The following is a 110,488-nucleotide window of genomic DNA, read 5'->3' as shown; positions in this document are numbered from 1 at the left end:
AGGACGGCGTCTCGGTCACCGAGGCCGACCTGCGCGCCGTCGCCGCATGGATCGAGAACAAGGGCTCGGTCGAGCACGAGATCGCCTTCCGCCCGGCCCGCGTGCTGATGCAGGACTTCACCGGCGTTCCGGCCGTCGTCGACCTGGCCGCCATGCGCGACGCCATGTCGGCCCTCGGCGCCGACGCGACCAAGATCAACCCGCTGAACCCCGTCGACCTGGTCATCGACCACTCGGTCATGGTCGACCACTTCGGCACCGCCGGCTCGTTCAACCAGAACGTCGAGCGCGAGTACGAGCGCAACATCGAGCGCTACAACTTCCTCCGCTGGGGTTCGTCGGCCTTCAACAATTTCCGCGTCGTGCCCCCGGGCACCGGCATCTGCCACCAGGTCAACCTGGAGAACCTGGCCCAGACCGTCTGGACGCTGGAAGAAGGCAAGAAGACCGTCGCCTATCCCGACACCGTCGTCGGCACCGACAGCCACACCACCATGATCAACGGCCTGGCCGTTCTGGGCTGGGGCGTGGGCGGCATCGAGGCTGAGGCCGCCATGCTGGGCCAGCCGATCCCGATGCTGATCCCGGAAGTCATCGGCTTCAAACTGACTGGCGCCCTGCCGGAAGGCGCGACCGCCACCGACCTGGTGCTGACCGTCACCCAGATGCTCCGCAAGAAGGGCGTGGTCGGCAAGTTCGTCGAGTTCTTCGGCGACGCCCTGACCGGCATGACCATCGAGGATCAGGCCACCATCGCCAACATGGCTCCGGAATACGGCGCCACCTGCGGCTTCTTCCCGGTGTCGCGCGCGACCATCGACTATCTGACCGCCACGGGCCGCGACAAGGCGCGCGTCGCCCTGGTCGAGGCCTATGCGAAGGCTCAAGGGCTCTGGATCGACGAGACCTCGGAAGACCCGGTCTTCACCGACGTTCTGGAACTCGACATCTCGACCGTCGTGCCGTCGCTGGCCGGTCCGAAGCGTCCGCAGGACCGCGTCGAACTGACCGTCGCCGCTCCGTCGTTCGAAACCGCGCTGGGCGAAGTCTTCAACCGTCCGACCGACGCCCCGCGCGCCGCCGTCGAGGGTGAGAAGTTCACGGTCGGCGACGGCGACGTCGTCATCGCCGCCATCACCAGCTGCACCAATACCTCCAACCCGTCGGTCCTGATCGCCGCCGGCCTGGTGGCCCGCAAGGCCAACGCCCTGGGCATGAAGGTCAAGCCGTGGGTCAAGACCTCGCTGGCTCCCGGTTCGCAGGTCGTCACCGACTACCTGACCGACGCCGGCCTGCAGAAGGACCTCGACGCGCTGGGCTTCAACCTGGTCGGCTACGGCTGCACCACCTGCATCGGCAACTCGGGCCCGCTGGATCCGGCGATCTCGAAGACGATCAACGACAACGCCCTGGTCGCCACCTCGGTGCTCTCGGGCAACCGCAATTTCGAAGGCCGCGTGAACCCGGACGTCCAGGCCAACTACCTGGCCTCGCCGCCGCTGGTCGTCGCCTATGCGCTCGCGGGCTCGATGCGCATCGACATCACCAAGGACCCGATCGGTCAGGACAAGAAGGGCAAGGACGTCTTCCTGAAGGACGTGTGGCCGACCTCCAAGGAGATCGCCGACATCCAGAAGAAGTCGGTCACCCCGGCCATGTTCGCCAAGCGCTACAAGGACGTCTTCAAGGGCGACAAGCACTGGCAGGCCATCAAGGTCGCCGGCGGCCAGACCTACAGCTGGGATGATAGTTCGACCTACGTCGCCAACCCGCCGTACTTCGAAGGCCTGTCGATGGAGCCGACCCCGGTCAGCGACATCGTCGAAGCCCGCGTGCTGGCGATCTTCGGCGACTCGATCACCACCGACCACATCAGCCCGGCCGGTTCGATCAAGAAGACCTCGCCCGCCGGCGTCTATCTGACCAACCGCGGCGTCGACGCCCTGGACTTCAACAGCTACGGCGCCCGCCGCGGCCACCACGAAGTCATGATGCGCGGCACCTTCGCCAACATCCGCATCCGCAACAAGATCACGCCCGACATCGAAGGCGGCGTGACCAAACACTTCCCGTCGAACGACACCATGTCGATCTACGACGCGGCCATGCGCTACCAGTCGGAAGGCCGACCGCTGGTCGTCTTCGCCGGCAAGGAATACGGCACCGGCTCGTCGCGTGACTGGGCCGCCAAGGGCACCCGCCTGCTGGGCGTCCGCGCCGTCATCGCCGAAAGCTACGAGCGCATCCACCGCTCGAACCTGGTCGGCATGGGCGTCGTGCCGCTGCAGTTCAAACAGGAAGGCTGGCAGAAGCTGAACCTGACGGGCGAGGAGATCGTCACCATCCGCGGCCTGTCGGACGTCAACATCGGCAAGCTGCGTCCGCGTCAGGACCTGTGGGTCGAGCTGTTCCGTCCGTCGGACGGCAAGATGGCCCGCTTCCCGGTCCGCTGCCGCATCGATAACCAGACCGAGCTGGACTACTTCAAGGCCGGCGGCGTCATGCCCTACGTCCTGCGCAACCTGGCCCGCGGCCCGGAAGCCGTCGCCGCCGAATAGGGTCGCGACAGCACGAATGAACGAGGGCCCGCGGAGCGATCCGCGGGCCCTTTTCATTGCCGCAAAGGCCGTGGAAGGTGGCGCCGGTTCGGGAGGAACGGGCGGTGGATGAATTTGCGCTTTCGCGGCGAGCCTTCGCCGCCCAGGCCGCGGCTCTCGGCGCCGCGCTGGCGTTCGGACCGGCCTCCGCCCATGCGATGACAGGCGCCCGCAGCGAACGCCGCGACCTCTTCCCGCAGGGCGTCGCCTCGGGCGATCCCCGTGCGGACAGCGTGATCCTGTGGACCCGGCGGGCGCCGGACGGCGATGCCGCCTCGCACCGGCTGACGGTCGAGGTTGCGAGCGATCCGGGGTTCCGGAACATCGACGCGCGCGGCGACGTCGCGATCACCGCCGCGACGGACTGGACCTGTCGCTTCCTGGCGGCCGGGCTGAAGCCGGCGCGGGAGTACTGGTACCGCTTCATCGACGAGGCGGGGAACACCAGCCGGGTCGGTCGCACCCTGACCGCGCCGGCCGACGACGACGATCGACCGGTGAAATTCGCCTTCGTCAGCTGTCAGGACGTCACCCAGGGCGCGCTCAACGCCTACCGGCGCATGCTCTTCGAGGACGCCCGCCGGTCGCGCGACGAACAGCTGGGCTTCGTCCTGCACCTCGGCGACTTCCTCTACGAACTGGTGTGGTACGCCGAAGAGCGGCCGGGCGGCATGGAGCGGGGCCGGCGTCTGCGCGACATCGTCCGCTATCCGACCGGCGAGAAGGTCAGCACCTTCCACATCCCGGCGGACCTGGACGACTATCGCACAGCCTATCGCGGCTACCTGCTCGATCCCGATCTGCAGGAGGCCCGCGCGCAGTGGCCATTCGTTCCCGTCTGGGACAATCACGAGTTCAACTGGCGCTCCTACCAGAGCCAGCAGATCATTAACGGCGAGATCCGCCCCGCCCAGACGCTCAAGGTCGCGGCCAGCCAGGCTTGGTACGAGTATCAGCCCGCGCGGGTCCGCAAGCCGGGAAGCGGAGACCCCTTCGAGGCGCCGGCCGTGGAGAACAGGCCTCTCGCCGAACTCGACGCGCGGGGCGTCGGCCTGGAGCCCAACAATCTGGCCGCCATCACCGCCCTCCAGATTCAGCGCGCGTTCCGGTACGGCAAGAACGTCGACATGATCCTGACCGACAACCGGTCCTTCGGATCACCGGGCGGCAACTACGAGGGTCTGCCGGAGATCAGGTTCGCGGCGATGCCCGAACAGATGCTCGAGATTCTGGATCAGGCCCGGGAATACGCGGGCGGCTCTCCGCCCGCCGTCATTCGCGTCGGCGACGATATCGAGTTTCCCAATCCGCACGTGGACGCGCCGCCCGAGGCGTATCTCGGCCTCGACCAGATGGCCTGGTTCAAGGACCGTCTGCGCGCCGCCCGGGCGCCGTGGAAGATCTGGGGCCATTCGTTCGGCACCCTCACCGGCCGCACCGATCCGCAGAACCTGCCCGCTGAGTTCGCGGACCAGTGGCCGGCGGGCGCGGGCTACGGCGTGACCACCGGCGCCTACGGCCTGGAGCACGGCGAAGTCTTCGACATGGTCCGCGACGAAGGCATCACCGGCTTCACCATCGTCGCCGGCGACCGGCACGCCTTCTGGGCCGGCTACCCCTCGAAAACCCTGCCGCCCCGCGCATTCGATCCGGTCGGCGTCGAGTTCGTCACCGGCTCCATCTCCGCCCAGACCCTGGGCGAGGTGCAGCAGCTGACCATGCCGAAGGACCGGCCCCTCCGGGCCCTCAACATTCACGACAAGCCCGACGGCTCGATGGCGTGCAGCTGGAACATGACCCTCATGCACGGGGTGCAGTCGTCGCTAGTCCTGAGGGAAACCGGAGATCCCGCCCAGGCCCGCGCGGCGCGGAACCCTGAGCTGGCGCCGCATCTGAAGTTCCTCGACTACGCTGGTCACGGCTACACGACGGTGCGGGCGAGCAAGGACGAGCTCGAGACCGAATTCGTCTGCATCCCCATTCCGCTGGAGCGCAGCGAAACCGACGACGGCGGACCGCTGGTCTATCGCGTGGCGCATCGCGTCTCGCTCTGGCGGCCGGGCGAGCGTCCCGTGCTCCGGCAGGAAATCCTCGAAGGCGACCCCGGCCTCGCGATCTGAAACCGGTCACCGGCCCCTGACGATTGACAGGACCGGTTATTACAACATATTGCGCAATATATTTCATATCTGGATCTGAAATGTTTGCTCGCCTGCTTGCTTCGCTGTTGGCCGTCGCCTTGCTGGCCCCGACGCCCGCCCTCGCCCAGACCCTGGATCGTGAGGCGCAGCGGCAGGTCGTGACCCACCTCGAAGCGGCGCTGCGGCAGACCTACGTCTTTCCTGACCGCATCCCGGCCATCTCCACCGAGCTGGACAGCCGGATCCAGGCCGCGCCGGTCGAAGCGGATCGGTTCGCCGAAAGTCTCGCCCAGGGGCTCGTCAAGGCGAGCGGCGATCTGCATTTCTCGGTGGCCTTCGATCCTGCCGCCGTCGTCGCGGCCAACCAAGCCAAGGCGGACGGCCAGACAACCACCCAGGCTCAACGCGACAGCGAGCGGGCGGCCAATTTCGGCTTCCGCGACGCCAGGCGGCTGGATGGAGGCCTGGCCTATGTCCGGTTCGATTTCTTCGCCGATCCGCAGGACGCCCAGGATACGGCGGCCGGGGCCATGCGCTTCGCCGAGGGCGCCGAGGGGCTGATCATCGACCTTCGCTACAACAACGGCGGCGTCCTCGAGATGGCGCAGTTCCTGATGAGCTACCTCTACCCCGCAGGTAAGGATCAGAAATTCTTCGACTATTATTACAGCGAGAACGGAGTCCGCGTGGAGCGCAGCCAGTGGAGCCTGCCGGCCGTTCCCGGCCAGCGGTCGCCGGACATGCCCGTCGTGGTGCTGACCGGATCGACGTCCTTCTCCGCCGCCGAATGGATGGCGTTCTCGCTGCAGCGTCTCGGCCGGGCGACCGTGATCGGCGAGCAGACGGCCGGCGGCGCGCATCCGGTCACCCAGGTTCCGATCGACGACCGGTTCATGCTGCAGGTGCCGTTCGGTCAGATCCGGGATCCCGTCGACGGCCAGGATTTCGAGGGCGTCGGCGTGACCCCCGACCTTGCCGTCCCGGCCTCGGACGCCCTGCTGACGGCGCAGAAATTCCTCCTGCAGCGCCGGGCGGACGCCGGCGACACCGATGCCGCATGGGCCCTGATCCCCGTCAAATTCACGCTGTCCGGCGAGACCGTGAGCGCCGCCGACATCGATGACGCGGTCGGCGCGTACGAAGGCCGAACCCTGGCTCGCACCCCGACCGGTCTCTCCTACCACTGGCGGGACCGCTTCGTTCTCGCGCTTGAGCCGATCGGGAAGGATCTGTTCGCGGTCCAGGGGACGGACGATTACCGGTTCCGTCTGGTGCGCGATAATGGTGTTGTCAGCGGCCTGGAGCGGGTGTGGAAGTCCGGCGAGACGGCTGCCTGGCGTCGCCTGGATTGAGGAGCCGTCAGGCGATGATCGAGTTGGACCGCACCTTCCTGGGTCGCCTCAGCGAGCAGCTGAGCGAGCTGATCGAGCAGCAATCGGCGGAGGTCTTCAAGCGCGCCGGCCTCGTTATTCCGGTCAAGTCCTCGTCCCTGCTGGGCGCCATCGCGACGCTCGGTCCGGTGTCCGTCGCCGAGCTCGTCCGCGCCCTGGACCGTTCACACCAGCTCATCCAACAAAAGGTGCCGAAACTGGTGACCCTGGGACTGGTCACCCGCCGCCCCGATCCGACCGACCAGCGCGCCATCCTGATCGAGCTCACGGACAAGGGCCGCGAACAGCTCGCCTTGCTCGAAAGCCTGAACGGGGAATTCGAGCGCGCCTACGCCGAAATGGAAGCGGACGCGGGTCCCGTATTCGACACCATAAATCGCGCGATCACCTCCCTCCGGTCCCGCCCGCTGATCGACCGCATGGTCGGCTGAAGGACGGCGGGCGATCCGCGCGGCAGCCCCATCCGCTCCCCAGGCCGCGGCCCATCAACCGCGGCCACGGTGGTCCAGTTCTTCCGCCAGGATCGGCACGCCCGCGGCGCAAGCCTCCAGGCCCATCGACACGCACAGGTGCAACACCGTCATGATCTCTTCCGGCGTGGCGCCGGCCCGCAGCGCGCCTCTGATGTGCCGCCGCGTGCCAGGCGCGTACATGTGAGTGATTGAGGCGTCCAGGGCGATGCTGAGCAGTTCGACGAAGCGGGGCGAGAAGACGCCGCTCTGGTAGACGGCCGCGCCGAGGGCAAAGAAGTCGTCCGTCCAGCTCGGCGACAGCTCGTAAAATGGGTCCCAGGCTGTGTTCCATTGGCCGATCTCACGCATCGCGTCGCATGCCGGGGTCGGTGGTGTCAGCACGTCGGCGGCCTTCACGCCCGCCGCCTCCATCTCCTCCAGCAGGATCGGCGCGCCGAGGCTGCACGAATGGATGGCGAGCGCCGCGCCCAACTTGAAGACCAGTAGCACCTCATCGCGCGTCGCGCCCGCGTCGAGCGCGCCCCGGACATGCCGACGAGTCCCCGCCTCGTTGAGGTTTGTACAGGCGCAGTAGATCGCCAGAGCGATCAGCTCGACCTCCTTGCGCGGAAGGACACCGCTGGTCCACGGGCTCGTGCCGACCTTCAGAAGCACCTTTGCGCCGTCGGGGTCCCACTCGGCCAGCTTGTCGAACGAAGGACCCCATGGATTGACCGCCGCGTCCCTGTTCATCGCTCCGTTCCTGCGGCCTGGCTCACACCGAGACCATTACGTCGTCGCCCTCGACCTTCACTTCGAAGACCTTGCAGGCAAGACCGCCACCCGGCGGCGCGCCCGGCGACGTGCCAGTAGTCACATCAAAGCGCATCCCGTGCTCGGGACATTTGACGACGCAGCCACTCAACCTTCCGAGGCCCAGCAAGCCGCCCTGATGCGGGCAGACGCCGTCGATGGCGTGGAAGACGCCGCCCACGTTGAAGACTGCGACGTCGGTCGCTCCAATGCGAACGCTCGCCCCCCGGCCGGGCGGCAGTTTGTCGACCGTGGTCACCTTGGTGAACTCGGCCATTCGGGTGGCCTAGTATTCGCCGGCGAGGGCGTGCCCGTCCGACCCGGCGCGATAGGCGGAGGCGACCTTCCCGGTCGTGTCGGGGTAGGTGATGAAACCCCGCTCGCCGGCGGGGCGATTGGGCGGCAGGCCTAGGGCGAGCAGCGTCTCTTCGGTCGAGTTGTAGGTGACGCCGAGCTTCATGATCTCGCGGGCTTCCTCGGCGGTGGCGACAGGGCGACCGAGTTCCTTGGCCATGCGAACATGCTTCTCGATCATCTGGACGGAGGTCAGCCGCTTGCCGGGCGTCGTGTCCCAGAGATTTTCCTCGATGCCGGCACGTGTGTGCTGACCGAGCGCGATCATCATCGCCGCGAGCGGATAGGAGTGGCGGAACATGGTCTGGTAGGTCCAGATCGAGCCCTGCGGCGTGCGGCGGACCAGCTCCATCCAGTCGAACGGATTGACCCCGCAAGTGCCGCCGCCGCCCATGCTGAAGAAGCCGTTCACGGGGCCCATGTATTGGCCGCGGCGGATCAACCGCTCGACGATCTCGAGACCGTGGATGTGGCCGAGCGCGAAATAGGGCTGGATGCCCGCCGTCTTCAGCCGCTTCAGGTGCTCGATGTAGAAGTCCGGCAGGGCGTCGACCGACATGTTGGCGAAGGCCCACATGGTCTGCTCATTGGCCATGCGATCGGGCCAGTCCTGCAAGCTGCTGATCGAGGTGATGTCCCACTGCGACGTGCCAACGGCGACGGTGATCTGGTCCGGCTTCGGGTTGATCTCGGTGAGCATGTGGCGGGTGTCGTAGCCCTGCCACTGCGCCATCTCGCCGTCTGCGGGCGGCGCGAAGGAGATAGAGCCGCCGACCTGCAGCACCATTTTCGGCACGGCGTTGCGCAGGCGTCCGATCTGGTCGTTGTACTCGTTGAAGTTCTTGGAAATCTTACCTGTCTGCGGGTCGCGGACATGGATGTGAAGGACGGTGGCCCCGGCGTTGTAGCAGTCGACCGCCTTCTGCACCTGGGCGTCCCAGCTCACGTCGATGTCGGTCGGATAGTCCTCGGGCAGCCACATCGGCCCATAAGGCGCGGCCGTGATGATCAGCGGGTCCTGATTTTCCGGCAGCAGAGAGTCATCGGTGAAGTACATGGCCAGTCTCCGTTGGACGTCCACGGCGACTGTGCTGCGATCAACCTCCAGACGATATGAGGTGAAACCCCCAGACCCCTGTGCGCCCGCCCTAGGGGAGCGCCGGGCCGTTTGACCCGATCCGCCCCTCCATCGTTGACCGAGCGCCGTTATGGCGACCGTCCCGGAAAAGCTCACCCCAGGGTCCCGCGCCGAGGGGCTCGGGGTTAAAGCCGATATCGGGAGCAGGGTCCCCGCCGTCCTATGGCGCGCAAGCGGATGGAGGGCGGTATGGAGGCAAGCGTCAAGGAGTTCGCGGAACTGGTCGCCCTGTTCTGCGTCACGATCTCGGTGTTTCTGCTGGCCGGCGGGGCCGTCTTCGCCTTTGGCCGGCTGGTCTGGAACTGGCGCAGTTTCGCCGACCTCGACGTCAGGCGACGCATATGGCTGCATTTCGCCGGCGTGATCGTCCTGGCGCTGGAGTTCGCCCTGGCCGCCGACATAGCCGAGACCGCAGTGGCCCCGACCTGGGACGATATCGGCCGCCTGGCCGCCATCGCAGGCATCCGCACCTTCCTCAACCTGTTCCTTGAACGCGATATGGAGGTCCTGGGCGAGGCTCACAGGGCGAGCCGAAAGAAGAAGGCCGTCGCTGCGCACTAGAGAGCTCGCCGTCACGCCCCACGTCCGATTCTGACGCAGGGCCGTGCCATCCTGCCGCCGTGGTCCCTCCGGGGCCATTGGCGGAGGTGTCGGATTGGACTCTTCAGACTCTTCAGACTGTTTTTTCGCCGTCCGGAGTCTGAAGTCCGGGTCTGAAGCCGACCTCGCCGCCCGACGCCAGGTGAGACTGTGAGACTCGTGAGACCGGTTTTTTCTTCCGCCGGAGTCTCACTCAGCGCCCGAACACCTCGACGCCGATCTCGCCGCCCATGGTCAGCCAGGCGCGCTTCATGCCCTGGCTGTTGAAGGGCTGGGCGATGTTGCCGGCGCGGTCGAGAGCGATCAGGCCGCCGTCGCCGCCCAGGCCGCCGATCTCGTCGATGACGCCCTGGGTCGCCTCGGCCAGCGACTGGCCGGCGGCGACGCGCCAGCTGACCTGGGCGGTGGCGGCCACGCGCATGAAATATTCGCCCTGGCCGGTGCCCGAGGCGGCGATGCGGTCGTCGGCCCAGGTGCCGGCGGCCAGGATCGGGGTGTCGCCCACCCGGCCCGGCATCTTGCCGAACACGCCGGCGGTCGAGGTCGCCGCCGCCAGCCGGCCGTTGGCGTCCAGCACGCAGCAGCCGACCGTGCCGTGGCTCAGCGTCCCCGGCGGATGATTGTCCTCGCCCTGGCCGGCGCGGGTGAACCAGGCCTCAGGGTCCTCGATCCGATCCAGCCCCTGGGCGGCGCAGAAACTCGCAGCCCCCTCGCCCACCAGCATCACGTGCGGCGTGTGGTCCAGCACCGCACGGGCGGCGCGGATCGGGTTGCGAAAGCCCTGCAGGGCCGCCACCGCGCCCGGACGGCGGCCGTCGCCGTCCATCAGGCTGGCGTCCAGCTCGTACTGTCCGGCCAGGTTGGGCGAGGCGCCGCGGCCGGCGACGTACAGGCCGGAGTCCTCAAGCATCACGATCGCCTCGACCGCCACGTCCAGCGCGGGGGCGCCGGCGTCCAGCCGGGCCTTCATCGCCTCCACCACTTCGCGCATGTGCACGACCTCGCGGTCGTAGTTGCGCTCGCGCCGGGCGCCGGCGCCGCCGTGGAGGATGAGAGCCGTCATGGGGGGTCGTCTCCTGATCGCCTCTTTTATTCGGGCGTGCCGCTGATTAGCGTCTGCCGACCGCGCGCGCCACATGGGCTGTGCGCACCCTCCCCGGGAAGGAACTCTATGCGCGCAGTGCTGTCCAAGGCCGTCGGCGGCCCGGAATCCCTCGTCGTCGAGGACATCATGGATCCCCGCCCGATGAAGGGCGAGGTCGTGATCGATGTGAGGGCCATCGGGGTCAACTTCCCCGACACCCTGATCATCGAGGACAAATACCAGTTCAAGCCGCAGCGCCCCTTCTCGCCCGGCGGCGAGGTGGCCGGCGTGGTCGAGGCGGTCGGTGAAGGCGTCACCGGCGTGCGCAAGGGCGACCGCGTCATCGCCGTGCCCGGCTGGGGCGGCATGGTCGAGCGCCTGGCCGTGCCCGCCGCCTCGGTGATGAAGATCCCCGACGCCATGGACTTCCAGACCGCCGCGGCCCTGACCATGACCTACGGCACCTCCTACTACGCCCTGAAGGACCGGGCGCAGCTGAAGGAGGGCGAGACCCTGCTGGTGCTGGGCGCCGCGGGCGGCGTCGGCGTCGCCGCGGTCGAACTGGGCAAGGCCATGGGCGCGCGCGTCATCGCCGCCGCCTCGACCAACGACAAGGTCCAGTTCGCGCTGGAGGCCGGGGCCGACAACGGCCTGATCTATCCGTCCGGCGGCATGGACAAGGCGGCCCAGAAGGAGCTGTCGGGCGAGCTGAAGCTGGCCTCGGGCCGCGACGGCCCGGACGTGGTCTATGACGCGGTCGGCGGCGACTATTGCGAGCCGGCCCTGCGCTCGATGGACTGGAACGGCCGCTATCTGGTGGTCGGCTTCCCGGCCGGCATCCCTTCCCTGCCGCTGAACCTGACCCTGCTGAAGTCGGTGTCGGTCATCGGCGTGTTCTGGGGCGCCGCCGTCATGCGCGACCCGGCCGCCCACGCCGCCAACATGGCCGACCTGTTCAAATTCTGGAGCGAGGGCAAGATCAAGCCGCGCGTCAGCCGCACCTTCCCGCTGGAACGCGCCCACGAGGCCATCAAGGCGCTGGGCGACCGGTCGGTGATGGGCAAGGTCGTGGTGACGGTGGACGCGTGACGCTGAGGCTCTCTTCCGCCCTCGACGTCGACGCCCTCGCCGCCGCCTTCGCCGCAAAACGCCGGCTGCGCATCCCCGGCCTGATGGACGACGACAGCGCCGAGGCCGTGGCCGTGGCCATGGAGGTCTTCGATAACTGGCGCATCAGCGTCGCGGCCAGCGGCGAGCTGTTCGAACTGCCCCTGCTCGGCCGCATCGCCGCCGAGCCGGACAAGCAGTCCTGGATCGACGGCGCCCGCATCGACGGCAACAGCCCCCGCATGCAGTACATCTTCGACACCCGCCGCCTGACGGTCGAGGGGTTCGAGGACACCACGCCGGACGCCGTCAGCGAGGTCCCGGCCTTCCTGAACAGCCCGGAGTTCATCGCCTTCGTCCGGGCGGTGACCGGCGACGACCGCATCGACTTCGCCGACGCCCAGGCCACCCGCTACCGGCCCGGCCATGCGCTGACGGCCCACACGGACGTCGCCCCGGGCAAGAACCGGCTCTACGCCTATGTCCTGAACATGACCCGCGAATGGTACGCCGACTGGGGCGGGGCGCTGATCTTCTTCGACGGCGACGGCCACATCGCCGACGGCTTCGTGCCCTCGTTCAACACCCTGAACATCTTCGCCGTGCCCAAGGCGCATGCGGTCGGTCAGGTGGCCAGTTTCGCGCCGAAGGACCGGCTGTCGATCACCGGCTGGCTGCGCTCGAACGAACCGATCGGGGATCAGCCCTGATCGGACTTGAGCTTTTCCAGCGCCGCGTCGGCCTGGTCCTTGTGGCGGCGCTTGATATTGGCCCCCAGGGTCGCCAGCAAGGCCGCGATCACCGCCGCGTCGTCGGTGAAGCCGATGCCGGCGAAGATGTCCGGAATGGCGTCCACGGGCAGGACGAAATAGGCCAGCGCCCCGACCATGATCCCCTTGGCCGCCGCCGGCGTTTCGGGGTCGCGGGCGGCGAACCAGACAGACAGAGCCTGGCCGGCGAACGGAATGCGCGCCGCCGTCCGGCGGATCTTGGGCCAGAAGCCCTTGCTGACCCGGACCTCGTTGACCCGCTGCACCGCGGGCACGAGGGCGCGCGACGGGTCTATGGCCTCGTCCGGGCTGATCGGTTTGGCATTGACGGTCATGGCGGCTAAACCCCCCGCGACATTCTCAGGTTCATACCAACATAGGGGCTTCGGCCATGAAACTCGACGGTTCGATCGCAGCGGTGGTGACGGGCGGGGCCTCGGGCCTGGGTGAAGGCACGGCGCGCGCCATCGCCGCCACGGGCGCGAAGGTCGCCCTGTTCGACCTGAACGAGGAACGGGGCGAGGCCATCGCGGCCGAAATCGGCGGCGTCTTCTGCAAGGTCGACGTCACGGACGACGCCTCGGTCGCCGCCGCCTTCGAAAAGGCCCGCGCCGCCCACGGCCAGGAGCGCCTGACGGTCAACTGCGCCGGCATCGCCACCGGCCAGAAGACGGTCAGCCGCAAGAAGGACACCGGCGAGATCCGCGCCCACGACATGGCCTCGTTCGAGCGCACCGTCCGCGTGAACCTGTTCGGCACCTACCGCGTCCTGTCGCAGTCGGCGCTCGGCATGGTGACGCTGGAGCCGATGGCCGACGGCGAGCGCGGCCTGATCGTCAACACCGCCTCGGTGGCGGCCCAGGACGGCCAGATCGGCCAGGCGGCCTATTCGGCGTCCAAGGGCGGCGTCTACGCCATGACCCTGCCGGTCGCCCGCGACCTGGCCCAGGAAGGCGTCCGCGTGAACACCATCCTGCCCGGCATCATGTGGACGCCGATGATGGCCGGAATGGATCAGAAGATCCAGGACGCCCTGGCCGCGGCCATCCCCTTCCCCAGCCGTCTCGGCACGCCCGCCGACTACGCCTCGCTGGTGCTGGAGCTGGCCCGCAACGTCTACATCAACGGCGAATGCATCCGCCTGGATGGGGCCATCCGACTGGCTCCGCGCTAAATTCTTGAGCAGGGGGCTTGCGAGGGTCAGCAACCCTCCGCTATACGCCCCCTCCTCGACACGGGACGGCCTCGCCGCCCCACGGAGTGCGGGCGTAGCTCAGGGGTAGAGCATCACCTTGCCAAGGTGAGGGTCGGGCGTTCGAATCGCCTCGCCCGCTCCAGTCGAAACAAAGGGCTCGGTCTTCGGACCGGGCCTTTTTGCTGTTTGGCGTTATGGGCCGGGCTAAACCCAGCGGGACGCCATCGAGCAGAACAGCACGACGCCGCCGAGCATCATGATCGTCGAGATGATCAGGGTGGGCCGGCCCAGCCGGAACTCCTCGGTGCGGCGCAGGTCCTTCAGCGTCAGCCAGTAGCTGAACACCCCCAGAACCATCGACAGCGTCCCCAGACCGACCAGGAACAACCCCACCCGCTGCGGGCTTTCGGGGTGCGCCAGTTCACTCTGCTGGGCCGCCGTCTCCAGAAATTTGTAGATGGTGAAGCCGAAGCTGTACATCGACAGCGAGGTCCGCACCCACGCCATCAGCGTCCGGTCCGCAGCCATGATGGTCCGTACGGTGCCGAGGTCCTGCGGCAGGACCGGAGGCAGCAGATGGGTCGGAGCGGCTTCGTTGGTCATCGGAGGGCATCCCTGGAGGATGCCTCACCGTCAGGGGTAGTCGGCGCGCGCGCCATCAGGGTTGTCCCTGACAGGGCGTCCCCATTGGCCGGGTATCAGATCCGCTTCAGCCGCCGCGCGTGACCGCCGACCATGTTCAGCGCCATGGCGTCCGGCAGGTGTTTGGCCAGTCCCGCCAGCACATTGTTCATGGCGCCCGGCGTGACCTTCGGCCGGTTGGTCTCGACCGCCCGGTAGCCCACGTCGGCCACGTGTTCGGCCGTCTGCCACATCCAGGCGGGATAGGCCGTCGAGACCTCGGCCCGCGTTCCGTTGACGTCGTGGAACTCGGTCAGGGTGTAGCCGGGGCACAGGGCGGTCACATGCACCCCCGTCCCGCGCAATTCCAGGTGCAGCCCCTGTGAGGCCTTGATCAGGAAGCTCTTGATCGGCCCGTACAGCGTGTCGCCGCCGGTCGCCGGCATCTGACCGGCCAGCGAGGCGACGTTCAGGATCCGCCCATGGCCACGCTCGACCATGCCGGGGGCGAACAGACGGGCCAGTTCGACCGGCGCCGTCAGCATCACCCGTATCATGGCCTCATGAGACGCGGGATCGGTCCGCAGGAAACCCGCCGTGCGGCTGAAGCCGGCGTTGTTGACCAGGCCGTCCACCTGCAGGTCGCAGTCGGCGATCGCGGCCAGCAGACGACGCGGGGCCTCAGGGTCGGCCAGGTCCTCAGGGATCACCGTTGCGTGGGCGCCCATGCCCGAGAGTTCCGCCGCCAGCGTGCGCAAGGGGTCCTCGCGGCGCGCGGTCAGGATCAGGTCCCAGCCATGGCCGGCGAACACCCGCGCCAGCGCCGCGCCGATGCCGGCGGACGCGCCTGTGATCAGGACGGTGCGACGATCGCCCCGACTCACGCTCAGGCGGCTACCGGGCAGGACGAATGGGGTGCGAAGGCCGCCAGCGACGGCGGGTTCTCTGCCAGCAGGTCGGCGATGGTGATCTTCGCCAGGGCCTCGCCCGCGGCCCGATCGGCGGCGGTCAGGGCCTTGGCGACCTGGCGGGGGATATGTTCGCTGACCGGACAGCCCTTGGCCCCGGCCGGCGGCGAACCGATGTGGGCGCAGCCGTTCACGGCCTTCAGCACCTCATCCAGGCTGATATCCTCGGGCCGACGCAGCAGCCAGGCCCCGCCGGAGGCGCCCGGACGGGTCGCGATCAGGCCCGCCTTGGCCAGCAGGGCGGTGACCCGCCGCACGACGACAGGGTTGGTCGGGACGGAGGCGGCCAGAACCGCGCTCGGCGCGGCGTCGGCCGGCGAGTAGGCGCCCTTGTGGGCCAGATAGGCCAGCGAATGGGCGGCGACGGGGAAGCGTTGGCTGTCGGACATGGGCGCTCGTTTCAGACCCAAGATAAGCGTGCATGCGTCCTTTCACAAACCGGCGCAACCTTCGCACGTGCAGCACGATTGAATCCGGTATTGAAAGGGCCTAAAGGCTCGCGGCTCTTTTGATGGGGCCGCATGCAGCGGAGCCCGGAGGAACTTCATGGTCGGGGCCTCTCCCCAAGGTGAAGCCGGCGACAACGCCGCCGCCTCCAGCACTCTATCTTCAGCCGATTCCTCCGCCCCGCCGCCGCATCCCGCGGCCGCGGACGAGCACGGTCACGCCCAATCGGGCAAGATGGCCCTTATCGTCGGCGCCATCGGCGTCGTCTTCGGCGACATCGGCACCAGCCCCCTCTATGCGATGCGCGAGGCGCTGCATCACTCGCGGGGCGGCGGCGCCGACGAACTGGCTATCCTCGGCGTGGTTTCGCTGGTGTTCTGGGCGCTCATCCTCGTGGTGACGCTGAAGTACGTCGTCTTCCTGATGCGGGCGGACAACAAAGGCGAAGGCGGCACCCTGGCGCTGATGGCGCTGGCGCAACACGCCGTCGGCCGGCGCTCCGGCCTGATCTTCATTCTGGGCGTCTGCGGCGCGGCGCTGTTCTACGGCGACGGCGTGATCACGCCCGCGGTGTCGGTTCTGTCGGCGGTCGAGGGTCTGCGGGACGCGCCTGGCCTGTCCGGACAACTCGACGCCTGGGTGCTGCCCATCGCGGCGGGCATCCTGATCGCCCTGTTCATGATCCAGTCGCACGGCACCGCCCGGGTGGCGCGCTTCTTCGGGCCGCTGATGGGGTTGTGGTTCCTCATCCTGGCGGGGCTGGGCGTCTATCATATCTTCGACGACCCCTCGATCTTCCGGGCGCTGTCGCCGCACTACGGCGTGGTCTTCCTGATCGACAACGGCTTCCTCGGCTTCGTCATCCTCGGCAGCGTCTTCCTGGCCGTCACCGGCGCCGAGGCGCTCTACGCCGACATGGGCCATTTCGGTAAGGCGCCGATCCGTCAGGGCTGGCTGTGGTTCGCCCTGCCCTGCCTGACGCTGTGCTACCTCGGTCAGGGGGCCAATGTGCTCGCCCACCGGGAAGCGGCCGCCAACCCCTTCTGGATGATGGTGCCGGACTTCGCCTACTGGCCGGTGCTGATCATGGCCACCATCGCCACGGTGATCGCCTCGCAGGCGGTCATCACGGGCGCCTTCTCGGTCACCCAGCAGGCGGTTCAGCTGGGCCTTCTGCCGCGCATCGACATCAAGAACACCTCTGAAAGCCAGGCCGGCCAGATCTTCGTGCCATCGGTCAACCTGCTGCTGATGGTGGGCGTGCTGGCCCTGCTGGTCACGTTCCAGACCTCGACCGCCCTCGCCGCCGCCTACGGCATCGCGGTGACCGGTTCGATGTTCGTCGACAGCCTGCTGGCCTGGTTCATCGTCCGCAAACTATGGAAGTGGAGCGTGCCGGTCTCGCTGGCCGTCATCAGCCCGCTGGTGGCGCTGGACCTGGTCTTCCTGACCTCGAACATGCTGAAGATCCCGCAGGGGGCCTGGTTCCCGCTGGTCATGGGCGGGCTGCTGATCCTGCTGATGTGGACCTGGGTGCGCGGCACGCAGATTCTCACCGCCAAGACGCGCAAGGACAGCCTGCCGCTGGCCGACCTGATCGAGATGCTGCGCGCCCGTCCGCCCCACCGGGCGCCCGGCACCGCCATCTTCCTGACCTCGGACCCGGACATCGCGCCGGTCGCCCTGATGCACAATCTCAAGCACAACAAGGTGTTGCACGAGAAGAACGTCATCCTGACCGTCCGCACCACCGACCGCCCCCGCGTGCCCGAAAAATATCGCGTGTCGATCGAGCCGATCTCGGACGACTTCAAGAAGCTGGTCATCTCCTACGGATTCATGGAACAGCCCAATGTGCCCAAGGCGCTGGGCGTGTGCCGCAAACAGGGGCTGAAGTTCGATATCATGTCGACCAGCTTCTTCCTCGGCCGACGCTCGGTCATCGCCTCGGCCACCGAGGGCATGCCGCTCTGGCAGGACAGGCTGTTCATCTTCCTCATGCGTAACGCCGCCAACCCCACCGACTTCTTCCACATCCCGCCCGGCCGCGTGGTCGAGCTCGGCACCCAGGTGTCGGTGTGAGCCGCCCGCCGGAGTCCGGCCGCAACTCGGCCGCCCGCGGTCGCCGCATGGCCGACAAAGCCAGGACCGGGGCGCGCGGCCCTCGCCCGCCCCGCGTCGAGGCCCCTCGCGACGAGGCCGCCGACATCGGCGTCGAGGCCCGTCTGGCCGCCGGCGTGCTGTTGAACGCCGCCCTGGAAGGCCGTGGCGGTCTCGACTCCGCCCTGTCGTTCCGTGAGGTCGCCGACCTGCCCGGTCCCGACCGCGCCTTCGCCCGCGCGGTCGCCATGGCCGCCCTGCGACGCCTTGGCGAGATCGACCAGATCCTCGACCGCCGCCTGCAGAAGGCGCCGCCCCTGGCCGTGCGCACCATCCTGCGCGTCGCCCTGGCCCAGACCCTGGTGCTCGACACCCCGGCCTTCGCCGCCGTCTCGACCGCGGTGAAACTGGCCGAGCGCGATCCCAAGACCCGGCCCTACAAGAACCTGGTCAACGCCGTGCTGCGCGGCGTCGACCGCGACGGTCCCGGCCTGACCACCGCCGAGTCCAACCTGCCCGAATGGCTCGCCGCCCGCTGGCGCGCGACCTATGGCGAGCCGGCGCTGGCCGCCCTGGCCCTCGCCGCCCGCGAGGAGCCTGACACCGATCTGAGCGTGAAGCCGGACGTCGATCCAGCCGCCGTCGCCGCCGATGTCGAGGGCGAAGCGCTCGAGGGCGGCACGGTCCGCACCGGCCGTCGCGGCGACGTCGCCTCCTGGCCCGGCTTCGAGGACGGCTCCTGGTGGGTGCAGGACGCCGCCGCCGCTGTTCCCGCCCGTCTGCTGGCCCCGAAGGCCGGAGAGGCCGTCATCGACCTGTGCGCGGCCCCGGGCGGCAAGACGCTGCAGCTGTGCGCCTCGGGCGCCTCCGTCGTCGCCCTGGATCGCTCGGATACGCGTCTTAAGCGCCTGCGCGCCAACCTGGAACGCACCGGCCTGACCGCCGAGGTCGTCGTCACCCCGGCCGAGGACTGGGAAGACGATCGCAGTTTCGACGCCGTCCTGCTGGACGCGCCGTGCACCGCCACCGGCACCTTCCGCCGCAATCCGGAAGTCCTGCGCGCCACCAAGCCCGCCGAGGTCGCCAAACTGGCCGACGTGCAGCACCGCCTGCTGGACGCCGCCGCCGAACGGGTGAAGCCCGGCGGTCGCCTCGTCTACTGCGTCTGCTCGATGGAGCGCGAAGAGGGCGAGACCCAGATCATCGCCTTCCTGCGCCGCAACCCGGCGTTCAAAACGGTCCCCGCCGATCCCGTCGCAGTCGGCTCGCCGGCCGAGGCGCTGACGCCCGAGGGCTGGCTGCGCATCCTGCCGTCGATGTGGGCGGAGAAGGGCGGCCTGGACGGCTTCTTCGTCGCCCGCCTGGAGCGCGTGGCGTAGGACGCCTGAAAAGGCTTCGAGTTCAATAGCCTGCTACCTCCACACCCGGATCGGGCGACGGGCGAGGTGAGACTCCGACGGCGAAAAAACCAGTCTCACGAGTCTCGAGTCTCACGGATCGCGCTCGCGCAACGCCGACTTCCGGCCGTTCGCAGGGCAGTCTAGCGCTCTGCTACGTCAGAATCGGACGTAAGCCGCGGAGGCCTACGCCAGCACCGTGTAGGTCATCCCGGTCCGGACGCTGAACCCGAGACTTTCGTAGAAGGCCACCGTCGCCGTGTGGGCGGCGTAGGCGTGCAGGAAGGCCTGCTCGCCGCGCGCCAGGATGCCCGCGACCACGGCGCGGCTCAGCACGCCGGCCAGGCCCTGGCCGCGGAAGTCGGGATGAGTGCAGACGCCGCTCAGCTCGGTGAAGCCGTCCACCTTCATCCGCTCGCCGGCCATGGCGATCAGCCGCCCCTCGCGCCGCACGCCGATGAAGCCGCCCAGCCGCAGCGTGCCGAGCCGGAACGGCCCCGGCTTCGTCAGGGTCGCCAAAGCCAACATCTCCTCCGCATCGGCCTCGCCGAGCGTCCGGATGTCCACGTCGTCATGGTGACCGGCGGTCAGGGCCCCGGCGATCATCTGAACGCAGGCCGCGCGTGAGACGACGGGCACGTCCGGCAGCACGGCCTCGATCGCCGTGCCTTCCGGCTCGACCAGACCGGCGCCCGGATACTCCCGGCACAGCGCATTCAGCAGCGCCCGGCTCTCCGGCGAGTCGTCGTCGGCCGCGGCGAACACCCCGACCTCCGGATCCAGCCGCACGGCCGCGCCCCCGTCCTGCTCCCGCCGGATCGTCAGCGGCGCCAGACGCGTGGTCATGGCGCTCCAGGCCGGACGGTCGAGGGGGTGGGCGGGGCTCATGGCTCTTAACTAGCGCAGGCGTGCGCCACCGCCAGTCTCGACCGTGACGCCGGGACCGAAAAGCGAGGTACCTATCCGGCTCCGACGTTCGCTGAAGGGACGGGCGGCGGATCCGGTTGCTCTACGATCAACCCCGCGAGGTAGGTGCGAACAGAAGCGTCGAGCTCTTCCCAGTCCTCCTGCGCCACGTAGTTTTTATTCCACCAGTAACGGATGTCGAATCGGTCCGTCATGAAGTCGTGCGAGCAGCCGTACAGGCCTGTTCCGGCTGGATCGCAGCGGATGTATTCGATGGAAGGCGATACCCGCCAATCGTGGTTTCGCTCTCCGGCCCTCGCCCAGCTCTCAGGGTGCAGGCCCCGAATGCTGATCATGTAGAACGCGGGGCCCTCCGCTGGCGTGGCTTCATTGCCGTACCTGAAGGAGAGCATGACGTGATCATCTGCGAAGATCGGCGTCGTGGGGTGTCGGGGATCCCGATACTCAACCTGTCCATGCTCGCCATCCAACGATACCTTCATCGGGACGGCGAGCAGTTCGCCGCCGATGCAGAAGAAGCGGCGATCCGCGTACGGGCGGATGTCGGCCGGCAGGCGGCAGGACTGGCCAGGAGCCTCCCCCCTGTCACTGCCCCCTTCCCGGCCGCCGCAGGCGCTCAGCGCGAGGGCCGTTGCGACGAACATCAGGCGAGGCCCGAGGCTCATCGCAGGCGCCTTCATCACGCCCGCCAGAAGCCGACGATCTTCTTGACCTCGTCGACCACCGGATCGGCGATCTCGGCGGCGCGCTCGGCGCCGTCCTTGAGGACGCGGTCGATTTCGGCGGCGTCGGCCATCAGGCGGCGCATCTCGGCAGTGACCGGGGCCATGGAGGCCACGGCCAGCTCGGCCAGCGCCGGCTTGAAGGCGCCGAAGCCCTGGCCGCCGTACTGGGCGAGCACCTGTTCGCGCGTCATGTCCGCCAGCGCTGCGTAGATGGTGACCAGGTTTTTGGCTTCCGGACGCGCGTCCAGACCTTCGATCGTTTCCGGCAGGGGCTCGGGGTCCGTCTTGGCCTTGCGCACCTTGGCGACGATGGAGTCGGCGTCGTCGGTCAGGTTGATGCGCGACTGGTCCGACGGGTCCGACTTGGACATCTTGGCCGCGCCGTCGCGCAAGCTCATGACGCGCGGCGCCGGGCCCTGGGTCAGCGGGTCGGGCAGCGGGAAGAAGCCCGGGACGCCGAAGTCGTTGTTGAATTTGGCGGCGATGTCGCGGGTCAGCTCGAGGTGCTGCTTCTGGTCTTCACCGGTCGGCACCTCGGTGGCCTTGTAGAGCAGGATGTCCGCCGCCTGCAGCACCGGATAGGTGTACAGCCCAACCGACGAGCGCTCCTTGTGCTTGCCCGACTTCTCCTTGAACTGGGTCATCCGGTCGAGCCAGCCGAGGCGGGCGACGCAGTTGAAGATCCAGGCCAGTTCAGAGTGCGCGCGCACGGCCGACTGCGGGAAGATCACCGACTTCGCAGGGTCAAGACCCGAGGCCAGGTAGGCGGCGGCGATCTCGCGCGTCTGGGCGGTCAGCAGGGCCGGGTCCTGCCACACGGTGATGGCGTGCAGGTCGGCCACGAACAGGAAGCAGGGCGCGCCCGAATCCTGCAGCTGGGTGAAGCGCTTCAGGGCGCCCAGATAGTTGCCCAGGTGCAGGGCGCCGGAGGCCTGGATCCCGGACAGGATGCGGCGCGGACCGGCATAGGCGGGGGCGGTGTCAGTCGGGGAGGCGTCAGTCATCAGTCCAGTCCGGTCGGCGCGGCGGCGCCGGGTTCACGCTTCAGCACGGCCTTGAGTTCGGCGACGCTGACCGCGCGGAAAAGCACGAGGCAGGCGCCATACACAAGGGCTCCCGCGCCGCAGACCACCAGCACGGCGATCTCCTTGAAGAAGAAGATTCGGCTCAACGTCTCGTAGCCGATGCCGGCGAACAGCAGCAGGACCGCCATCACGGCGCTGGCCAGCAGCACGCGCGAGAAGCGCGCGACGAAGGGGGTCGAGGCCCGCCAGGTGTGCTCGCGCATCAGGGTGCCGCCCAGCAGGGCGACATTGATCCAGGCCGACAGGCTGGTGGCGATGGCCAGGCCGAGCACGCCGTCGAAGCCCATGCGCGAGAACCAGAAGAACAGCGCCGTCCCCACGATCACGGTGAACACCACCGACGAGATGGCGAAGATCATCGGCCGCCGCGTGTCCTCGCGGGCGAAGAAGGGGGGCGTCAGCACCTTGGCCAGCACGAAGGCCGGCACGCCCCAGGCGAACTGGCGCAGCACGTCGGCGGTGCGCGCTGCGTCGGCCGAGGTGAAGGCCCCGCGCGTGACGGTGGCGTCGATGATGAAGAAGGGAATGACGAACAGGGCCACCGCCGCCGGCAGGGTCAGGGCCATGGCCAGGGTGATGCCGTCGTCCAGCGTCTTGTGTCCGCCCTCGTGGTCGCCCTGGACGAAGGCCTTCGTCAGGCGCGGCACCAGGGCCAGGCCGATGGCCACGCCGACGAGACCCAGCGGCAGCTGGTACAGGCGGTCGGCGTTGTACAGCACCGAACGGGCGCCCTCGTCCGAACCGGTCAGCACCTGGCTGACCACGGAATTGATCTGCATCGCCCCGCCGGCCATCGCGCCGGGCACAGCCAGGGCCAGGGCCCGCTTCACGTTCGGCGTCAGGCGCGGCACGCCCAGCTTCAGACGCACGCCCAGCCGGCGAACGCCCCACCACAGCAGACCGGCCTGGATCACGCCCGACACCGTCACCGCCGCCGAGGTCCACAGCAGGATCTCCGGCTGGCTCATCGGGAAGACGCTCGGCGCCAGCAGGGGAATGAGCGTGCAGATGTTGAGGAACACCGGCACGGCCGCGGTCAGGGCGAATTTGCCGCCCGTGTTCAGCACGCCCGACAGCAGCGAGGCGATGGTCATGCAGGCCAGGTAGGGCATGGCCAGCTGGGTCGCGACGACCGCCGCATGCATGACGCCGGCGTCCTCGCGCCAGGCCGACAGCAGCCACGGCATGATCCACGGCATCAGCACCTGCAGCAGGACGCAGAATGCTGCGACCACCGCGAACATGAAGCTCAGTGCCTCGGACGCGGTGACGGCGGCCGCCTCCTCGCCCTCGCGCGCCCGCACGCCGCCGTAGACCGGCACGAAGGCCTGGGCGAAGGCGCCCTCGGCGAACAGGCGGCGGAACAGGTTGGGCAGCATCAGCGCCGTGGCCCAGGCGTCCATCATCGGGCCCTGGCCGAAGCGGGCGGCCAGCGCCATGTCGCGGGCGAAGCCCAGCACACGGCTGCCCAGCGTCAGGGACGCTTGCACGAGGGTGTTTCGGGCGAGGCTCATTCGGATCTCGGGGGGCGCAGGAGAGCGAGGATTAGCGTGCTTCCTCGCCCGGCGATACGGGGCGGGAGCCCCTGCGACGACCGAACTCCGATACGTCCCGCACGCTGGCCCGGACCGGCGCCGACACGCTGGCCCCGCCGACGTCGCGACGGTCCAGAACGCGCTCAAGATCCGCCCGCAACCGGTCCAGCCTGGCCCCGGCCGACGGCTTCTTCCCCTTCGCATCGGTGACGTAGAAGCTGTCGACCGCGCGCTCGCCGAAGCCGGCGATATGGGCAGATCGGATCGACAGGCGGTGATCGGTCAGCACGCGCGCCAGATCGGCCAGCAGGCCGGGCCGGTCGGCGCCGGAGACCTCGATCACCGCCGCGTCCGGGCTTTCGTCCAGGTCGATCAGGGCCACCGGCCGCACGTCGAAGGCGGCGCGGCGGGGATTGGGTTGCGAGGTCGGCGGCGCGCCCACGCCGTCGCCGCGCGCCGCCCGCTCCAGCGCCTCGACCAGGCGCGTCAGCCGGCGCGGCTCGGCCTGGCCGTAGGGCGCGCCGGAGCCGTCCTGCAGTTCGAATACGTCCAGCGCCGTGCCGTCGTCCGCCGTGGCCACCCGCGCGCCGACGACGTCGGCCCCCGCCGAGGCCAGGGCGGCGGCGAGGTCGGCGAACAGACCCGGCCGGTCGCGCGTCGCCACGGCCACGCGCGCGGCGGCCAGCGGCTCGGCCCCTTCGTCTCCGGTTCGATCGGCCACCACGTCAGCGGCGGCGCCGGCGGCGCCCACCCGCGCCACCAGGTCGGGGAAGTCGGCCAGCGGATCGGCGCGGGTCACGTCCTCGCCCCGGAACACGGCCTCCGTCCGCTGGTACAGGTCGCGCATCAGCCGGCCCTTCCAGCCGTTCCAGACCCCCGGCCCGACCGCGCGGACATCGGCCACCGTCAGCACCAGCAGGGTGCGCAGCCGCTCCGGATCGCCGACCAGTTCCGCAAAGGCCCGCACCGTCGCCGGATCCGAGACGTCGCGCTTCTGGGCGTAGTCGCTCAGCGCCAGGTGATTGCGCACCAGCCAGACCACGAACTCCGTCCGCCGTGGATCCAGCCCCAGCCGGTCGCAGGCTCGCCGCGCGGCGATGGCCCCATCCTCCAGCTGCCCCCGGTCGCCGCCCTTGCCGACGTCGTGCAGCAGCATGGCCAGCATCAGGGCCTCGAAATCGTCGATGCGGTGGACGATCTCCGTCGCCGTCGGATGCTCGGCCTTCAGCTTGCCGCGCCAGATGTCGTTGATGATGCCGATGGCCTGCAGCGTGTGCTCGTCGACCGTATAGGCGTGGTACATGTTGAACTGGGTCTGGCCGACGATCCGCCCCCACTCGGGCAGGAACCGGCCCAGCAGCCCGGTTTCGTTCATCATCGTCAGCACGCGATACGGCCGCTGGCCCTGGGCGAGGATGTCCAGGAAGGCCCGCGTCGCCTCCGGATCGCGACGCAGCGACGGCGTCACCAGCGACAGCGACCGGCTGACCGCCGAGAAGGCGTCCGGATGCAGATCCAGATCGTGCTCGTCCGCCGTGCGGAACAGGATCAGCAGCTTCTCGGGCGCGGCGGCGAAGACCTCCGGCCCCGTCACCGACAGCCGCCCCGCGACCTCGACGAAGCCGTCCACGCCGAGGTTCTTCCTGCGGCCCGGGATCAGGCGCGACAGGCTCATGGTCGGTTTCTGACGCCCGGCCTCCAGCTTGGCCGACATGGCCCGGGTCAGACCGCCGACGTCGCGGGCGACGAGGAAATAGCGGCGCATGAAGCGCTCCACCGCCGGCTCGTCCCCGCGCCCGCGCCAGCCCATCCGGCGCGCCACCTCGGGCTGCAGATCGAAGGTCAGCTTCTCCTCGGCCCGTCCGGCGGTCAGATGCAGATGCGCCCGGGTGCGCCACAGGAAGTCGAAGGACTCCTCGAACGTGCGGCGCTCGCGCGGGGTCAGCAGACCGTCCATCACCCGCGCGCCCAGCGGGCTTTCCGGCGCCAGCGAGCGGGCGATCCAGAACAGGGTGTTGAGGTCGCGCAGCCCGCCCTTGCCGTCCTTCACGTTCGGCTCGACCCGGTAGCGCACCGCGCCGGTCTTCTGGTGGCGCACGTCCCGCTCGGCCAGCTTCGCCGCAATGAAGGGCCGCGCGTCCGCCTTGACCACGAAGGCGCGGAAACGGGCGATGAAATCCTCCGCCAGCTGCTCGTCGCCGGCCAGGGGCCGCGCCTCCAGCAGGGCCGTGCGCACGGTCATGTCGGTCTTCGCCAGCGCCAGACATTCGTCGACCGAACGGGCCGACTGGCCGACCTTCACGCCCAGGTCCCACAGAACGTAGAGCATGAACTCGATCACCTGCTCGGTGCGCGGGATCGACTTCCAGGGGCGCAGGAACAGCAGGTCCAGATCCGAGAACGGCGCCAGCACGCCCCGGCCATAGCCGCCGACCGCGATCAGGCTCAGCCGCTCGGCCTCGGTCGGATTGGGGGCCGGATAGAGGACCTCGGTGGTCAGCCGCCACAGGGCGACCAGCATGTCGTCGGCGGCGGCGGAATACAGGCGAGCGACCTCGACCCCGTTGGTCCCCGTCTCCAGCCGCCGGGCCACGCGACCCCGGGCGGCGTCCCAGCTCTCCCGAAGGACCGCGGCGACGGCTGTGCGCACATCGGACGCGGACGCCGCCTCGACCAGCCGGTCGTCTAGGGTCCGGGTCACCGGCCCGCGAGGCCCTTGAGACGATACAGCGCCTCCAGCGCCTCGCGCGGGGTCAGTTCGTCCGGATCGATGCCCTTCAGCGCGTCGTCGACCGCCGAGGACGGCGGCGGAGGCGGCGGCTCGGCCATCGCGAACAGCGGCAGGTCGTTCAGGCTGGTGTTCGAGGTCTTCTCGCCTTCCAGCCGGTCCAGCACCTCACGCGCCCGGCTGACGACGGCCGACGGCACGCCGGCCAGCTTCGCCACCTGCACCCCGTAGGACCGGTCGGCGGCGCCCGGCGCGGCCTCGTGCAGGAAGACCAGTTCGCCGTTCCACTCCTTGGCCCGCATGGACAGGTTGCAGACGTGCGCCAGCCGCGTCTCGAGGCCCGCCAGCTCATGGTAGTGGGTCGCGAACAGGGTGCGGGCCTGGTTGCGGTCGTGCAGCGCCTCGGCGGTGGCCCAGGCGATGGCCAGACCATCATAGGTCGCCGTGCCGCGGCCGATCTCGTCCAGCACCACGAAGCTGCGCCCCGTCGCCTGGGTCAGGATGGCGGCGGTCTCGACCATCTCCATCATGAAGGTCGAGCGCCCGCGCGCCAGGTCGTCGCCGGCCCCGACGCGGCTGAACAGCCGGTCGACCACGCCCAGCCGCATCGACCGCGCGGGCACGAAGGCCCCGGCCTGGGCCAGCACCACCAGCAGGGCGTTCTGGCGCAGGAAGGTCGACTTGCCGGCCATGTTCGGTCCGGTGACGATCGACAGGCGCGCGCAGCCCTGCCCCGCCCCGTCCAAACGGCAGTCGTTCGGCGTATAAGGATCGCCCGCCGCCTTCACCGCCGCCTCGACCACCGGGTGGCGTCCGGCGGAGACCTCGAAACAGAGCGAGTCGTCGACATGCGGCCGGACCGCCCCGACCTCCTCGGCCCATTCCGACAGGGCGGCGTGGGCGTCCAGTTCGGCCAGCGCCTCGGCCACCGCCTGCAGCGGCTGGGCCAGCGACTGCACCGTGCGCCGCCAGGTCTCGAAGGTCTCGCCCTCGATGGCCAGGGCGCGGTGCCCGGCCTGGCTGATCTTCGCGTCCAGCTCCGACAGTTCGACGGTGGTGAAGCGAACCTGGTTGGCCAGCGTCTGGCGGTGGATGAAGGGGCTTTCGCCGGTCGGCCGCATCAACGGCTCGGCGGCCTTGGCCGTCGTCTCGAGGAAATAGCCCAGCACCGCGTTGTGGCGGACCTTGAACGGCACGCCCGACTGCTGGACCGCCCGCGCCTCCAGGTCGGCCACCACCCGGCGGCTGTCGTCGCGCAGCTGGCGCGCCTCGTCCAGTTCGGGCCGGAAGCCGGCGTTGACGAAGCCGCCGTCGCGGGCGAGGTGCGGCGGCTCCTGCACAAGACCCTCGGCGAGGGCCGCCAGCAGGTGACCCAGCTCCGGCGTCAGCGCGAGTTTGTCGAGGCAGGCGGCGATGCGCAGCGGCGGCCCGGCCAGCGGCTCCATTGACGGATCGCGTACGGGCGGGAACAGGCCGGCGATGCCCTCGGCGATGGCCAGGCCGTTTCGGATGCCGGCCAGATCGCGCGGCCCGCCCCGGCCCAGCACCAGCCGGCCCACGGCGCGGGCGACGTCCGACGACGCCTTCAGCCCCTCGCGCAGGTCGCGGCGCAGATCGCGGCGCTCGAGCAGCCATTCGACCGCGTCGAGCCCGTCGTTGATGGCGGCGGGATCGCGCAGCGGGCGGGCGATCCGCTCGGCCAGGGCCCGCGCGCCGCCCGACGTCACCGTCCGGTCGATCGAGGCCAGCAGCGATCCCTCGCGCTCACCCCGCTGGGTGCGGTCGATCTCAAGGCTCAGCCGCGTCGCCGGATCGATGGCGAGGAAGCCGGTGTCGCCCGAGCGTCGCGGCGGGGCCAGGGCCGGAATCTTCCCGGCCTGGGTCGTTTCCAGATAGGCGGCGACCAGTCCCAGCGCCGAGACTTCCGCCTCCTCGAACGTTCCGAACCCGTCCAGGGACGACACGCCGTACAGGCGCTCGACCCGCGACCGGGCCCCGACAGGCTCGCCCAGCGCCTGCGGCAGGGCCTGCACCACGCCGCCCGAGCCGTTCAGCGCATCCTTCGTCGCCTCGTCAGAGAACAGACGGTCAGGGACCAGCACTTCCGACGGTCGGAACGAGGCCAGGGTCGCGCCCAGATCCTCCAGCGCGCAGGCCACCACGTCGACCACCCCGGCCGACAGTTCGACCACCGCCACAGCCGCCCGCCCCTTGCGGACCGCCACCGCCGCCAGCCGGTTCGCGCCGCGCGCATCCAGCAGACTGTCCTCGGTCAGGGTGCCCGGGGTCACCACCCGCACGATGTCGCGGCGGACCACCGCCTTGGAGCCGCGCTTCCGCGCCTCGGCCGGATCCTCCATCTGTTCGCAGATGGCGGCCTTGAAGCCCTGCCGGATCAGCCGCGCCAGATAGCCTTCCAGCGCATGCACCGGCACCCCGGCCATCGGGATGTCCTCGCCCTGGTGCTTGCCCCGCTTGGTCAGGGTGATGCCCAGGGCGGCGGCGGCGATCTCGGCGTCCCTGAAGAACAGCTCGTAGAAGTCGCCCATGCGGAAGAACAGGATCGCGTCCGGCGCATTGGCCTTGGCCGCCAGGAACTGCGCCATGACAGGCGTCACGCCCTCCGCGGAGGGAAGGGCGTCGGCTTTCGGCGGGTGTGCAAGGGGAGCGTTCATGCGAGCGGCGCAGGGTGAAGGAATGCGGGGACACGCTCAAGCGCCATGGCGCGGTCTTGCACAAGCGTCGCTGCACTGCGACAAGCCCGGCAGGCGGTTAAGGGAACACGGTGCGAAACCGTGGCTGTGCCCGCAACTGTAGGCGGCGAGGCCGTCGTTCGATCCGGAGAGCTATCTTCGGCGTCACTGGCCCATCCTTCGGGAGAAGCCGGGAAGGCGAGAGCGGCGGCTATTGACCCGCAAGCCAGGAGACCTGGCCGCCGACGTCGTCCGTCCGCTGTCCGGGACCAGACAGAGACGCGGTGATCCGTCGAGGCGACCCGACACTTGCGCCGTCCGTTCCGGGCGGGTCGGTCGCCATCCATACGTCGCCGCGACGCGCTCGCGCGGGGACGACGGAGCCCATCGCCCATGCGTTTCAACGACACGCGATCCCTTCTACTCGCCACGGCCGCGGCTGTATTCCTTCCATCCGCCGCCTTCGCCCAGGAGGCCGACGACACCCTGCCCGAGGTGGTGGTCACCGCCACCCGCATTCCGGCCATCGTCGCCGACACCCCCGGCGCGCGCGTCATCGACAGCGCGACCGTCGAACAGCGCGGCGCCGTCTTCGCCGCCGACATCCTGTCCGACGTGCCCGGCCTGTCCGTGACCCGGTCGGGCGCCTTTGGAGGCGTGGCCCAGGTTCGCATGCGCGGCGCGACGCCGGGCAAGACCCTGGTCCTCGTCGACGGCGCCGTGGTCAATGACGCGGCCGAACCCAACGGCGCCTATGATTTCTCGGGCTTCGACCTGGGCGACATCGAGCGCATCGAGGTGCTCTCTGGTCCGCAGTCGTCCCTGTGGGGCTCCGACGCCATCGGCGGGGTGATCGCCTTCACCACCAAGGAGATCGACGGCGTCCGCGCCGAGGCCGAGGCCGGCAGCTACGACACCCTTCGCGGCCGTCTGGCCGGCGGCGTCGCCAACGACGCCTGGGCGCTCGGCGGCTACGTCTCGCGCTTCGTCACGGACGGCATCTCCGTCGCCGACGAGGCGAACGGCAATCCCGAGGCCGACGGCTTCGAGAACACCACCGTCGGCGTTCGCGGCCGCTACGCCGTCTCGTCGACGGTCGAGCTGGACGGTTCAGCCCGCTGGTCGCAGAGCGAGGCCGATCTCGATAACGGCTTCCCGGTCGAGGACAACGACGACCGCTCCGAGTCCGAGCAATGGTCCGGCGTCATCCGCTCCAGCGTCGAGGCCCTGGGTCTCGACCACCAGTTCAGCGTCTCGGCCTCGGACATCGAACGTCAGACCTTCAGCGCCTTCGGCTCGGTCTTCGAGGCCGACCGCCAGTCATACCGCTGGCAGGCCAACGGCGAGACCGGCGCCGCCGTCTACGCCTTCGGCGCAGAGCGTGAGGAAAGCGCCGGCAGCATCTCCACCGGCGACAGCGTCAGCCTCGGGACGACCTCGGTCTTCGCCACGGGCCGCTATCAGGCGACCGACGCGCTGAGCGTCACCGGCGGCCTGCGTTTCGACGATACGGACGACTTCGGCTCCGAGACCACCGGCCGACTGTCCGCCGCCTGGGACGTCGGCGCCGGCTTCACCCTGTCGGGCGCCTGGGGCACGGGCTTCAAGGCCCCGACGGTCAGCCAGGCCGTGTGCGACTTCTGCTTCTCGTCCCAGCCCTTCCCGGCGCTGCGGCCGGAAACGGCGGACGGCTATGAGGCGGCGATCGGCTGGCGTTCGGCCGACGGCCGCATCGAGGGGCGGGCGACCGTCTATCGCCTGAACGTCGACGACCAGATCACCTACATCTTCGATCCGCTCACCTTCGACAGCTATTACGTCAACATCGCCGAAACGGCGACGGACGGCGTCGAGCTGGAGGGCCGGGCCGTGCTGGGCGGCGGCTTCGACCTGACCCTCGCGTACGCCTGGACCGACGCGCGGGACGAGAGCAACGGCCGCCGACTGGCCCGCATTCCGGAACACGCCGCATCCGGAACCCTGGGCTGGACGGGCGACCGCCTCTCGGCGGCCCTGACCGTCCGGGCGGAAGGCGAGCAGAACGACACCAACGCCGCGACCCCCGCCGTTCTCGACGGCTTCGTTACGGCGAACCTGAATGCCGCCTATGCGCTGACGGACAACGTCACCCTGACCGCGCGCGTCGATAACCTGGCGGACGAGCGCTACCAGCAGGTGCTCGGCTACGGGGAACCGGGCCGTTCGGCCTTCGTCGGGGTCAGGCTGCGCTACTGATCCGGCTGCGAGGCCCGGCCGAAATCTCGGCCGGGTGCTCCAGCTGAAGCGCTTCCCAGTCCAGCGCAGGCGCGTGGGCGTGGGCGGCGGCCAGCACGGCGCGCAGTTCGGCCGCCGAGGCGGCGCTGGCCACCACGGCCGAGGCCTGCGGGAGACCCAGGGTGTAGGCCAGCGTCGCCTGCATCGGGTCGACGCGGGCTTCAGCCAGCCGCCGGCGAATGCGCGACAGCTGCGGCGCATGGTGGGCCAGATGCGGCGGCAGGCTGTCGCCGCTCATGAACAGCAGGCCCTTGGCGAACACCGACGACAGATGGATCGCGGCGCCGCCCGAGGCGATCTCGTCGAGAATGCCCGAGCGATGCACCCGCTGGTCCAGCAGGTTGCAGGGCAGCTGGACAACGTCCGGCTGGAAGCGGCGCGCCAGCAACGCCGGACCGTCCTCGACCGTGGCGCAGAAGCCGATGCGACGGAACAGGCCGCGGTCCTTCAGCGCCTGCATCCGGTCCCACAGATGACGCCCCTCGGCCCCGACCAGGTCGGCGGCGCTGGAGGCCAGCAGCACGTCGCCTCGCGGCAGGCCCATCCGCTCCAGCGATCGCCGGGCGCGGGCTTCGACGCGATCGACGCCCTCGGCGATGGAGACCGTACGGACCGTGACCTGGAAGGGGGTCGGGAAAGGCCAGGCCTGACCCAGCCGCCGCTCGCCGTCGCCGTCCGGACGGGTGGCCACCAGCGAGACCCCGGCGTCGGCGGCGGTCTGCAGAAGGAAGCGAAGCGCGTCGTCCCGGGCGCCCACCGGCGCGGGCACGGCGCGCTCGGGCTCATGCACCACCGCAAGCGCGAGTTTGTCGGCCGGAGAGGGGGCGCGGTTCGGAATCACCGGCGGACTGTGACGATCAAAGTTTAAGGCGCCCCTTCCAAGACCTTGACCGAATATTACCGGCCGCCCGGTAGTACGACCGCTACATACAGCGTTTTCAACCACTTACCTTTCGGCGGTATGACTAACGCGGGGTGTAAGACAGGCCGGAAATTTATCGCCGGCGACGGTTGATTCGGTCCCCGGCCGCCTCGGCCCCATTCCCGCCCTTGCATCGCGGGGCGTCTGGTCCTTTAAGCGCGCGCATTGTGAACGCCCCTCCCCCGCGTTCGTCGAAGGATCCGCTCATGACGTCGTCCGCCGTCCCCGCCCCGAAAAAGGTCGTGCTCGCCTACTCCGGCGGCCTGGACACCTCGATCATCCTGAAGTGGCTGCAGACCGAATATAACGCCGAGGTCATCACCTTCACGGCCGACCTGGGTCAGGGCGAGGAGCTCGCCCCGGCGCGCGAGAAGGCCCTGAAGATGGGCATCAAGCCCGAGAACATCTTCATCGACGACCTGCGCGAGGAGTTCGTGCGCGACTTCGTCTTCCCGATGTTCCGCGCCAACACCGTCTATGAGGGCCAGTATCTGCTCGGCACCTCGATCGCCCGGCCGCTGATCGCCAAGCGCCAGATCGAGATCGCCCGCATGGTCGGCGCCGACGCGGTCTGTCACGGCGCCACCGGCAAGGGCAACGACCAGGTCCGCTTCGAGCTCGGCTACTACGCGCTGGAGCCCGACATCCACGTCATCGCCCCGTGGCGCGAGTGGGAGTTCAAGTCGCGCGAGGCCCTGCTGGACTTCGCCGAGAAGCACCAGATCCCGATCTCCAAGGACAAGCGCGGCGAGGCCCCGTTCTCGGTCGACGCCAACCTGCTGCACTCCTCGTCCGAGGGTAAGGTGCTGGAAGACCCGGCGGTCGAGGCCCCCGAGTTCGTGCACCAGCGCACCATCAGCCCCGAGGACGCGCCGGACACCCCGACCGTCTTCACCATGGGCTTCGAGAAGGGCGACGCGGTCTCCATCGACGGCGTGGCCCTGTCGCCGGCCGAACTGCTCACGAAGCTGAACCAGCTGGGCCACGACAACGGCGTCGGCCGCCTCGACCTGGTCGAGAACCGCTTCGTCGGCATGAAGTCGCGCGGCGTCTACGAGACACCGGGCGGCACCATCCTGCTGGCCGCCCACCGCGGCATCGAGTCCATCACCCTGGACCGCGGCGCCATGCATCTGAAGGACGAGCTGGCGGTCAAATACGCCCACCTGATCTACAACGGCTTCTGGTTCTCGCCCGAGCGCGAGATGCTGCAGGCCGCCATCGACCACTCCCAGGCCAAGGTCTCGGGCACGGTCCGGGTCAAGCTCTACAAGGGCAATGTCTCGATCATCGGCCGCGAAAGCCCGAACAGCCTGTACGACCAGGACCTCGTCACCTTCGAGGAAGGCGTCCAGGCCTACGACCACCGCGACGCCGCCGGCTTCATCAAGCTGAACGCCCTGCGCCTGCGCGTGCTGGGCAAGCGCGACGCCCGCGACAACGGCTGATCGACCTCAGGGCCGCGCGATCCTCAGGATCGCCGCGGCCCGATCGTCGGCGATCCAGATCGAGCCGTCCCGCGCCACCGCCAGACCGGCCGGCGACCCTTGCGGATGCCGCCCGGCCTGGGCGCTCCAGCCCGGCGTCAGTACCTTGCCCTGCGGCGCCGGCGCATCGGCCGGATAGGCCAGAGCTCCGCGCGGATAGATGGCGTACAGCGCCCGCGTGGCCGTCAGCGGCGCGCCCGACCAGTCCGTCTCCAGCGCCACGACCCTGCCCGCGGCCCGGCGATAGCCGTGCCAGCTCATCAGCAGCCGGCCGCGCAGCTCCGGGAACATCGCCCCGTCATAGTAGAGCATCGCCAGCGGCGCCGCGTGCGGCGGCAGCAGTGATACCGGCGCCGTCCGCTGGTCGCAGCGCGCCTCGGCGGCCGTCCAGCCGGGCATCGGCGTCCGCATGTCGGTGCAGTAGGGCCAGCCGTAGTGCCGGCCGGACTGCAGACGGTTGATCTCGTCGTACGGCCGGCCGGGCTCGTTCAGGTCCACCGAGTTCTCGGCCTGGAAGATCGCGCCCGCCGGGTGCCGGACCATGGCCACCGAGTTGCGCAGCCCCGTCGCATACGGCCTCCATTCGGCGCTCCAGCGGCCGTTCCCGGCCGGGGCGTAGCGCCGGACCATGCCCTGCTCCGCCTCCTCGACGCAGCGACCCCGGGCGTCCCGTCGCGGCGCCTCGCGCGCGTCCAGACAGCGGTCCGACGGGGCCCCGACATTGACCAGCAGGGCCCCGTCGCCGTCGAAGACGAAACTCGACAACGGATGGCGGTTCTCGTGCAGCCGGTTGTCCGGCAGCCCCTCGACCACGGCGACCGCCCGGTCAGGCCGCGCCGGATCGAAGGCGATGATGCGGCTCATCTCGGCCAGATAGACGCGGCCGTCCGGCCCCTTCGCGATCGTGTGCGGCATGGACAGGCGATCCATCAGCCGGGTCCAGCGCACCGCGCCGTCCGGCTGCAACGACAGACGCCACAGCGCGCCGCGCCCCGCCTCCCAGCCGCCCAGGTCGGTGACCAGCCAGTCGCCGTTCGTCAGCTCCAGCAGGCCGCGCGGCATCCGCGGGCCCTCGTCACCTGTCCGTTGCCAGACCCGGCCGAGGCAATACCCCTCGGCCATCCGCACCTGGGTCGCCGGCCGGCCGCCGCAGTCGCCCTCGACCGCATAGGCGCGCGACGCCTGCTGCCCGGCGGCCGGCGGGGCCAGTCCGAACAACGCCGCCGCCGCCAGGATCGCCCGCCAGCCGATCATGATGCCCGTCCCCGTGAAATCCCAGGGCGACGCTAGCGCGGGACGGGCTCCCTTGGAAACGGCCCGGGCGGCGGTACGACCCAGGGTCTTCACCTGAGTGAAGGCGTCCGACGGGCGGGGCACTATCCCGCCTTCCGTCGCCCCCCCAGGAGATCATGATGTCCGCTCGCCTGTTCCTCGCCGCCGCCCTCGTCGTCGGCTCTCTGGCAGGTCCCGCCCTCGCCCGGCAGCAGCCCGCCGCGCCGCCTGCGGCCCAGGCCCCGGCCGAACCGCGCAGCGACGCCGAAATGGCGATGAATGCGAGGGGCGAAGCCTTCTCGGGGCGCATGGACCAGATGAAGGCCGAACTGCAGGTCGCCATGGACGACCCGGCCACCGACGCGGCCGGCAAGACCGCCGCCACCGACGCCATCCTCAACCGCTACCAGCCCGAGATCGACGCCTTCGCCGGCGAGCTGGAGGCCTTCTTCCGCTCCGAGGCCGGCAAGCCCGAGAACGTCTCCCAACGCGACCAACTCCTCGCCGCGGCCGATGCGGCGCCGCCGGCCATCCGCGGCATTCCTCAGATCGTCCGCACCGCCGTCCAGCAGGCCCTGACCGCGCCGCCGGCCGCCGCCGCGCCGCAGTAGGCGGCTCCCTTACCGCGATTTCACTTGTGGTCGACCGGTGTTGGGCGGACCTTCCCCGGAGCCTTTCAGGAGCCCCCGATGTTCAAGGCCCTTTCCCTCGCCGCCGCCCTCGCCGTTCTGCCGATCTCGGCCTCCGCCGGCGACGTACGCGGCCCGTCCGAAGACGCCATCGAAGCCGCCGCCGCGCGGTTCGAGGCGCGCATGGAAGCCTTCAGCGACCGCGCCGAGAGCATTTCCGAGGACGAGACCCTGAGCGAAGCCCAGCGCGAGGTCCGCATCGCGGCGCTCTGGGCCGAGTATCAGCCTGACGTCGACGCCTTCACCGCCGTGGTCTCTGAACACGCCGGCAAGATCGCCGAGGAGGCGCTGGCCGACCTCGACATCGACGCCATGGTCACCGCCGCCCTCGATGAGGTCGAGGCTTCGGGCGCGCTCAACCTCGCCCAGGGCCTGGCCGTCAACGGCGCCTGGGCCTCGGACGATCCGGAGCACATGGAGACCATGGGGCTGGTGGCCGAATACGCCGTCGGCGAGGCGCTGGATGCTGTCGACGCCGCCACCGCGGACATCCCGGTCGTGGTGCAGGACATCACGAACGAGCCTGACCAGGTCGACGTCGAAGTCATCGAAGTCACACCCGGCCGGTGATCGCCGGGGGCGCAGCCCCGCCCGCTTGACCTCGCGGCTACGCTGCGGGACGGACGGCGCGTGAACCTCCCCGTCGATCCCCATCTGTACGCGACCTTTCTCGGGGTCATGGCCGTCATGGCCGTGACGCCCGGTCCGGCCAACGTCTTCTCCGTCGCCAACGGCGTGCAGCGCGGCAAGGCCGGCGCCATGGCGGGCGTGGTCGGCATGAACGCCGCCACCCTGGTCTGGTTCGGCGCGGCGGCGCTGGGCCTCGGCGCCCTGGTCGTCGCCTTCCCCCAGATCTTCCGCCTGATCTCGATCGGCGGGGCCCTCTATGTCGCCTGGCTCGGGATCAACGCCCTGCGCGGCGCCTTCCGCACCGCGGCCGATCCCGATCACCCCACGATCAAGATGGGCCGCAGCGCCCTGGTCGACGGCTTCATGGTCCAGATCGCCAATCCCAAGGCCATCCTGTTCTTCACCGCCGTGCTGCCGCCCTTCCTCGATGTGAACCGCCCGGCGGCCCCGCAGCTGGCCCTGTTCGCCGTCGCCACGATCGGCATGGACGTGCTCAGCATGTCGGCATACGGTCTGGGTGGGGCGGCGTTGGCCCGACGTATGTCGGAGCCGCGTTTCCGGCGAGGATTCGCTATCTTCACCGGGGTGCTCCTGCTTGCTGCCGCCGTTCTCATTCTCACGCGTTTATAAGGACTTGAATCCGGCGGAACCGCAGCCGTTCATGTCCCGTTCAGCCGTTATGGCGCGTTGGTTGCGCGTCAAGGAGCACTCACATGAGACATCGTTTCCCCAGGCTTGTTCTTCTGGCGGCGACGACCGCGCTCGCCCTGTCGGCCTGCGCTACCGCCACCCCCTATGGTCCGGCGGGTCCTGACAGCCGCTACGGCTATTCCGATACGCGGGTCGATTCCGACCGCTACCGGATCAATTTCGCCGGCAACTCGGTCACCTCGCGCGAACAGGTCGAAATGGCCCTGCTGCTGCGCGCGGCCGAGGTCACGGTCGAAAGCGGCAACGACTGGTTCTCGACCGTCAATCGCGTCACCGATCGCGACGTCCGCTACACCTCGACCATGGACCCCTGGTACGGATCCTACGGACCCTACTGGGGACCGTCCTGGCGCTACTATTCCCGCGGCTACTGGAGCCCGTGGGGCTGGGGCGGCCCGTGGGGTGGGCCCGGCTACGGCTTCGGCGGCGACGTCCGCGAGATCGATCGTTTCGAGGCCTCGGCCGAGATCGTCGTCCGCAGCGGACCCAAGCCCGCCGACGACCCGAACGCCTTCGACGCGCGCGAGGTGATCAACAACCTCGGCCCGCGCGTGCCGCGTCCGGCGCCGCCGACGGCCTAGGTCGCCGCACGGATCGGGAAAGTCCCGCGGATCAGCCGATCCGCGGGCTCTTCAGTCTGCGCTTGTTGGCGTGCGTCTCCGGCGCCGTGCCCAGATCCTCGGGGATTTCGCCCTTGAAGTAGAAGCGCTGCCACGCCTCCTTGGCGGCCTCGGGGTCGCCGGACGCCAGACGCTTGTTGAAGTCCGTCCGCGACCGGTTCCAGGCCTCGAACTGGCCCTGCATGTTCGGATTGGACTCCAGCGTCCGGATCACCGGCTCGAAGGCCTCGGCCTTGCGGTGCTCGATCGGCAGGATGAAGCAGAACGGCTCGCCCTTCTCGAACTTCACCCGGCCGGGCCGGGTGAAAATCCAGTTCATCGTGAAGGGGAAGGGCAGCCAGTCGGTCTCGATCAGGCCGACCAGCGGCTGGATGCCGTCCTTCACGTGATTGGGCGCGCCCGAACACTGCAGGCCCCAGCCCGGCGGCGTGCGGAACAGATACTGCGGATGGAAGGTCAGCACCCCGCGCGAGAAGTGCGAGCTGACGATATGCGCCAGGTCCGGCGCCGGCCGTTCGGGCGTGATGACGATGTCGGACTGGTTCGGCCCGCCGTTCCATTCGGCCACGAAGGTGATCGGGCACAGGATCTCCCAGCCCGTGGTGTTGGCCATGTTCAGCGGCAGGCAGCGGTAGGGGTGCCGGCTGGCGAAGGCGTCCATCCAGTTCCGCGACTGGCGGCCGGGCACCAGGTCCGGCGGCCGCTGGCTCATCGGATAGCATTCCAGTTCCACAGACGGTCTCCGGCGGGTAAGCGGGGATGTTCCCTCCTCCCTAGCTTCGCCCGATGACCGAAGACAAGCCGATGAACCCTCCCGCCTGGGATCGTGACCGCCTGCTGGCGTGGATGGCCGACAACGGCCTGACCCAGACGACGCACGACCACCCGGCCGTCTTCCGCGTCGAGGAGGGGCTGGAACTCAAGGCCGCCATGCCCGGCGCCCACACCAAGAACCTGTTCCTCAAGGACAAGAAGGGCCGCCTGTGGCTGATCTCGGCCCGCCAGGACACGGTCATCGACCTGAAGCGCGCGCCCAACACCATCGGCTCGGACAAACTGTCGTTTGGCAACGAGGGCCTGCTCTACGAAACCCTCGGCCTGACGCCGGGCTCGGTCACCGCCTTCGGCCTGATCAACGACGCCGACCGTCGCGTAACCTTCGTCCTCGACAAGGCCCTGTGGGACGCCGACCTGGTCAATTTCCACCCCCTGACCAACACGGCGACCACGGCGATAGGGCAGGACGACTTCAGGAGGTTTCTCTCGCTGCTGGGGCGGGAGCCGATCGTGGTCGATTTTTCGACACTGTCCTGAAGCCCCATACCGCCAAGCTTGGCGGAGGGGACGATGAAGCGTGGTGTCAGGTCAGCGTTGATTGCTGCAGGCGTACTGGGAGCGGCCCTCGTCCCGCTCTCCGGACTAGGACTGCTCTGGCTGCCGTTTCAGGTCGCGCACACGGCCATTCTGGAACGGCTGCCCACGCCGATCCTTGCGCGGGTCCTGATCGGGAAGGCCGGCGACACAATCGTTGCAGACAGCCGCGGCCGATGGCCAATCCGCAATGGGCTGGTGCTTTACGGACAGCCTGGCCTTACGGCTCCAGGGATATGCGCCCTCGAAATCTACAGCGTGGGCACCCAATATGTGACCCGGGCACGGGGGCGACCCGGTGACCGGCCTCTGACGGCGACGACTGTGTACGGCGCCCTCTCCGCGCCGGGGGAAGATTGCTCTTCGTATCGCGATTTCGAGCACTTGTTCGGCGCCGAGGATTACATCATCGAGGACGCCATCCAGGTCCTGAGCAACGCCCGAAAATCGGCTGGCGCTGGTCCGCTGACTTTCAGCGCGCGCTGTCTCTCCCGGCTGGAGTCGCAAGAGGGACGCCCCTGTGACGCCAGATCGTATTTGGCCTCGCTGGACTTCAAGAAGCTGAACCACATTCGGCTGCTCGGTGACGATGCCGATGAGACCCGCTCCCGCTACCGTGTGACCTTCATGGACGGAGACGTCCACGGGCACCCCTTGCTGACCACCCTCAAGATCGAGACCCGCCATCGCTCCCGGTATGGCCCGGAGATCGTCGCAGTCGACATAAAACGGGAAGCGCTCTGAGGCTGACTTTCACCGCGTCCCCTGCTAGAGCCCCGCGCGTCTCCCCGACCTCCAGCATCACGGACGCCGCCATGCCCGCCGCTCCCGACTTTCCCCCCGCGCCCGACCGCGTGGCGCCGAAGCGCGCCCTGATCTCGCTCAGCGACAAGACGGGGCTGGAGGATGCGGCCCGCGCCCTGCACGACCTCGGCGTCGAACTGGTCTCGACCGGCGGCACCCGCGCCGCCATCGCCGGCTTCGGCCTGCCGGTGAAGGACGTCGCCGACCTGACCGGCTTCCCCGAGATGATGGACGGCCGGGTCAAGACCCTGCACCCCGTCGTTCACGGCGGCCTGCTCGGCGTCCGCGACGAGCCCTCGCACGCCCAGGCCATGACCGAACACGGGATCGGCGGCATCGATATCGCCTGGATCGACCTCTATCCCTTCGAGGCCACGGTCGCCTCCGGCGGCGGCTTCGAGGCCGCGGTCGAGAACATCGACATCGGCGGCCCGGCCATGATCCGCTCGGCCTCCAAGAACCACGGCTACGTCGCCGTCTGCGTCGACAAGGTCGCGGTGGACGAGGTGCTGGCCGCGCTCAAGGCCGACGGCGCGACCTCGCTGGAGCTGCGCAAACGCCTCGCCGCCCGCGCCTTCGCCCGCACCGCCGCCTACGACGCCGCCGTCTCGGGATGGTTCGCCGGCCAGGTCGGCGACGAGGCCCCGGCCCGCAAATCGATCTCCGGCTCGTTGGCCCAGACCCTGCGCTACGGCGAAAACCCGCACCAGACCGGCGCCTTCTACCGCACGGGCGAGCGCCGTCCCGGCGTGGCCTGGGCCGAACAGATCCAGGGCAAGGAGCTGGGCTACAACAACATCGCCGACGCCGACGCCGCCTATGAGCTGGTGGCCGAGTTCGAGGCTCCGGCCGTGGTCATCGTCAAACACGCCAACCCGTGCGGCGTGGCCGTCGGCAAGGACCTGTCGGAAGCCTACGCCCGCGCACTGGAATGCGACGCCGTCTCGGCCTTCGGCGGGGTGATCGCGGTCAACCGTCCGCTGAACGGCGACGACGCCCGCGCCATCACCGGCATCTTCACCGAGGTGGTCATCGCCCCCGGCGCCGACGACGAGGCGAAGCAGGTCTTCGCCGGCAAGAAGAACCTGCGCCTGCTGATCACCGACGGCCTTCCCGACCCGCACGGCGCGGGCGAGGTGTTCCGCTCGGTGGCCGGCGGCTTCCTGGTCCAGTCGCGCGACCGCAGCCTGATCAAACCCTCGGACCTGAAGATCGTCACGCGCCGCCAGCCGACGCCGACAGAAATCCAGGACATGCTGTTCGCGTTCACCGTGGCCAAGCACGTCAAGTCCAACGCCATCGTCTATGCGAAGGACGGCCAGACCGCCGGCATCGGCGCCGGCCAGATGAACCGCCGCGACTCGGCCCGCATCGCCGCCATCCGCGCCCGCGAGGCCGGCGAGGCCAAGGGCCTGGCCCATTCCCTCGCCGAGGGTTCGGCCTGCGCCTCGGAAGCCTTCTTCCCGTTCGCCGACGGCCTGCTGGAAGCGATCGCCGCCGGCGCCACGGCGGTGATCCAGCCGGGCGGTTCGATCCGCGACGACGAGGTCATCGCCGCCGCCGACGAGAAGGGCATCGCCATGGCCTTCACCGGGGTCCGCGTCTTCCGGCACTAAGCCGCCAGCCACCTTCTCCCGCCCCCGGAAAACGCTAAGGTCGGCGCATGGACACGCTCGCCGACCGCTGGAAACTGCTTGAGGCCCGTACCACTGTGGTCGGCGCCGATGACGACCGGCCGCGCCCGGCCGTCATCCTGTTCCACGGTTGCGGCGGCCTGCGCGACCACCTGCCCCGCTACGCCGCGGCGGCGAAGGCGGCCGGATGGCGCGCCTTCATCGTCGATTCCTGGGGCGCGCGCGGCTGGAGCCGGGAACTGGCCCTGCTGACGGTCTGCACCGGCCTGATGCTGCGCGGCGACAAGCGCGCCGGCGACGTGCTGGCGGCCCTGGACGGCGTGTCCCGGCGGCGGGACGTGGACTCGATGAAGATCGCACTGGCGGGATGGAGCCACGGCGGCTGGGGCATCATGGAGGCCATGAGCGCCGACCGTCGCCCCCGCAGTCTCGGCCTCGCCGACCCCGGCGCCGTCGACCTCGGCGGCGTCCTGGCCGTCTATCTCGCCTATCCGTACATCGGGCCGGCGGCCCTGAACCGCATGCGGCCGTGGAAACACTGCCCGAAGACCCTGGCCGTCATCTCGCGCGCCGATCACCTGACCACGGTGCGCAACGCCGAGAACGTTCACGCCATGGTCCGCAACTGCGGCGCAGACGTCGAGACCTGGGTCGCCGAGGGCACCCACGCCTTCGACGAACCCGGCGCCTCGCCGCCCATGCGCTATCACCCGGAACTGGCCGACGAGGCCGAACGCCGCTTCGTCGCCCTGCTGGAGGACGTAGCCGTCGCTCCTCAGCCCTGACGATTCAGCCTTGGGGCTCGATCGTCACCGGCGCGCGGATCGAATTGGCGACGTAGCAATGCTCATGCGACCGGTGATGCAGGTCATCGATCGCCGCCGCGTCGGGCCGGTTGTCGCCTGAAAAGTCGATGGCGGGGCGCAACGTCACCGCCGTGATCGAGACCTTGCCCCGGTCGTCCCGGCTCATGATCCCGACCGCCTGGTCGCGATAACGGTCGACGACGAAGCCGGCCTTGGCCGCAAAGCCCAGGAAAAACAGCATGTGGCAGCTCGAGACGGCCGCCACCAGGGCCTCCTCGGGGTCCACCGCAGCGGGGTCCGACATCGGCACCGGCACGCTGCCGGGGGCCGACGATCCGCGCACCACCGCGCCCCCGTCGAAGCGCCAGTCGTGGGCGCGGGCGTATTTGTTGTCGAGGAAGGGCTGGTCGCCCCGACTCCATTCGACGGTGGCGACATACTCACTCATGACGACCCCTTGCGGCTGCGATGACCAAACCGTGTAGCCTGAGCCGGCGCCCAAACCCAGCCGTCGGCTTGCCCGCGCGGGCGAGCCGCCTTATCCGGAGGCATGGCTGCTCCCCTGATCTGTCCGTCCATCCTCGCCAGCGACTTCGCCCGCCTGGGTGAAGAGGTCCGCGCCCTTGAAACCGCCGGCGCCGACTGGATCCACGTCGACGTCATGGACGGCCATTTCGTGCCGAACCTGACCATGGGTCCGGACATCGTGAAAGCGATCCGTCCGCACACCAGCCTGCCGTTCGACGTGCACCTGATGGTCGCTCCGGTCGATCCGTGGCTGGAGGCCTATCGCGACGCCGGCGCGGACATCCTGACCGTCCACCCGGAAAGCGGCCCGCACCTGCACCGCACCCTCGGCCGCATCCGCCAGCTGGGCGCCAGGGCGGGCGTGGTGTTCAACCCCGGCACGCCGCTGAACATCCTCGAGGAGGTCGTCGATCTGGTCGACGTGGTCTTGCTGATGTCGGTCAATCCGGGCTTCGGCGGCCAGTCCTTCATCGAAAGCGCCCTGCGCAAGATCGAGCGCACCCGCGCCATCCTCGACGCCGCCGGTTCGAAGGCGCACCTCCAGGTCGACGGCGGCGTGACCTCCGCCAACGCCGGCGCCTGCGTCGCCGCCGGGGCCGACGCCCTCGTGGCCGGTTCCTTCGTCTTCAAGGGCGGTCCGTCCGCCTACGCCGCCAACATCCAGGCGCTGAAGTCCGCGTGAGCCCGTTCGGTCCCTTCGCCCGCCCGGAAGGCGGCGGGCCCGCGCCCGGCGAAATCCCCGGCCTGCGCGGCGCGCCCGTCCGCACCCCGGTTCGCGCCACCGGCGCCTCCACCGGCGCATCGCTGTGGCCGGCGCTCACCGGACGCATGCTCACCCGTCAACTGTGGATCGAGCTCTACGGCCTGCCCGGCTACGCCCTGACCCTGAAGGGCCGCGTCGCCCAGGCCTTCGCCTCGATGCCGCGGGACTTCCGGCCCGTCGATCCGACCATCGGCAAGGGCGCCCTCGCCGGCCGCTTCGTCCTTGCCGGCTCCAGCCTTGAGGCCCCCGCGCCCGAGGACCCGTTCAACCGCCCCAGCCCGACCCGCGCCTTCGCCGTCGACCTGCACGCCTTCGCCTGGCTGCCGTCGCTGATGGCCCAGGGCGAGCGCGGCGCCCGCGAGGCCCTGCGCCTGACCCTGACCTGGGCCGAGGTCTTCTCGCGCTGGTCGCCCTTCGCCTGGGATCCCGACATCCTCGCCCGGCGCGCCTACGTCCTCGCCTGCGCCGCCCGCCGCATGGGCCAGGTCGCCACCGAGGCCGAGCGCCTGCGTCTCGCCGACGTGCTGGGTCGCCAGGCCCGCCAGCTGCTGCGTCCGCCCGGCGGCGTCGCCACCCTGGCCGAGCGCCTGACCGCCGCCGCCCTCGTCGGCTGCGTCCTCGCCGGTCCGCCCGGCGCCGCCATCCGCCGGAAGGCCCTCGGCCGCCTGACCCGCGCCCTCGACCGCGCCGTGGGCCCCGACGGCGCCCACGCCAGTCGCAGTCCCGAGGCCGGGATGGAGCTGCTGCTCGACCTTCTGTCGCTCGAGGATGCGCTCGGCCAGCTGTCCGAGGCCGCGCCCGAGGGCGTCCGCGCCGCCATCCACCGCCTGACCGCCGCCCTGCGGCTGCATACCCTCCCCGACGGCCGCCTGATCTCCATGCAGGGCGGCGGTCCGTCGACCGCGGCCCGCGTCGCCGCCGCGCTGGGCGAGGACGCCGTTTCCGATCTTTCCGGCAGCGTCGGCGGCCTGACCCGCGTCCGCAGTCCGCTGCTGACCGTCGTCGCCGACGTCGCCCCGCCCGCCCGCGGCGGATGGGCCGTCGCCGCCTGCGCCCAGCCGCTGGCGCTGGAGATCGTCTGCGGCAAGGACCGGCTGATCACCGGCTGCGGCTGGACGCCCCGCGCCGCCGACCGCCAGGGCCTGCGCCTGACCCCCGGCCACTCGACCCTGACGCTCGGCGAGACCACCACCGGCGAACCGCTGGGCGGCTGGAAGGGCGACCTGCTCGGCGCTCGCCTGATCGGCCGGCCGCTGCACGTCACCGCCGACCAGCGCGACGGCGAAGGCGCCGTCTGGCTGGAGGTCGAGCACGACGGCTGGGTCCACGACTATGGCCTGCTGCACCAGCGCCGCCTCTACCTCGACCAGCGCCTCGACGAACTGCGCGCCGAGGAGCGACTGCACCCCGCGCCCGGCCAGAAAGACGTCGTCCGCGCCATCGCCGCCCCCTACGCCGTGCGCTTCCAGCTGGAGCCGGGCGTTCAGGCCTCGCTGGCCCGCGACCGCCGCTCCATCCTGCTGCGCGGGCACTCCGGCCGCGGCTGGTGGTTCCGGACCGATGGTCCGGACGTGGCCATCGAGCCCTCGGTCCATGTCGACGAGGGCCTCACCCGGCGCTCGCTGCAGATCGTCGTGCGCGGTTCGGCCCGGACGGATTCCGAGACGAAGATCCGCTGGAAACTGAGCCCGGCGGGCGCAGGCGGCGACCCAACCTGACCCCCGCGACCTCTTGAGCCGCGAATGGCTCGGGACCATCTCACGGCCTTCCGCGTTACGACTGATCCGATACAGGACTGACATGACCCTCGCCGATCCGACCTCGCCGCCTGAAGACCTGATCAAGGAAGGTTCCGACGCCGGCTTCATGAAGGACGTCATCGAGGCGTCGAAGACCCAGCCGGTGCTGGTCGACTTCTGGGCCACCTGGTGCGGCCCCTGCCGTCAGCTGACCCCCGCGCTGGAGAAGGCCGTCCGCGCCGCCGGCGGAGCGGTCAAACTGGTCAAGATCGACGTCGACAAGAACCCGGCCTACGCGGGCCAGCTGCGCGTACAGTCGATCCCCACCGTCTACGCCTTCGTCAACGGCCAGCCCGTCGACGGCTTCCAGGGCGCCGTGCCGGAAAGCCAGCTGAAGGCCTTCATCGACAAGCTGACCGGCGGCGAGAGCGCCAATTCCGACATCGAACAGCTACTCTCGCTGGGCGAGGAGTCCCTGTCCCTCAACGACCTCGGCGGCGCAGCCCAGGCCTTCGCCCAGGTGCTGACGCTGGAGCCGGGCCAGGAGAAGGCCATCGCCGGCATGGCCCGGGTCTATCTGGCCGACGGCGACGTCGACCAGGCCCGTCAGACCATCGCCATGGCCGCGCCCGACTCGAAGGACCCGACCGTTCAGTCTGTCCGCGCCCAGCTGTCGCTGGCCTCTGCGGCGCCCGCCGACGCCGGCGCCAGAGTCGAGCTTGAAGCGAAGCTGGCCGCCGATCCGAACGACCACCAGACCCGCTTCGATCTGGCCGGAACCCTCGCCTCCTCCGGCGACTTCAAGGGCGCCGTCGACCATCTGCTGAAGATCGTCGCCGCCGATCGCGAGTGGAACGACCAAGCCGCCCGCAAACAGCTGCTCACCGTCTTCGACGCGGCCGGAGCGGCCTCAGACGTGGCTCGAGACGGCCGCCGTCGCCTGTCTTCGCTGCTGTTCGCGTAAGGAGAGTCCGGTTGGCTCAGGGATACATCAGGGCCGCCGACCTGCCGCAGGTGATACCGGTCTTTCCCCTGTCCGGCGTCCTGTTGCTGCCGCGCGGCCAGCTGCCGCTCAACATCTTCGAGCCGCGCTATCTGAACATGGTCGACGACGCCATGGCCGGCGACCGCATCATCGGCATGATCCAGCCCTTCCCCGGCGGCAGCAGCCTCCCCGGGCTGTTGCCGGTCGGATGCGCGGGACGCATCACCAGCTTCAACGAGACCTCCGACGGCCGCTATCTGATCACCCTGACCGGCTGCGCCCGCTTCCGTCTGTCCACGGAACTGCTGGTCCAGACGCCCTACCGCCAGGTCCGCGCCGCCTTCGAGGATTTCGAGAGCGACCTCACCGCCCCCGCCGCCGGCGAAGGCGCGCTGGATCGTGAAGGCCTTCTGGAAGCGCTGAAGGCCTATCTCGAGACCCGCGGCCTCGACATCGACTGGGAGACCGCCGAGACCGCCCCACCCGAGGCCCTGGTCAACAGCCTGGCCATGGCTCTGCCCTTCGACCCGCCCGAGAAACAGGCCCTGCTGGAGGCCCCGCGTCTCGACGAACGGGCCGAGGTCCTCACCGCCCTGATGCGCATCGGCGCGGCCGACGGCGGCGAGGGCGAAGCCCAGTCCATGCAGTGAAGACAAGTGGCTAGTGATTGGTGCTCCCTGCTTCGCGTCTGCGACGCACAGGGCACTGGAGGTGGGGCCGGCCATCCACTAATCACTAGCCACTAGCCACTAGCCACTAGCCACTAGCCACTAGCCACTTCGCGGGTCCCGACGATGAGCGACACCTTCCAGACCCCCAACGCCGTCGATCCGCGCCTGCTCGAGGTGCTGGTGTGCCCGGTCACCCGCGGCCGCCTGACCTATGATCGCGACCGCCAGGAACTGGTCTCCGCCGGCGCCCAACTGGCGTTCCCGATCCGAGACGGCGTGCCGATCATGCTGCCGGAAGAAGCGCGCCAGCTCGACTAGGCGATCAGCCGTCGATCAGGATCCAGCGGGCCCCGTCGCGCGCGACGACCGCATCCTGCGTCTCCCAGGCGCCCCCGTCGGCCACTCGCTGGTAGCGGCAGGTCCATTCCTTCCTCGGCGATGAAGGCGCACTCGACCTGACGGACGACCCGGTCCGGGACCAGGGCCGAAAATTCCGTCGTGGTCGGTCCCGCGGGCGCGGAAGTCGCGCAGCCCGTCACAAGAACGGCCGCCATCCCGACAAGAGCCAAAGCGCGCATCAAACCGCTTCCCCTCTCAACAGCCGCGGCAGGTCGCCGGTCGCGCCGCCCGCCTCGTGCATGAAAGCCTTCCGCAGCGCGGGAATCCGGTTCACCGCGGCGATGCCGATATCCCGCGCAAGCCGCACCGGCGCGGCGTCGTTCGAGAACAGCCGCACGAAGCCGTCGAACCCTGCGGTCAGCACCGTGTTGTCGAACCGCCGCCAGCGGGCGTAGCGGTCCAGCACGATCTCCGAACCGATGTCCTCGCCCAGCCGCATGGCCTCGACCAGCACCTCGGCCAGGGCCGCGGCGTCCTTCAGACCCATGTTCAGCCCCTGTCCCGCCACCGGGTGCACGGCATGCGCCGCGTCGCCGATCAGGGCCGTGCGCGGGGCCGTCAGCTCCTCGGCCAGCTGCAGCGACAGCGGATAGACGAAGCGCGGTCCCACCACCGTGACGTCTTCCAGATAGTCCCCGAACCGCCGCATCAGATGGGCGTGGAAGGCCGCGTCGGACGCGCTCTTCAGCGCCTCGGCCCGGCGGCTGGTCTCGGTCCACACCAGGCTGGCGCGGCGTTCGGTCAGGGGCAGGATGGCGAACGGACCCGCCGGCAGGAAATACTCATGCGCCACATTGCCGTGGTCCCGGCCCATCGAAACCGTGGCGACGACGCCGCCCTGGTCGTAGCTCCAGCCGACGGTGTCGATCCCGGCCTGCTGCCGCACCCGCGAACCGCGCCCCTCGGCCCCGACCACCAGCGACGCCTCCAGAGCCGTCCCGTCGGCCAGGGTCACGGTCACGCCGCCTGGTCCCGGCGTCACCGTCGCCACCGCCGCAGGAGCCCGCACCTCGATCCCGGCCGCGGTCACCGCCTCGGCCAGGGCCGAACGGATGCGCCGGTTCTCGACCATATAGCCCAGCGGTTCGCCGCCGTTGCGGTCGCCGATCTCGTCGGCGTCGAACCGCAGGAAGGCCGACGAGGCCGCCTTCGTCGCCGCACCCGGACGGCGCCCGTCCGTCACCAGGATGCGGTCCATGCGGCAGGCGTGCGGCCGCAGGGCCTCGCCGACGCCCAGCGCGTCCAGCATGCGGAAGGTCGAATAGGCGATGGCCGTGGACCGGCCGTCGAAGGTCGGCGCCAGCTGGGCGCTGAACGGCTGCGGATCGACCAGCACCACCTTCAGCCCGCCCTGCGCGGCGGCGAGGGCGAAGGTCGCGCCCGCCATGCCGGCGCCGGCGATGATCACGTCAGGACGATCGGAGCGGGTCATGCGGACTTTCTAGGGCGCTATCGCGCTTCGCGCTACTTGAGCGCGCGGATCGCGTCGCTGCGTCACGCCCGTTCCAGGGTCCGGCAATGGCGACCGAACGCATCGGCCATCTCGCGTCCCGGTCCCTGCACCTCGATGCCCTGATCGCCGTATCGCAGCTTCAGCATCCGCGCGCCCGCGATCGCCCCGGCCCAATCCGCCGGCAGTTCGCCCTCGCCCTTCAGCCGCGTCTGGTCGCCGACCTGTCCGGGCTGGCCCGGAACCGTCAGCGTCGCCGCCCCGGCCGTCAGCTCCAGCGGCGTCAACGTCGGCTCGGCCCGGAACAGGCGCACGTCCAGCCCGCCGGTCTTCAGGCCGTCGCAGCTGATGATCAGCACCGGCCGCGCCGTCCCCGGCGTCGTTTCCCGGCTCAGCACCAGGGCCGCGGGCGCCCCGTCGGCGACGCTCCAGGCCAGGGCGCCGCTGTCGACGCGGAAAGACAGCCCCGGCCCTTCGGGTTCGCTCTCCGGCGAACAGGCGGCGAGGAACAGCAGGGCGGGCAGGATCAGACGGCGCATGCCCCTGTCTCGCGCGTCCGCCGCGCACCGTCCAGCCACGGCGCAGCTGGTAAATGCCCCCTTAACCACGCGCGCGCGATACTGGCCGCCGATATCGCCTTCCCGGAGTTCCGCCCGCATGTCCGCCGCCGCAGCCATCGGCCAGCGTGTCTGGATCAGCACCCGCATCCTGTGGGGCGCGCCCTTTGTGGTCCGCTTCCGCGGCGTGCTGCAGGCCCTGCTCGCCGCCCTGCTCGTGGTCGCCCTGGCGTCGTGGAATCCGGCCGATCCCAGCCTGAACGCCGCCTCCACCGCCGCGCCGTCCAACTGGCTCGGCGCCAACGGCGCCCTGTTCGCCGACCTGCTGATGCAGTCGCTGGGCCTCGCCGCCTGGCCGGCCTGCCTGCTGCTGATCGCCTTCGGCCTGGCCGGCGCCATCGGCGACGCCATCCAGCAGCGCCTCAAGCCCACGTCGGTGAAGGCCCTGTCGGCGACCGGCGGCGTGCTGGCCCTGTCCGCCGCGCTCTCGGCCCTCGCCCCGCCCGCCGCCTGGCCGCTGGCCGCCGGTCTGGGCGGTCTGTGGGGCGACGCCATCGTCGGCCTGATCCGTATGGCCTGCACGGCGATGCGCATCCCCGGCGCCGCGATCATCGCCGGCGTCATGTTCCTGCCGCTGGCCCTGTGGGGCATCGGCTACGCCATCGGGCTGCGCTTCTCCGACATCGGCGAGACCATGGCCTGGAGCCGCAACCGCCGCCGTCGCGCCGCCGCCCCGCCGACCCCGCCCGCCCGCGCCAAGGCTCCGCCGCGCGTCCGCCCGGCGCCCGAGCCCGAGCTCGAGGACTACGCCCCCATCGGCCTCGACGCCGCCGACGAGACCCCGCCGTGGGAGGAGCCCGTCGCCGCGCCCACGCCCGCCCGTTCCGCGCCCGAACCGAAAGTCGCCGCCACCAAGGCCCCCAAGGCCTCGAAGCGTGAGGTCGACGACGCCCAGGTCGCCTTCGACTTCGCCCGTCCGTCCACCGGCGGCTTCGACCTGCCGCCGCTCGGCATGCTGTCCAAGCCGGTCAAGCGCGTCGCCTCGGTCGACGAGGAAGCGCTGAAGCAGAACGCCAAGATGCTGGAAGGCGTGCTGCAGGAGTTCGGCGTCCGCGGCGTCATCGACCAGATCCGCCCCGGCCCGGTCGTCACCCTGTACGAACTGGTCCCGGCTCCCGGCGTGAAGCACGGCCGCGTCGTCGCCCTGTCGGACGACATCGCCCGCTCCATGTCCGCCCGCGCCTGCCGCATCTCCGTAGTCCAGGGCCGTAACGCCATCGGCATCGAACTGCCCAACGCCAAGCGCGAGACCGTCTATCTGCGCGACCTGCTGGCCTCGACCGAATACGACAAGCCCTCGCACCTGCTGCCGCTGGCGCTGGGCGAGACCATCGGCGGCGAGCCCTATGTCGCCGACCTGGCGCGCATGCCCCACCTGCTGATCGCCGGCACCACCGGCTCGGGCAAGTCGGTCGGGGTCAACGCCATGATCCTGTCGATCCTGTACAAGCTGACGCCCGAGCAGTGCCGCTTCATCATGATCGACCCGAAGATGCTGGAGCTCAGCGTCTACGACGGCATCCCGCACCTGCTGGCCCCGGTCGTCACCGATCCCAAGAAGGCCGTCGTCGCGCTGAAGTGGACCGTGCGCGAGATGGAGGACCGCTACCGCCGCATGTCCAAGCTCGGCGTGCGCAACATCGCCAGCTACAACGACCGCGCCCGCGCCGCGATCGAGAAGGGCGAGCATTTCGAACGCACCGTCCAGACCGGCTTCGACGAGCAGGGCCGCCCCGTCTACGAGTCCGAGAAGATCCGCCCCGAGCCCATGCCCTATCTGGTCGTGGTCATGGACGAGATGGCCGACCTGATGCTGGTCGCCGGCAAGGACGTCGAAGGCGCCGTGCAACGCCTGGCCCAGATGGCCCGCGCCGCCGGCATCCACCTGATCATGGCCACGCAGCGTCCGTCGGTGGACGTTATCACCGGCACCATCAAGGCGAACTTCCCGACCCGGATCTCCTTCCAGGTCACCTCCAAGATCGACAGCCGCACCATCCTCGGCGAGCAGGGCGGCGAGCAGCTGCTGGGCCAGGGCGACATGCTCTACATGGCCGGCGGCGGCCGCATCACCCGCCTGCACGGCCCGTTCGTGGACGACAAGGAAGTCGAGGCCGTCTGCAATCACCTGAAGTCCCAGGCCGAGCCCGACTACCTCGACCTGATCACCGACGATCCGGACGGCGACGGCGACAACGCCTTCGGCGACGACGGCGGGAACGGCGGCTCGGGCGACGACCTCTACGACCGCGCCGTCGCCGTGGTCACCCGCGACCGCAAGGCCTCGACCAGCTACGTCCAGCGCCGTCTGCAGATCGGCTACAACCGCGCCGCCTCCCTGATCGAGCGCATGGAGCAGGAGGGCGTCGTCAGCCCGGCCAACCACGCCGGCAAGCGCGACGTCCTCGCCGGTCCGCCCCCGATGGGTTGATCCGGGTCAGCCCGGAATGACCGCGGTGGTGTAGGGGGCGTGCAGCTCCCAACCGAGTCGCTCGTAGAGCGCCCGCCCGGCCTCGGTCGCCACCAGCACGCCATCGCGCCCGCCGCGCTCGCGCCCGACGGTCTCGAGGATGCGCATCAGCCGGCTGCCGAGACCACGACGGCCATGCTCCGGCGCTGTGAGAATGCGATCGAAAATGATGCGCTCCTCGACCACCGCCACCCGCCCGCAGGCCGCCTCTTCGCCATCGCCGGTCAGGAAGCGGGCGAAGGAGACAGGACCGGGCTCGAGTTCGAGCCTGTACCCCGCCGGCGCATCTTCGGGCGGCCCCATGGTTCCGGCTAGCGTCATCATGAAGCCCGGCGGCTGCACCGCCCATCGCTCGTCCAGAAATGGCCGAACCACGTCCGCGCCGGCGCAGACTTTCAGAAATACGTGGGGTACCCGGATCGCCGTAGCCCGGCTCCGCAAGGCCTCCCCCGGATCAGCATAAACATAGCGGGCGATCTGGTCCGGCTGGCCGACATCGACACGCCAGGCCCCGTCGTCCCGCACCGGAGCCTGTACGCCTCGGGTCACGGCCCAGCCGCGGATCCAGATGGCCAGAAGTTCGGGATCGACGCTCATCCCGACATCGTGCCGATCCGGCCGATTCCGGGCAACGCTCCACCATCGGAGGCGTTTCGCCTGGCGCCGTCGGCCCGATAAAGCTGAACAGGGCTTCATCGGAGCGCCGGAATATGGTCTGGCTCGCGTCACGCCCCTGACAGACCGCGCCGGCATGACGGCATGATCGACAACCATCCCGAACGGGAGAAGCCTGAATGACCGTCTCACGCCGCGCCTTTGCGCTCGGATCCGCCGCCGTCGCCGCGATCGCCGCCCTGCCGGCGCACGCCCAAGCGGCCCTGTCGGCCGAGGACCGCGCCACCCTGGCCCGCGCCCAGACCTATCTCCAGGGCCTGACCTCGGCCCAGGGCACGTTCACCGAAATCTCGGGCCAGCAGCGCCGCGAGGGCCGCTTCTATCTGCAGCGCCCGGGCAAGATGCGCTTCGAGTACACCACCCCGGCCGGCCTGATCGTCGTCTCGGACGGCAACAACGTGAAGCGCTACGACCCGCGCCTGAACGTCTTCCGCCAGGTGCCGCTCGGCGCCACGCCGCTGTCGACCTTCCTGGCCCGCAACGTCCGCTTCGACCAGGGCGTCCGCATCGACCGCGTCACCCGCATGCAGTCCGGCGCCTTCGCCATCACCGCCCGCGACGCCCGCCGTCCGAACGACGGCTCGGTCATCCTGTCCTTCGCCGGCGACCCGGTCCGGCTGCACGAATGGACCATCACCGACGCCCAGGGCGCGCGCACGACCACCCGCCTGACCACGCTCGAGCCCGCCTCGGGCCTCGCCGCCAGCCTGTTCCAGCTGCGCGATCCGACCGAGCGTCGCAGCGGCCGCAACGACTAGGTCGCCTCTCAGGGGAAGCGTTGCCGTATCGCCACGACCCGGCCTTGCCGAACCGCGGTTTGACATTTTTCAGATCGCGTGGCACTTTCGCCACAGATCGGCGGGAGCCGGTCTGACCCGCTACGGATTTCATCCCCTTCCCGGCGGCGAGAGAGACGAACCTTCCGGCGCCCGATCCCCCCGGATCGGGCGCTTTTTTGTTGGGCGGCGGGCCCGGGATGCTAGACCCCCTCCCCATGCGCATCACCACCTGGAACATCAACTCGGTCCGCCTGCGCGTGGACCAGGTCGCCCGCTTCGTCGCCGAGAGCGGGACCGACGTCCTGTGCCTGCAGGAGATCAAATGCCTGGAGGACCAGTTCCCCCGGGCCGCCTTCGAGGCGATGGGCCTGCCGCACCTGAAGATCGGCGGACAGAAGGGCTGGCACGGCGTCGCCATCGCCAGCCGCAAGCCGATCACCGAGGCCCCGGCGCTGGACGTCTGCCGCGAACGCCACGCCCGCTGCGTCGGCGTCATGGTCGACGGCGTCGAGATCCAGAATTTCTACATCCCCGCCGGCGGCGACGTCGCCGATCGCGCGGTGAACCCCAAGTTCGACCACAAGCTGGACTTCTACGAGCGCCTGACCGCCGAGATGTCGAACCGCGACAGGCAGCGCCCGCTCGTGCTGGCCGGCGACTTCAATATCGCGCCGGGCGAGAACGACGTCTGGAACCACCGCTACATGTCGAAGATCGTCAGCCACACGCCGCTGGAGGTCGAGACCCTGCGCCGTCTCCAGGCCGCCGGCGGCTTCTCCGACGTGCTGCGCGACCAGATCCCCGAACCGCAGAAGCTGGCGAGCTGGTGGAGCTACCGCGCCGCCGACTTCCGCAAGTCGAACCGCGGCCTGCGCCTCGACCACCTGTGGACCTCGCCCGGCCTGACCCCGGCGGTGAAGGCCGGCACGGCCCGCATCCACGACGACGTCCGCGCCTGGGAACAGCCCAGCGACCACGCCCCCGTCAGCATGGATCTGGACGTCTAGAACCGCACCTCTTCCGCCAGGAAGTCGAGGAACACCCGCACGCGCGACGGCAGCCGCCCGCCGTGGCCGACATAGACGGCGCGGGTCTCCTCGATGTCGCCCGGATTGAAGGCCTCCAGCACCTGAACCAGCCGTCCGGCCTCCAGGTCCGGCCCGATGTGGAACAGCGACAGCCGCGCCAGCCCCTGACCGGCCAGCGCCAGCCCGCGGGCGGTCTCGCCGTCCCCGGCCGTGGCCCGTCCCGTCACCGGCCGTGTGATCCGCTGCCCCTCCGCCGTCACGAACGGCCAGCCGTCCAGACTGCGGCTGAAGTTGAAGCCGATCAGGTCATGGGCGGCCAGGTCGTCCAGCGTCTCCGGCGTACCGCGCCGGGCCAGGTAGTCGGGACTGGCCACCACCGTCATCCGGGTCTCGACCAGTTTGCGGGCCATCAGTTGCGACGCCGGCATCGGACCGACCCGAATAGCCACGTCGGCGCGCTCGTCCATCAGGTTCACCACCTGGTCGGTCAGCACCAGGTCCAGCGCCACCTCGGGGTAGCGGGCGGTGAAGACCGGAACGAGCGGGATCAGTCGGTGCACGCCGAACGGCACGCTGGAATTGACCCGCACCCGCCCACGCGGCGTCGCCGTGGTCGCCACCGACCGCTCCGCCTCGTCGATATCGGCCAAGACCCGCACGGCCTTGTCATGGAAATCCTGCCCTTCGGGCGTCAGCGTCAGGCTGCGCGTCGACCGGTTGATCAGCCGCGCGCCCAGCCGCGCCTCCAGCCGCGACACCAGCTTGCTGACCGCCGACGGCGTCATCCGCAACGACCGCGCCGCCGCCGACAGCCCGCCCAGCGCCACCACGCGGACGAAAACCTCCATCTCGCCGGAGCGGTTCAGATCCAGTCGGGCCATCGTTGATTTGAACTCACAGATGCAGGTCGTCCGTGACATCTAGTGCGCGGACGTCCCGGCCGCCATCTCGGCCGCCATGACCCGCACCGCCTCCCGCACCCCGCTCGCCCTCTACGCCCTGACCGTCGGCGCCTTCGGCATCGGCGTCACCGAGTTCGTCATCATGGGCCTGCTGCTGCAGGTCTCGGGCGATCTAGGCGTCTCCGTGCCCGCCGCCGGCCTGCTGATGACCGGCTATGCGCTCGGCGTCTTCGTCGGCGCGCCGCTGCTGACCATCGCCACCCGCAGACTGCCGAAGAAGACGACCCTGCTGGTGCTCATGGGCATCTTCACCCTCGGCAATCTCGCCTGTGCGCTCGCGCCGACCTACGAGCTGCTGATGGCGGCGCGGATCCTCACCGCCCTGGCCCACGGCACCTTCTTCGGCGTCGGCGCGGTCGTCGCCACGACGCTGGTGGCGCCGGAGAAGAAGGCCTCGGCCATCGCCATCATGTTCACCGGCCTGACCCTGGCCACCCTGTTGGGCGTGCCCTTCGGCGCCTGGCTGGGCCTGCAGTTCGGCTGGCGCTCGACCTTCCTCGCCGTCACCGCCATCGGCGTGCTGGCCCTGGTCGTCCTCGCGGCGCTGGTTCCGGCGACTAAGACCGCCGAACCGCTCGGCCGCCTGCGCGACGAGTTCGCCGTATTGAAGCGCCCGCAGGTTCTGCTCGGCCTGGCCATGACCGTGCTCGGCTTCGGCGGCGTCTTCGCCATCTTCACCTACATCCAGCCGATCCTGACGGAGATCTCCGGCTGGTCGGAAGCCGCCGTCTCGCCGATCCTGCTGGTCTTCGGCGCGGGCCTGGTCGGCGGCAACCTGCTGGGCGGCAAGCTGGCCGACAAACGCCTCGCCCCGGCCCTGCTCGGCACCCTGGCGGCGCTGACCGTGGTCATGTTCGCCTCGGGCTTCGCCTTCCATGACCGCATCGGCGCGATCGTCGCCACCTTCCTGCTCGGCGCCGCCGCCTTCTCGACCGTCGCCCCGCTTCAACTGCGCGTGCTCCAGCAGGCCGGCGGCGCAGGTCAGGGCCTGGCCTCCAGCCTGAACATCGCCGCCTTCAACCTCGGCAACGCCTTCGGGGCCTGGCTGGGCGGCGCGGTGATCGCCAGCGCCGCCGGGATCGCCGCGGTGCCGATGATCTCGGCCGCCGTCCCCCTGGCCGCGCTGGGCCTGGCGGTTCTTAGTCTGTCGATGGAGCGGCGGGCCGCGAAGCCCGCCATCGCCGAGGCCTGAGCCCTACGGCTGCAGCCGGTAGCCGCCCGCGTCGGTCAGCAGCAGCCGCGCCTGACCGGGCTCGGGCTCGATCTTCTGGCGCAGGCGGTAGATGTGGGTTTCCAGCGTGTGGGTGGTGACGCCGGCGTTGTAGCCCCACACCTCGGTCAGCAGCTCCTCGCGCGACACGGCCTTGGCCCCGGCGCGATAGAGGTACTTCAGGATGTTGGTTTCCTTCTCCGTCAGCCGGACCTTCTTGCCCTTGTCGTCGACCAGCACCTTGGCCGCCGGACGGAACTCGTAGGGCCCGATGCGGAAGACGGCGTCCTCGGACTGCTCGTGGCTGCGCAGATGGGCCCGGATACGGGCCAGCAGCACAGCGAAGCGGAAGGGCTTGGTGACGTAGTCGTTGGCCCCCGACTCCAGCCCTAGCACGGTGTCGGAGTCCGACGTCTGGCCCGTCAGCATGATGATCGGGGTCGAGACCCCGTCCTTGCGCAGCAGCCGGCAGGCCTCGCGGCCGTCCATGTCGGGCAGGTCGACGTCCAGCAGGATCAGATCGGCCCGCACCTCGCGCCCCATCCGGACGCCTTCGGCGGCGGTCGAGGCCTGGACCGGCCGGAAGGCCTCGTGCAGCGCCAATTGCTCGGCCAACGCTTCGCGAAGGTCGTCGTCGTCGTCGATGATGAGGATCGTCTTGGGGGTGGGCATGTCTTCAAGAATGGCGAGGCTTGGCCCATCCGCCAAGGGCGGCGACCCTCAGCGAAGCGGTTTTCAGTCCATAGAGGGCGTTTCGGGTCAATTTCGTTCCCCGAACAGCGCCGATCCGATCCGCACATGGGTCGCGCCGAAACGGATCGCGGTCTCGTAGTCGCCGCTCATCCCCATCGACAGCACCGACAGGCCGTTCCGGCGGGCGATCTTCCGCAGCAGGGCGAAATGGGGCCCGGGGGCCTCCTCGACCGGCGGAATGCACATCAGCCCCTCGACGTTCAGGCCCAGCGAGCGGGCATGGGCGATCATATCGTCCGCCTCCTCCGGCAGCGTCCCGGCCTTCTGCGGCTCCGCTCCGGTATTGACCTGCACCAGCACCCGCGGCGCCCGCCCGGTCTTCGTCGACGCAGCCGCCAGCGCATCGGCCAGTTTCGGCCGGTCCAGCGTCTCGATGACATCGAACAGCGCCACCGCCTCGACCGCCTTGTTGGTCTGCAGCGGCCCAATCAGGCGCAACTCCAGCCCCGGCGTGTCGCGTCGGGTCGCCCAGTGCGCCTCGGCCTCCTGCACCCGGTTCTCGCCGAACACCCGCTGCCCCGCCGTCAGCGCCGCGGCGAGCGCTTCATCGGGCTGGGTCTTGGTCACCGCGGTCAGCACCACGCCGGACGCATCCCGCCCGGCGATCCGGCACGCCCGGGCGATCCGGCGGCGCACGGCCTCGAAGCTGGACGCGACGGCTGTATCGGGGGAAGAGGTCGTCATGATCAGCCCGGACGCCGGAATCCTGTGGGAGGTCGCCAGCGGTCTAGCCCGCGACGCCGCCAAAGTCAGCCGCATCGCCGGACGACCCGGCCCGGCCCTGCCGCCGCTGCTGTTCTTCACCGACCCCGAACGCACGTCCCGCCCGTGGGAGACGGCGGCGCGTCTGCCGGTAGGCTCCGGCGTCGTCTACCGCCATTTCGGAGCGGCTGACGCCCGCGACACGGCCCTGCGCCTGCGCGAGGCCACGACGGGCCGCGACGTCCTGCTGTTGATCGGCCTGGACGCCGAGATCGCCGAGGCGGTCGGCGCCGACGGCGTCCACCTGCCTGAGCGGGTCCTAGGTCAGGCCGCCTCGCTCGCAGCCGCCCGGCCGGACTGGCGCATCACCGGCGCCGTGCACACGGCGGAGGCGCTGGAACAGGCGGCCCACCTCGACGCAGCGGTGCTGTCCCCGGTCTTCCCCGCCGGCGGTGCTTCGGCGGCCAGGCCCGCCCTGGGGCTGCAGCGCTTCAGCCAACTGGTCGCCGCCGCCCCCTGCCCGGTCTATGCGCTGGGCGGGATCGATACGAAAAACGCGCGCGAGCTCATCGGCTCGGGCGCGTGCGGACTGGCGGGGGTTCAGGCGATCCGGGCGGCGTTCGGCCCGGACTGATCGATCAGAAGCGGAAGATCGATTCCAGACGGAAGCGCGGGGCGGCGCGCTGGTCGGTCTGCGGCGCGCGGGCCGGATCGCGCTCGGGCTCGGCGAGGCCGGCCGAGGCGCCGACGCGCAGGCGCGGGTTGACGCTGTAGTAGGCGCCCGCCTCGACGTCGCCGAGGTTGCTTTCGCGACCGACCGGCTGACTGAGGTTCAGGTCCAGGCCCCAACGGCCACGTTCGGTGAAGCGCAGACGGCTTTGACCGGTCTGGGCGCGGGCATTCTGGGCTTCGGTGAGTGAAACGGCGGGGGCGCGGCTGCGCGTGGACGCGGCTTGAGCCGCCGCTGCATCCGCAACGGCGAGCGTCATCAGGCCCGCAGCCAGTCCAGCGATGACAGCGCCCTTGCGCATATCCCACCCTTCACGCCGCGGCAGGCATCCCGCCACGGTCCTATCCAGCAAGTAGACACTGCTGGTTAGCCCGGTCAATGAAACGGCGCCGCTAGGCTTGGGTTCCATGCGAGTCAGAAGACTCCTGTGGCGCGAGCGTCACGGCCCGGATGGTCGCGCGCCACGTGTATGACGCACTGCGGACATGATTGCGGCCGCCGATCCGCGTCTTCGCCTTGTCATAGCCCCTTTTCGCCGTGTTATAGAGCGTCGCTTCGGCTTCCGACCCGCGTCGGGCGGGCCGGCGCGCGCGTCCGGGGCGTCCGGCGTGCGCCACGAAGAATGGAGAACTCTCGATGGTGCTGGTTCGCGGCGCTGCGGTCGCCCTGATCGCCTCGGGTCTGATGCTGGGCGCATGCAGCTCGATCCCCGGTATGGGCGGCGCGGAGAAGCCCGCAGCGGCCCAGGCGGGCATCGGCGTCAACGCCTATCTGTGGCGCGCCACGCTCGACACCCTGAGCTTCATGCCGCTGGCCAACGCCGATCCGTGGGGCGGCGTGATCAATTACGACTGGTACGTCGATCCGCGTACGCCGAACGAGCGCTTCAAGGCGACCGTCTTCATCCTCGACACGCGACTTCGCGCCGATGCGCTGAACGTCTCCGTGACCAAGGAAGTCCGTGACGCGACCGGCAACTGGGTCGGCGCTCCGGTGGCCGCCCAGACCGAAACCGACCTGGAGAACGCCATCCTTACGAAGGCGCGCCAGCTCAACCTTCAGAACGCCGGCTGATTCACTCCTCCCGACCATAGCCTCCTCAAGGCTCGCCCTTCAGGAGCGACGCCTTAAGGATTCCCGTGGCCCGCTACGAGCCCAAGACCGCCGAACCCCGCCAGCAGGCCCGCTGGGCGGCCGCTGACGCCTTCCGCACGCCGACCGAAGGCACGGGAAAGCCGAAATACTACGTCCTCGAGATGTTCCCCTACCCGTCGGGGAACATCCACATGGGCCACGCCCGCAACTACGTCATGGGCGACGTCGTGGCCCGCTCCCGCCGGGCGCAGGGCTTCGACGTCCTGCACCCGATGGGCTGGGACGCCTTCGGTCTGCCGGCCGAGAACGCAGCCATCGAGCGCGGCATCCATCCCGGCGACTGGACCTGGTCCAACATCGCCGCCATGCGCGACCAGCTGAAGCTGCTGGGCCTGTCGCTGGACTGGAGCCGCGAGTTCGCCACCTGCGACCCGGCCTACTACGGCAAGCAGCAGGCGTGGTTCCTCGAACTGTTCAAGCGCGGCCTGGTCTATCGCAAGGACTCGATCGTCAACTGGGATCCGGTCGACAACACCGTCCTGGCCAATGAGCAGGTCGTCGACGGCCGCGGCTGGCGTTCCGGCGCGATCGTCGAGAAGCGCAAGCTGAACCAGTGGTTCCTGCGCATCACCGACTACGCCGACGACCTGATCGACGGCCTGAAGGAACTGGAAGGCCGCTGGCCCGACAAGGTCCGCCTGATGCAGGAGAACTGGATCGGCCGCTCCAAGGGTCTGCAGATGACCTGGGCGTGGGCCGGTCAGGCCCCGGCCGCCGCGCCGGACGGTCTGGAGATCTACACCACCCGGCCCGACACCCTGTTCGGCGCCAGCTTCATGGGCATCGCCGCCGACCACCCGGTCGCGCGCGCCCTGGCCGAGACCAATCCCGACGCCGCCGCCTTCATCGCCGAATGCCGCAAGGGCGGATCGACCCAGGCCGAGATCGAACAGGCCGAAAAGATCGGTTTCGACACCGGTCTGAAGGTCCTGCATCCGTTCGACGGCCGCGAGGTCAGCGTCTGGATCGCCAACTTCATCCTGTCGGAATACGGCACCGGCGCCATCTTCGGCTGCCCGGCCCACGACCAGCGTGACCTCGACTTCGCCCGCAAATACGACCTGCCGGTGATCCCGGTCGTCCGTCCCGAGGGCGCCGGCGACGATTTCGCCGTGGCGAACGAGGCCTATACGGGCCCGGGCGCCCTGTTCCACTCCGACTTCATGGACGGCATGGAGATCGAGCCCGCCAAGGCCGCGGCCATCGCCCGCATCGAGGCCGCCGGCCAGGGCGAAGGCGCCACCATCTACCGCCTGCGCGACTGGGGCGTCAGCCGCCAGCGCTATTGGGGCTGCCCCATCCCGGTCATCCACTGCCCGTCCTGCGGCGCCGTGCCGGCCGACCAGCTGCCGGTGGAGCTGCCCAGAGACGTCACTTTCGACGTGCCCGGCAACCCGCTGGATCGCCACCCGACCTGGAAGCACGTCAAATGTCCGTCGTGTCACGGTGATGCGACACGTGAGACGGATACGCTCGACACCTTCGTCGACTCCAGCTGGTATTTCGCCCGCTTCACCGACCCGACGGCGGCCGATCCGATCGCGAAAGCGGCGGCCGACAAATGGCTGCCGGTCGACCAGTACATCGGCGGTGTCGAACACGCCGTGCTGCACCTCCTCTACGCCCGCTTCATCAGCCGGGCCCTGAGCGACGCGGGGCTGATGAGCGTCAAGGAGCCGTTCGCCGGCTTGTTCACCCAGGGCATGGTGGTCCACGAGACCTACCGTCGCGCCGACGGCGCCTGGGTCGAGCCCACCGACGTCGAGCTGTCCAATGACGGCGGCAGGCGCTCGGCCCGCCAGCTCTCCACTGGCGAGGCCCTGACCATCGGCGACATCGAGAAGATGTCCAAGTCGAAGAAGAACGTCGTCGCCCCGCAGGAGATCGTCGACACCTACGGCGTCGACGCCGGCCGCCTGTTCGTCCTCTCGGACAGCCCGCCCGAACGCGACGTCCAGTGGACCTCCGGCGGCGTCGAGGGCGCCAGCCGCTTCGTCCAGCGCGTCTGGGCCGAGGTCGACGGCTTCGATCCCGCGGCTGCCGGCGACGAGTCCGCCAACGCCTCCCTCGTTCGCGAGACGCACAAGGCCATCAAGGCGGTGTCGGAAGGCATCACCGGCTTCCGCTTCAACTCGGCCATCGCCAAGCTCTACGCCTTCGTCGCCACCGTGCGCGATCACGGCGCGGCCGGCGGCGACGCCCGTCGTCAGGCCCTGTCGGCCCTGGCGCGCCTCGTGGCCCCGTTCACTCCGCACCTGGCCGAGGAATGCTGGACGCGGCTGGGCGAAGAGGGAATGATCCTCGACGCGCCCTGGCCGGTTTACGATCCGGCTCTGGCGGCGGACGACGAGGTCACCCTGCCCATCCAGGTCAACGGCAAGCGTCGCGGCGAGATCCGCGTCGCCCGCGGCCTGGAGCCGGCGGCGGTCGAGGCCATCGTCCTCGCCGATCCGGAGGTTCAGGCGCGGCTGGAGGGTCTGACCGTGAAGAAGATCGTGGTGGTCAAGGATCGTATCGTGAACGTGGTGGTCGGCTGATGCGCGCGCTCAGCCTGGCCGGGACCTTCGCTATTGTCGCGTCCCTGGGACTGGCCGGCTGCGGTTTCACGCCGCTGTACGGCGACACGGGATCGGGATCGTCCCTGTCCCGCATCGCCGTGACCACCCAGGACGACCGTCTCGGCTATCGGGTGCGCGAGCAGCTCGAGGACGCCCTCGGCCGCGACGGCTCGCAGCCGCCGCTGTGGAAGCTCGAAACCACGCTTGAGCAGGGCCGCCGCCCGCTGGGCCGTCGCATCGACGACACCGCCGCCCGCTACGAGCTGACGGTGCGTGGCACCTGGACCCTGACGCCGATCACCGGCGGCGTTCCCGTCCGCGGCGTCGAGACCGTCACCACCACCTACGCCGCCGCCGACCAGCCCTACGCGGCCATCGCCGCCCAGCAGGACGGCGAGGAGCGTGCCGCGGCCGAACTGGCCCGCCTGATCCGTCTCGACCTGCTGCGGACCCTGTCGGACCAGTGATCCTCTCCAAACGGCCCGAGGTCGACCGCTTCCTTAAGTCTCCGGACAGGGGCGTCCGCGCCGCCGTCATCCACGGCAAGGACCGTTCGGGCGTCGCCGAACGCGCGGAGATTCTGTGCAAGGCCATCACGCCTGACCTGAACGACCCGTTCAACGTCACCCTGCTGACCGACTCCGACATCGACGGTGACGAGGCCCGTCTGGACGAGGCCCTGACCGCGCTGAGCATGATCGGCGGCCGCCGCCTCGTGCGCGTGCGCCTGTCGGCCGAGAAGGCCTCGATCGACAAGATGCTGGCCGCGGCGCTCAAGACCCACGCCGAGGGCGGCTTCAACCCCGACGCCATGCTGGTCATCGAGGCCGGCGCTCTGGGCCGTGACTCCGCCCTGCGCAAGGCCGCCGAGGCCGACAAGGCCGCCGTCGGGATCGCCTGCTACGAGGACGAGACGGGCGACGTCGCCCGCATGACCCGCGAGGCGCTGGCCGCCGACAAGGTCGGCCTGACCGGCGACGCGCTGGACCGCTTCGTCTCCCGCCTCCCCCGCGAGCGCGGCCTGATGCGTCAGGAGATCGAGCGTCTGGTGCTCTACATCGGCCCGGGCAGCGGCCGCACCATCGATACGCCCGAGCTGGAGCTGCATCTGGGCGTGGAGCCCGACGCCTCGCTGCAGGACGCCGCCCTGCAGGCCTTCGGCGGCCGTCCCGCGCCGTCCCAGGCCGGCCTGCGTCGCGCCCTGGCGGAAGGCGAAAGCCCCGTCATGGCGGTGCGCCAGGCGTCCATCCACCTGGGCAAGCTGCGCCGCATCAATGTGCTCATGGCCAACGGCGCGGGCGCCAAGGAGGCCGCCAAGGCCGCCGGCGTCTTCTGGAAGCAGGAAGCCGAAATGCTGCGCCAGGCGCGCAACTGGCGGATCGAGGATCTGGAAAAGGTGCTCGACAGCGTCAACGCCGCCGACATCGCCACCAAGACGACAGGCTCGCCCGACCAGCTGATCGCCGAACGCCTTCTGCTGGAAATCTCCGCCCGCGCCCGCCGGCTGGGTCTCTAGCCCCGCTTCGAGGCCCTGCGGAAGGCGGGCTTGTTGGCCGCCGCGCTCTGCTTGGCCATCGTCTTCTCGGCGTGCTGCGCCGGCTTGAAGCCGCCCGATGACGGGACGCCCGCAGCGCCCTTCTTGGCGGCCAGCGCCTTCTTCATCGCTTCGGCGGTCGGATTGGTCGGCTTGTCGGTCATGGCCTCAGTCTGCCACGCGTCGCCGCGCCAGCCAAACCGTGGCCCTGCCCTCAGCCGCGCATAAGCCGGCGGCACAGGTCGTCCAGCTGCTCCAGCGAGGCGTAGCGGATGCTCAGCTCGCCCCGGCCGCCCTTGTCGGCCAGCTGGACCTTCAGGCCCAGGGCGTCGGCCAGATCCTGCTCAAGCGCTGCGACGTCGGCCGAGCCTTCGCCGTTCACCGTCGCCGGGCGCGACCGACCAGGCCGGGGACCTTCGGCGGCGCGGCGCGCCAGCGCCTCGACCTGACGCACGTTCAGGCCCTCTCGATAGGCCTGATCGGCCAGCTCGACGGGGTTCGGCGCGGTGATCACCGCGCGGGCGTGACCGGCCGACAGCTTGCCCTCGCGGACGTACTGCAGCACCTCTTCCGGCAGCTGCAGCAGGCGCAGGGTGTTGGCCACATGGCTGCGGCTCTTGCCGACCACGCCGGCGACGGCGTCCTGGGTGCGGCCGAAACGCTCCATCAGCATGCGATAGGCGTCGGCCTCTTCCAGCGGGTTCAGGTCCGCGCGCTGGACGTTCTCGATGATCGCGACCTCGAACACCTCGACGTCGTCCATCTCGCGCACGACGATCGGCGCCTCGGTCAGGCGGGCCAGCTGGGCCGCGCGCCAGCGGCGTTCGCCGGCGATGATCTGCCAGACCCCGTCCTGCCCGGGCTGCGACCGGACCAGGATGGGCTGAAGCACGCCCTTGTCGCGGATCGAGGTGGCCAGTTCCTCCAGGTCCTCGCGATTGAAGATCTTCCGGGGCTGGTCGGGATTGGGCTTCAGGCTCTCGATCGGCGCCATACGCACGCCGGCGGGGGCGGGCGAGCCGTCCACCGGAACCGCGTCCGCAACCTGTTCCCCCAGAAGGGCCGACAATCCCCGGCCCAGACCGCGCTGACGTTCGCTCAAGATACTGATCCGTTCTTCTAAATCTGTACTACGCGGCCTGCAGGCGCCGCTTGCGCTCACGCGCCACCACCTCGCGCGCCAGCCGCAGATAGGCCTGGCTGCCGGCGCATTTCAGGTCGTAGATCAGCGCCGGCTTGCCGAAAGACGGCGCCTCGGCGACCCGCACGTTCCGCGGAATGACCGAGTCGTAGACCTTGTCGCCGAAGTGGGCGCGCACATCGTTGGCCACCTGCCCCGACAGGGCGCTGCGGCGATCGAACATGGTCAGGACCAGGCCCTGGATCTCCAGCGAGGTGTTCAGGCTCTGGCGCACCATGTCGATTGTCTTCATCAGCTGCGTCAGGCCCTCCAGCGCGAAAAACTCGCACTGCAGCGGCACCAGCACGGCGTCCGCCGCGGCCATGGCGTTCAGCGTCAGCAGATTGAGCGACGGCGGGCAGTCGATCAGCACATAGTCGTACCGGGTATGTCCGTCCCGGCCCTGGGACCCCAGCGCATCGCGCAGGCGGAACGAGCGGCGATCGGCCTGGCTCAGCTCGATCTCGACGCCCGACATGTCCGGATCGGCCGGCAGGATAAACAGCCCCGGCACGGAGGTCTGGACGGCGGAATCGTCGACGGCGCGGCCGTCCACGATCACGTCGTAGATCGTCACCCGGCGTGTTTCACGTGGAACGCCCAGACCCGTGGAGGCATTGCCCTGCGGGTCCATGTCGACGATCAGCACCTTCTCGCCGATGGCGGCCAGGGCGGTGCCGAGGTTGATGGCCGTGGTGGTCTTGCCCACCCCGCCCTTCTGGTTGGAGACGGCGAGGACGCGGGTCTTTCGGTCAGCGCGCACGGCGGAGGCTCCGGACGGATACGATACGGCCGCGCGGGTCACTGCGCGAGACGGACAGGTCGCTTTCGAAGCGCCAGACCTTGCGGGCTTCGATCAACTCAACCTCAGCCTTTTCGCCCTTCAGGAACAGCCCCTGCGCGCCTCTCTGCAGATAAGGCTGTGCATAGCCGAGCAGCTTTTCCATAGGCGCCACCGCGCGGGCGGTCACGACATCGACGGTGACCGCATTTTCCTCGGCCCGGCCGTTGATCACCGTGGCCCGCAGCGACAGCGCGTCGACCACCTCCTGCAGGAAGCGGCAGCGCTTGCCGAGACTGTCGATCAGCCACACGTGGGACTTGGCCGTCGACTTCAGCATGATGGCCAGCACCACGCCCGGGAAACCGGCCCCGGCGCCCAGATCGGCCCAGGTCATGGCGTCCGGCGCATAATCCAGCAGCTGGGCCGAGTCCCAGATGTGGCGGTTCCACACGTCGGGCAGGCTGTCCGGCCCGACGAGGTTCATCACGGCGTTGGCTTCCGTCAGTCGGTCGATGAAGGTCTGAAGGTCCGCCATCTGCGCCGGCGTGGCGTTGGTCCGGGCCTGAAAAGCGGCCGCGTCTGAAATGCTCACGCTGCGACCTTCGCCTTCTTCACGTGGGACAACAGCGCCGTCAGCGCCCCCGGGGTCATGCCCTCGATCCGGCCCGCCTGCCCCAGCGTCCGGGGCTGGACCATGATCAGCTTCTCGCGCACCTCGTTGGAGAGGCTGCCGATGGCGGCGTAGTCGAGATCGACCGGCAGGGCCAGGGCCTCTTCCCGTCGCAGCGCCTCGGCGTCGGCGGCCTGGCGGTCAAGATAGCCGGCGTAACCGGCGTCGATCTCCACCTGTTCCCGCACCTGTTTCGACCAGCCGGCGATCTGCGGGAAGGCGGCCTCGAAGGTGTTCAGCGTGACGCCCGGGAACGACAGCAGATCCCTGATCGTGCGGCGCTGGCCGTCGGCGTTGACCGGAATTCCCAGCGTCCCCGCCTCCTTCGGCGTGAATGCCGTGCCCCGCACCAGGGCCGAGGCGGCGGCCAGTTCGGCCGCCTTGATGGCGAAGGCCGCGCCCCGTTTCGTCCCGACCACGCCGGCTTCCAGACCCAGGGGAGTCAACCGTTGATCGGCGTTGTCTGCGCGGAGAGTCAATCTGTACTCGGCCCGGCTCGTGAACATCCGGTAGGGCTCGGTCACACCGCGCGTCACCAGATCGTCGATCATGACACCAATGTAGGCCTGGTCGCGGCCGAGGATCAGCGGATCGGAGCCGGCGGCGGCCCGCGCCGCGTTCAATCCGGCGATCAGCCCCTGGGCCCCCGCCTCCTCATAACCCGTGGTGCCGTTGATCTGGCCGGCCAGATAGAGACCCGGCCGCTTCTTCACTTCCAGCGCCGGGCTCAGCTCGCGTGGGTCGACGTAGTCATATTCGATGGCGTAGCCGAAGCGGAACACCTCGACCGTCTCCAGCCCCGGAATGGTCCGCAGGAAGGCCAGTTGGGTCGCGTCCGACACCGAAGTCGAAATCCCGTTCGGATAGACCGTCGGATCGTCCAGCCCCTCGGGCTCGAGGAAGATCTGGTGCGAGGTCTTGTCGGCGAAGCGCACGACCTTGTCCTCGATCGACGGGCAATAGCGCGGCCCCCGCCCCGACAGATGCCCGCCATAGACGGCGCTCTCGCCGAGGTTTTCGGCGATGATCCGGTGGGTCTCTTCGGTCGTGTGGGTCACGCCGCAGGCGATCTGCGGCACGTCGATGCGGTCGGTCAGGAAGCTGAACGGCACGGGCTCGTCATCGGCGGCCTGGCTGTCCAGCCGGTCCCAGCCGATGGTCCGGCCGTCCAGCCGCGCCGGCGTGCCCGTCTTCAACCGGCCCATCTGCAGACCGGCGCCATAGAGATCCGCGGCCAGTCCGGTCGACGGGGCCTCGCCGTGACGGCCGGCCGGAATGCGTTCGTCGCCCTTGTGGATCACGCCGTTCAGGAAGGTGCCGGTCGTCAGCACCACGGCCCCGGCGCGAACCTCGATGCCCTCGCCCGTGACGACGCCGACGACGCGCGCGCCATCCATGATCAGGCCCTCGGCCGTGCCCGCCATCAGGGTCAGGTTCGGGGTGTTGGCCAGCTCGGCCTGCATGGCCTCGCGGTACAGGCGCCGGTCGATCTGGCTGCGCGGGCCCTGCACCGCCGCCCCCTTGGAGCGGTTCAGCAGACGGAACTGGATACCCGACACATCGCCCAGGCGCCCCATGACGCCGTCCAGGGCGTCGATCTCGCGCACAAGGTGGCCCTTGCCCAGTCCCCCGATGGCGGGGTTGCAGGACATCTCGCCGATGGTCTCGAGCTTCTGGGTCAGCAGGACGGTGCGCGCACCCGTGCGCGCCGAGGCCGCGGCGGCCTCGCATCCGGCGTGGCCGCCGCCGATGACGATGACATCAAAGGAGTTCATAGCGGGGACATAGTCGAAAACCGGCCCATTCGCCACCGGCGCAGTGTCACTGTTTCACGTGAAACCTTGGCCATACCGAGGGTCACCGAACGCCCGTCCGCTTTCCTGTCTCCTCCCAATTTCATGGGGAGGTGGCGCGCCGCGCAGCGGCGTGACGGAGGGGGCGGCGCCGGCGGCCCAAAACAACCCCCTCGCGGTGACGACCCCCTACTTCCCGATGCAGAACGTCGAGAAGACCTCGCCGAGAATGTCCTCGACCCCGATCGCGCCCGTGACCCGGGCCAGGGCCTCCGCTGCCCGACGCAGATCGTCGCCCGCCATTTCGGGCGCGATATCCAGCGCCCGCCGTCCGGTCTCCACTGCGGCCAGCGCCTCTTCCAGTCTTCGCCGGTGCCGTTCCCGCGTCACCGCCGGGAAGTCCGCCCCGGACAGATCCCGCGCCAGCCGGGCGGCGATCCAGTCGTGCAACGCCGCCAGCCCCTCCCCCGTAGCAGTGCTGACGACGATGGACTCATGGTCCGCCGACGGCGCCGACCGGTCGATGTCGGCCTTGGTCAGAACCAGCAGGTCGCCCGGACGCACGAACGGCGCGGCTGCTCCCTCGCCATCCCCCGGCGCCCGCACCCACAGCCGCAGCTCCGCCTGCTCCGCTCGCGCCCGCGCCCGACGCACGCCCTCGGCCTCGACCACGTCATCGCTGTCACGCAGGCCGGCGGTGTCGGACAGGGTCACGGCGTATCCGCCGATGATCAGATCGGCGTCCAGAACGTCCCGGGTTGTCCCCGCGATCGGCGTGACGATCGCCGCCTCCCGCGCCACAAGGGCGTTGAACAGCGACGACTTGCCGGCGTTGGTCTCGCCGATCAGGACGATGCGATAGCCCTCGCGCACCCGCTCGCCGCGCCCCGCGTCGGCCAACGCCGCCTTCAGGTCAGCGATCAAACCGTCGAGTACCGGCCCCGCCGTCCGGGCCAGATTGTCCGGCACCTCTTCGTCAGGGAAGTCGATCTCGGCCTCGACCAGGGCCAGGGCCTTCAGCAGGGCGCGGCGGAATCCGGCGTAGGTTTCGGACAACGCCCCATCCAGCTGCCCCAGGGCCTGCGCCGCCTGGGCCGTCGTCTCGGCGTCGATCAGATCGGCCACCGCCTCGGCCTGGGCCAGGTCCATCCGCCCATTCTCGAACGCCCGGCGGGTGAACTCGCCCGGATCCGCCGGCCGCAGCCCGAGCGCGATCAGGGCCCCGCTCGCCGCCTCGACCACGGCCCGTCCGCCGTGCAGATGCAGTTCGGCGCAATCCTCGCCGGTGTAGGAGTTCGGCGCCGGAAAGCGCAGCACCAGCGCCTGGTCGATTTGCCGGCCTTCGAGGGCCAGCGTCCGCAGCGACGCCATCCGCGGTTTTGGCCCCGGCGCGCCGAGTGCGGCGAGGGCTTCATCCGTGCGCGGACCGGACAGGCGAATAATGGCGATCGCGCCCCGACCGGGAGGCGTGGCGAGAGCGAAGATGGTGTCGGTCAAATCTCTCCTCCCCATTCCATGGGGAGGTGGCGCGCCGCGCCAGCGGCGTGACGGAGGGGGCGACGTCGGCGTTCGGGATCAATGACCCCTCCACCGGTTCGCGGTCCCCCTCCCCACTGGCGTGGGGAGGAGACGGCGATCACGGCTTGACCGCCGCTTCCATCAGTTTGCGGAACTGGTCCTGGGCCTGAAGGCCGAAGCTGGTCCAGGTCTTCATCAGTTCGTCCGGCTGCATGGCCGTGATGTTCTCGTCCATCCGACGTTTCATCTCGGCGACCAGATGGTCGTTCAGCGGTGCGACGTCGGGCAGACCGAGGAAGGCGCGGGCCTCCGCCGGGGTGCAGTCGATCTCAACGTTGACCTTCATCGCGTCACTCCGTTTCACGTGAAACACGAGCCATCCGTGCGCGGATGGTCAGGTGTTCATCGACTGGAAGAAGTCGCCGTTGTTCTTCGACTGACGCAGCTTGTCGAGCAGGAATTCGATCGCGTCCTGCGGACCCATCGGGTTGAGGATCCGACGCAGGACATAGGTCTTGGCCAGCTGATCCTTCGGCGTGATGAGGTCTTCCTTGCGGGTGCCGGACTTGAGCACGTCGATGGCCGGGAAGATGCGCTTGTCAGCCACCTTGCGGTCCAGGACGATTTCCGAGTTACCGGTGCCCTTGAACTCTTCGAAGATCACTTCGTCCATGCGCGAGCCGGTGTCGATCAGGGCCGTAGCGATGATGGTCAGCGACCCACCCTGCTCCACGTTCCGCGCGGCGCCGAAGAAGCGCTTCGGACGCTGCAGGGCGTTGGCGTCGACACCGCCGGTCAGGACCTTGCCCGACGACGGAACGGTGGCGTTGTAGGCACGGCCCAGACGAGTGATCGAGTCCAGCAGGATGACCACGTCCTTCTTGTGCTCGACCAGGCGCTTGGCCTTTTCGATCACCATCTCGGCGACAGCGACGTGGCGGGTGGCCGGCTCGTCGAAGGTCGAGGCGATGACCTCGCCCTTCACCGTGCGCTGCATGTCCGTCACTTCTTCCGGGCGCTCGTCGATCAGCAGGACGATCAGGAAGACTTCCGGGTGATTGCGCTCGATCGACTTGGCGATGTTCTGCAGCATCACCGTCTTGCCGACCCGCGGCGGGGCGACGATCAGGCAGCGCTGGCCCTTGCCGAGCGGGGCGACGATGTCGATGACCCGGCCCGAGCGATCCTTCAGCGTCGGGTCCTGGATTTCCATGTGCAGCCGCTCTTCCGGATAGAGCGGCGTCAGGTTGTCGAACAGGACCTTGGTCTTGACCGTTTCCGGGTCCTCGAAATTGATCGAGTCGACCTTCAGCAGGGCGAAGTAGCGCTCGCCCTCGCGCGGACCGCGAACGGCGCCGTGAATGGTGTCGCCCGAGCGCAGGCCGAAGCGGCGGATCTGCGAAGGCGAAACATAGATATCGTCCGGGCCCGGAAGATAGTTGACGTCCGGGCTGCGCAGGAAGCCGAAGCCGTCCGGCAGGATCTCCAGCACGCCCGAGGCGATGATCTCCACCTCCTCGTCGGCCAGGGTCTTCAGGATGGCGAACAGCAGGTCCTGCTTGCGCAGGTTGGAAGCGTTCTCGATCTCCAGCTGCTCGGCGAAGGCGACCAGGTCGGCCGGCGTCTTCTCGGTCAGCTCTTCGAGCGTGATGCGGCCGTTGGGTACGATGGACTCGCCCTCATCCTCCTCGTCGTCGCCGGCCTCCTGATCGACCATCGGCAGGTCGGCGGCGGAGACCTCGTTGGTCGGCTGTTCGCCTTCCAGGTTCTCGGCTTCGGGGGCGGTCGGATCGGTGTCGCGGACGTCGGTCATGGAATTCTACTTCTGGCGTGCACGCCCGGGCGCTCGCCGGAGCGAGGTCGGGGCAGGCTGGCGATAGGTGGCCTCGCGGCCGGCAGGGAAGGCGATGGACTCCCGCTGGGTCGATCCGGCAGGCATCGCTGTAAGAGAGGGACCGTCCGGCGAGCGCCAGGATCGGTTCAGGACCAGCGAAACCACGCCCGGCCGACGAGGTCAAGCGCGGCCCTTTTCTTCCAGGCAGCTCCTGATAGGTTTTCTGCAACCGGGGAGGGCGCCGTGGGAACAATGTCTGTCGGACACTGGGTGATCGTAATGCTAATCGGCCTCGCGCCGATGCTGCCGATGGCCCTCTTTCTGAGGAAGGCCGGGTACAGTCCGTTCTGGGCCCTTCTCTGGATCCTGCCGATCATCAATGTGATCGCATTTGTCCTGTTCGCCTTCCTGGCGTCGCGAGGCCCGCGCGCGCCCTCCGGCAGCCCGTCAGTTGACGCCTAGAACGTCCACTCCGTCGTCACCGACAGGACGATGACGATGGCGATCAGGAACGGGATTTCGTTGGTCATGCGCCAGAAGCGGCCGGACTTGGTCGATGTCCCCGCCTGGATGCGCTTGAACTCACCGGCCAGGAAGCCGTGCCAACCCGACAGGGCCACGACGCCCAGCAGCTTGGTCACCATCCACGGTTGGGCGAGGAAGCCCCAGCCCTGGTTCTGGACGTGCAGGACGATCATCCACACGCCGAACACCCAGGCCGCGATCATGGCCGGATTGACGATGATCTTCAGCAGCCGGCGCTGCCATTCCCGCAGCAGCGCGCGCATGTCCGACCGCAGCGGTTCCGGCTTGTCGGCCTGTTCGGCGTCGTAGGCGTAAAGCCGCGGCAGGAACAGCATGCCGGCCATCCAGGCGATGACCGCGAGGATATGCAGTCCACGGATGATGTCGAAGGTCACGCGGCTCTCCGGTCGCAGGTTCTCGGACAGACCTTCCAGTCGGCCCGGCAGCCCGGCCCGTGCGGCTCCACCCCGCCCCGGCACAGCGCCTCGACCACAGCCTCGCCCAGGGTGTCGATAAAGGCCGGAGCCACGCCTACCGCCGGCACCCGCAGATACGGCTCTACGCCCAGCGTATGGGCCACTTCGGCGTACTCAATATCCAGCTCGACCAGGGTCTCGACGTGTTCGGAGACGAAGGCGACCGGAACCACAACCACGCCGACCTTGTCCCAGGCCGCCTGCTGGATGGCCTCGACGGTCGACGGGCCCAGCCATTTCATCGGCCCGACGCGGCTCTGGTAGCAGATGTCCCAGTCGGCCCCCCGTTCGCCCAGGCCGGCTTCGGCGGCGATGGCGGCGCAGGTGCTCTCGACCTGCTCCTGATACGGATCGCCCTTCTTCAGGACCAGGGTTTCGGGAATGCCGTGGGCCGAGAACAACACCCGCACCGGCCGGTCGCCCGCCTCGGCCCGCTTCAACCGCACAGCCCCGGCCTGAGCCGCGATCCAGCCGGGCGCCTCGGGATAGCAGCACACCGTCCGGCTCGCGCCCGGCCCGGCGTAGACTGCGTTCCAGCGCGCCAGGGAGCTCTCGGACGTCGTCGTCGAGAACTGCGGATACAGGGGCAGCAGCACGATCTCGTCCGGACCCCAGGCGGCCACATCGGCCGCCGTCTCCTCGGTCAGCGGCGCCCAGTAGCGCATGGCGATGAAGGCCCGAACCTCGTCGCCGGGCAGCCGGTTCGCCAGCACCGCTTCCAGCGCCGCCGCCTGCCCCCGCGTTTCGGGCAGCAACGGCGATCCGCCCCCCATCAGGGCGTAATTGGCCTGGGCCGTTTTCTCCCGACGGCTGGAGATCAGCTTCGCCAGCGGCGTGCGGAACAGGCCCGGCAGGCCGATGATGGCCGGGTCGTTGAACAGGTTGAACAGGAAGGGCTTCACCGAAGCCTGGTCGTCGGGTCCGCCGAGATTGAACAGGACGACGGCGATGCGGCGACCCGTCGGCGCGGTCATTGCGCGCCGATCCGCTTCAGAACCTGTTCCACATGAGCGATCGGCACATCCGGCAGAATGCCGTGGCCGAGGTTGAAGATCCACGGCCCCTTCCCCCAGGCCTCCAGCAGCTGATCGACGCGGCGATCCAGCATCGGCCCGCCGGCGCGCAGCAGCAGGGGGTCCAGCGCCCCCTGGATGGGTTTGATCGCCTGCACCCGCTTGCCGACCTCCAGCGGACAGGCGGTGTCCAGCGCCACGGCCTGCACGTCGCATTCGGCCGCATAGCGCTCCGCCAGCGCCGCGGACCCCCTCGGGAAGCCGATCAGCGGCACGGTCACGCCCAGCTCGCGGACCCGTTTCACCAGCTTCTGATGCGGCTTCAGCACCAGGCTTTCGAACAGATCGTCCGGCAGGCCCTCGGCCCAGCTCTCGAAGATCTTCAGCGTCTGCGCCCCGGCGTCGGCCTGCATCTTCAGATAATGCGCGGTCGCCTCGACCAGCACGTCCAGCACGGCCTGGACCTTCTCCGGCTCGGCGTAGGCGTAGGTTCGCGCCTGGGCCCGCTCGCCCTTGCCGATGGTCCGCGCCTCGCCGTCCAGCATATAGGTCGCCACCGTCCACGGCGCGCCCGCGAAGCCGATCAGGGCCCGCTCCGGCTCCAGGTTCTCCCGGACGATCGACAGCGTCTGTCCAACCTGCTTCAGCGCCTCGCCGGCCCCGGCGGCCTTCTCCCGCATGCTTTCCACAGACGGCAGCGCGCCCAGCCGCGGTCCCTCGCCCGCCTCGAACCACACCTCCTGGCCGAGGGCCTGAGGGATCAGCAGGATGTCTGCGAACACGATCGCCGCGTCGAAGCCGAACCGCCGCATCGGCTGCAGCGTCGCTTCGGCGGCCTTCTCAGGGTTGAGGCAAAACGAGATGAAGTCGGGAGTCGTCGCCCGGAGAGCCCGGTACTCCGGCAGATAGCGCCCCGCCTGGCGCATGAACCACACCGGCGGTCGCTCCGTCGTCTCGCCGGCGAGGGCCTTGAGGAACAGGGGCGTATCGGTCCGGGAGGTCATCACCACCGGACTTACCGGGGGCGTGCTCCACGCTCAAGCCCAGGCCTGTGTCGCACCCCTTCCTTCTCATCATTTGAATCGAAGATATTTGGTAGGAAGTGGCTTGGGCGGGGGATGGCGGGGACAAGTCGGCGAAATCGACCGGTTCCGGAGCGGTTGTCCGCAGATAGCCACAGGCCCTTCGACAGGTCCGGGCCCCCCTGTCGATACCGGGGATAATCCTTAACAAGGCCTTAACATCGGGCTTTTCCGGGGGTTTGGAGCCCTCGCCCGGCCTGGGCGCCGACCGCTCCCTCGACGGGTCTTCCACAGAGCGCGTCGATCGCCGGGACGGTCCGTGGACGAACCTTCGGACGGCGGCCTTCGCCATCCACCTTCATCCCGCTCGCGAGCTCGACCATGGCCCGCTATAGAGATCGGCGCCCGGCCGTCCGCAGAACGGCGCACTGCCCCGTCCACAGGAGTCTGCCCCATGGACCTCCGTTTCCCCGGCCGCCGATGAGCTTCTCCACATGAGTCCCGCCCGTCCGGCCGGGCCGTCGCGTCTGGCCACCTATTTCCACGTCCATCTCGTTTCGGACTCCACCGGCGAGACCCTGAACGCCATGGCCAAGGCCGTGGTGGCGCGCTTCGACGGCGTCATCCCCATCGAGCACATCTACGCCCTGGTCCGTTCGGAGCGGCAGATGGAGCGGGTGCTGGAGGAGATCGCCTCGGCCCCCGGCGTGGTTCTGCACACCCTCGTCGACCGTGAGCTGCGCGAACAGCTGGAGGAAGGGTGCCGTAAGCTGGACATGCCCCAGATCGCGGCACTGGATCCGCTGGTCGGGGCCCTGTCGCGCTATCTCGGCGCGGCCCTGTCGACCCGCGTGGGCGCCCAGCACGCGCTCGACACCGACTATTTCAATCGCATCGCCGCGCTGGACTTCGCCATGGCCCACGACGACGGTCAGGGCTCGACCGAACAGCTGGAAAGCGCCGACGTCGTCCTGTGCGGGGTCAGCCGCACGTCCAAGACCCCGACCTGCATCTACCTGGCCCACCGGGGCATCCGCGCCGCCAATGTGCCTCTCGTCCCTGGTCAGGAGGACGGCGAACGCCTAGTCGGCCTCAAGAACCCTCTGGTTATCGGCCTGACCGTCTCGCCGGACCGTCTGGTCCAGATCCGCCGCAACCGTCTGGACGGGCTGAACGCCAGCCGCGCCTCCTCCTACATCGACCACGACGCCGTCCGTGACGAGACGGTCAAGGCGCGCCGGGCCTTCGAACGCCGGGGCTGGCCGGTCATCGACGTGACCCGCCGCTCGGTCGAGGAAACCGCCGCCGCCATCATCAATGTGCTCAACGAGCGCCGCACCCATCGCGTGGGGGCCGCATGGTGATTTCTGATGCGCTATCGCCCTTCGGGCTACTTGAGCGCGGGGAACGCCTTATCCTCGCTTCAAAGAGCGCCGCCCGCCGCGCCATGCTGGAGGGCGCCGGCGTGCCCTTCGCCGTCCAGGTCGCCGATGTCGACGAAGATGCGGTCAAGGCGACCCACGATCCGGCCGACGCCGCCGGCCTCGCGGTCGAACTGGCCCGGATCAAGGCGCTGGCCGTCTCCCGCCATGACGCCGACGCCTGGGTTCTCGGCGCCGACCAGACCCTCGCTTTCGATGGCGGTCTCGTCTCCAAGGCCGGCTCGCTGGACGAGGCCCGCGATCGCCTGCGCGCCATGCGTGGCCGCACCCACCATCTGCATTCCGGCGCCGCCCTCGCCCACAACGGACAGATCGTCTGGTCGGGCGTGGACACGGCGGCGATGAAGGTGCGCGCCTTCTCCGACGATTTCCTCGACGCCTACCTGGCCGCTGAGGGCGAAGGTCTGCTGTCCTGTGTCGGCTCCTACCGGCTCGAGGGCATGGGCTCGCAACTGTTCGAGGCGGTCGACGGCGACTATTTCACCGTCCTGGGCCTGCCGTTGTGGCGGGTTCTGGAGGAGCTCCGGCGCGCCGGAGTGCTTCGCTCATGACCATCCGCGCCGGTGTCACCGGTCAGCCGATCGCCCATTCCCTCAGTCCGGTCATCCACGGGGCCTGGATCGCGGCGGCGGGACTGGATGCGCGGTACGACGCCCTCGCGCCGGACGGAGCCATCGGCTTCCAGGCGCTGGTGGCCCAGGGCCGGCGCGGCGCCCTGCGCGGCCTCAACGTCACCGCCCCGTTCAAGGAGCAGGCCCTGTCGCTCGCCGACCAGGCCGGATCGACCGCGCGCGCCTGCGGTTCGGCCAATCTTCTGGTGTTCGAGGAAGGCTCGGTGCTCGCCTACAGCACCGACGGCGAAGGCCTGTTGTCCGCCCTCGCCGAACAGGCGCCGGGACTGGACCTCCGGAGCCGGCCGGTGGTCGTGCTGGGCGCCGGCGGCGCGGCCCGTGCGGCGGCGCATGCCCTGAAGGCGGCCGGCGCCGACGTCGGGGTGCTGAACCGCACTCTGGCCCGCGCCCATGGTCTCGCCGAAGACCTCGGCGTCCGCGCCGCCGACGCCGATGCGCTTCCCGAGGCCGCCCTGGTGGTCAACGCCCTCAGCGTCCGGCCCGAGATCGATTTGTCCCTTCTGCGGTCCGACGCCGTTCTGATGGACATGACCTATCGTCCCCTGATGACGGACTTTCTCCTCGCCGGCCGGGCGCGCGGCCTGGTCATCGTCGATGGTCTGGCCATGCTGATCGGGCAGGCCCGCCCGTCGTTCCGCGCCTTCTTCGGCATTGAACCGCCCGCGATCGACATCCGGGCGGTCGCCCTGGCGGCTATGGAGGCCGTGGCATGATCGTTCTCGGACTGACCGGCTCTATCGGCATGGGCAAGTCGACCACCACCGCCATGTTCGCGGACCGGGGCGCCATGGTCTGGAACGCCGACGACGCCGTGCACCAACTCTATGCCCGCGGCGGCGCGGCGGTCGAACCCGTTGAAGCCGCCTTCCCCGGTGTGGTCGTAGACGGCGCGGTCGACCGGACCCGTCTGGCGGCGGCGCTGGGCCGCGACGATCAGGCCTTCCGCCGCCTGGAGGCCATCGTCCATCCGCTGGTGGTGCGAGGCCGGCTGGATGATCTGGAGGCGGCGGCCGCGGGCGGCGTGAAACTGGCCGTGCTCGACATCCCCCTGCTGTTCGAAACCGGCGGCGACGCCGCGGTGGACGCCGTTATCGTCGTCACCGCCGATCCCGAAATCCAGGCCGCCCGCGTCCTCGCCCGCGCCGGCATGACCCGCGAGCGCTTTGAAGCCATTCTCAGCCAGCAGCTGCCGGACGCGGAGAAGCGCCGTCGCGCCCATTTCGTGATCGATACCGGTCACGGCCTGAACGCCGCCCGCGCCCAGGTCGACGAAATCGTGGGGATGGTTCTCGCCCCGGGGTGGACCGCGCCCGGTCCGCGCCTTCCGGAAACCGGCAAACCATCCCATTAAGGGGACATGGCGCGCGAAATCGTTCTCGATACCGAAACCACCGGCTTTGACCCGAAAACCGGCGACCGGCTGATCGAGGTCGGCTGTATCGAGATCGAGGACCTGCTGCCCACCGGGCGCACCTTCCACACCCTCGTGAACCCCGAGCGGCTGATCCCGCCGGACGCCATCCGGGTGCACGGCATCACCGACGACAAGGTGAAGGACGCGCCGAAATTCCACGAGATCGTCGGCGATCTGATGGCCTTCATCGGCGACGCGCCGATCATCGCCCACAACGCCAATTTCGACCGCAACTTCATCGACTTCGAGTGCGGCCGCTGCAAACATCCGTTCCCGGGCGAGGATCGCTGGATCGACACGCTGAAGCTGGCCCAGACCCGCTTCCCGGGCATGCCCAACTCGCTGGACGCCCTGTGCAAGCGCTTCAAGGTCAGCCTGGCCGACCGGACTTTCCACGGCGCCCTGATCGACGCCCGTCTGCTGGCCGAGGTTTATCTGGAGCTGCGCGGCGGCAAGGAACGCCGGCTGGACCTGTCGGCGGCGCGGACCACGGTCGCGATCGGTCCGACGGCCGTCAGCGCCTACGGCCCCCGTCCGCATGCGCTTGAGCCCCGCTCGACCGACGCCGAGCGCGCGGCCCATGAGGCCTTCCTGCTGGCGACCTTCAAGGATCGTTCGCTGTGGGAAAGCTATGGCCTTCCGGCCATGGAAAAGGCGTCCGCCGCCTGACGGACGCCTCTTCAAGGTCGATCAGGGCCTGAGCCCTGAATTCAGGCCTGGCTGACCTGGGCGGCGCCGGCGGCCTGCTGCTGGCGGGCCAGGTAGATGGCGCCGAAATCGATCGGATCCAGCATGAAGGGCGGATAGAAGCCGCCGTCCGACGTGGCGCGCGCGACGATCTCGCGGGCGAACGGGAACAGGTAGCGCGGGCATTCGATCAGCAGCAGCGGCTCGATGTCCTGCTCCGGCACGCCGTAGAGGGCGAACAGGCCGCCGTACAGCAGCTCGACGTTGAACACGGTCATCGCGTCGGTGGTGGCCTTGATGGTCAGGCGCAGATCGACTTCGAACAGACCGTCCTTGCGGCCCTGGGCGTTCATTTCGACGCCGAGGTCGATGGCCGGGCGGCCGTCGATGCGCAGGCTGTCAGGGGCCTTCGGGTTCTCGAAGGACAGGTCCTTCACGTACTGGGCGACGATGCGGAAGCCCGGGCCCACGGGAGCCTGGCCGCCGTTCTCGGCGGGACCGGACGGGTTGGCGTCGGCGGGAGGAGCGGCGTCGGTCATCGGCGAAAGTCTGTCTGGAATGTGGCTGGGACGAGGCCCGGAAGGCGCGGCGACTAGCACGCGCCGGATCATGCGGCAACGAGGCACGCCCCCGGAGGGGGGCGCCGCGCCTTGCGCCGCCCCATATCAGACCGTAAGCGTCGTCAGCCACGCCCGTCTCAGACGGACGTCAGTCAGGGAATGCCCGTGCCGGTTCAGGTTCAGATCATTATCTTCGCGGCCATCGCCGCCTTCGTGCTGTTCCAGCTCTACAACGTGCTGGGCAAGAAGGTCGGCCGCCAGCCTGAAGACGATGCGCGCGCCCAGCCCGCGGGCGTCACCGCCAACCCGGCCGATCCGGCTGCGGGCCGCACCAATGTCCTCGACGCCGTCACACTGGCCTCCATCGCCGGCCTGAAGGCGCGCGACCCGGGCTTCGACCCGGTCCGCTTCCTCGAGGGCGCCCGTCAGGCCCACGAGACCATCGTTCGCGCCTACGCCTCGGGCGACCGCACGACGCTGAAGCCGCTGCTGACCCCGACCGTCATGAACTCGTTCGAGGCCGGCATCGCCGCCCGCGAGGCCCGCGGCGAGACCGAGGTCGCCGAATTCGTCCACCCCGCCCGCGCCGATCTGGAGCTGGCCACGGCCGAGGAAAATCGCGCCGTCGCCAAGGTCCGCTTCCTGGCCGAACTGCGCAATCGCGTGAAGTCGGCCGACGCGGCCGCCGAGGAGCAGGTCGAGGAGCGTCGTGTCGCCGAGATCTGGACCTTCGAACGCATCCTGGGCGCCAGCGACCCGAACTGGGTCCTGGCCCGCACCGAACCCGCCAACGCATGATCCGCGACCGGTCCGCCCGTGGCAGCGCGGGCCGGGCCTGCGCGCTCCTGCTTCTCCTGACGCTCGCCGCCTGTGCGACCGGCCGCAAGGCCGAGCCGCCGGTGGAGACGCCTGCGCCCATCCCGGCGCCCGCGACCCCGGCTCCCGTCCCGGCCGAGCCGGCGCCTTCACCGTCTCCTGAACCCATGGCCGTCAGCCCCGCGACCCTGCCCGGCTGGGAGCGCGAGGATCACCTGGCCGCCTTCCGCGCCTGGACCGCTGGCTGCCGCGCCGCCCGCACCCCGGCCGGTCGCGACCTGTGCGCCCGCGCACGCGCCATGGGCGAGGTGACGCCGTCCGAGGCCCGCGCCTTCTTCGAAACCGGCTTCGCGGTCGTTCCGGCCCGCACCAATGACGGCGGCCCCGGCCTCCTGACCTCCTATTTCGCGCCCGAGTACCAGGCCCGCCGGTCCCGGGACGGCGAGTTCGACGCCCCGGTCCTCGCCGCGCCCGCCGGCTGGTCGCGCGGCCAGACCCTGCCCGCCCGTTCCGCTATCGAGGCCGATCCGCCGACCCCCGTCCTCGCCTGGATGCGGGCCGAGGACCTGTTCTTTATGCAGATCCAGGGCTCGGGCTATCTGACCTTCGAGGACGGCTCGCGCCTGCGCGCCGCCTACGCCGCCGACAACGGCCGGCCCTTCACCGGCATCGCCCGCCCCATGGCCGAACAGGGCCTGCTGCCGCGCAACGGGACATCGGGCGAGGCCATCCGCGCCTGGCTGGCGGCCCATCGCGGGCCTGAGGCCCGGGCCGTGATGGCGCAGAACCCGCGCTACATCTTCTTCCGCACCGACCCCGACGACGGCGGCGATCCGCCGGGCGCCGCCGGCATCGCCCTCCCGGCCCGCCGCTCCATCGCCGTCGACCCGTCCTACTGGACCTACGGCGACCTGGTCTGGATTTCCGCCGACGCCGGCAACCTCGCCGGCGCGCGCAGCAGCTACGAAGGCCTCGTCATGGCCCTGGACACCGGCTCCGCCATCCGCGGCCCCGTCCGCGCCGACCTCTATATGGGCCGCGGCGCCATCGCGGGCGAAGAAGCCGGCTCCGTCCGCCACCCGCTCAGAATGTGGAAGCTGGTTCCGAAGGGCTAGCGCCGCTTCAGACCTCCCAGCAGTCCCCGCAGCAACTCCCGCGTCAGCGTCGAGCCCGCCGTGCGCATCATCGACTTGGTCATCGCCTCCATCGGCGTCTGGCGGTTCGAGCGGCGCGCCGGGGTCTGCGCGCGGGCGGCCTCGCGGTCGTGGCGGACCTGTTCCTTCGCCCGCGCATCGGCGGCCTTCTGGGCGTCCTTCGCCGCAGCGGCGTCGGACTTCGCCCGGGCTTCGGCGGCCGCGGCCTGGGCCGCCGCCTGATCGGCCTCGCCCCGGCGGGCGGCGAGGATCTCCTCGGCGGACTCGCGGTCGACCGGGGTGTCGTAGATCCCCCGCACCGGGCTGGCGGCCATCACCGCGGCCCGCTCGGCGTCGGTGGCGGGTCCCAGGCGCGAGTCCGGCGGCCGGATCTTCGTATTGGCCACGACGTTCGGCGCGCCCTTCTCGTCCAGGGTCGAGACCAGCGCCTCGCCGACACCCAGCGCCTGGATGGCGTCGGCGGTGTCGAAGGCGGGATTGGCGCGGAAGCTTTCCGACGCCGCCTTCAGCCCGCGCTGCTCGGCCGGCGTATAGGCGCGCAGCGCGTGCTGGATGCGGTTGCCCAGCTGGGCCAGCACGCTGTCGGGAATGTCGGCGGGGTTCTGGGTGACGAAATAGACGCCGACCCCCTTCGACCGGATCAGCCGAACCACCTGCTCGACCTTCTCACGCAGCGCCGGCGGCGTGTCGTTGAACAGCAGGTGCGCCTCGTCGAAGAAGAACACCAGCCGCGGCTTGTCCGGGTCGCCCACCTCCGGCAGCTGCTCGAACAGCTCCGACAGCAGCCACAGCAGGAAGGCCGCGTACAGGCGCGGACTGCCCATCAGCTTCGTGGCGTCCAGCACATTGACCTGGCCGCGCCCGTCCAGGCCGGTGCGCATCATGTCCTCCAGCCGCAGCGCCGGCTCGCCGAAGAAGGACGTTCCGCCCTGCTGCTCCAGCTGCAGGATCGACCGCTGGATGGCGGCGATCGAGGCCGGGGCGACATTACCCACCTCCCGCCCGATCCGCTCGGCGTTCTCGCCGACGTAGACCAGCATCGAGCGCAGATCGTCGAGGTCCAGCAGCAGCAGCCCCTCCTTGTCGGCGACGTGGAAGATCACCGACAGCACGCCCTCCTGCACCTCGTTGAGGTTCAGCATCCGCGCCAGCAGCAGCGGACCGATCTCGCTGACGGTGGTGCGGATCGAGTGGCCCTTCAGGCCGTACAGGTCCCAGAACACCACCGGCGCCGCCTTCGGCTGCAGCGTCAGCCCCATCTCGGCGCCCCGTGCCAGCAGCTTCTCGTTGGGTGCGCCCGGCATGCAGATGCCCGACAGGTCGCCCTTCACGTCGGCGCAGAACACCGGCACGCCGGCGTCGGAAAAGCCCTGGGCCATGATCTGCAGGGTCACCGTCTTGCCGGTCCCGGTCGCCCCCGCGACCACCCCGTGGCGGTTGGCGCGGTTGAACAGCAACCGTTCCGGCTTGTCGGATTGGCCGAGGAACAGGAAGGAGGCGGGGTCGGTCATGGGAACTCCCGGTGAAGGCTGACGCTGATGGTCTAACGCGCGGCGGGACGGTTCAAGGCCGTTGACGCCGGGTCATGGGACCTTGACCATATGACGATGAAGCCGCCGATCACCGTTCCGACCTCGACCGTGGCCCGCAACGCGCTGGTGGCCATCGCCATCGTCGCCGTCGGAGCGGCGGCCTACTGGCTCAGCGACATCCTGACGCCGCTGGCCATGGCCATCTTCCTGCTGATCATGATCGACGGGGTGAAGCGCACCATCGAGGCGCGGACCCGCATCCCGCACCGCTTCGCCGGCGCCGCCGCCCTGATCGTCGTAGTCATGCTGTTCTTCGCCTCGATCGCCATCATCGTGAACGGCGCATCCAGCTTCTTCGCCGACGCCACCGGCGTCTGGGCCCGCATGGGGCCGAGACTGGATCGCATCGTCCTCGACGCCAGCCATATGGTGGGCATCGAGAGCGCCCCCACCGCCGCCGAGCTGATGAACCAGCTCGACATGCGCAGTTATCTGACCAGCACGGCCATGCAGGCCCAGGGCACCCTGACCGGCGCCTTCTTCGTCATGGTCTATCTGGCCTTCCTGCTCGCCTCCCAGGCCGGCTTCCGCCGCAAGATCGTCGGCATGTTCCCCGACCGCACCGCCCGCAACGAGGCCATGGAGGTCTTCCAGCGGGTCCGCGGCGGGGTCGAGGGCTACATCTGGGTCCAGGCTGTCACCGGAGCCATGATCTGCGCCGCCGCCTGGGTGCTGATGCGCGCCGTCGGCCTGCAGAATGCGGAGTTCTGGACCTTCGTCATCTTCATCGTCGGCTTCATCCCGGTTCTGGGCGGGGCGGTGGCCGGTCTCGTCCCGCCGCTGTTCGCCCTCGTCCAGTTCCAGACCTATTGGCAGGCCGGCGTCCTGCTGGTCGGCCTGCAGGCCATCCTGTTCATCAGCGGCAACTTCATCCAGCCGCGCATGCAGGGCGAGAACCAGAACATCGACCCCGTCGTGGTGCTCCTGTCCCTCGCCTTCTGGGGCAAGCTCTGGGGCGTGGTCGGCATGTTCCTGTCGACCCCGTTGGCGGTCATGGCCATGGCCATCCTGGCCGAGTTCAAGGGCTCGCGCTGGATGGCCATCCTGCTGTCCGGCGACGGCGAGCCCTATGCCGAGCATGACGAGCCGGCGCCCGCGAAGGGCAAGCGGCGCCGCGTCAACCCGCCGCACTCTGAGGGCGGCTGAGGGCCTCCGGCGCCCTTGATTGGCCACAACCGGCGCCTATCTCACCCCTGTCGCCGCGGCCCCCTCCCCTCCCCCAAGGCCGCGGTGGAAAAGATCGGCGCCACCCCTCCCCCTCCTGGGCGCCGGTCCGAAGAGGCCGCCGGACGAGAGTCCGGCGGCCTTGTCGTTTCCGGATCAGATTATTGCGTTTTCGGACCCGTGCGCGGGCGCCGAAGCACGACCATTGCGCGAGCGTATCCGGTCCTCCCGATCCCTTGCAGACTGATCGCTGATAACCGATCCGGCCCGCCGCCGACCCGGCTGCATGCGGCGCTTTTGGGGGTTCCCGACGGCGTCGGGCTGGCCTAGTTGGTCGCGCGGCGAAGGCGTGCTTGCCCCAGCGGATAAGCAGCCTAGTCTGCCTGCCAATCGGCGGCCCCGGTGCGGGGCCGTGCAAAACGAGACGTGTCCATGCCCGGCGAAACGGCCCCCAAGCTCCCTCAGGCGATCAACCTGGAGGTGCTGGAGGCGAACTTCGCAGCCGCCAACGGCCATCCGCCCGGCGCGGCTGAAAAGGCTTATCTGGCCCAGGTCCTGGAGGACCACGCCCCCGACGAGACGCCCGATCTGGACGGCGCCGATCTGGCCGCCCTGCTGGCCGCCGCCTGGCGCTCGGCCGAGGCGCGCGAGCCCGGCGGCCCGGCCCGCATCAGCGTCGGCCCGCACACCGGCGCCCGTGGCGTCGCCACCGGCTATGACGCCGTGGTCATCACCCAGGACGACCGTCCCTTCCTCGTCGACAGCGTCATGGGCGAACTGGCCGAGGCCGGCGTCACCGTCCGCTCCATGTACCACCCGATCATCGAGGGCCCGAACGGCCGCGCCTCGCTGATCATCGTCGTCATCGACGCCCTGCCGCAGGAGCGCCGCGACGCCCTCGGCGAGGCCCTGGCCGCGACCATGGCCGACGTCCGCGCCGCCGTCGCCGACCACGGCGCCATGCAGGAGCTGATCGGTCGCTCGATCGCCCACCTCGAGGACTCGCCCAAGGGTGTCGACGCCGGCGTCCTGGCCGAACACCTCGACTTCCTGCGCTGGCTCAAGGCCGATCATTTCGTCTTCCTCGGCGCCCGCGACTACGACTATCCGCGCGCCCCTGACGGCGACTACGAGGCCGAGGCCCCCCTGTCGCAGTCCGGCGTCGGCCTCGGCGTCCTCGCCGACCCGACCCGCACCGTCCTGCGCCGCGCCAACGAGCCGGCGGTGCTGACCAAGTCGATGAAGAAGCAGCTGGACCTGTCCGAGCCGGTCACCGTGGCCAAGGCCAACGTCCGCTCGCGCGTCCACCGCCGCGCCTACATGGACTATGTCGGCGTGAAGCGTTTCGGCGCCGACGCCCGCCCGTCGGGCGAGACCCGCTTCGTCGGCCTGTTCACCGCCGAGGCCTACGACAAGGCCGCCACCGAGGTGCCGCTGATCCGGCGCAAGGTCGCCAACGCCCTCGCCCGCGCCGGCAAGATCGAGGGCACGCACAGCTACAAGCGCCTCAAGAACATCCTCGAGAACTATCCCCGCGACGAGCTCTTCCAGATCGGCGAGGACGAGCTGCTGAACATCGCGCTCGGCATCCTGCACCTGCACGACCGTCCGCGGATCAAGACCTTCACCCGCAAGGACCCGTTCGACCGCTTCGTCTCGGTGCTGGCCTTCATCCCGCGCGAGCGCTTCTCGGCCTCGGTGCGCGAGCATATCGGCGCCATCCTCGCCCGCGCCTGGGGCGGCCGCCTGTCGGCCTGGTATCCGCAGCTGTCGGACCAGCCGCTGGTCCGCATCCACTACATCATCGGCGTCACGCCGGGCGATCACCCCTGCCCCGACCCCATCGCTCTTGAGGCCGAGATCACCGAGGCCGGCCGCAGCTGGGTCGACCGCTTCGAGAGCGCGCTCCGCGCCGGCGGCGTCGACGAAGTGTCCGTCGGGCCGGTCAGCGTCCGCTGGGCCGAGGCCTTCGGCGCCGCCTACCGCGACCGCTATGACGCCGCCGAGGCCGTCCTCGACTACCAGTCGATCGACACCCTGAACGCGACCGGCGACCTGTCGCCCGGCGAACCCATCGCCGTGCGCGCCTTCCGCACCGGCCGCGACGGCCCGCTGAACTTCCGCTTCAAACTCTATCGCCGCGGCTCCGCCGTGCCGCTGTCGGACGTCCTGCCGATCCTGGCCGACATGGGCCTGAAGACGCTCGAGGAGTGGGGCTACGCCCTCAAGCCTGCGGGCATGCCCGAGGTCCACGTCCACGAATTCCTGATGGAGGACCCGCGCGGCGGCGACCTCAATTTCGATACCGTGAAAGACCCGTTCGAGGCCGCCTTCGCCGCGGTCTGGAGCGGCCGCACCGAAAGCGACGGTTTCAACCGCCTGGTTCTCGAACTCGGCGTCAGCTGGCGTGAGGCGGCCCTGGTCCGCACCCTCGCCCGCTACCGCCAGCAGACCGGTCTCGACCCGTCCCAGGCCGTCCAGGAAGAGGCGCTGCGCGACTACCCCGCCGTGGCCCGCGCCATCCTGGCGCTGTTCAAGGCCAAGTTCGATCCGGCCGCCGGCGGTGACGCCGCGGCGCGCGAGAAGACCGTCGCCGGCCTCGTCGACGACATCAACGACCTGCTCCAGGCCGTGAAGAGCCTCGATCACGATCGGGCACTGCGCCGCATCGCCCTGCTGGTCCAGGCCATCAAGCGCACCAACTACTACCAGGTCGCGGCCGACGGTCAGCCCAAGCCCTACATCTCGATCAAGATCGCCTCGCGCGAACTGGCCGACCTGCCGCTGCCCAAGCCGTTCCGCGAAATCTTCGTCTGGGCCCCGTATGTCGAAGGCGTCCACCTGCGCTTCGGTCCGGTCGCCCGGGGCGGCCTGCGCTGGTCGGACCGTCGCGACGACTTCCGCACCGAGGTGCTCGGCCTGGTGAAGGCCCAGCAGGTCAAGAACGCGGTCATCGTGCCGGTCGGCTCCAAGGGCGGCTTCTTCCCGAAACACCTGGCGGCCATCGTTCGCGCGGGCGGCGACCGCGACGCGCAACAGGCCGAGGCCATCCGGGCCTACAAGACCTTCCTGTCGGGCCTGCTGGACGTCACCGACAACATCGCCAGGGACGGCTCCGTCGTCCCGCCGGCGGCCGTGGTGCGCTGGGAAGGCGACGATCCCTATCTGGTCGTGGCCGCCGACAAGGGCACGGCGACCTTCTCCGACATCGCCAACGGCGTTTCGGCCGATTACGGCTTCTGGCTGGATGACGCCTTCGCCTCGGGCGGCTCGGTCGGCTACGACCACAAGGTCATGGGCATCACCGCCCGCGGCGCCTGGGAGGCCGTGAAGCGGCACTTCCGCGAGATGGGCAAGGACATCCAGACCCAGCCCTTCACCGTCGTCGGCGTCGGCGACATGTCGGGCGACGTCTTCGGCAACGGCATGCTGCTGTCCAAGGCCATCAAGCTGGTCGCCGCCTTCGACCACCGCGACATCTTCATCGACCCGAACCCGGATCCGGCGACCTCGTGGGTCGAACGCGACCGCATGTTCAAACTGCCGCGCTCGTCCTGGCAGGACTACGACAAGTCGAAGATCTCGGCCGGCGGCGGCGTCTTCCCGCGCTCGGCCAAGTCGATCGAGCTGACGCCCGAGATCAAGGCCCTGCTGGAGATCCAGGAGGACGCCGTCGACCCGGCCGCCCTGATGAAGGCCATCCTCAAGGCCCCGGCCGAGCTGCTCTACCTCGGCGGCATCGGCACCTATGTGAAGGCGCCGAACGAGACTGACGCCCAGGTGGGCGACAAGGCCAATGACGCCATCCGCATCGACGGCAACGAACTGCGCGTGAAGGTCGTCGGCGAGGGCGCCAACCTCGGTCTGACCCAGGCCGGCCGCATCGCCTTCGCGAAGAGCGGCGGCCGGATCAACACCGACGCCATCGACAACTCGGCCGGCGTCGACAGCTCCGACCACGAGGTCAACATCAAGATCCTCACCGGGGCGGCCATCGCCTCGGGCGCCCTGAAGCAGGAGGACCGCAACGCCCTTCTCGCCTCCATGACCGACGAGGTCGGCCTCAAGGTTCTGGCCCACAACTACGACCAGACCCTCGCCGTCACCCTGCAGCAGGCCGAAGGCGTCGCCGCCCTCGACCAGCAGCAGCGCTTCATGCAGTGGCTGGTCTCCAAGGGTAAGCTGGACCGCAAGGTCGAGGGCCTGCCCGACGATCTGAAGATGGCCGAGATGAAGGCGACCGGCGGGGCCATGACCCGTCCGGAACTGGCCGTCCTGACCGCCTATTCCAAGCTGGAGCTGTTCGACGACATCGTCGCCTCGAAGGCCCCGGACGACGCCTTCTTCAAACAGACCCTGGTCCGCTACTTCCCCGGCCCGCTGGCGAAGTTCGAGGCCGACATGCAGCGCCACCGCCTGCGCCGCGAGATCATCTCGACCATCCTGTCGAACGAGATCGTCAACATGTGCGGCCCGACCTTCCCGGAACGCCTGCGCCTGTCGGCCCAGTGCGACACCGGGGCGATGGTCCTCGCCTTCGAGGCCGCGCGCCAGATCTTCCGCCTCGACCAGGCGTGGGACCAGGTGTCGGCCCTGGACCTGAAGATCCCGGCTGAGGCCCAGACCGCCCTCTACCAGGAGATTTCGACGGTCCTGCGCCGCCAGACCTTCTGGCTGGCCCGCCGCGCCATGCGTCCGGGCGCCACCGTCGACGGCCTGATCGCCGCCTACCAGCCCGCGGCCGACCAGCTGCGTTCGGCCGGCGGCGCCGTCCTGTCGCGCTACGAACAGGGCCGCCTGGAAAGCCGCATCCAGACCTTCGTCGGCATGGGCGCCTCGGAAGCCATGGCCCGTGACTTCGCCATGCTGCGTCCGCTGGTCGCCACCGCCGATATCGGCGACCTCGCCCGCGAGGCCGGCTGGCCGGAACCGGCGATGGCCATGCTGTACCACCAGGTCGGCGCGGCCTTCGACTTCGACCGCCTGCGCGCCGCCGCCGGCGCCGTTCCGTCGGCTGACCACTTCGACCGGCTGGCCGTGCGCCGTCTGATCGAGGACCTGATGGCCGAGCAGATGACCCTGACCCGCGCGGTGGCCAAGGCCTCCAACGTCTCGGTCGGGGCCAGCGAGGCGGCTGCCGAGAAGGCCGTCGACGACTGGATCGGCCCGCGTCTCCAGACCGTCGAGGGCGTCCGCGCCTCGGTCGACGAGATCGAGACCTCGGGCTCGGGCTGGACCTTCGCCAAGCTGACCATCGCCAACTCGGTCATCCGCGAAATCGCGTCCTCCGCCGCCTGATTACGCCTGAACCCCCGGTCGCTTCGCGGCCGGGGGTCGGTCTGCTAGCGTGCGGAGCTGAGGGAGAGGGCTGATGTCGCGCAAGTTTCTGATCGTCGTCGACGACAGCCCCGAGTTCGAGGCCGCCCTTCGCTATGCGTGCCGTCGCGCCCGCTCGACCGGCGGCCATGTCGTCATGCTCCGCATCATCCCGCCCGCGGCCTCCGACGCCCACTGGGCCGGCGTCCGCGACGAGATCGAACGCCAGACCCGCGCCGAGGCCGAGGCCTCCCTGAACCGCTGGGCCGGCGAGGCGTGCGAGCGCTCCGGCTCCACGCCGATCCTGCTGATCGAGCGCGGCGAGCCTCAGGGCTGCATCCGCAAGGTCGTCGGCGAGGATCCGGACATCAAGATTCTCGTGCTGGCGGCAGGGGAGGGGAGCCGCGGTCCCGGCCCTCTGGTCGGCGCCGTGGTCAAACAGGGCGCCTCCTTCACCGGCCGCAAGCTGCCCGTCACCATCGTCCCCGGCGAACTCACCGAGAAAGACATTGAGGACCTGGCCTGACGCCGCGTCGCCGCAGGTCTTGAAGCCGCCGCCAGTCAGGCGCACTTACCCGGCATGTTCATTCAGACCGAACCGACGCCGAACCCCAACGTCCTGAAATTCCTCCCGGGACGCGACGTTTCCGAAGACCCGCGCGACTTCGTTAACCAGGACGAGGCCGCCGCCTCGCCGCTGGCCGAAGCCCTGTTCCAGCTGGACGGGGTGAAGGGCGTCTTCTTCGGCTACGACTACGTCTCGGTCACCCGCGATCCGGCCGGTCTCGACTGGGCCCAGATGAAGGCGCCGATCCTGGCCGCCATCATGGATCACTTCGTCTCCGGCGCGCCCCTGCTCCGTGGCGGCGCCTTCTCCAGCGCCGATCCGGACGGCCAGGACACCGAGATCGTCGCCGAGATCAAGCAGTTGCTCGATAGCCGCATCCGGCCCGCCGTGGCCCAGGACGGCGGCGACATCCTGTTCGACGCCTTCGACGAGGAGACCGGCGTCCTGTCTCTGCGCATGCGCGGCGCCTGCGCCGGCTGCCCCTCTTCCTCGGCCACGCTCAAGGCCGGGGTCGAGCAGATGATGAAGCACTACGTCCCCGAGGTGACCCGGGTCGAGCAGGTCATCTGACCACAGGCTTATCCACAGGTCGGCGATGAAACGAAATAGTCCTCGTCAGCGCCGCCTCCCTCGGTCATTCTGCAGCGATGCCCCGGTTTGAGAGCGATATCGACGCCCGGCGTCTCGGCGAGGCGCTCGCCGCCCTGCGCCGTATTCGCGGCCTGAGCCAGGCCGAGGCCGGCGAGCGCGTCGGCATCACCAGCCAGGGTTGGGGTCTCTACGAGGCCGGCAAGCGCCCCGGCCTGTTCCGCCCCGACGTCCAGCGCCGCCTGACCGCGGCCGTCGACGCCACCCCGGAGGCGCTCGCCCAGCGTCTCACCCGCGTCCAGCCCGCCGCCAGCCTCGAACCCGCCGCCTCCGGCCTCCACAGCGCCGGACGCGCCTGGAGCAGCCCGGCCCCGCCCGAAACCCTCCGCCTGCAGCTCTCGACCGACGACCTCGCGCCCTGGGCCGCCTCGGGCGTGACCCTCGAATACATGCCCGGCCGCTGGCCCCGCCGCGATCAGGGCTGCGTCATCGAGCTGGACGACGGCCAGCGCCTCGTCCGCCTCTACGAACGCGCCGAGGCCGATGTGCTCGTCGTCCGCGGCGGCCCCGGCGGTCTCGCCGCCGAGGAACGCATCCCCCGCGCCCGCGCCCGCGCCGTCTCCGCCGTGATCGCCCGCCTGGACCACTGATGAAACTTTTTGATTGCAACCGTGGCGTGTCCATGAAACTGTTCCGTACCACCGAACAGGAGGCGCACGCCCATGCCCAGAACCGCCCCGCCGGACGACGTCGACGCCTTCGTCGGAGCCCGCATCGGCCTGCGGCGCACGGCCCTGGGCTTGTCCCAGTCGGCGCTGGCGCTCCGGGTCGGGGTCAGCTTCCAGCAGGTGCAGAAATACGAGACCGGCCAGAACCGCATCTCCGCCTCGCGCCTGCATCGCGTGGCCACGGTCCTTGGAACCTCGGTCGAGGCCTTCTTTCCGCCGGTCGAGACGGCGGAGGCGGACTCCGGCCATTCGCTGCAGGCCCTGCGCTTCATCACCGCGACCTCGGACGGTCGTACGACGGCCGCGGCCTTCCCGCGCATCGCCGACCGATCGGTGCGGCAGGCGCTGGCACGGATCGTCTCGGCGCTGGCCGGAGATCGCTGAAGGCTCCCCTTCGTGCGGGAGCCATCCAATGCGGGTGATGGTGATCGACACCGCCCTGGGCCTCTGCACGGCCGGGGTCTTCGAGGTAAATGGTGACGACGTCCGCCCGCTCGGTCTGCGGTCAGAGGCGATGACCAAGGGCCATTCCGAACGGCTGGCCGGTCTCGCCCGCGACGCGGCGGCCGACGCCGGCGGGTTCGCAGCCATCGACCGCATCGGCGTCACCGTGGGCCCCGGTTCGTTCACCGGCCTGAGAGTCGGCCTGGCCTTCGCCCATGGTCTCGGCGCAGCGCTCGGCCGGCCGGTGATCGGAGTGTCCAGCCTCGACGCCCTCGCCGCCTCCGCCGCCGCTCCCGACGCCGCCGCCCTCATCGATGCCCGGCGGGGTCAGGTCTATGCGCGCTTCTGGATTGACGGCGTGCCCACCGGACCGGCGGAAGCGCTGTCCCTGGACGAGGCCCGCGACCGCGTCGCAAAGCTTCCCCCGGCCGCCGTCCTGATCGGATCGGGCGCGGCCCTGGTCGCCGATGCCGCGGCGGAACTCCGCGCCCTGGACGCAGCCGGCCCCGCGCCCGAGGCCCTGGCCCGTCTCGCCGCCCGACTCGATCCTGCCGCCGCCCCGCCCGCGCCCCTCTATCTGCGCGCGCCGGACGCAACGCCCCCCAGCCGCCTGCCGGGCCAGCCCCGGACAGCGGCCCCGGCATGAGCGCGACCGATCACGCCGCCCAGGCCGCCCGCCTGGCGTGCCTGCACGCCGAGGCGTTCGATCGGCCCTGGAACGCCCAGGCCTTCTCCGACCTGCTGGATCAGCCGGGCGTATTCGCCGCCGAGGCGCCCGACGGCTTCATCCTCATGCGCGCGGTCGGCGACGAGGCCGAGATTCTGACCCTGGCCGTGCGCCCGACGGCCCGCCGCCACGGCTTGGGCGCGCGGCTGGTAGGGGAGGGGGTCGCCGGCGCCAGTGTGCTGGGCGTCGATCGCGTCTTCCTCGAGGTGGCCGAGGACAACGCGGCGGCGCGGTCGCTGTACCGCCGCGTCGGCTTCGTCGAAACCGGCCGGCGGCCCCGCTATTACGTTCGTAATGACGGCACGATGCAGGATGCGCTGCTTCTTGCTCTCAACTTGACGGCGCGGCTTCCCTAGGACGCCCTGCCCGCCTATTCTCCGCGCCCATGGACCGGATCGAAAAACTCTGCGCCGAGCGCGGCATGCGCATGACCGAACAGCGGCGCGTTATCGCGCGCGTTCTATCCAGCGCCGATGACCATCCGGACGTCGAGGAACTGTACCGCCGCGCCTCGGCCATCGACCCCCACATCTCGATCGCCACCGTCTACCGGACCGTGCGCCTGTTCGAGGAAGCCGGCGTGGTCGAGAAGCACGACTTCGGCGACGGCCGCAGCCGCTATGAAGAGGCCGGCGACGACCACCACGACCACCTGATAGACACCCGCTCGGGCGAGGTCATCGAATTCTTCGACGCCGAGATCGAGCGTCTGAAGGACGAGATCGCCGAGCGCCTCGGCTTCCGCCTCATCGGCCACAAGCTGGAACTGTACGGCGTGCCGATCGAGGGCGCCGAACCGTCCAAGCGCGACGGCCTGATCTTCAAGCGCCACGCGCACCGCGACGAAGACGCGGCCTGAGCCTGCTCGCCGCGTCCTGACAGACAGAAGCCCTGGAGCGACGCTCCGGGGCTTCTTTCATTCCACCGCCGGCCTCAGGCCGCCATGCGGATGTCCTCGGCGTGCTCGGGGTAGGGCGCGATGCGGCTCTCATCGACGGGCTGCCCGGCCAGTTCACTGGCGTAGCCGTGGTTCACGTCGCGGTGGTGCGCCTCGTCCGCCCGCACCACCAGCACCACGTCGCGCAGCGTCGCGTCGTCCGGCAGCTTCCAGTAGTGTTTCGCGATCGCCGGGGCCGGGACGTTGGGGCTGCGGCCTTCGTCCAGCTCCTTCAGGTAGTGGGTGTAGCTGATCACCGCCTCCTCCTCGAAATAGCCGACGATGCGGTGGGCGGTCTTCGCGCTGACGAGATAGAGCGTGAAGAAGGCGAGGTAGAAGACCCACTGCACGCCCAGGATGACCAGGCGTTCGAACAGGGTCGGTTTGGCCACCTCGATGAAGGTCATCAGGTGCATCCGCTCGTTCTCCGCCTCCTCCATCAGGGTGCGGATCCAGCCGTCGTCGTCGCACATCCGGCGCAGGCATCTCAGGTGGGTGAGGGCGGCCCCGACCATTCCGGGCACCGCCGCCACAGTCTCGAGCACGATCGCCCGGTGGCCGTAGCGTTTGGCGAAGAACGTATCGGCGCAGAAGCGCAGCACCTTGGTGAAACCGAGCGCGATCCGGTCCGACAGGCCCTCGGGCCGATGATGGACAGTCAGATCGACGAGGGGCGCGGTATGCACGGCAAGCTCCTTGAAGGGGGTCAGACCGGGGCTCGGACCGACCGGGGGTGGGGTTCCAGTTTGAAGAACAGGGCCAACTGCAGACTCTGGCCGATGCGTTCAGCGCGCGCCTGGACTGCGGCGGCGGCGGGCGGGGGCAGTACGTCCGCGGCCGTGCGGGCCCACAGCGCCAGCCAGCGCTCGAACAGCTCCGGCGTCATGCGCTCGCGGTGCTTCAGATGGGCGCTCATCGGGTTGCCCTTGTAGCGCCGCGTCGCATTGCTGACGGAGGACCAGAAGGCGATCAGGCGCTCGATGTGCTCCGGCCAGTCGGTCACGGCCTCGTTGAACACAGGGCCCAGTTCGGGATCGGCCCGGACCCGCTCGTAGAACAGCGGCACCAGCCTGGCGATGTCCGCTTCGTCGATGTCGGCGGCGTCGTTCACGACCGCGCTCCAAAACATGTATGCTGAATACATGTATTGGCCTTCAAAATCATGCAATCGAAATGCATGTATGGAGCCGCGACCGACTGTCCCAGGGAGCGCCGATGCGCCTGACCCGCTACACCGACTACGCGCTCAGGGTGCTGCTGTATCTCGGCGCCCGGCCTGAACGGCTGTGCTCGATCTCCGAGATCGCGGGCGCCTACGGTATCTCGCAGAACCATCTGATGAAGGTCGTGAACGACCTCGGACGGGCCGGATACCTGTCCAGCGTGCGCGGTCGCACCGGCGGGCTCCGCCTCTCACGCGCCCCGGTGGAGATCAACGTCGGGGCGGTCATCCGGCATACGGAGGACGGTTTCGACCTGGTCGACTGCGGCAGTTGCGTCATCGCCCCCGCCTGCGGCCTGACCGGCGCACTGGGACAGGCGCTGGCCGCCTTCATGGCCGTGCTGGACGGCTACTCGCTGGAGGACCTTCTGTCGAAGCGGGCCGACATGCTCGCCCTGTTTCCCTTGCCCGATCCCGGCAGGTCGGGCGCCGCACGTAGCGCGCCCCGACGGGGCGTTCTAAAAGACGCCTGATGACCGATACCCGGACCGACCATCAGCCCGCGGGCGATGGGCAGGCCGCCACCCGGCGCCTGTTCATCAAGACGTACGGCTGCCAGATGAACGTCTACGACTCCGAGCGCATGGCCGATGTGCTGCGGCCGCTGGGCTATGCCCCGACCGACACGCCGGAGGACGCCGACTTCGTCATTCTCAACACCTGCCACATCCGCGAGAAGGCGGCCGAGAAGGTCTATTCCGAGCTCGGCAAGATGCGGGTGCTCAAGGAGGCCAGGGGCGGGGCCATGACCATCGCCGTGGCCGGCTGCGTCGCCCAGGCCGAGGGCGAGGAGATCATGCTGCGCCAGCCGGCGGTCGACCTGGTTGTCGGCCCGCAGGCCTATCACCAACTTCCGGAACTGCTGACCCGCACGGCGCGGAAACGCGGTGAGCGGATCGGCGCCGACTTCGCGCCCAATGAAAAGTTCGACGCCCTGCCGCAGACGCGCGGCGTCGACGGCGTGACCGCCTTCCTCACCGTCCAGGAGGGTTGCGACAAGTTCTGCACCTTCTGCGTCGTGCCCTACACGCGCGGATCCGAATGGTCGCGGCCGGTGGCGTCGGTGTTGGCCGAGGCCCGCGAACTGGCCGACCGCGGCGTGCGCGAGGTCACCCTGCTGGGTCAGAACGTCAACGCCTACAACGGCGAGGGTCCGGACGGGCAGCCGTCGACCCTGGCCCGCCTGTTCCACGCCCTGGCCGAAATTCCCGGCCTGGACCGCATCCGCTATACGACCAGCCACCCCAACGACATGTCCGACGACCTGATCGCGGCGCATGGCGATCTGGACGTGCTGATGCCGTGGCTGCACCTGCCGGTGCAGTCGGGCTCGGACCGCATCCTGCGGCTGATGAACCGCAAGCACGGCCGCCAGAAATATTTCGATCTGATCGACCGCATCCGCGAGGCGCGGCCGGACATGGCCATGTCCGGCGACTTCATCGTCGGCTTCCCGGGCGAGACCGACCGCGATTTCGAGGACACGATGGATCTGGTCCGGCGCGTGAACTACGCCTCGGCCTTCTCATTCATGTATTCGCCGCGCCCCGGCACCCCGGCCTCGACCATGGCCGCCCAGGTGCCCGACGCCGTGTCGTGCGAACGCCTGCATGCCTTGCAGTCGCTGCTGACCGAACAACAGATCGCCTTCAACGCGTCGCGCGCGGGCATGACCATCCCCGTCCTGTTCGAGCGCAAGGGTCGCCATGACGTGCGCGCCCAGGCCGTCGGCCGCTCGCCCTGGCTTCAGTCGGTGCACGTCGACAACGCGGATCACCTGATCGGCCAGATCGTTCCGGTTCACATCGACCATGGGCAGCAGAACAGTCTGACCGGGCGTCTGATTCAGCAGAAGGCGGCCTGATGGCGCGTGAGAGTGAGTTTCTGGCGCTGGACGATGCAGCGCTGCGCGCCATCATCGGGCCGAACAGCCGCCACGTCGCCCTGATCGAGGACGCCTTCAAGGTGCTGATCGAGGCCCCCGGCGGCGGTGTGACCATCAACGGCTCGCCCAGGGACCGGGCCCAGGCCAAGCGGGTGATCCAGGTCCTCGCCGATCGCGCCGACACCGGCGCCGAGATCACGGAGGCCGATGTCCGCACCTCGCTGGGCGCGGCCGTCAGTTCGCCGCGGCCGGGGCAGGGGAGGACCGTCCCTGACGCCGTCGCCCTGCCGGTCGGCCGCCGCGGCGCCATCGCGCCCAAGACCGCCGCCCAGGCCCGCTATCTGGAGATGCTGTCGCGCTGCGAACTGACCTTCGGCGTCGGCCCGGCCGGCACGGGCAAGACCTTCCTCGCCGCCGCCTACGGCGCCTCCCTGCTGCGCCGCGGCCAGGTCGACCGGCTGGTCATCACCCGCCCGGCGGTCGAGGCCGGCGAAAAGCTCGGCTTCCTGCCCGGCGATCTGAACGAGAAGGTCGATCCGTATCTCGCCCCCATCTGGGAGGCGCTGAACGACATCCTCGGCCCCGACGACGTCCGCCGCCGGCGCGACAAGGGCGAGATCGAGGCCGCGCCGATCGCCTTCATGCGCGGCCGCACCCTCGCCCACGCCTTCATCATCGTCGACGAGGCCCAGAACACCTCGCGCCTGCAGATGAAGATGGTCCTGACCCGTCTGGGCGAGGGCGCGCGCATGGTCGTCACCGGCGACCCGTCGCAGGTCGACCTGCTGAACCCGCGCGATTCCGGCCTGTCGCATGCGCTCCGCATCCTCGACGGGGTGACGGGCGTCGGCGTGCTGAAGTTTGAGGCCCAGGACGTGGTCCGCCACGCCATGGTCGAGCGGATCGTGCGCGCCTACGACGCCGACGCGGCGAAGCGACGGCCCGCCGCCGATCTGGAAGACCCTGACTCATGATCGAGATCGAGGTCGAGGACGACGCCTGGATCGCCGCCCTGCCGGACGCGGCGGCGGTGGTCGAACGTGCCGCGATCGCAGCCCTGGGCAGCGTCGAGGGCGATGTCGTCGTGCTGCTGACCCATGACGCGGCGGTGCAGGCTCTCAACGGCCGGTTCCGCGAGAAGGATCGGCCCACCAACGTGCTGTCGTTCCCCGCGCCCGAAAGCGCCGCGCCCCACCTCGGCGACATCGTGCTCGCCTATGGCGTCTGCGCCGGCGAGGCGGCGGAGCAGAACAAGAGCCTGGCCGATCACCTGTCGCACCTGACCGTGCACGGCGTGCTTCACCTGCTGGGCTTCGATCACGAGGTCGAGGCGGAGGCCGAAGAGATGGAAGCCGAAGAGCGATCCATCCTTGCCAGCCTGGGCGTGGCCGACCCATACACGGCGCATGACGACCATCACGGCGACGCTTGACCCCGAAGGCCCGCGCGCGCGGCTGATCCTCCGCTTCGGCCGCATCGGCCTGGCGCTGGCCGCCGGCGTGGCGACAGCGCTGGCGCATCCGCCGTTCGGCATCCTCCCCGGCCTGCTCGGCTACGCCCTGCTGATGTTCCTGACCGAGCGCAGCACCAGCGTGCGCGGCGGTTTCTGGATGGGCTGGCTGGCCGGCTTCGCGTATTTCTTCATCAGCTGCTGGTGGGTGGCCGAGGCCTTCCTCGTCAATCCGGACCAGGCCTGGATGGCCCCGTTCGCCGCCAGCCTGCTGCCGATCGGCCTGGCCCTGTTCTGGGGCACGGCGACGGCGCTTTATCGTCGCTTCCAGCCGTCGGGCATGAAGCGCGTGCTGTTCTTCGCCGCCCTGTTCTGCCTGCTGGAATGGCTGCGCGGCCATGTGCTGACCGGCTTCCCCTGGAACCCGGCGGGCGCCAGCTGGAAGGCGGGATCGGCCGCGTCCCAATTCGCCTCGGTCGCCGGCGTCTACGGCCTGAGCTTCGTCACCGTGGCCGCCGCCGCGGCCTTCGCGCCTCTGCTCTCGCCCGGTCCGCGCAAGAGCCGGATCGTCACGGCCGTCGCCGGCGCGGTCGCCATCGCCGCCCTGCTGGTCGGCGGCGCGGTCCGCCTGTCCAACGCCCGGGTCGAGCTGACGCACACCCTGGTGCGGATCGTCCAGGCGGACGTGGCCCAGGAGTCGAAATGGACCCCCGAGGCCTATCAGGGCATCGTCGATCGCTATGTGAACCTGACGGCGCGCCCCGGCGTGGGCACGCCCGATATCGTCATCTGGCCCGAAGGCGCCCTGCCGGCCGCCGCCAATGACGTCTTCGCCGCCGGCGCGCCGGAGGCCGAGCAGATCCGCCGCGCCCTGCAGCCTGGCCAGACCCTGATCGTCGGTCTGAGCCGGGCCGAGCCGGACGCGAACAGCTTCATGGGCGCCCGCTATTTCAACAGCCTGTTCCTGGTCCGGAACACCGGCGGCCCTGCGCTGGCCGTCAGCGCGGCCTACGACAAATACCGGCTGGTGCCGTTCGGCGAATATCTGCCGGCCGGAAGCCTGCTGGGCGCGCTCGGCGTGCGCAGCCTGACCCATATGCCGGTCGACTTCAGCCCCGGTCCGCGTCCGGCCCCGATCGACATTCCCGGCGCGCCGCGGGCCCAGCCGCTGATCTGCTACGAGAGCCTGTATCCGGGCTTCACGCCGGGTTCGGCCGGCCGGCCAGGCTGGATCGTCAATATCTCCAACGACGCCTGGTTCGGCCGCACCTCGGGACCGGTCCAGCATCTGAACCTCGCCAGCTACCGCGCCATCGAGACCGGCCTGCCGATCGTGCGCTCCACCCCAACGGGCATCTCGGCCATGATCGATCCGTGGGGCCGGGTGGCCGGCGACCAGAAGCTGGAGCCGGGCGAGAGCGGCGTCATCGACGCCCGCCTTCCCAAGCCCGCGGCCGTCACCCTGTACGGCCGGATGGGCGATCTGCTGTTCTGGCTGGCGCTGGCGATCGGTCTCGCCACGGCCGCTCCGTGGAGCCGAATCGGTCGCCGCAAGGCCGACTGAATCGCCTTACGGGTGTCCCCAAAAATCGACATTCGCGCAACCCGGGTGGGGGCGAACCGGTTACGCAACCAGAACTTCGCGTGCGGGACCCGTTATCGTAATTTTTGATGACATATGCCCGTCCGGAGCGCATTCAGGCTTCGCTGATATCGACTTAGAGGGCGTGTCACTATGGCCAGAGGCAAGGGCGAGGAAGGTCCTCATCCGGTGGACCGGCACGTGGGCCGCAGGGTTTGCGAAAAGCGACTGGCGCTCGGATACAATCAGAGCGATCTCGGCCGCGCTCTCGGACTGACGTTCCAGCAGATCCAGAAATACGAAAAGGGCGCCAACCGGATCTCGGCGTCGAAGCTGTGGGACATCGCCCGCTTCTTCAAGGTCGACATCGGCTACTTCTTCGAGGGCCTCAGCGGGGCCCAGATCGCCGGCCTGGCCGAAGGCGGATCGGACTTCGACCACGACTTCCCCGCCACCCGCTACACTATCGAGATCAGCCGCCTCGCGCCCCAGCTGTCGACCCGCCAGCAAAAGCTGGCGCTCGAACTGATCCGCGACATGGCCGACCGCAAGGAGACGGACGAGGACTGACGTCCTCGCCCTTCGAACCCCTCAGTTCTGCGACGCGCTGCGCCGCCGCCCGAATTCAGGCGCGGCGGTTTTCTGCTGCACCCAGTAGCTGGCACCGTCGCGCGGCTTGAACATCGTCTTGGGCACGCCGTCGCGCGACACCACCGCAAAGGTGTTGGTCGAGGCCTGGTACAGCAGCACGTCGCCGTTCGGCCGCTCCACCCGCTCCGTGCCCGCCGGCGGGTTCGAGGTGAAGCGCTGCACCTTGTCCAGATAGTCGCCGGCCGACCGCGCCCCGAAATCCGCGCCGTTGCGCTCGAACAGGCGCGCCACCTTCTCGTCGACGCTCTCCCGCCGGTTGCCGGTCAGCACCGTCCGCGCCTTTTCGGGCGCCGCCTCGACCGCCTCGACCGCTCCGCCGGACGTTTCCGCCGCCATGGCCGCGGCTGAACCGGCCGGAGCCCGGTCCCGCGTCTCGACCGCCGACCCGCCGTCGCCGCACGCCGCCAGCCCCAGCAGGATCGTCGCCGCGCTCGTAATTGTGATCATACGTTTCATTGCACCCTCCCGTTGCAACCCACCGGCGAAGACGATAACCACAGGTTTCTTGTTCTTGCAATGTTCCATTTTGCGACGGCCTCTCTCGACGTTCGGCGGGCGCATCGCTAGATCATCGGCATGACCACGGCTTCGCTGTCCGGACGCAAGGTCCTGCTGATCGTCGGCGGCGGCATCGCCGCCTACAAGGCGCTGGAGGTGGTGCGCCTGCTCAGGAAGGCCGGCGCCGAGGTGATGAGCGTGCTCACCGCCGCGGGCGCCGAGTTCGTCACCCCCATGTCGCTGGCCGCTCTGACGGGTCGCCCGGTCCGCCAGGACCTGTTCATGCCCGAGGACGAGACGGCCATGGGCCATATCGAACTCTCGCGATGGGCCGATCTGGTGGTGGTGGCCCCGGCCACAGCCGGCCTGATCGCCAAGGCCGCCAACGGCTTCGCCGACGACCTCGCCTCGACCACCCTTCTGGCCACTGACAAGCGCGTCCTGCTGGCGCCGGCGATGAATGTGCGCATGTGGCTGCACCCCGCCGTCCAGGCCAATGTCGAGCGTCTGAAGGGCTTTGACGGCTTCCATGGCGTCGCCGTCGTCGGCCCCGACGAGGGCGAGATGGCCTGCGGCGAGTTCGGTCCTGGCCGTATGGCCGAGCCGCCCGCCATTATGGAGGCCATCGCCGCCCTCCTGGCCGGCCCCGACGGACGTCCCCTGGCGGGCCGCAGGGCGGTCGTGACCGCCGGACCTACCTTCGAGCCCATCGACCCCGTGCGCGGTCTCACCAACCGCTCCAGCGGCAAACAGGGCTATGCCATCGCCCAGGCGCTCGCCGACCTCGGCGCCCGGGTCACCCTGATCTCAGGCCCCGTCGCCCTGTCGGCCCCCATCGGCGTCGACCGCGTGCCGGTCGAGACCGCGCGCGAGATGAAGGCCGCGGTCGAGGCGGCCCTGCCGGCCGACATCGCGGTGATGAGCGCCGCCGTCGCCGATTGGCGCGTCGACGGCGTGGCCTCCGGCAAGCTCAAGAAGGCCCCCGGCGGCCCGCCCTCGCTGGCGTTGATCGAAAACCCCGACATCCTCGCCAGCGTCTCCGCGCCCGGAAAGTCGCGTCCGAAACTGGTGATCGGCTTCGCCGCCGAGACCAGCGATCTGGAGGCCAACGCCCGCGCCAAGCTGTCGCGCAAGGGCTGCGACTGGATCGTCGGCAATGACGTTTCCGACGACGTCTTCGGCGCCGACGGCAACACCGTCACCCTGTTCACCCGCGACGCCGGCGATGAAAGCTGGCCGCGCCAGTCCAAGACCGAGGTGGCCCGCAAACTGGCCGCCCGCATCGCCGACCACTTCAAGGCCTGAGGAAACACCGCCCATGACGACCGTTCGCGTCGAACGCCTGCCGCATGCCGAAGGTCTGCCGCTTCCGGCCTATGAGACCACGGGCTCGGCCGGCATGGACCTGCGCGCGGCGGTGCCCGACGACCAGCCCCTGACCCTCGCGCCCCGCGCGCGGGCCCTGGTCCCCACGGGCCTGAAGATCGCGCTGGAACAGGGCTTCGAGGCGCAGGTGCGGCCCCGTTCGGGCCTCGCGCTCAAGCACGGCGTCACCTGCCTGAACTCGCCCGGCACCATCGACAGCGACTATCGCGGCGAAGTGGGCGTCATTCTCGCCAATCTCGGCCACGAGCCTTTCGTCATCCGCCGTGGCGAACGCATCGCCCAGATGGTCATCGCCCGCCACGAACAGGCGACCATGCTCCAGGTCGACACCCTGGATGAAACCGCGCGCGGCGCCGGCGGCTTCGGTTCCACAGGCCGATAGGGAGCGAATCTGGTAAACCGGCGTTAACCCAACTTCCCGAGTCCAAGCTCGGCCATATGAAGGAGGTCGGCGTATGGAGTCCCTCATCGATTCGATCGGCGCTTTCCTGTCAGCCCTCTTTGGGCTGGCGCAGGGCGGGTTCGACGGGGTCAACCAGGTTACAGGTCTGCTGATTGCGGTGATTGCGGCGCTTCTGATGCCCGCGTGGAACCGATTGTGGGCGTCGGCCCTCGGGGCGGCCATCGCCCATGTGGCGATCGACGTCGTACGCCCGGTTCTGGACGGCGGATCCTTCTACCTTCCGCCGCTTCTGACGGTCACCTTCTGGATGACGTTGCTCGGCCTGTTCCTGGGCTACGCGATCGTCATCGCCCTGTTCTTCCTGATCAAGTCGCTGGTCACCGGCATCGGCAAGGCCGGCCACAAACAGAAACAGCACGCGCACTGACGACCGGAGGTCCTCAGTTCATTTTTGTGGGCCGCGGACCGTCGGCCCTTCGGGACCTCCCGACCATAGCCTGTCCTCGGGCCGACCGAAGGTCGGACCCGGGGGCGGCCTCGCGTTTACTGACGGCTGTAATCGGAGTTTGCGCTCAAGCAGCGAGCGACCGCGTCGCGAGCGATAGCGCCCCAGGCAGGCGTGAGCCTGCCCTGGATCAAGCCTGTCTGAAACCGAGCACGTCCTGCATATCGTAGAGGCCCGGCTTGCGACTGCGCACCCATGCCGCGGCCGCCACAGCGCCCTTGGCGAAGAGCGAGCGGTCGATGGCCGAGTGGCTGAGGGTCAGAACCTCGTCGTCGGACGCGAACATCACCGTGTGCTCGCCGATGATCCCGCCCGCGCGCAGCGACGAGAAGCCGATCTTGCCGCTTTCGCGCGCGCCGGTGATGCCGTCGTACGGCGCCGTGCGCACGTCCTCCAGGTCCTCGCCCCGGCCGTTGGCGGCGGCCTCGCCCAGCATCAGGGCGGTGCCGGAGGGCGCGTCCGCCTTGCGACGGTGGTGCGCTTCGCTGATCTCGATATCCCAGTCGCGCCCGTCCAGCCGCTGGGCGGCGTGCTCGACCAGGCCGATCAGGATGTTGACGCCCAGCGAGAAGTTTCCGCTGCGCACGATGGCGACGGTCTCGGACGCCTTCAGAATCTCGGCGTCCTGTTCAGGCGAGAAGCCGGTCGAACCGATCACCAGCGCCGGCCCGCCGCGCGCGGCGCAGGCCTGGGCCAGCTCCACCGAGGCGTCAGGGGTCGAGAAGTCGATGATCACGTCGCATAGCGACAGGTCGGGGTGTTCGCCCCGATCGTAGCGGGCGGCCACGACCACATCCTCGCGGGCGTCCAGAACCGCCGAAACGGCGCGGCCCATGCGACCCCGGGCGCCGGAGATGCCGGCGTGGAAGATGGCGCTCATCGATTGCCCCCCGGCAGACTCACTGGGCCGTTTCTTTCGACCCGGGCTCGGCGCCCAGGATGTCGGCCCAGAAGCGCTTGGCCTTGCCCGCGAACGAGGCGTTCTTGGGCGTCTGGGTCTCGCCCAGCGAAGCCGCCAGTTCTTCCAGCAGCTCCTTCTGGCGGGCCGTCAGGTCGGTCGGCGTCTCGACGAACAGCTCGACCACCAGGTCGCCGCGGTTCTTGCCGTTCAGATGCGGCATGCCCTTGCCGCGGATACGCACGGTCTTGCCGGTCTGGGATCCCGCGGGGACCGACACCGGCGCCTTGCAGCGGCCGTCGCAGGCCTCGGAGGTCAGGCAGGGCGCGTCGATCTCGCCGCCCAGCGCCGCCACCGTCATACCCACGGGCACGGTGACCAGCAGATCCAGGTTGTCGCGCTCGAACAGCTCGTGCGGGGTCACAGAGACGAAGACGTACAGGTCGCCGCGCGGACCGCCGCGCTGGCCCGCGTCGCCCTCGCCCGACAGGCGGATGCGCGAGCCGTCGTCGACGCCGGCGGGAATCTTCAGCTGCAGCTTGCGGTTCTTCCGCACCTGGCCATGCCCGTGGCAGGTGGTGCAGGGGTCGGCGATCATCTGGCCGTTGCCGCCGCAGCGGGGGCAGGTGCGCTCGACCTGGAAGAAGCCGTTGGCCGACCGCACGCGTCCGGCGCCCTGGCAGGTGGTGCAGCTTTGCGGCTTGGTGCCCTTCTTGGCGCCCGTGCCGTCGCAGCTGTCGCAGGTGGCGGTGGTCGGGACGGAAATCTCGACGTCGGCGCCCTTGTAGGCCTGCTCCAGCGTGATCTCGAGGTCGTAGCGCAGGTCCGAGCCGCGGCGCGGCCCGCTCTGGCGTGCGCCGCCCGCACGGCCGCCGAAGACGTCGCCGAACGCGTCGCCGAAGACCTGCGAGAAGATGTCGTTGACGTCGGCGAAGCCCTGGCCCTGGCCGAAGGGGTTGCCGCCCCCGCCGCCGTTCACCCCGGCATGGCCGAAGCGATCATAGGCGGCGCGCTTCTGGTCGTCGGACAGCACCGAATAGGCTTCGGAGATTTCCTTGAAGCGGGCCATGGCGTCGTCACACCCGCCGTTCCGGTCAGGGTGATGCTCCATCGCCAGCTTGCGATAGGCCGATTTCAGGCCGGCGGCGTCGATCGTCCGCTCGACGCCCAGAACCTCGTAATAGTCTCGCGCCATGCGGCGTTCGTCCTCTTACTCTCGAATTCGCCCTGCGCCTGTTCCCGGCGATCAAGCGAAACGGTGACCGGGCTGACATGGGCGCCCGATCCGATGATGCAAGTTTTATGAAACGAACCCCCGCTTGCGATGCAAGCGGGGGCGTAGCGTTTGCGCAGGCGGTGTGGCTTACGCGCTCTTCTTCTCGTCGTCGGAGTCCGAAACTTCCTCGAACTCGGCGTCGACCACGCCGTCATCGGCGGGCTTTTCTTCCGAGGCTGCGGCGTCAGCGTTGTTTTGGGCCGCGTACATGGCCTCGCCCAGCTTCATCGAAGCCTGGGCCAGGGTGTTGGTCTTCTCGCGGATCGGCTCGGGGTCCGTGCCGTCCTTGGCCGCCTTCAGGTCCGCCAGGGCGGTTTCGATAGCCGCCTTGTCGTCGCCGCCGATCTTGTCGCCGTGCTCGGACATGGCCTTCTCGGTCGAATGGATCAGGCTGTCGGCCGAGTTCTGGGCCTCCACCAGTTCCTTGCGGGCCTTGTCGGCCGCGGCGTTGGCTTCGGCTTCCTTGACCATCTTGTCGATGTCCGCGTCCGAGAGGCCGCCGTTGGCCTGGATGCGGATCGACTGCTCCTTGTTGGTGGCCTTGTCCTTGGCCGTCACGTGCACGATGCCGTTGGCGTCGATGTCGAAGGCGACCTCGATCTGCGGCATGCCGCGCGGCGCCGGCGGGATTCCCATCAGGTCGAACTGGCCCAGGATCTTGTTGTCCTGCGCCATCGGACGCTCGCCCTGGAAGACCCGGATCGTCACGGCCGACTGGTTGTCGTCGGCGGTCGAGAAGGTCTGGCTCTTCTTGGTCGGGATGGTCGTGTTGCGTTCGATCAGCGGGGTGAACACGCCGCCCAGGGTCTCGATGCCCAGCGTCAGCGGGGTCACGTCCAGCAGCAGCACGTCCTTGACGTCGCCTTGCAGCACGCCGGCCTGAACGGCCGCGCCCAGCGCCACGACTTCATCGGGGTTCACGCCCTTGTGCGGCTCCTTGCCGAAGAAGGCCTTCACGGCCTCCTGCACCTTGGGCATGCGGGTCATGCCGCCGACCAGCACCACTTCGTCGATGTCCGAGGCCTTCAGGCCCGCATCCTTCAGCGCCTTGGCGCAGGGCTCGATGGTGCGCTGGACCAGGTCCTCGACGAGGGCCTCCAGCTTGGCGCGCGACAGCTTGATGTTCAGGTGCAGCGGGCCCGAGGCGTTCATGGTGATGAACGGCAGGTTGACCTCGTACTGGGTCGTCGAGCTCAGCTCCTTCTTGGCCTTTTCGGCCTCTTCCTTCAGGCGCTGCAGGGCCAGCTTGTCCTGGCGCAGGTCGACGCCCTGCTCCTTCTTGAACTCGTCGGCCAGGTAGTCGACGAGGCGGAGGTCGAAGTCCTCGCCGCCCAGGAAGGTGTCGCCGTTGGTCGACTTCACCTCGAACACGCCGTCGCCGATCTCGAGGATCGAGACGTCGAAGGTGCCGCCGCCGAGGTCATAGACGGCGATCTTCTGGCCGTCGTTCTTCTCCAGGCCATAGGCCAGGGCGGCCGCGGTCGGCTCGTTGATGATGCGCAGCACTTCCAGGCCGGCGATCTTGCCGGCGTCCTTGGTCGCCTGGCGCTGGCTGTCGTTGAAATAGGCCGGCACGGTGATGACGGCCTGGGTCACGGTCTCGCCGAGGTAGGCCTCCGCGGCCTCCTTCATTTTGCCGAGCGTGTAGGCGCTGACCTGTTGCGGCGAGTAATCCTTGCCGTGGGCGCGCACCCAGGCGTCGCCGGTCGGGCCCTTGACGATCTCGTAGGGCACCATGCCCTTGTCCTTCGCCACGACGGGGTCGTCGTAGTTGCGGCCGATCAGGCGTTTGATGGCGAAGAAGGTGTTGGTCGGGTTGGTCACGGCCTGGCGACGCGCCGGCTGGCCGACGAGGACCTCGCCGTTGTCCTGGATGGCGACGACCGACGGGGTCGTGCGGTTGCCTTCAGCGTTCTCGATGACCTTGGGGTTCTTGCCGTCCATGACGGCGACACACGAGTTCGTGGTGCCCAGGTCGATGCCGATGATCTTGGCCATAGGTTGGTCTTTCACTCCATTTCAGCGGGCGGTGCGGCGGCCTTGTAAAGCGAAGCGCCGCGCGTGACCGCCCCCGATGTCGGGGTCTGGTGGTTGATACGTTGGCAGCCGCAAAGCCCCACGAACAGCGGGGTTTTCCGGCGGTTGTCGCCGATATGGGAAACACCCCCCTGCCTGCAAGGCCTTGCCGCGATTCAGTCGTCAGACCCCGTCAGGTGAATCGGGCCTCGAAATCATGCATAACAACGTAATCGCAAAAGGGCCGGCGTGGGATCCGGCCCGGGGGAGAGACCTGATGATCGCCTTCAAGACCGCCATCCGCGCCGCCCTCGTCGTTGCGGCGCTGGGAACCGCATCCATCGCGACCGCCGAACCGTTCGTCGCCGCTGACAAGGTCGCCGCCTCGGCGCCCCAGTCGCGCGACGGCATGAACCGCCGCGTGCGCATCCATAACCAGACCGGCTGGACGATGACGCATTTCTACGCGTCGGACTCGCGCATCGAGGACTGGCAGGAAGACATGCTCGGCGAGGACGTCCTCTCGGCCGGCGCCAGCATCATGATGAACATCGACGATGGTTCGGGCGCCTGCCTGTACGACTTCAAGGCGCGCTTCTCGAACGGCCAGGAGCTGACCCGCATGCGGGTCAACGTCTGCGAGATCGCCGACTACTACTACACGCGCTGATCCGTCAGCGCGTGGGGGCCGGGAGCCGCCTCTCCACCGGACGGAGGGGCGGTTTTCCGTGTCAGGCCGCCGCTACGGCCGCGGCCGGCTCCATGGGCCGCAGATCCAGAAGGGCGAACAGCCGGGCGTCCTCGTCCTGTTCGGGATTGGGTGTGGTCAGCAGCTTGCCGCCGACGAAGATCGAGTTGGCTCCGGCCAGGAAGCACAGCGCCTGCATCTCCGGGCTCATCGTCTCGCGCCCGGCCGACAGCCGCACCATCGCCTTCGGACAGACCAGCCGCGCCACGGCTACCGTGCGGACGAACTCGATCGGATCGATCTCCCCCTCCCGCTTCACCCGCTCGCCCAGCGGCGTGCCGGTCACCGGCACCAGCGCATTCACCGGCAGGCTGTCGGGATGCTGCGGCAGGGTGGCCAGGGCGTGCAGCAGCCCCGCACGATCCCGCCGCGCCTCGCCCATGCCGACGATGCCGCCGCAGCAGGTCGACATGCCCGCGTCCCGCACGTGCTGCAGGGTGTCCAGCCGGTCCGCGTAGGTCCGGGTGGTCACGACCTCGGCGTAATACTCCGGCCCGGTGTCGAGGTTGTGGTTGTAGTAGTCGAGGCCTGCCGCCTTCAGCTGCTTCGCCTGATCCGCCGTCAGCATCCCCAGGGTGGCGCAGGTCTCCAGACCCAGCGCCTTCACGCCCGAGATCATCGCCGCCAGCTTCGGCGTGTCGCGATCCTTCAGCTCCCGCCACGCCGCGCCCATGCAGAACCGCGACGCGCCGCCGGCCTTCGCCGCCATCGCCTCGGCCAGAACGGCCGAGGTCTCCATCAGCTTCTCGGCCTTCAGCCCGGTCCTGAAGCTGGCCGACTGCGAGCAGTAGCCGCAGTTCTCGGCGCATCCGCCGGTCTTGATCGACAGCAGCTGGCTCTTCTGCACCTCGGACGGATCGAACCAGGTCCGGTGCACTGTGGCGGCGTCATAGACCAGCTCCATGAAGGGCCGCGCGAACAGCGCCTCCACCTCTTCGAGCGTCCAGTCGTGGCGGGGGGTGACGTGGGGGGAGGTCATGGCGGGGTGCTTAGCCGCACCCGCCACGCCCGCCAACCCGGTCCGGGTCACTCGCTTCGATAGACCCGGCCGTCGCGCATCACGAAGTCCACGTCGGTCAGCACCGTCACATCGGTCAGGGGATCACCGTCCACCGCGATGACGTCGGCGCGCTTGCCGGGCTCCAGCGTGCCCACCTCGGCCGACAGCCCCAGCAGGTCGGCCGCGTTCACCGTCGCCGCCTCGATCGCCGTCATCGGCGTCATGCCGTGCTGAACCATCAGGGCGAACTCGTCGGCGTTGCGGCCGTGCTTCGACACCCCGGCGTCGGTCCCGAAGGCGATCTTCACGCCCGCCGGCACCGCCCGCTCCAGCGAGCGGCCGGTGATCTCGATGCGCCAGCGGATCTTCGGCAGCACCTCGGGCGGATAGGCGTTCGGATCGGCCGCCAGACGCTCGATGTAACCGTTCACCGTCGACAGGGTCGGGACGTAATAGGCGCCGCTCTCGCGGAACAGCCGGATGGTGTCGTCGTCGAAGATGGTGCCGTGCTCGATCGAGTCCGCGCCCAGCCGCAGCGCCATGTCGATGCCGTCCGCGCCGTGGGCGTGAACCGCGACCTTCAGGCCGTACAGGTGCGCGGTGTCGATCAGGGCGCGGGCCTCGTCCTCGAACATCTGCGCGCCGACGCCGGCGCCGATGCGGCTGTTCACCCCGCCGGTGGTGGCGATCTTGATCACGTCGGCGCCGCGGCCGACCTGGATGCGCACCGCCTCGCGGCAGCTCTCGACGCCGTTGCAGACGTTGTCGTGCGGAATGGTGTCGCGGAAGTCGTCGTTGAAGCCCAGCCGACCGTCCATGTGGCCCGAGGTCGTCGAGATGCTCATGCCCGCGTCGATGATGCGCGGTCCGGGCAGGCGGTGGGCCGCCGTCTCGTCCGACAGCGCAAGCGTGACCCCGCCCTCGTCGCCCAGGTTCCGCACGGTGGTGAAGCCCGCCATCAGCGTCTTCCGCGCGTTCTCGGCGGCGCTGTAGGCATGGACCGGCAGATTGTCGGTGACGCCGGACAGGAAGCCCGCCTGGCCGCCCAGATCGTTGACCAGGTGCACATGGCTGTCGATCAGGCCCGGCAGTACGAAGCGCTCGCGCTGGTCGATGACCGTCGCGCCGGGGAAGGCCGAGGCGTCGACGAAGCCGTCGCGGATCTCGACGATCCGTCCGTCGCGCACCACCAGGGTCGAGGGCCCGCGCGGCGCCCGGCCCGGGCGATCCAGCAGGCGACCGGCCTGGATCAGGGTCACCGGCCCTTCCGTCGCCGGAGCCGCCTCCTGCGCCCACGCGGCGCCGGCGATCAGCGCCGACGCGGCCACACCCAGAAGACCCGCTGCAAGACGGTTCATACCCGCATCCCCCAATGAACAGGCGGGCACCAGAGCAGAGATCAGGGCGCTTCGCCAGCGGTCGGAAACGCCAAACACATAAGGATATCTTTATGGGTTTCTTGCCGGATCGCCGGCTTCGGTCTATAGGCCCGCGCGAACATCCGACCGGAACAGACCCCCATGACCGACTATATCGTCCGCGACATCTCCCTTGCCGACTACGGCAACAAGGAAATCGCCATCGCCGA

General features: G+C 69.5%; 107 protein-coding genes, 1 tRNA gene and 1 riboswitch (2 of these 109 cut by a window edge). Of the genes, 62 read left to right on the top strand and 46 right to left on the bottom strand.

Features of this window, described 5'->3' with window-relative positions; translation table 11 throughout:
• From acnA to GGR12_RS01980, 4 genes are all read left to right on the top strand, one after another.
• Nucleotides 1-2,558 carry the 3' portion of an aconitate hydratase AcnA gene (gene acnA, locus GGR12_RS01995; RefSeq protein ID WP_183202332.1) on the top strand. It extends 160 nt beyond the left edge of the window, so 2,558 of the gene's 2,718 nt are visible here — the last part of the coding sequence; its start codon lies off the left edge, out of view; it ends in the stop codon at nt 2,556-2,558.
• Nucleotides 2,559-2,662: 104 nt separating this feature from the next.
• A complete protein-coding gene (locus GGR12_RS01990; RefSeq protein WP_221212181.1) occupies nt 2,663-4,717 on the top strand; it encodes an alkaline phosphatase D family protein in 2,055 nt (684 codons plus the stop codon).
• A gap of 80 nt (nt 4,718-4,797) precedes the next feature.
• The gene (locus tag GGR12_RS01985) at nt 4,798-6,090 is read left to right on the top strand and encodes a S41 family peptidase (RefSeq protein ID WP_183202329.1); all 1,293 of its coding nucleotides are present in this window, start codon (nt 4,798-4,800) and stop codon (nt 6,088-6,090) included.
• A gap of 14 nt (nt 6,091-6,104) precedes the next feature.
• A complete protein-coding gene (locus tag GGR12_RS01980) occupies nt 6,105-6,560 on the top strand; it encodes a MarR family winged helix-turn-helix transcriptional regulator (RefSeq protein ID WP_183202327.1) in 456 nt (151 codons plus the stop codon).
• Between the two features lie 54 nt (nt 6,561-6,614).
• Here the strand turns inward: GGR12_RS01980 and GGR12_RS01975 are convergent, their stop codons facing one another.
• The 3 genes from GGR12_RS01975 to GGR12_RS01965 are packed head-to-tail and all read right to left on the bottom strand — an operon-like array spanning nt 6,615 to nt 8,805.
• Nucleotides 6,615-7,334, bottom strand: coding sequence for a carboxymuconolactone decarboxylase family protein (locus GGR12_RS01975; RefSeq protein WP_183202326.1), 720 nt, complete (start codon nt 7,332-7,334; stop codon nt 6,615-6,617).
• Between the two features lie 22 nt (nt 7,335-7,356).
• The gene (locus tag GGR12_RS01970) at nt 7,357-7,671 is read right to left on the bottom strand and encodes a Rieske (2Fe-2S) protein (RefSeq protein WP_183202324.1); all 315 of its coding nucleotides are present in this window, start codon (nt 7,669-7,671) and stop codon (nt 7,357-7,359) included.
• Between the two features lie 9 nt (nt 7,672-7,680).
• Complete coding sequence (locus tag GGR12_RS01965) at nt 7,681-8,805, bottom strand: beta-keto acid cleavage family enzyme (protein WP_183202316.1); 1,125 nt, start codon at nt 8,803-8,805, stop codon at nt 7,681-7,683.
• Between the two features lie 270 nt (nt 8,806-9,075).
• On the opposite strand from GGR12_RS01965, the gene GGR12_RS01960 reads away from it, so the two are divergent.
• Entirely contained in the window at nt 9,076-9,447 is a 372-nt protein-coding gene (locus GGR12_RS01960; RefSeq protein WP_183202314.1) for a DUF1622 domain-containing protein, read from the top strand.
• A gap of 232 nt (nt 9,448-9,679) precedes the next feature.
• On the opposite strand, the gene GGR12_RS01955 is transcribed toward GGR12_RS01960, so the two are convergent.
• Nucleotides 9,680-10,549 (bottom strand): isoaspartyl peptidase/L-asparaginase family protein, encoded by an 870-nt coding sequence (locus tag GGR12_RS01955; RefSeq protein ID WP_183202312.1) that lies wholly within the window; start codon nt 10,547-10,549, stop codon nt 9,680-9,682.
• A 108-nt stretch (nt 10,550-10,657) separates the two neighbouring features.
• On the opposite strand from GGR12_RS01955, the gene GGR12_RS01950 reads away from it, so the two are divergent.
• Together GGR12_RS01950 and GGR12_RS01945 are read left to right on the top strand one after the other, a co-directional pair.
• Complete coding sequence (locus tag GGR12_RS01950; RefSeq protein ID WP_183202310.1) at nt 10,658-11,659, top strand: NADPH:quinone oxidoreductase family protein; 1,002 nt, start codon at nt 10,658-10,660, stop codon at nt 11,657-11,659.
• Nucleotides 11,656-12,387 carry a 2OG-Fe(II) oxygenase family protein gene (locus tag GGR12_RS01945; RefSeq protein WP_183202308.1) on the top strand — a complete coding sequence of 244 codons (732 nt, stop codon included), beginning with the start codon at nt 11,656-11,658 and terminating at the stop codon, nt 12,385-12,387. Before GGR12_RS01950 ends, GGR12_RS01945 begins: the two co-directional genes overlap by 4 nt.
• On the opposite strand, the gene GGR12_RS01940 is transcribed toward GGR12_RS01945, so the two are convergent.
• Nucleotides 12,378-12,782 carry a YkvA family protein gene (locus GGR12_RS01940; RefSeq protein ID WP_183202306.1) on the bottom strand — a complete coding sequence of 135 codons (405 nt, stop codon included), beginning with the start codon at nt 12,780-12,782 and terminating at the stop codon, nt 12,378-12,380. The two genes, GGR12_RS01945 and GGR12_RS01940, sit on opposite strands and share 10 nt — an antisense overlap.
• Before the next feature lie 56 nt (nt 12,783-12,838).
• Between GGR12_RS01940 and GGR12_RS01935 the strand changes: the two genes are divergently transcribed.
• Both GGR12_RS01935 and GGR12_RS01930 read left to right on the top strand, forming a co-directional pair.
• Nucleotides 12,839-13,621 (top strand): SDR family NAD(P)-dependent oxidoreductase, encoded by a 783-nt coding sequence (locus tag GGR12_RS01935; RefSeq protein ID WP_183202304.1) that lies wholly within the window; start codon nt 12,839-12,841, stop codon nt 13,619-13,621.
• Nucleotides 13,622-13,709: 88 nt separating this feature from the next.
• Nucleotides 13,710-13,784, top strand: a tRNA-Gly gene (locus GGR12_RS01930).
• A 62-nt stretch (nt 13,785-13,846) separates the two neighbouring features.
• Here GGR12_RS01930 and GGR12_RS01925 read toward each other — a convergent pair.
• The 3 genes from GGR12_RS01925 to GGR12_RS01915 all read right to left on the bottom strand — a co-directional run bounded on the left by GGR12_RS01925 (nt 13,847) and on the right by GGR12_RS01915 (nt 15,620).
• Nucleotides 13,847-14,245 carry a YidH family protein gene (locus GGR12_RS01925; protein WP_183202302.1) on the bottom strand — a complete coding sequence of 133 codons (399 nt, stop codon included), beginning with the start codon at nt 14,243-14,245 and terminating at the stop codon, nt 13,847-13,849.
• A gap of 95 nt (nt 14,246-14,340) precedes the next feature.
• The gene (locus GGR12_RS01920) at nt 14,341-15,147 is read right to left on the bottom strand and encodes an SDR family NAD(P)-dependent oxidoreductase (RefSeq protein WP_183202300.1); all 807 of its coding nucleotides are present in this window, start codon (nt 15,145-15,147) and stop codon (nt 14,341-14,343) included.
• A 2-nt stretch (nt 15,148-15,149) separates the two neighbouring features.
• The gene (locus GGR12_RS01915; RefSeq protein ID WP_183202298.1) at nt 15,150-15,620 is read right to left on the bottom strand and encodes an Rrf2 family transcriptional regulator; all 471 of its coding nucleotides are present in this window, start codon (nt 15,618-15,620) and stop codon (nt 15,150-15,152) included.
• Nucleotides 15,621-15,777: 157 nt separating this feature from the next.
• Between GGR12_RS01915 and GGR12_RS01910 the strand changes: the two genes are divergently transcribed.
• Nucleotides 15,778-17,760, top strand: coding sequence for a potassium transporter Kup (locus GGR12_RS01910; RefSeq protein WP_183202296.1), 1,983 nt, complete (start codon nt 15,778-15,780; stop codon nt 17,758-17,760).
• Nucleotides 17,761-17,807: 47 nt separating this feature from the next.
• The gene (locus tag GGR12_RS01905; RefSeq protein ID WP_183203721.1) at nt 17,808-19,157 is read left to right on the top strand and encodes an RsmB/NOP family class I SAM-dependent RNA methyltransferase; all 1,350 of its coding nucleotides are present in this window, start codon (nt 17,808-17,810) and stop codon (nt 19,155-19,157) included.
• A gap of 204 nt (nt 19,158-19,361) precedes the next feature.
• Here GGR12_RS01905 and GGR12_RS01900 read toward each other — a convergent pair whose 3' ends face one another.
• The 6 genes from GGR12_RS01900 to mutS all read right to left on the bottom strand — a co-directional run bounded on the left by GGR12_RS01900 (nt 19,362) and on the right by mutS (nt 28,850).
• A complete protein-coding gene (locus GGR12_RS01900; RefSeq protein WP_183202294.1) occupies nt 19,362-20,063 on the bottom strand; it encodes a GNAT family N-acetyltransferase in 702 nt (233 codons plus the stop codon).
• Nucleotides 20,064-20,134: 71 nt separating this feature from the next.
• Nucleotides 20,135-20,782 carry a hypothetical protein gene (locus GGR12_RS01895; RefSeq protein ID WP_183202293.1) on the bottom strand — a complete coding sequence of 216 codons (648 nt, stop codon included), beginning with the start codon at nt 20,780-20,782 and terminating at the stop codon, nt 20,135-20,137.
• Nucleotides 20,782-21,831: a tryptophan--tRNA ligase gene (trpS, locus tag GGR12_RS01890; protein ID WP_183202291.1), complete on the bottom strand. Its 1,050-nt coding sequence runs from the start codon at nt 21,829-21,831 to the stop codon at nt 20,782-20,784. Before trpS ends, GGR12_RS01895 begins: the two co-directional genes overlap by 1 nt.
• The gene (murJ, locus tag GGR12_RS01885) at nt 21,831-23,426 is read right to left on the bottom strand and encodes a murein biosynthesis integral membrane protein MurJ (protein WP_183202289.1); all 1,596 of its coding nucleotides are present in this window, start codon (nt 23,424-23,426) and stop codon (nt 21,831-21,833) included. Before murJ ends, trpS begins: the two co-directional genes overlap by 1 nt.
• A gap of 31 nt (nt 23,427-23,457) precedes the next feature.
• The gene (gene glnD, locus GGR12_RS01880) at nt 23,458-26,148 is read right to left on the bottom strand and encodes a [protein-PII] uridylyltransferase (RefSeq protein WP_183202287.1); all 2,691 of its coding nucleotides are present in this window, start codon (nt 26,146-26,148) and stop codon (nt 23,458-23,460) included.
• Nucleotides 26,145-28,850 (bottom strand): DNA mismatch repair protein MutS, encoded by a 2,706-nt coding sequence (mutS, locus tag GGR12_RS01875; RefSeq protein WP_183202285.1) that lies wholly within the window; start codon nt 28,848-28,850, stop codon nt 26,145-26,147. The genes glnD and mutS overlap by 4 nt, the downstream gene beginning before the upstream one ends.
• Before the next feature lie 78 nt (nt 28,851-28,928).
• A riboswitch (cobalamin riboswitch) is annotated at nt 28,929-29,125 on the top strand.
• A gap of 136 nt (nt 29,126-29,261) precedes the next feature.
• On the opposite strand from mutS, the gene GGR12_RS01870 reads away from it, so the two are divergent.
• Nucleotides 29,262-31,103 (top strand): TonB-dependent receptor plug domain-containing protein, encoded by a 1,842-nt coding sequence (locus GGR12_RS01870; protein ID WP_183202282.1) that lies wholly within the window; start codon nt 29,262-29,264, stop codon nt 31,101-31,103.
• Here the strand turns inward: GGR12_RS01870 and GGR12_RS01865 are convergent.
• Entirely contained in the window at nt 31,087-31,983 is an 897-nt protein-coding gene (locus GGR12_RS01865) for an aldo/keto reductase (protein ID WP_343053057.1), read from the bottom strand. The genes GGR12_RS01870 and GGR12_RS01865 overlap by 17 nt on opposite strands.
• Before the next feature lie 287 nt (nt 31,984-32,270).
• Here GGR12_RS01865 and GGR12_RS01860 point away from each other — a divergent pair, with 287 nt between their 5' ends.
• Nucleotides 32,271-33,512 carry an argininosuccinate synthase gene (locus tag GGR12_RS01860; RefSeq protein WP_183202280.1) on the top strand — a complete coding sequence of 414 codons (1,242 nt, stop codon included), beginning with the start codon at nt 32,271-32,273 and terminating at the stop codon, nt 33,510-33,512.
• 6 nt (nt 33,513-33,518) lie between these two features.
• Here GGR12_RS01860 and GGR12_RS01855 read toward each other — a convergent pair whose 3' ends face one another.
• A complete protein-coding gene (locus GGR12_RS01855; RefSeq protein ID WP_183202278.1) occupies nt 33,519-34,805 on the bottom strand; it encodes a PQQ-dependent sugar dehydrogenase in 1,287 nt (428 codons plus the stop codon).
• A 158-nt stretch (nt 34,806-34,963) separates the two neighbouring features.
• Here GGR12_RS01855 and GGR12_RS01850 point away from each other — a divergent pair, with 158 nt between their 5' ends.
• From GGR12_RS01850 to GGR12_RS01835, 4 genes are all read left to right on the top strand, one after another.
• On the top strand, nt 34,964-35,434 hold the full coding sequence (locus GGR12_RS01850; RefSeq protein WP_183202276.1) for a translation initiation factor IF-2: 471 nt from the start codon (nt 34,964-34,966) through the stop codon (nt 35,432-35,434).
• Nucleotides 35,435-35,512: 78 nt separating this feature from the next.
• Entirely contained in the window at nt 35,513-36,082 is a 570-nt protein-coding gene (locus GGR12_RS01845) for a hypothetical protein (RefSeq protein WP_183202274.1), read from the top strand.
• 108 nt (nt 36,083-36,190) lie between these two features.
• Nucleotides 36,191-36,772 carry a LysE family translocator gene (locus GGR12_RS01840; RefSeq protein ID WP_183203719.1) on the top strand — a complete coding sequence of 194 codons (582 nt, stop codon included), beginning with the start codon at nt 36,191-36,193 and terminating at the stop codon, nt 36,770-36,772.
• A gap of 83 nt (nt 36,773-36,855) precedes the next feature.
• The gene (locus tag GGR12_RS01835; RefSeq protein WP_183202272.1) at nt 36,856-37,434 is read left to right on the top strand and encodes a CC0125/CC1285 family lipoprotein; all 579 of its coding nucleotides are present in this window, start codon (nt 36,856-36,858) and stop codon (nt 37,432-37,434) included.
• A 31-nt stretch (nt 37,435-37,465) separates the two neighbouring features.
• Here the strand turns inward: GGR12_RS01835 and GGR12_RS01830 are convergent, their stop codons facing one another.
• Complete coding sequence (locus tag GGR12_RS01830) at nt 37,466-38,206, bottom strand: DUF6065 family protein (RefSeq protein ID WP_183202270.1); 741 nt, start codon at nt 38,204-38,206, stop codon at nt 37,466-37,468.
• Between the two features lie 71 nt (nt 38,207-38,277).
• On the opposite strand from GGR12_RS01830, the gene GGR12_RS01825 reads away from it, so the two are divergent.
• From GGR12_RS01825 to GGR12_RS01810, 4 genes are all read left to right on the top strand, one after another.
• Nucleotides 38,278-38,787 carry a prolyl-tRNA synthetase associated domain-containing protein gene (locus GGR12_RS01825; protein ID WP_246328708.1) on the top strand — a complete coding sequence of 170 codons (510 nt, stop codon included), beginning with the start codon at nt 38,278-38,280 and terminating at the stop codon, nt 38,785-38,787.
• Between the two features lie 33 nt (nt 38,788-38,820).
• Entirely contained in the window at nt 38,821-39,588 is a 768-nt protein-coding gene (locus tag GGR12_RS01820) for a hypothetical protein (protein WP_183202266.1), read from the top strand.
• A 71-nt stretch (nt 39,589-39,659) separates the two neighbouring features.
• Nucleotides 39,660-41,264, top strand: a complete 1,605-nt coding sequence (gene purH / locus GGR12_RS01815) for a bifunctional phosphoribosylaminoimidazolecarboxamide formyltransferase/IMP cyclohydrolase (protein WP_183202264.1) — start codon at nt 39,660-39,662, stop codon at nt 41,262-41,264.
• Between the two features lie 47 nt (nt 41,265-41,311).
• Nucleotides 41,312-42,067: a dienelactone hydrolase family protein gene (locus tag GGR12_RS01810; RefSeq protein ID WP_183202262.1), complete on the top strand. Its 756-nt coding sequence runs from the start codon at nt 41,312-41,314 to the stop codon at nt 42,065-42,067.
• Nucleotides 42,068-42,071: 4 nt separating this feature from the next.
• Here the strand turns inward: GGR12_RS01810 and GGR12_RS01805 are convergent, their stop codons facing one another.
• Nucleotides 42,072-42,536: an OsmC family protein gene (locus tag GGR12_RS01805; protein ID WP_183202260.1), complete on the bottom strand. Its 465-nt coding sequence runs from the start codon at nt 42,534-42,536 to the stop codon at nt 42,072-42,074.
• 102 nt (nt 42,537-42,638) lie between these two features.
• Between GGR12_RS01805 and rpe the strand changes: the two genes are divergently transcribed.
• From rpe to GGR12_RS01780, 5 genes are all read left to right on the top strand, one after another.
• Nucleotides 42,639-43,298, top strand: a complete 660-nt coding sequence (gene rpe, locus GGR12_RS01800; protein ID WP_183202258.1) for a ribulose-phosphate 3-epimerase — start codon at nt 42,639-42,641, stop codon at nt 43,296-43,298.
• A complete protein-coding gene (locus GGR12_RS16810) occupies nt 43,295-45,097 on the top strand; it encodes a heparinase II/III domain-containing protein (RefSeq protein ID WP_183202256.1) in 1,803 nt (600 codons plus the stop codon). Before rpe ends, GGR12_RS16810 begins: the two co-directional genes overlap by 4 nt.
• A gap of 82 nt (nt 45,098-45,179) precedes the next feature.
• Nucleotides 45,180-46,082, top strand: a complete 903-nt coding sequence (trxA, locus tag GGR12_RS01790) for a thioredoxin (protein ID WP_183202254.1) — start codon at nt 45,180-45,182, stop codon at nt 46,080-46,082.
• Nucleotides 46,083-46,093: 11 nt separating this feature from the next.
• Complete coding sequence (locus tag GGR12_RS01785) at nt 46,094-46,753, top strand: LON peptidase substrate-binding domain-containing protein (RefSeq protein ID WP_183202252.1); 660 nt, start codon at nt 46,094-46,096, stop codon at nt 46,751-46,753.
• Between the two features lie 144 nt (nt 46,754-46,897).
• Nucleotides 46,898-47,092, top strand: coding sequence for a Trm112 family protein (locus tag GGR12_RS01780; protein ID WP_183202250.1), 195 nt, complete (start codon nt 46,898-46,900; stop codon nt 47,090-47,092).
• Nucleotides 47,093-47,351: 259 nt separating this feature from the next.
• On the opposite strand, the gene GGR12_RS01775 is transcribed toward GGR12_RS01780, so the two are convergent.
• Complete coding sequence (locus GGR12_RS01775; protein WP_183202248.1) at nt 47,352-48,605, bottom strand: UbiH/UbiF/VisC/COQ6 family ubiquinone biosynthesis hydroxylase; 1,254 nt, start codon at nt 48,603-48,605, stop codon at nt 47,352-47,354.
• A gap of 62 nt (nt 48,606-48,667) precedes the next feature.
• Nucleotides 48,668-49,162: a hypothetical protein gene (locus GGR12_RS01770; RefSeq protein WP_183202246.1), complete on the bottom strand. Its 495-nt coding sequence runs from the start codon at nt 49,160-49,162 to the stop codon at nt 48,668-48,670.
• Nucleotides 49,163-49,280: 118 nt separating this feature from the next.
• Between GGR12_RS01770 and GGR12_RS01765 the strand changes: the two genes are divergently transcribed.
• Complete coding sequence (locus GGR12_RS01765; RefSeq protein ID WP_183202244.1) at nt 49,281-51,671, top strand: FtsK/SpoIIIE family DNA translocase; 2,391 nt, start codon at nt 49,281-49,283, stop codon at nt 51,669-51,671.
• Between the two features lie 6 nt (nt 51,672-51,677).
• On the opposite strand, the gene GGR12_RS01760 is transcribed toward GGR12_RS01765, so the two are convergent.
• A complete protein-coding gene (locus GGR12_RS01760) occupies nt 51,678-52,307 on the bottom strand; it encodes a GNAT family N-acetyltransferase (protein ID WP_183202236.1) in 630 nt (209 codons plus the stop codon).
• A gap of 197 nt (nt 52,308-52,504) precedes the next feature.
• Between GGR12_RS01760 and GGR12_RS01755 the strand changes: the two genes are divergently transcribed.
• Both GGR12_RS01755 and xth read left to right on the top strand, forming a co-directional pair.
• Complete coding sequence (locus GGR12_RS01755; RefSeq protein WP_183202234.1) at nt 52,505-53,143, top strand: LolA family protein; 639 nt, start codon at nt 52,505-52,507, stop codon at nt 53,141-53,143.
• A 218-nt stretch (nt 53,144-53,361) separates the two neighbouring features.
• Nucleotides 53,362-54,171, top strand: a complete 810-nt coding sequence (gene xth, locus GGR12_RS01750; protein ID WP_183202232.1) for an exodeoxyribonuclease III — start codon at nt 53,362-53,364, stop codon at nt 54,169-54,171.
• Here xth and GGR12_RS01745 read toward each other — a convergent pair.
• Complete coding sequence (locus tag GGR12_RS01745; protein ID WP_183202230.1) at nt 54,168-55,073, bottom strand: LysR family transcriptional regulator; 906 nt, start codon at nt 55,071-55,073, stop codon at nt 54,168-54,170. The two genes, xth and GGR12_RS01745, sit on opposite strands and share 4 nt — an antisense overlap.
• Before the next feature lie 76 nt (nt 55,074-55,149).
• On the opposite strand from GGR12_RS01745, the gene GGR12_RS01740 reads away from it, so the two are divergent.
• Complete coding sequence (locus tag GGR12_RS01740; protein WP_183202228.1) at nt 55,150-56,346, top strand: MFS transporter; 1,197 nt, start codon at nt 55,150-55,152, stop codon at nt 56,344-56,346.
• Nucleotides 56,347-56,349: 3 nt separating this feature from the next.
• Here the strand turns inward: GGR12_RS01740 and GGR12_RS01735 are convergent, their stop codons facing one another.
• A complete protein-coding gene (locus tag GGR12_RS01735) occupies nt 56,350-57,036 on the bottom strand; it encodes a response regulator transcription factor (RefSeq protein ID WP_183202226.1) in 687 nt (228 codons plus the stop codon).
• An 87-nt stretch (nt 57,037-57,123) separates the two neighbouring features.
• Nucleotides 57,124-57,801, bottom strand: a complete 678-nt coding sequence (locus tag GGR12_RS01730; protein WP_183202224.1) for a YggS family pyridoxal phosphate-dependent enzyme — start codon at nt 57,799-57,801, stop codon at nt 57,124-57,126.
• Between GGR12_RS01730 and GGR12_RS01725 the strand changes: the two genes are divergently transcribed.
• Nucleotides 57,800-58,453, top strand: a complete 654-nt coding sequence (locus GGR12_RS01725) for a thiamine phosphate synthase (protein WP_183202222.1) — start codon at nt 57,800-57,802, stop codon at nt 58,451-58,453. The two genes, GGR12_RS01730 and GGR12_RS01725, sit on opposite strands and share 2 nt — an antisense overlap.
• Before the next feature lie 4 nt (nt 58,454-58,457).
• Here the strand turns inward: GGR12_RS01725 and GGR12_RS01720 are convergent, their stop codons facing one another.
• Nucleotides 58,458-58,850 carry an NtrZ family periplasmic regulatory protein gene (locus GGR12_RS01720; protein WP_183202220.1) on the bottom strand — a complete coding sequence of 131 codons (393 nt, stop codon included), beginning with the start codon at nt 58,848-58,850 and terminating at the stop codon, nt 58,458-58,460.
• A 335-nt stretch (nt 58,851-59,185) separates the two neighbouring features.
• Between GGR12_RS01720 and GGR12_RS01715 the strand changes: the two genes are divergently transcribed.
• From GGR12_RS01715 to holA, 4 genes are all read left to right on the top strand, one after another.
• The gene (locus GGR12_RS01715; RefSeq protein ID WP_183202218.1) at nt 59,186-59,623 is read left to right on the top strand and encodes a DUF3576 domain-containing protein; all 438 of its coding nucleotides are present in this window, start codon (nt 59,186-59,188) and stop codon (nt 59,621-59,623) included.
• Between the two features lie 65 nt (nt 59,624-59,688).
• Nucleotides 59,689-62,241, top strand: a complete 2,553-nt coding sequence (leuS, locus tag GGR12_RS01710) for a leucine--tRNA ligase (protein WP_183202216.1) — start codon at nt 59,689-59,691, stop codon at nt 62,239-62,241.
• Nucleotides 62,241-62,729, top strand: a complete 489-nt coding sequence (lptE, locus tag GGR12_RS01705; protein ID WP_183202214.1) for an LPS assembly lipoprotein LptE — start codon at nt 62,241-62,243, stop codon at nt 62,727-62,729. The genes leuS and lptE overlap by 1 nt, the downstream gene beginning before the upstream one ends.
• A complete protein-coding gene (gene holA, locus GGR12_RS01700) occupies nt 62,726-63,778 on the top strand; it encodes a DNA polymerase III subunit delta (RefSeq protein ID WP_183202212.1) in 1,053 nt (350 codons plus the stop codon). The genes lptE and holA overlap by 4 nt, the downstream gene beginning before the upstream one ends.
• Here the strand turns inward: holA and GGR12_RS01695 are convergent.
• The 11 genes from GGR12_RS01695 to hemE form a co-directional block, all read right to left on the bottom strand.
• A complete protein-coding gene (locus GGR12_RS01695) occupies nt 63,775-63,960 on the bottom strand; it encodes a hypothetical protein (protein WP_183202210.1) in 186 nt (61 codons plus the stop codon). The two genes, holA and GGR12_RS01695, sit on opposite strands and share 4 nt — an antisense overlap.
• Before the next feature lie 50 nt (nt 63,961-64,010).
• The gene (locus tag GGR12_RS01690) at nt 64,011-64,898 is read right to left on the bottom strand and encodes a ParB/RepB/Spo0J family partition protein (RefSeq protein WP_221212180.1); all 888 of its coding nucleotides are present in this window, start codon (nt 64,896-64,898) and stop codon (nt 64,011-64,013) included.
• Nucleotides 64,899-64,926: 28 nt separating this feature from the next.
• Nucleotides 64,927-65,739 (bottom strand): AAA family ATPase, encoded by an 813-nt coding sequence (locus tag GGR12_RS01685; protein ID WP_183202209.1) that lies wholly within the window; start codon nt 65,737-65,739, stop codon nt 64,927-64,929.
• Nucleotides 65,729-66,346 (bottom strand): 16S rRNA (guanine(527)-N(7))-methyltransferase RsmG, encoded by a 618-nt coding sequence (gene rsmG / locus GGR12_RS01680; RefSeq protein WP_343053144.1) that lies wholly within the window; start codon nt 66,344-66,346, stop codon nt 65,729-65,731. The genes GGR12_RS01685 and rsmG overlap by 11 nt, the downstream gene beginning before the upstream one ends.
• Before the next feature lie 2 nt (nt 66,347-66,348).
• Nucleotides 66,349-68,205: a tRNA uridine-5-carboxymethylaminomethyl(34) synthesis enzyme MnmG gene (gene mnmG, locus GGR12_RS01675; RefSeq protein ID WP_183202207.1), complete on the bottom strand. Its 1,857-nt coding sequence runs from the start codon at nt 68,203-68,205 to the stop codon at nt 66,349-66,351.
• Nucleotides 68,206-68,412: 207 nt separating this feature from the next.
• A complete protein-coding gene (gene mnmE / locus GGR12_RS01670; RefSeq protein WP_183202205.1) occupies nt 68,413-69,720 on the bottom strand; it encodes a tRNA uridine-5-carboxymethylaminomethyl(34) synthesis GTPase MnmE in 1,308 nt (435 codons plus the stop codon).
• A 139-nt stretch (nt 69,721-69,859) separates the two neighbouring features.
• Nucleotides 69,860-70,087, bottom strand: coding sequence for a DUF6489 family protein (locus tag GGR12_RS01665; protein ID WP_183202203.1), 228 nt, complete (start codon nt 70,085-70,087; stop codon nt 69,860-69,862).
• 48 nt (nt 70,088-70,135) lie between these two features.
• Complete coding sequence (gene rho, locus GGR12_RS01660) at nt 70,136-71,554, bottom strand: transcription termination factor Rho (RefSeq protein WP_183202201.1); 1,419 nt, start codon at nt 71,552-71,554, stop codon at nt 70,136-70,138.
• A 479-nt stretch (nt 71,555-72,033) separates the two neighbouring features.
• The gene (locus GGR12_RS01655) at nt 72,034-72,495 is read right to left on the bottom strand and encodes a CopD family protein (protein WP_343053055.1); all 462 of its coding nucleotides are present in this window, start codon (nt 72,493-72,495) and stop codon (nt 72,034-72,036) included.
• Nucleotides 72,492-73,550: a ferrochelatase gene (gene hemH, locus GGR12_RS01650; protein WP_183202199.1), complete on the bottom strand. Its 1,059-nt coding sequence runs from the start codon at nt 73,548-73,550 to the stop codon at nt 72,492-72,494. Before hemH ends, GGR12_RS01655 begins: the two co-directional genes overlap by 4 nt.
• Nucleotides 73,547-74,593 carry a uroporphyrinogen decarboxylase gene (gene hemE / locus GGR12_RS01645; protein ID WP_183202197.1) on the bottom strand — a complete coding sequence of 349 codons (1,047 nt, stop codon included), beginning with the start codon at nt 74,591-74,593 and terminating at the stop codon, nt 73,547-73,549. The genes hemH and hemE overlap by 4 nt, the downstream gene beginning before the upstream one ends.
• Before the next feature lie 512 nt (nt 74,594-75,105).
• Between hemE and GGR12_RS01640 the strand changes: the two genes are divergently transcribed.
• From GGR12_RS01640 to dnaQ, 5 genes are read left to right on the top strand one after another with little or no spacing between them, the layout of a single operon-like run.
• Nucleotides 75,106-75,975 carry a pyruvate, water dikinase regulatory protein gene (locus GGR12_RS01640; RefSeq protein WP_183202195.1) on the top strand — a complete coding sequence of 290 codons (870 nt, stop codon included), beginning with the start codon at nt 75,106-75,108 and terminating at the stop codon, nt 75,973-75,975.
• Nucleotides 75,969-76,604, top strand: coding sequence for a Maf family protein (locus tag GGR12_RS01635; RefSeq protein ID WP_183202193.1), 636 nt, complete (start codon nt 75,969-75,971; stop codon nt 76,602-76,604). Before GGR12_RS01640 ends, GGR12_RS01635 begins: the two co-directional genes overlap by 7 nt.
• Nucleotides 76,601-77,398 carry a shikimate dehydrogenase family protein gene (locus GGR12_RS01630; protein WP_183202191.1) on the top strand — a complete coding sequence of 266 codons (798 nt, stop codon included), beginning with the start codon at nt 76,601-76,603 and terminating at the stop codon, nt 77,396-77,398. The genes GGR12_RS01635 and GGR12_RS01630 overlap by 4 nt, the downstream gene beginning before the upstream one ends.
• Nucleotides 77,395-78,036, top strand: a complete 642-nt coding sequence (gene coaE, locus GGR12_RS01625) for a dephospho-CoA kinase (protein WP_183202189.1) — start codon at nt 77,395-77,397, stop codon at nt 78,034-78,036. The genes GGR12_RS01630 and coaE overlap by 4 nt, the downstream gene beginning before the upstream one ends.
• 6 nt (nt 78,037-78,042) lie before the next feature.
• Nucleotides 78,043-78,768 (top strand): DNA polymerase III subunit epsilon, encoded by a 726-nt coding sequence (gene dnaQ, locus GGR12_RS01620; RefSeq protein WP_183202188.1) that lies wholly within the window; start codon nt 78,043-78,045, stop codon nt 78,766-78,768.
• Between the two features lie 41 nt (nt 78,769-78,809).
• On the opposite strand, the gene secB is transcribed toward dnaQ, so the two are convergent.
• A complete protein-coding gene (gene secB / locus GGR12_RS01615) occupies nt 78,810-79,325 on the bottom strand; it encodes a protein-export chaperone SecB (protein WP_183202186.1) in 516 nt (171 codons plus the stop codon).
• A gap of 180 nt (nt 79,326-79,505) precedes the next feature.
• On the opposite strand from secB, the gene timA reads away from it, so the two are divergent.
• Nucleotides 79,506-80,144 (top strand): TIM44-related membrane protein TimA, encoded by a 639-nt coding sequence (timA, locus tag GGR12_RS01610; protein ID WP_183202184.1) that lies wholly within the window; start codon nt 79,506-79,508, stop codon nt 80,142-80,144.
• Nucleotides 80,141-81,277, top strand: coding sequence for an MltA domain-containing protein (locus tag GGR12_RS01605; RefSeq protein WP_183202182.1), 1,137 nt, complete (start codon nt 80,141-80,143; stop codon nt 81,275-81,277). The genes timA and GGR12_RS01605 overlap by 4 nt, the downstream gene beginning before the upstream one ends.
• On the opposite strand, the gene GGR12_RS01600 is transcribed toward GGR12_RS01605, so the two are convergent.
• On the bottom strand, nt 81,274-82,827 hold the full coding sequence (locus GGR12_RS01600) for a helicase HerA-like domain-containing protein (protein WP_183202180.1): 1,554 nt from the start codon (nt 82,825-82,827) through the stop codon (nt 81,274-81,276). The genes GGR12_RS01605 and GGR12_RS01600 overlap by 4 nt on opposite strands.
• Nucleotides 82,828-82,917: 90 nt before the next feature.
• On the opposite strand from GGR12_RS01600, the gene GGR12_RS01595 reads away from it, so the two are divergent.
• The 9 genes from GGR12_RS01595 to GGR12_RS01555 all read left to right on the top strand — a co-directional run bounded on the left by GGR12_RS01595 (nt 82,918) and on the right by GGR12_RS01555 (nt 93,302).
• Complete coding sequence (locus GGR12_RS01595) at nt 82,918-84,054, top strand: AI-2E family transporter (protein ID WP_246328707.1); 1,137 nt, start codon at nt 82,918-82,920, stop codon at nt 84,052-84,054.
• A 450-nt stretch (nt 84,055-84,504) separates the two neighbouring features.
• Entirely contained in the window at nt 84,505-89,370 is a 4,866-nt protein-coding gene (locus tag GGR12_RS01590; RefSeq protein WP_183202178.1) for an NAD-glutamate dehydrogenase, read from the top strand.
• A gap of 73 nt (nt 89,371-89,443) precedes the next feature.
• Nucleotides 89,444-89,914 carry a universal stress protein gene (locus GGR12_RS01585; protein ID WP_183202176.1) on the top strand — a complete coding sequence of 157 codons (471 nt, stop codon included), beginning with the start codon at nt 89,444-89,446 and terminating at the stop codon, nt 89,912-89,914.
• 54 nt (nt 89,915-89,968) lie between these two features.
• A complete protein-coding gene (locus tag GGR12_RS01580) occupies nt 89,969-90,526 on the top strand; it encodes a NifU family protein (RefSeq protein WP_183202174.1) in 558 nt (185 codons plus the stop codon).
• A gap of 77 nt (nt 90,527-90,603) precedes the next feature.
• Nucleotides 90,604-91,194: a helix-turn-helix transcriptional regulator gene (locus GGR12_RS01575; RefSeq protein WP_183202172.1), complete on the top strand. Its 591-nt coding sequence runs from the start codon at nt 90,604-90,606 to the stop codon at nt 91,192-91,194.
• Between the two features lie 72 nt (nt 91,195-91,266).
• Nucleotides 91,267-91,656: a helix-turn-helix domain-containing protein gene (locus GGR12_RS01570; protein WP_183202170.1), complete on the top strand. Its 390-nt coding sequence runs from the start codon at nt 91,267-91,269 to the stop codon at nt 91,654-91,656.
• A gap of 28 nt (nt 91,657-91,684) precedes the next feature.
• The gene (tsaB, locus tag GGR12_RS01565; protein ID WP_183202168.1) at nt 91,685-92,362 is read left to right on the top strand and encodes a tRNA (adenosine(37)-N6)-threonylcarbamoyltransferase complex dimerization subunit type 1 TsaB; all 678 of its coding nucleotides are present in this window, start codon (nt 91,685-91,687) and stop codon (nt 92,360-92,362) included.
• Nucleotides 92,359-92,799 (top strand): GNAT family N-acetyltransferase, encoded by a 441-nt coding sequence (locus GGR12_RS01560; RefSeq protein WP_183202166.1) that lies wholly within the window; start codon nt 92,359-92,361, stop codon nt 92,797-92,799. The genes tsaB and GGR12_RS01560 overlap by 4 nt, the downstream gene beginning before the upstream one ends.
• 29 nt (nt 92,800-92,828) lie before the next feature.
• Nucleotides 92,829-93,302, top strand: a complete 474-nt coding sequence (locus tag GGR12_RS01555) for a Fur family transcriptional regulator (RefSeq protein WP_183202164.1) — start codon at nt 92,829-92,831, stop codon at nt 93,300-93,302.
• 74 nt (nt 93,303-93,376) lie between these two features.
• Here GGR12_RS01555 and GGR12_RS01550 read toward each other — a convergent pair whose 3' ends face one another.
• Together GGR12_RS01550 and GGR12_RS01545 are read right to left on the bottom strand one after the other, a co-directional pair.
• On the bottom strand, nt 93,377-94,066 hold the full coding sequence (locus GGR12_RS01550) for an alternative oxidase (RefSeq protein ID WP_183202162.1): 690 nt from the start codon (nt 94,064-94,066) through the stop codon (nt 93,377-93,379).
• Between the two features lie 20 nt (nt 94,067-94,086).
• Nucleotides 94,087-94,491, bottom strand: coding sequence for a group III truncated hemoglobin (locus tag GGR12_RS01545; RefSeq protein WP_343053054.1), 405 nt, complete (start codon nt 94,489-94,491; stop codon nt 94,087-94,089).
• Nucleotides 94,492-94,595: 104 nt separating this feature from the next.
• Here GGR12_RS01545 and GGR12_RS01540 point away from each other — a divergent pair, with 104 nt between their 5' ends.
• The 6 genes from GGR12_RS01540 (at nt 94,596) to GGR12_RS01515 (ending at nt 100,089) form a co-directional block, all read left to right on the top strand.
• Entirely contained in the window at nt 94,596-95,075 is a 480-nt protein-coding gene (locus GGR12_RS01540) for an Rrf2 family transcriptional regulator (RefSeq protein WP_183202157.1), read from the top strand.
• On the top strand, nt 95,075-96,466 hold the full coding sequence (gene miaB, locus GGR12_RS01535) for a tRNA (N6-isopentenyl adenosine(37)-C2)-methylthiotransferase MiaB (protein WP_183202155.1): 1,392 nt from the start codon (nt 95,075-95,077) through the stop codon (nt 96,464-96,466). The genes GGR12_RS01540 and miaB overlap by 1 nt, the downstream gene beginning before the upstream one ends.
• Nucleotides 96,466-97,461: a PhoH family protein gene (locus GGR12_RS01530; RefSeq protein WP_183202153.1), complete on the top strand. Its 996-nt coding sequence runs from the start codon at nt 96,466-96,468 to the stop codon at nt 97,459-97,461. The genes miaB and GGR12_RS01530 overlap by 1 nt, the downstream gene beginning before the upstream one ends.
• Nucleotides 97,458-97,919 (top strand): rRNA maturation RNase YbeY, encoded by a 462-nt coding sequence (ybeY, locus tag GGR12_RS01525; RefSeq protein WP_183202151.1) that lies wholly within the window; start codon nt 97,458-97,460, stop codon nt 97,917-97,919. Before GGR12_RS01530 ends, ybeY begins: the two co-directional genes overlap by 4 nt.
• Nucleotides 97,894-99,501, top strand: coding sequence for an apolipoprotein N-acyltransferase (gene lnt, locus GGR12_RS01520; protein WP_183202142.1), 1,608 nt, complete (start codon nt 97,894-97,896; stop codon nt 99,499-99,501). The genes ybeY and lnt overlap by 26 nt, the downstream gene beginning before the upstream one ends.
• A gap of 171 nt (nt 99,502-99,672) precedes the next feature.
• Entirely contained in the window at nt 99,673-100,089 is a 417-nt protein-coding gene (locus tag GGR12_RS01515; protein WP_183202140.1) for a helix-turn-helix domain-containing protein, read from the top strand.
• Between the two features lie 21 nt (nt 100,090-100,110).
• Here the strand turns inward: GGR12_RS01515 and GGR12_RS01510 are convergent, their stop codons facing one another.
• Nucleotides 100,111-100,626 (bottom strand): S-type pyocin family protein, encoded by a 516-nt coding sequence (locus GGR12_RS01510; protein WP_183202138.1) that lies wholly within the window; start codon nt 100,624-100,626, stop codon nt 100,111-100,113.
• Between the two features lie 120 nt (nt 100,627-100,746).
• Here GGR12_RS01510 and coaBC point away from each other — a divergent pair, with 120 nt between their 5' ends.
• The 3 genes from coaBC (at nt 100,747) to GGR12_RS01495 (ending at nt 102,884) form a co-directional block, all read left to right on the top strand.
• Nucleotides 100,747-101,973 (top strand): bifunctional phosphopantothenoylcysteine decarboxylase/phosphopantothenate--cysteine ligase CoaBC, encoded by a 1,227-nt coding sequence (gene coaBC / locus GGR12_RS01505; protein WP_183202136.1) that lies wholly within the window; start codon nt 100,747-100,749, stop codon nt 101,971-101,973.
• A 13-nt stretch (nt 101,974-101,986) separates the two neighbouring features.
• Entirely contained in the window at nt 101,987-102,436 is a 450-nt protein-coding gene (gene dut, locus GGR12_RS01500; RefSeq protein WP_183202134.1) for a dUTP diphosphatase, read from the top strand.
• 73 nt (nt 102,437-102,509) lie between these two features.
• Nucleotides 102,510-102,884 carry a hypothetical protein gene (locus tag GGR12_RS01495; protein ID WP_183202132.1) on the top strand — a complete coding sequence of 125 codons (375 nt, stop codon included), beginning with the start codon at nt 102,510-102,512 and terminating at the stop codon, nt 102,882-102,884.
• Between the two features lie 208 nt (nt 102,885-103,092).
• Here GGR12_RS01495 and dapB read toward each other — a convergent pair whose 3' ends face one another.
• The 3 genes from dapB to dnaK all read right to left on the bottom strand — a co-directional run bounded on the left by dapB (nt 103,093) and on the right by dnaK (nt 107,134).
• Complete coding sequence (gene dapB, locus GGR12_RS01490) at nt 103,093-103,842, bottom strand: 4-hydroxy-tetrahydrodipicolinate reductase (RefSeq protein ID WP_183202130.1); 750 nt, start codon at nt 103,840-103,842, stop codon at nt 103,093-103,095.
• Nucleotides 103,843-103,861: 19 nt separating this feature from the next.
• Complete coding sequence (gene dnaJ / locus GGR12_RS01485; RefSeq protein ID WP_183202128.1) at nt 103,862-105,055, bottom strand: molecular chaperone DnaJ; 1,194 nt, start codon at nt 105,053-105,055, stop codon at nt 103,862-103,864.
• Between the two features lie 168 nt (nt 105,056-105,223).
• On the bottom strand, nt 105,224-107,134 hold the full coding sequence (gene dnaK / locus GGR12_RS01480; RefSeq protein WP_183202126.1) for a molecular chaperone DnaK: 1,911 nt from the start codon (nt 107,132-107,134) through the stop codon (nt 105,224-105,226).
• 295 nt (nt 107,135-107,429) lie between these two features.
• On the opposite strand from dnaK, the gene GGR12_RS01475 reads away from it, so the two are divergent.
• Nucleotides 107,430-107,822 (top strand): hypothetical protein, encoded by a 393-nt coding sequence (locus tag GGR12_RS01475; RefSeq protein ID WP_183202119.1) that lies wholly within the window; start codon nt 107,430-107,432, stop codon nt 107,820-107,822.
• Nucleotides 107,823-107,883: 61 nt separating this feature from the next.
• On the opposite strand, the gene bioB is transcribed toward GGR12_RS01475, so the two are convergent.
• Together bioB and GGR12_RS01465 are read right to left on the bottom strand one after the other, a co-directional pair.
• The gene (gene bioB / locus GGR12_RS01470; protein ID WP_183202117.1) at nt 107,884-108,879 is read right to left on the bottom strand and encodes a biotin synthase BioB; all 996 of its coding nucleotides are present in this window, start codon (nt 108,877-108,879) and stop codon (nt 107,884-107,886) included.
• Between the two features lie 47 nt (nt 108,880-108,926).
• The gene (locus GGR12_RS01465; protein ID WP_183202115.1) at nt 108,927-110,258 is read right to left on the bottom strand and encodes a metal-dependent hydrolase family protein; all 1,332 of its coding nucleotides are present in this window, start codon (nt 110,256-110,258) and stop codon (nt 108,927-108,929) included.
• 162 nt (nt 110,259-110,420) lie between these two features.
• Between GGR12_RS01465 and ahcY the strand changes: the two genes are divergently transcribed.
• Nucleotides 110,421-110,488, top strand: partial view of an adenosylhomocysteinase gene (ahcY, locus tag GGR12_RS01460; protein WP_183202113.1) — the start only. The gene runs 1,324 nt beyond the window's last position; 68 of the gene's 1,392 nt are visible here — the first part of the coding sequence; the start codon lies at nt 110,421-110,423; its stop codon lies off the right edge, out of view.

This window comes from Brevundimonas lenta (assembly GCF_014196335.1).
In the GTDB taxonomy this organism is placed as follows: domain Bacteria; phylum Pseudomonadota; class Alphaproteobacteria; order Caulobacterales; family Caulobacteraceae; genus Brevundimonas; species Brevundimonas lenta.
Note: the sequence above shows the minus strand (reverse complement) of the source record. Positions and strands in the feature narration are given on the sequence as shown.

Coding starts and splice junctions, on each gene's coding strand:
- GGR12_RS01985 (WP_183202329.1), top strand. CDS start 4,798: ATGTTTGCTCGCCTGCTTGCTTCGCTGTTGGCCGTCGCCTTGCTGGCC.
- GGR12_RS01980 (WP_183202327.1), top strand. CDS start 6,105: ATGATCGAGTTGGACCGCACCTTCCTGGGTCGCCTCAGCGAGCAGCTG.
- GGR12_RS01975 (WP_183202326.1), bottom strand. CDS start 7,334: ATGAACAGGGACGCGGCGGTCAATCCATGGGGTCCTTCGTTCGACAAG.
- GGR12_RS01970 (WP_183202324.1), bottom strand. CDS start 7,671: ATGGCCGAGTTCACCAAGGTGACCACGGTCGACAAACTGCCGCCCGGC.
- GGR12_RS01965 (WP_183202316.1), bottom strand. CDS start 8,805: ATGTACTTCACCGATGACTCTCTGCTGCCGGAAAATCAGGACCCGCTG.
- GGR12_RS01960 (WP_183202314.1), top strand. CDS start 9,076: ATGGAGGCAAGCGTCAAGGAGTTCGCGGAACTGGTCGCCCTGTTCTGC.
- GGR12_RS01955 (WP_183202312.1), bottom strand. CDS start 10,549: ATGACGGCTCTCATCCTCCACGGCGGCGCCGGCGCCCGGCGCGAGCGC.
- GGR12_RS01950 (WP_183202310.1), top strand. CDS start 10,658: ATGCGCGCAGTGCTGTCCAAGGCCGTCGGCGGCCCGGAATCCCTCGTC.
- GGR12_RS01940 (WP_183202306.1), bottom strand. CDS start 12,782: ATGACCGTCAATGCCAAACCGATCAGCCCGGACGAGGCCATAGACCCG.
- GGR12_RS01935 (WP_183202304.1), top strand. CDS start 12,839: ATGAAACTCGACGGTTCGATCGCAGCGGTGGTGACGGGCGGGGCCTCG.
- GGR12_RS01925 (WP_183202302.1), bottom strand. CDS start 14,245: ATGACCAACGAAGCCGCTCCGACCCATCTGCTGCCTCCGGTCCTGCCG.
- GGR12_RS01915 (WP_183202298.1), bottom strand. CDS start 15,620: ATGTCCGACAGCCAACGCTTCCCCGTCGCCGCCCATTCGCTGGCCTAT.
- GGR12_RS01910 (WP_183202296.1), top strand. CDS start 15,778: ATGGTCGGGGCCTCTCCCCAAGGTGAAGCCGGCGACAACGCCGCCGCC.
- GGR12_RS01905 (WP_183203721.1), top strand. CDS start 17,808: ATGGCCGACAAAGCCAGGACCGGGGCGCGCGGCCCTCGCCCGCCCCGC.
- GGR12_RS01900 (WP_183202294.1), bottom strand. CDS start 20,063: ATGAGCCCCGCCCACCCCCTCGACCGTCCGGCCTGGAGCGCCATGACC.
- GGR12_RS01895 (WP_183202293.1), bottom strand. CDS start 20,782: ATGAAGGCGCCTGCGATGAGCCTCGGGCCTCGCCTGATGTTCGTCGCA.
- trpS (WP_183202291.1), bottom strand. CDS start 21,831: ATGACTGACGCCTCCCCGACTGACACCGCCCCCGCCTATGCCGGTCCG.
- murJ (WP_183202289.1), bottom strand. CDS start 23,426: ATGAGCCTCGCCCGAAACACCCTCGTGCAAGCGTCCCTGACGCTGGGC.
- mutS (WP_183202285.1), bottom strand. CDS start 28,850: ATGAACGCTCCCCTTGCACACCCGCCGAAAGCCGACGCCCTTCCCTCC.
- GGR12_RS01870 (WP_183202282.1), top strand. CDS start 29,262: ATGCGTTTCAACGACACGCGATCCCTTCTACTCGCCACGGCCGCGGCT.
- GGR12_RS01860 (WP_183202280.1), top strand. CDS start 32,271: ATGACGTCGTCCGCCGTCCCCGCCCCGAAAAAGGTCGTGCTCGCCTAC.
- GGR12_RS01855 (WP_183202278.1), bottom strand. CDS start 34,805: ATGATCGGCTGGCGGGCGATCCTGGCGGCGGCGGCGTTGTTCGGACTG.
- GGR12_RS01850 (WP_183202276.1), top strand. CDS start 34,964: ATGTCCGCTCGCCTGTTCCTCGCCGCCGCCCTCGTCGTCGGCTCTCTG.
- GGR12_RS01845 (WP_183202274.1), top strand. CDS start 35,513: ATGTTCAAGGCCCTTTCCCTCGCCGCCGCCCTCGCCGTTCTGCCGATC.
- GGR12_RS01840 (WP_183203719.1), top strand. CDS start 36,191: ATGGCCGTCATGGCCGTGACGCCCGGTCCGGCCAACGTCTTCTCCGTC.
- GGR12_RS01835 (WP_183202272.1), top strand. CDS start 36,856: ATGAGACATCGTTTCCCCAGGCTTGTTCTTCTGGCGGCGACGACCGCG.
- GGR12_RS01825 (WP_246328708.1), top strand. CDS start 38,278: ATGAACCCTCCCGCCTGGGATCGTGACCGCCTGCTGGCGTGGATGGCC.
- GGR12_RS01820 (WP_183202266.1), top strand. CDS start 38,821: ATGAAGCGTGGTGTCAGGTCAGCGTTGATTGCTGCAGGCGTACTGGGA.
- purH (WP_183202264.1), top strand. CDS start 39,660: ATGCCCGCCGCTCCCGACTTTCCCCCCGCGCCCGACCGCGTGGCGCCG.
- GGR12_RS01810 (WP_183202262.1), top strand. CDS start 41,312: ATGGACACGCTCGCCGACCGCTGGAAACTGCTTGAGGCCCGTACCACT.
- GGR12_RS01805 (WP_183202260.1), bottom strand. CDS start 42,536: ATGAGTGAGTATGTCGCCACCGTCGAATGGAGTCGGGGCGACCAGCCC.
- rpe (WP_183202258.1), top strand. CDS start 42,639: ATGGCTGCTCCCCTGATCTGTCCGTCCATCCTCGCCAGCGACTTCGCC.
- trxA (WP_183202254.1), top strand. CDS start 45,180: ATGACCCTCGCCGATCCGACCTCGCCGCCTGAAGACCTGATCAAGGAA.
- GGR12_RS01780 (WP_183202250.1), top strand. CDS start 46,898: ATGAGCGACACCTTCCAGACCCCCAACGCCGTCGATCCGCGCCTGCTC.
- GGR12_RS01775 (WP_183202248.1), bottom strand. CDS start 48,605: ATGACCCGCTCCGATCGTCCTGACGTGATCATCGCCGGCGCCGGCATG.
- GGR12_RS01770 (WP_183202246.1), bottom strand. CDS start 49,162: ATGCGCCGTCTGATCCTGCCCGCCCTGCTGTTCCTCGCCGCCTGTTCG.
- GGR12_RS01765 (WP_183202244.1), top strand. CDS start 49,281: ATGTCCGCCGCCGCAGCCATCGGCCAGCGTGTCTGGATCAGCACCCGC.
- GGR12_RS01760 (WP_183202236.1), bottom strand. CDS start 52,307: ATGAGCGTCGATCCCGAACTTCTGGCCATCTGGATCCGCGGCTGGGCC.
- GGR12_RS01755 (WP_183202234.1), top strand. CDS start 52,505: ATGACCGTCTCACGCCGCGCCTTTGCGCTCGGATCCGCCGCCGTCGCC.
- xth (WP_183202232.1), top strand. CDS start 53,362: ATGCTAGACCCCCTCCCCATGCGCATCACCACCTGGAACATCAACTCG.
- GGR12_RS01745 (WP_183202230.1), bottom strand. CDS start 55,073: ATGGCCCGACTGGATCTGAACCGCTCCGGCGAGATGGAGGTTTTCGTC.
- GGR12_RS01740 (WP_183202228.1), top strand. CDS start 55,150: ATGACCCGCACCGCCTCCCGCACCCCGCTCGCCCTCTACGCCCTGACC.
- GGR12_RS01735 (WP_183202226.1), bottom strand. CDS start 57,036: ATGCCCACCCCCAAGACGATCCTCATCATCGACGACGACGACGACCTT.
- GGR12_RS01725 (WP_183202222.1), top strand. CDS start 57,800: ATGATCAGCCCGGACGCCGGAATCCTGTGGGAGGTCGCCAGCGGTCTA.
- GGR12_RS01730 (WP_183202224.1), bottom strand. CDS start 57,801: ATGACGACCTCTTCCCCCGATACAGCCGTCGCGTCCAGCTTCGAGGCC.
- GGR12_RS01720 (WP_183202220.1), bottom strand. CDS start 58,850: ATGCGCAAGGGCGCTGTCATCGCTGGACTGGCTGCGGGCCTGATGACG.
- GGR12_RS01715 (WP_183202218.1), top strand. CDS start 59,186: ATGGTGCTGGTTCGCGGCGCTGCGGTCGCCCTGATCGCCTCGGGTCTG.
- lptE (WP_183202214.1), top strand. CDS start 62,241: ATGCGCGCGCTCAGCCTGGCCGGGACCTTCGCTATTGTCGCGTCCCTG.
- GGR12_RS01695 (WP_183202210.1), bottom strand. CDS start 63,960: ATGACCGACAAGCCGACCAATCCGACCGCCGAAGCGATGAAGAAGGCG.
- mnmG (WP_183202207.1), bottom strand. CDS start 68,205: ATGAACTCCTTTGATGTCATCGTCATCGGCGGCGGCCACGCCGGATGC.
- GGR12_RS01665 (WP_183202203.1), bottom strand. CDS start 70,087: ATGAAGGTCAACGTTGAGATCGACTGCACCCCGGCGGAGGCCCGCGCC.
- rho (WP_183202201.1), bottom strand. CDS start 71,554: ATGACCGACGTCCGCGACACCGATCCGACCGCCCCCGAAGCCGAGAAC.
- hemH (WP_183202199.1), bottom strand. CDS start 73,550: ATGACCGCGCCGACGGGTCGCCGCATCGCCGTCGTCCTGTTCAATCTC.
- hemE (WP_183202197.1), bottom strand. CDS start 74,593: ATGACCTCCCGGACCGATACGCCCCTGTTCCTCAAGGCCCTCGCCGGC.
- GGR12_RS01640 (WP_183202195.1), top strand. CDS start 75,106: ATGAGTCCCGCCCGTCCGGCCGGGCCGTCGCGTCTGGCCACCTATTTC.
- GGR12_RS01635 (WP_183202193.1), top strand. CDS start 75,969: ATGGTGATTTCTGATGCGCTATCGCCCTTCGGGCTACTTGAGCGCGGG.
- GGR12_RS01630 (WP_183202191.1), top strand. CDS start 76,601: ATGACCATCCGCGCCGGTGTCACCGGTCAGCCGATCGCCCATTCCCTC.
- coaE (WP_183202189.1), top strand. CDS start 77,395: ATGATCGTTCTCGGACTGACCGGCTCTATCGGCATGGGCAAGTCGACC.
- dnaQ (WP_183202188.1), top strand. CDS start 78,043: ATGGCGCGCGAAATCGTTCTCGATACCGAAACCACCGGCTTTGACCCG.
- secB (WP_183202186.1), bottom strand. CDS start 79,325: ATGACCGACGCCGCTCCTCCCGCCGACGCCAACCCGTCCGGTCCCGCC.
- timA (WP_183202184.1), top strand. CDS start 79,506: ATGCCCGTGCCGGTTCAGGTTCAGATCATTATCTTCGCGGCCATCGCC.
- GGR12_RS01605 (WP_183202182.1), top strand. CDS start 80,141: ATGATCCGCGACCGGTCCGCCCGTGGCAGCGCGGGCCGGGCCTGCGCG.
- GGR12_RS01600 (WP_183202180.1), bottom strand. CDS start 82,827: ATGACCGACCCCGCCTCCTTCCTGTTCCTCGGCCAATCCGACAAGCCG.
- GGR12_RS01595 (WP_246328707.1), top strand. CDS start 82,918: ATGACGATGAAGCCGCCGATCACCGTTCCGACCTCGACCGTGGCCCGC.
- GGR12_RS01590 (WP_183202178.1), top strand. CDS start 84,505: ATGCCCGGCGAAACGGCCCCCAAGCTCCCTCAGGCGATCAACCTGGAG.
- GGR12_RS01585 (WP_183202176.1), top strand. CDS start 89,444: ATGTCGCGCAAGTTTCTGATCGTCGTCGACGACAGCCCCGAGTTCGAG.
- GGR12_RS01580 (WP_183202174.1), top strand. CDS start 89,969: ATGTTCATTCAGACCGAACCGACGCCGAACCCCAACGTCCTGAAATTC.
- GGR12_RS01575 (WP_183202172.1), top strand. CDS start 90,604: ATGCCCCGGTTTGAGAGCGATATCGACGCCCGGCGTCTCGGCGAGGCG.
- GGR12_RS01570 (WP_183202170.1), top strand. CDS start 91,267: ATGCCCAGAACCGCCCCGCCGGACGACGTCGACGCCTTCGTCGGAGCC.
- tsaB (WP_183202168.1), top strand. CDS start 91,685: ATGCGGGTGATGGTGATCGACACCGCCCTGGGCCTCTGCACGGCCGGG.
- GGR12_RS01560 (WP_183202166.1), top strand. CDS start 92,359: ATGAGCGCGACCGATCACGCCGCCCAGGCCGCCCGCCTGGCGTGCCTG.
- GGR12_RS01555 (WP_183202164.1), top strand. CDS start 92,829: ATGGACCGGATCGAAAAACTCTGCGCCGAGCGCGGCATGCGCATGACC.
- GGR12_RS01540 (WP_183202157.1), top strand. CDS start 94,596: ATGCGCCTGACCCGCTACACCGACTACGCGCTCAGGGTGCTGCTGTAT.
- miaB (WP_183202155.1), top strand. CDS start 95,075: ATGACCGATACCCGGACCGACCATCAGCCCGCGGGCGATGGGCAGGCC.
- GGR12_RS01530 (WP_183202153.1), top strand. CDS start 96,466: ATGGCGCGTGAGAGTGAGTTTCTGGCGCTGGACGATGCAGCGCTGCGC.
- ybeY (WP_183202151.1), top strand. CDS start 97,458: ATGATCGAGATCGAGGTCGAGGACGACGCCTGGATCGCCGCCCTGCCG.
- lnt (WP_183202142.1), top strand. CDS start 97,894: ATGACGACCATCACGGCGACGCTTGACCCCGAAGGCCCGCGCGCGCGG.
- GGR12_RS01515 (WP_183202140.1), top strand. CDS start 99,673: ATGGCCAGAGGCAAGGGCGAGGAAGGTCCTCATCCGGTGGACCGGCAC.
- GGR12_RS01510 (WP_183202138.1), bottom strand. CDS start 100,626: ATGAAACGTATGATCACAATTACGAGCGCGGCGACGATCCTGCTGGGG.
- coaBC (WP_183202136.1), top strand. CDS start 100,747: ATGACCACGGCTTCGCTGTCCGGACGCAAGGTCCTGCTGATCGTCGGC.
- dut (WP_183202134.1), top strand. CDS start 101,987: ATGACGACCGTTCGCGTCGAACGCCTGCCGCATGCCGAAGGTCTGCCG.
- GGR12_RS01495 (WP_183202132.1), top strand. CDS start 102,510: ATGGAGTCCCTCATCGATTCGATCGGCGCTTTCCTGTCAGCCCTCTTT.
- dapB (WP_183202130.1), bottom strand. CDS start 103,842: ATGAGCGCCATCTTCCACGCCGGCATCTCCGGCGCCCGGGGTCGCATG.
- dnaJ (WP_183202128.1), bottom strand. CDS start 105,055: ATGGCGCGAGACTATTACGAGGTTCTGGGCGTCGAGCGGACGATCGAC.
- dnaK (WP_183202126.1), bottom strand. CDS start 107,134: ATGGCCAAGATCATCGGCATCGACCTGGGCACCACGAACTCGTGTGTC.
- GGR12_RS01475 (WP_183202119.1), top strand. CDS start 107,430: ATGATCGCCTTCAAGACCGCCATCCGCGCCGCCCTCGTCGTTGCGGCG.
- bioB (WP_183202117.1), bottom strand. CDS start 108,879: ATGACCTCCCCCCACGTCACCCCCCGCCACGACTGGACGCTCGAAGAG.
- GGR12_RS01465 (WP_183202115.1), bottom strand. CDS start 110,258: ATGAACCGTCTTGCAGCGGGTCTTCTGGGTGTGGCCGCGTCGGCGCTG.